Source organism: Clostridium zhoujianii (genome assembly GCF_051590805.1).
In the GTDB taxonomy this organism is placed as follows: domain Bacteria; phylum Bacillota; class Clostridia; order Clostridiales; family Clostridiaceae; genus Clostridium.
Genome location: NZ_JBPUTF010000001.1, coordinates 1,710,923 through 1,826,265 on the forward strand (window position 1 = coordinate 1,710,923; position 115,343 = coordinate 1,826,265).

97 protein-coding genes (2 of these 97 running past the window's edge) are annotated in these 115,343 nt (G+C 30.7%); 11 read left to right on the forward strand and 86 right to left on the reverse strand.

What is annotated here, in order from left to right:
- The 4 genes in view from ACSYT2_RS08050 to ACSYT2_RS08065 are tightly spaced (at most 60 nt apart) and all read right to left on the reverse strand, a layout consistent with a single transcriptional unit that may run on beyond the window.
- Positions 1-16,043: the 5' portion of a non-ribosomal peptide synthetase gene (locus tag ACSYT2_RS08050; protein ID WP_438384495.1), read on the reverse strand. 5,386 nt of this gene lie to the left of the window's left edge; 16,043 of the gene's 21,429 nt are visible here — the first part of the coding sequence; the start codon lies at positions 16,041-16,043; the stop codon falls past the left edge of the window.
- Between the two features lie 60 nt (positions 16,044-16,103).
- Positions 16,104-18,038, reverse strand: a complete 1,935-nt coding sequence (locus ACSYT2_RS08055) for a non-ribosomal peptide synthetase (RefSeq protein WP_430854712.1) — start codon at positions 18,036-18,038, stop codon at positions 16,104-16,106.
- Positions 18,031-19,383, reverse strand: a complete 1,353-nt coding sequence (locus tag ACSYT2_RS08060; RefSeq protein WP_438384498.1) for a glycosyltransferase — start codon at positions 19,381-19,383, stop codon at positions 18,031-18,033. The genes ACSYT2_RS08055 and ACSYT2_RS08060 overlap by 8 nt, the downstream gene beginning before the upstream one ends.
- 21 nt (positions 19,384-19,404) lie before the next feature.
- The gene (locus ACSYT2_RS08065) at positions 19,405-20,763 is read right to left on the reverse strand and encodes a glycosyltransferase (RefSeq protein ID WP_438384501.1); all 1,359 of its coding nucleotides are present in this window, start codon (positions 20,761-20,763) and stop codon (positions 19,405-19,407) included.
- A 381-nt stretch (positions 20,764-21,144) separates the two neighbouring features.
- Here ACSYT2_RS08065 and ACSYT2_RS08070 point away from each other — a divergent pair, with 381 nt between their 5' ends.
- Positions 21,145-22,425: a prolyl oligopeptidase family serine peptidase gene (locus ACSYT2_RS08070; RefSeq protein WP_438384504.1), complete on the forward strand. Its 1,281-nt coding sequence runs from the start codon at positions 21,145-21,147 to the stop codon at positions 22,423-22,425.
- Between the two features lie 95 nt (positions 22,426-22,520).
- Here ACSYT2_RS08070 and mnmH read toward each other — a convergent pair whose 3' ends face one another.
- Positions 22,521-23,633 carry a tRNA 2-selenouridine(34) synthase MnmH gene (gene mnmH, locus ACSYT2_RS08075; protein ID WP_438384505.1) on the reverse strand — a complete coding sequence of 371 codons (1,113 nt, stop codon included), beginning with the start codon at positions 23,631-23,633 and terminating at the stop codon, positions 22,521-22,523.
- A gap of 206 nt (positions 23,634-23,839) precedes the next feature.
- On the opposite strand from mnmH, the gene selD reads away from it, so the two are divergent.
- Positions 23,840-24,874, forward strand: coding sequence for a selenide, water dikinase SelD (selD, locus tag ACSYT2_RS08080; RefSeq protein WP_438384507.1), 1,035 nt, complete (start codon positions 23,840-23,842; stop codon positions 24,872-24,874).
- A 58-nt stretch (positions 24,875-24,932) separates the two neighbouring features.
- Here the strand turns inward: selD and yedF are convergent, their stop codons facing one another.
- A complete protein-coding gene (gene yedF / locus ACSYT2_RS08085; protein ID WP_430854718.1) occupies positions 24,933-25,529 on the reverse strand; it encodes a sulfurtransferase-like selenium metabolism protein YedF in 597 nt (198 codons plus the stop codon).
- A 183-nt stretch (positions 25,530-25,712) separates the two neighbouring features.
- On the opposite strand from yedF, the gene ACSYT2_RS08090 reads away from it, so the two are divergent.
- A complete protein-coding gene (locus ACSYT2_RS08090) occupies positions 25,713-25,973 on the forward strand; it encodes a YkgJ family cysteine cluster protein (RefSeq protein WP_430854719.1) in 261 nt (86 codons plus the stop codon).
- Positions 25,974-26,226: 253 nt separating this feature from the next.
- Here the strand turns inward: ACSYT2_RS08090 and ACSYT2_RS08095 are convergent, their stop codons facing one another.
- From ACSYT2_RS08095 to ACSYT2_RS08135, 9 genes are all read right to left on the reverse strand, one after another.
- Positions 26,227-26,775 carry a hypothetical protein gene (locus ACSYT2_RS08095; RefSeq protein ID WP_430854720.1) on the reverse strand — a complete coding sequence of 183 codons (549 nt, stop codon included), beginning with the start codon at positions 26,773-26,775 and terminating at the stop codon, positions 26,227-26,229.
- A gap of 719 nt (positions 26,776-27,494) precedes the next feature.
- Positions 27,495-28,688 carry a cation:proton antiporter gene (locus tag ACSYT2_RS08100; RefSeq protein WP_430854721.1) on the reverse strand — a complete coding sequence of 398 codons (1,194 nt, stop codon included), beginning with the start codon at positions 28,686-28,688 and terminating at the stop codon, positions 27,495-27,497.
- Positions 28,689-28,702: 14 nt separating this feature from the next.
- Entirely contained in the window at positions 28,703-29,305 is a 603-nt protein-coding gene (locus tag ACSYT2_RS08105) for a TetR/AcrR family transcriptional regulator (RefSeq protein WP_430854722.1), read from the reverse strand.
- Positions 29,306-29,513: 208 nt separating this feature from the next.
- Positions 29,514-30,125 (reverse strand): sugar O-acetyltransferase, encoded by a 612-nt coding sequence (locus tag ACSYT2_RS08110; RefSeq protein ID WP_430854723.1) that lies wholly within the window; start codon positions 30,123-30,125, stop codon positions 29,514-29,516.
- 273 nt (positions 30,126-30,398) lie between these two features.
- The gene (locus tag ACSYT2_RS08115; RefSeq protein WP_430854724.1) at positions 30,399-31,103 is read right to left on the reverse strand and encodes a hypothetical protein; all 705 of its coding nucleotides are present in this window, start codon (positions 31,101-31,103) and stop codon (positions 30,399-30,401) included.
- A gap of 70 nt (positions 31,104-31,173) precedes the next feature.
- Complete coding sequence (locus tag ACSYT2_RS08120; protein WP_430854725.1) at positions 31,174-31,284, reverse strand: MetS family NSS transporter small subunit; 111 nt, start codon at positions 31,282-31,284, stop codon at positions 31,174-31,176.
- A complete protein-coding gene (locus ACSYT2_RS08125; RefSeq protein ID WP_438384511.1) occupies positions 31,285-32,796 on the reverse strand; it encodes a sodium-dependent transporter in 1,512 nt (503 codons plus the stop codon).
- A gap of 672 nt (positions 32,797-33,468) precedes the next feature.
- A complete protein-coding gene (locus tag ACSYT2_RS08130; RefSeq protein ID WP_430854727.1) occupies positions 33,469-33,924 on the reverse strand; it encodes a hypothetical protein in 456 nt (151 codons plus the stop codon).
- 331 nt (positions 33,925-34,255) lie between these two features.
- On the reverse strand, positions 34,256-35,419 hold the full coding sequence (locus ACSYT2_RS08135) for a DUF6398 domain-containing protein (protein ID WP_438384513.1): 1,164 nt from the start codon (positions 35,417-35,419) through the stop codon (positions 34,256-34,258).
- Between the two features lie 152 nt (positions 35,420-35,571).
- Between ACSYT2_RS08135 and ACSYT2_RS08140 the strand changes: the two genes are divergently transcribed.
- A complete protein-coding gene (locus tag ACSYT2_RS08140; protein ID WP_438384515.1) occupies positions 35,572-36,555 on the forward strand; it encodes an amidase domain-containing protein in 984 nt (327 codons plus the stop codon).
- A 92-nt stretch (positions 36,556-36,647) separates the two neighbouring features.
- Here the strand turns inward: ACSYT2_RS08140 and ACSYT2_RS08145 are convergent, their stop codons facing one another.
- The 3 genes from ACSYT2_RS08145 to recQ all read right to left on the reverse strand — a co-directional run bounded on the left by ACSYT2_RS08145 (position 36,648) and on the right by recQ (position 40,181).
- Entirely contained in the window at positions 36,648-37,169 is a 522-nt protein-coding gene (locus ACSYT2_RS08145) for a hypothetical protein (RefSeq protein WP_430854730.1), read from the reverse strand.
- A gap of 101 nt (positions 37,170-37,270) precedes the next feature.
- Positions 37,271-37,654 carry a hypothetical protein gene (locus ACSYT2_RS08150; protein ID WP_430854731.1) on the reverse strand — a complete coding sequence of 128 codons (384 nt, stop codon included), beginning with the start codon at positions 37,652-37,654 and terminating at the stop codon, positions 37,271-37,273.
- Positions 37,655-37,742: 88 nt separating this feature from the next.
- Positions 37,743-40,181 carry a DNA helicase RecQ gene (gene recQ, locus ACSYT2_RS08155; RefSeq protein ID WP_430855748.1) on the reverse strand — a complete coding sequence of 813 codons (2,439 nt, stop codon included), beginning with the start codon at positions 40,179-40,181 and terminating at the stop codon, positions 37,743-37,745.
- A gap of 189 nt (positions 40,182-40,370) precedes the next feature.
- On the opposite strand from recQ, the gene ACSYT2_RS08160 reads away from it, so the two are divergent.
- Together ACSYT2_RS08160 and ACSYT2_RS08165 are read left to right on the forward strand one after the other, a co-directional pair.
- Positions 40,371-40,541: a hypothetical protein gene (locus ACSYT2_RS08160; RefSeq protein ID WP_430854732.1), complete on the forward strand. Its 171-nt coding sequence runs from the start codon at positions 40,371-40,373 to the stop codon at positions 40,539-40,541.
- Positions 40,542-40,552: 11 nt separating this feature from the next.
- Entirely contained in the window at positions 40,553-40,693 is a 141-nt protein-coding gene (locus tag ACSYT2_RS08165; protein ID WP_430854733.1) for a hypothetical protein, read from the forward strand.
- 32 nt (positions 40,694-40,725) lie between these two features.
- On the opposite strand, the gene ACSYT2_RS08170 is transcribed toward ACSYT2_RS08165, so the two are convergent.
- Together ACSYT2_RS08170 and purB are read right to left on the reverse strand one after the other, a co-directional pair.
- The gene (locus tag ACSYT2_RS08170) at positions 40,726-40,869 is read right to left on the reverse strand and encodes a hypothetical protein (RefSeq protein WP_430854734.1); all 144 of its coding nucleotides are present in this window, start codon (positions 40,867-40,869) and stop codon (positions 40,726-40,728) included.
- Positions 40,870-41,020: 151 nt separating this feature from the next.
- Entirely contained in the window at positions 41,021-42,451 is a 1,431-nt protein-coding gene (gene purB, locus ACSYT2_RS08175; RefSeq protein ID WP_438384517.1) for an adenylosuccinate lyase, read from the reverse strand.
- Between the two features lie 170 nt (positions 42,452-42,621).
- On the opposite strand from purB, the gene ACSYT2_RS08180 reads away from it, so the two are divergent.
- Positions 42,622-42,840: a DUF378 domain-containing protein gene (locus tag ACSYT2_RS08180; protein WP_430854736.1), complete on the forward strand. Its 219-nt coding sequence runs from the start codon at positions 42,622-42,624 to the stop codon at positions 42,838-42,840.
- Between the two features lie 69 nt (positions 42,841-42,909).
- Here the strand turns inward: ACSYT2_RS08180 and ACSYT2_RS08185 are convergent, their stop codons facing one another.
- From ACSYT2_RS08185 to ACSYT2_RS08365, 37 genes are all read right to left on the reverse strand, one after another.
- Entirely contained in the window at positions 42,910-43,170 is a 261-nt protein-coding gene (locus tag ACSYT2_RS08185; protein ID WP_430854737.1) for an HPr family phosphocarrier protein, read from the reverse strand.
- A gap of 152 nt (positions 43,171-43,322) precedes the next feature.
- Positions 43,323-43,583 (reverse strand): stage V sporulation protein S, encoded by a 261-nt coding sequence (locus ACSYT2_RS08190; RefSeq protein ID WP_430854738.1) that lies wholly within the window; start codon positions 43,581-43,583, stop codon positions 43,323-43,325.
- Positions 43,584-43,765: 182 nt separating this feature from the next.
- The gene (gene rny / locus ACSYT2_RS08195) at positions 43,766-45,310 is read right to left on the reverse strand and encodes a ribonuclease Y (RefSeq protein WP_430854739.1); all 1,545 of its coding nucleotides are present in this window, start codon (positions 45,308-45,310) and stop codon (positions 43,766-43,768) included.
- A 466-nt stretch (positions 45,311-45,776) separates the two neighbouring features.
- Positions 45,777-46,823, reverse strand: a complete 1,047-nt coding sequence (gene recA / locus ACSYT2_RS08200) for a recombinase RecA (RefSeq protein ID WP_430854740.1) — start codon at positions 46,821-46,823, stop codon at positions 45,777-45,779.
- Positions 46,824-47,031: 208 nt separating this feature from the next.
- Positions 47,032-47,622 carry a CDP-diacylglycerol--glycerol-3-phosphate 3-phosphatidyltransferase gene (pgsA, locus tag ACSYT2_RS08205; RefSeq protein WP_438384520.1) on the reverse strand — a complete coding sequence of 197 codons (591 nt, stop codon included), beginning with the start codon at positions 47,620-47,622 and terminating at the stop codon, positions 47,032-47,034.
- Positions 47,606-48,943, reverse strand: a complete 1,338-nt coding sequence (gene rimO, locus ACSYT2_RS08210; RefSeq protein WP_430854742.1) for a 30S ribosomal protein S12 methylthiotransferase RimO — start codon at positions 48,941-48,943, stop codon at positions 47,606-47,608. The genes pgsA and rimO overlap by 17 nt, the downstream gene beginning before the upstream one ends.
- An 82-nt stretch (positions 48,944-49,025) precedes the next feature.
- Entirely contained in the window at positions 49,026-51,464 is a 2,439-nt protein-coding gene (locus ACSYT2_RS08215) for an FtsK/SpoIIIE family DNA translocase (protein ID WP_438384522.1), read from the reverse strand.
- Between the two features lie 79 nt (positions 51,465-51,543).
- Positions 51,544-52,257, reverse strand: coding sequence for a ClpP family protease (locus ACSYT2_RS08220; RefSeq protein WP_430854744.1), 714 nt, complete (start codon positions 52,255-52,257; stop codon positions 51,544-51,546).
- A 75-nt stretch (positions 52,258-52,332) separates the two neighbouring features.
- Complete coding sequence (gene dapG, locus ACSYT2_RS08225) at positions 52,333-53,532, reverse strand: aspartate kinase (protein ID WP_430854745.1); 1,200 nt, start codon at positions 53,530-53,532, stop codon at positions 52,333-52,335.
- Positions 53,533-53,550: 18 nt separating this feature from the next.
- Positions 53,551-53,835: a YlmC/YmxH family sporulation protein gene (locus ACSYT2_RS08230; protein ID WP_430854746.1), complete on the reverse strand. Its 285-nt coding sequence runs from the start codon at positions 53,833-53,835 to the stop codon at positions 53,551-53,553.
- A gap of 62 nt (positions 53,836-53,897) precedes the next feature.
- Entirely contained in the window at positions 53,898-55,205 is a 1,308-nt protein-coding gene (locus tag ACSYT2_RS08235) for a M16 family metallopeptidase (protein WP_430854747.1), read from the reverse strand.
- Positions 55,206-55,489: 284 nt separating this feature from the next.
- Positions 55,490-57,598 (reverse strand): polyribonucleotide nucleotidyltransferase, encoded by a 2,109-nt coding sequence (locus ACSYT2_RS08240; RefSeq protein ID WP_438384524.1) that lies wholly within the window; start codon positions 57,596-57,598, stop codon positions 55,490-55,492.
- Positions 57,599-57,682: 84 nt separating this feature from the next.
- Positions 57,683-57,946, reverse strand: coding sequence for a 30S ribosomal protein S15 (gene rpsO / locus ACSYT2_RS08245; RefSeq protein ID WP_430854749.1), 264 nt, complete (start codon positions 57,944-57,946; stop codon positions 57,683-57,685).
- 121 nt (positions 57,947-58,067) lie between these two features.
- On the reverse strand, positions 58,068-58,991 hold the full coding sequence (locus ACSYT2_RS08250) for a bifunctional riboflavin kinase/FAD synthetase (RefSeq protein WP_438384525.1): 924 nt from the start codon (positions 58,989-58,991) through the stop codon (positions 58,068-58,070).
- Between the two features lie 19 nt (positions 58,992-59,010).
- Complete coding sequence (gene truB / locus ACSYT2_RS08255; RefSeq protein WP_430854751.1) at positions 59,011-59,889, reverse strand: tRNA pseudouridine(55) synthase TruB; 879 nt, start codon at positions 59,887-59,889, stop codon at positions 59,011-59,013.
- A gap of 2 nt (positions 59,890-59,891) precedes the next feature.
- Positions 59,892-60,863, reverse strand: coding sequence for a DHH family phosphoesterase (locus tag ACSYT2_RS08260; RefSeq protein WP_430854752.1), 972 nt, complete (start codon positions 60,861-60,863; stop codon positions 59,892-59,894).
- A 1-nt stretch (position 60,864) separates the two neighbouring features.
- The gene (gene rbfA / locus ACSYT2_RS08265) at positions 60,865-61,215 is read right to left on the reverse strand and encodes a 30S ribosome-binding factor RbfA (protein WP_430854753.1); all 351 of its coding nucleotides are present in this window, start codon (positions 61,213-61,215) and stop codon (positions 60,865-60,867) included.
- 14 nt (positions 61,216-61,229) lie between these two features.
- A complete protein-coding gene (gene infB, locus ACSYT2_RS08270) occupies positions 61,230-63,317 on the reverse strand; it encodes a translation initiation factor IF-2 (protein WP_430854754.1) in 2,088 nt (695 codons plus the stop codon).
- A 14-nt stretch (positions 63,318-63,331) separates the two neighbouring features.
- A complete protein-coding gene (locus ACSYT2_RS08275) occupies positions 63,332-63,652 on the reverse strand; it encodes a ribosomal L7Ae/L30e/S12e/Gadd45 family protein (protein ID WP_430854755.1) in 321 nt (106 codons plus the stop codon).
- Positions 63,645-63,911: an RNase P modulator RnpM gene (gene rnpM, locus ACSYT2_RS08280; RefSeq protein ID WP_430854756.1), complete on the reverse strand. Its 267-nt coding sequence runs from the start codon at positions 63,909-63,911 to the stop codon at positions 63,645-63,647. The genes ACSYT2_RS08275 and rnpM overlap by 8 nt, the downstream gene beginning before the upstream one ends.
- Positions 63,912-63,923: 12 nt before the next feature.
- Complete coding sequence (gene nusA / locus ACSYT2_RS08285; protein WP_430854757.1) at positions 63,924-65,024, reverse strand: transcription termination factor NusA; 1,101 nt, start codon at positions 65,022-65,024, stop codon at positions 63,924-63,926.
- 16 nt (positions 65,025-65,040) lie between these two features.
- Positions 65,041-65,499 carry a ribosome maturation factor RimP gene (rimP, locus tag ACSYT2_RS08290; RefSeq protein WP_430854758.1) on the reverse strand — a complete coding sequence of 153 codons (459 nt, stop codon included), beginning with the start codon at positions 65,497-65,499 and terminating at the stop codon, positions 65,041-65,043.
- Between the two features lie 242 nt (positions 65,500-65,741).
- Complete coding sequence (locus tag ACSYT2_RS08295) at positions 65,742-70,064, reverse strand: PolC-type DNA polymerase III (RefSeq protein WP_430854759.1); 4,323 nt, start codon at positions 70,062-70,064, stop codon at positions 65,742-65,744.
- 187 nt (positions 70,065-70,251) lie between these two features.
- Entirely contained in the window at positions 70,252-71,301 is a 1,050-nt protein-coding gene (gene ispG, locus ACSYT2_RS08300) for a flavodoxin-dependent (E)-4-hydroxy-3-methylbut-2-enyl-diphosphate synthase (RefSeq protein ID WP_438384526.1), read from the reverse strand.
- A gap of 12 nt (positions 71,302-71,313) precedes the next feature.
- The gene (locus ACSYT2_RS08305) at positions 71,314-72,327 is read right to left on the reverse strand and encodes a M50 family metallopeptidase (protein WP_430854761.1); all 1,014 of its coding nucleotides are present in this window, start codon (positions 72,325-72,327) and stop codon (positions 71,314-71,316) included.
- 11 nt (positions 72,328-72,338) lie between these two features.
- Positions 72,339-73,499, reverse strand: a complete 1,161-nt coding sequence (gene dxr / locus ACSYT2_RS08310; protein WP_430854762.1) for a 1-deoxy-D-xylulose-5-phosphate reductoisomerase — start codon at positions 73,497-73,499, stop codon at positions 72,339-72,341.
- A 22-nt stretch (positions 73,500-73,521) separates the two neighbouring features.
- Positions 73,522-74,484, reverse strand: a complete 963-nt coding sequence (locus ACSYT2_RS08315) for an AI-2E family transporter (protein WP_430854763.1) — start codon at positions 74,482-74,484, stop codon at positions 73,522-73,524.
- A gap of 153 nt (positions 74,485-74,637) precedes the next feature.
- Positions 74,638-75,432: a phosphatidate cytidylyltransferase gene (locus ACSYT2_RS08320; protein WP_430854764.1), complete on the reverse strand. Its 795-nt coding sequence runs from the start codon at positions 75,430-75,432 to the stop codon at positions 74,638-74,640.
- A 14-nt stretch (positions 75,433-75,446) separates the two neighbouring features.
- Positions 75,447-76,223 carry an undecaprenyl pyrophosphate synthase gene (gene uppS / locus ACSYT2_RS08325; protein ID WP_430854765.1) on the reverse strand — a complete coding sequence of 259 codons (777 nt, stop codon included), beginning with the start codon at positions 76,221-76,223 and terminating at the stop codon, positions 75,447-75,449.
- 71 nt (positions 76,224-76,294) lie between these two features.
- Complete coding sequence (frr, locus tag ACSYT2_RS08330) at positions 76,295-76,852, reverse strand: ribosome recycling factor (RefSeq protein ID WP_430854766.1); 558 nt, start codon at positions 76,850-76,852, stop codon at positions 76,295-76,297.
- Positions 76,853-76,862: 10 nt separating this feature from the next.
- Positions 76,863-77,576 carry a UMP kinase gene (gene pyrH / locus ACSYT2_RS08335; protein WP_430854767.1) on the reverse strand — a complete coding sequence of 238 codons (714 nt, stop codon included), beginning with the start codon at positions 77,574-77,576 and terminating at the stop codon, positions 76,863-76,865.
- Between the two features lie 75 nt (positions 77,577-77,651).
- Positions 77,652-78,563, reverse strand: a complete 912-nt coding sequence (gene tsf / locus ACSYT2_RS08340) for a translation elongation factor Ts (protein ID WP_430854768.1) — start codon at positions 78,561-78,563, stop codon at positions 77,652-77,654.
- 90 nt (positions 78,564-78,653) lie between these two features.
- The gene (rpsB, locus tag ACSYT2_RS08345) at positions 78,654-79,355 is read right to left on the reverse strand and encodes a 30S ribosomal protein S2 (RefSeq protein ID WP_430854769.1); all 702 of its coding nucleotides are present in this window, start codon (positions 79,353-79,355) and stop codon (positions 78,654-78,656) included.
- A gap of 276 nt (positions 79,356-79,631) precedes the next feature.
- On the reverse strand, positions 79,632-80,408 hold the full coding sequence (codY, locus tag ACSYT2_RS08350; protein ID WP_430854770.1) for a GTP-sensing pleiotropic transcriptional regulator CodY: 777 nt from the start codon (positions 80,406-80,408) through the stop codon (positions 79,632-79,634).
- Between the two features lie 212 nt (positions 80,409-80,620).
- The gene (gene topA, locus ACSYT2_RS08355) at positions 80,621-82,708 is read right to left on the reverse strand and encodes a type I DNA topoisomerase (protein ID WP_430854771.1); all 2,088 of its coding nucleotides are present in this window, start codon (positions 82,706-82,708) and stop codon (positions 80,621-80,623) included.
- Between the two features lie 44 nt (positions 82,709-82,752).
- Positions 82,753-83,805 (reverse strand): DNA-processing protein DprA, encoded by a 1,053-nt coding sequence (gene dprA / locus ACSYT2_RS08360; protein ID WP_430854772.1) that lies wholly within the window; start codon positions 83,803-83,805, stop codon positions 82,753-82,755.
- Positions 83,806-83,821: 16 nt separating this feature from the next.
- On the reverse strand, positions 83,822-85,345 hold the full coding sequence (locus ACSYT2_RS08365) for a YifB family Mg chelatase-like AAA ATPase (RefSeq protein WP_438384527.1): 1,524 nt from the start codon (positions 85,343-85,345) through the stop codon (positions 83,822-83,824).
- A gap of 113 nt (positions 85,346-85,458) precedes the next feature.
- Between ACSYT2_RS08365 and ACSYT2_RS08370 the strand changes: the two genes are divergently transcribed.
- Positions 85,459-85,824 (forward strand): YraN family protein, encoded by a 366-nt coding sequence (locus ACSYT2_RS08370; protein ID WP_430854774.1) that lies wholly within the window; start codon positions 85,459-85,461, stop codon positions 85,822-85,824.
- A gap of 84 nt (positions 85,825-85,908) precedes the next feature.
- Here ACSYT2_RS08370 and rnhB read toward each other — a convergent pair whose 3' ends face one another.
- From rnhB to pta, 19 genes are all read right to left on the reverse strand, one after another.
- Positions 85,909-86,721, reverse strand: coding sequence for a ribonuclease HII (gene rnhB, locus ACSYT2_RS08375; protein WP_430854775.1), 813 nt, complete (start codon positions 86,719-86,721; stop codon positions 85,909-85,911).
- A 12-nt stretch (positions 86,722-86,733) separates the two neighbouring features.
- On the reverse strand, positions 86,734-87,576 hold the full coding sequence (gene ylqF, locus ACSYT2_RS08380; protein ID WP_430854776.1) for a ribosome biogenesis GTPase YlqF: 843 nt from the start codon (positions 87,574-87,576) through the stop codon (positions 86,734-86,736).
- A gap of 65 nt (positions 87,577-87,641) precedes the next feature.
- Positions 87,642-87,989 carry a 50S ribosomal protein L19 gene (gene rplS, locus ACSYT2_RS08385; RefSeq protein ID WP_430854777.1) on the reverse strand — a complete coding sequence of 116 codons (348 nt, stop codon included), beginning with the start codon at positions 87,987-87,989 and terminating at the stop codon, positions 87,642-87,644.
- Positions 87,990-88,113: 124 nt separating this feature from the next.
- The gene (gene trmD, locus ACSYT2_RS08390; protein ID WP_438384528.1) at positions 88,114-88,827 is read right to left on the reverse strand and encodes a tRNA (guanosine(37)-N1)-methyltransferase TrmD; all 714 of its coding nucleotides are present in this window, start codon (positions 88,825-88,827) and stop codon (positions 88,114-88,116) included.
- Entirely contained in the window at positions 88,817-89,314 is a 498-nt protein-coding gene (rimM, locus tag ACSYT2_RS08395; RefSeq protein ID WP_430854779.1) for a ribosome maturation factor RimM, read from the reverse strand. The genes trmD and rimM overlap by 11 nt, the downstream gene beginning before the upstream one ends.
- 57 nt (positions 89,315-89,371) lie before the next feature.
- Positions 89,372-89,599, reverse strand: a complete 228-nt coding sequence (locus tag ACSYT2_RS08400; RefSeq protein ID WP_430854780.1) for a KH domain-containing protein — start codon at positions 89,597-89,599, stop codon at positions 89,372-89,374.
- 49 nt (positions 89,600-89,648) lie between these two features.
- A complete protein-coding gene (gene rpsP / locus ACSYT2_RS08405) occupies positions 89,649-89,894 on the reverse strand; it encodes a 30S ribosomal protein S16 (protein WP_430854781.1) in 246 nt (81 codons plus the stop codon).
- Positions 89,895-89,929: 35 nt separating this feature from the next.
- Positions 89,930-91,285 (reverse strand): signal recognition particle protein, encoded by a 1,356-nt coding sequence (gene ffh, locus ACSYT2_RS08410; protein WP_430854782.1) that lies wholly within the window; start codon positions 91,283-91,285, stop codon positions 89,930-89,932.
- Positions 91,286-91,304: 19 nt separating this feature from the next.
- Entirely contained in the window at positions 91,305-91,634 is a 330-nt protein-coding gene (locus ACSYT2_RS08415) for a putative DNA-binding protein (protein ID WP_430854783.1), read from the reverse strand.
- 82 nt (positions 91,635-91,716) lie between these two features.
- Positions 91,717-92,628 carry a signal recognition particle-docking protein FtsY gene (gene ftsY / locus ACSYT2_RS08420; RefSeq protein ID WP_430855749.1) on the reverse strand — a complete coding sequence of 304 codons (912 nt, stop codon included), beginning with the start codon at positions 92,626-92,628 and terminating at the stop codon, positions 91,717-91,719.
- Positions 92,629-92,650: 22 nt separating this feature from the next.
- Positions 92,651-96,205, reverse strand: coding sequence for a chromosome segregation protein SMC (gene smc, locus ACSYT2_RS08425; RefSeq protein ID WP_430854784.1), 3,555 nt, complete (start codon positions 96,203-96,205; stop codon positions 92,651-92,653).
- 334 nt (positions 96,206-96,539) lie between these two features.
- A complete protein-coding gene (locus ACSYT2_RS08430) occupies positions 96,540-97,538 on the reverse strand; it encodes an elongator complex protein 3 (protein ID WP_438384529.1) in 999 nt (332 codons plus the stop codon).
- The gene (gene rnc / locus ACSYT2_RS08435; RefSeq protein ID WP_430854786.1) at positions 97,531-98,229 is read right to left on the reverse strand and encodes a ribonuclease III; all 699 of its coding nucleotides are present in this window, start codon (positions 98,227-98,229) and stop codon (positions 97,531-97,533) included. The genes ACSYT2_RS08430 and rnc overlap by 8 nt, the downstream gene beginning before the upstream one ends.
- Positions 98,230-98,325: 96 nt before the next feature.
- The gene (gene acpP / locus ACSYT2_RS08440) at positions 98,326-98,556 is read right to left on the reverse strand and encodes an acyl carrier protein (protein ID WP_430854787.1); all 231 of its coding nucleotides are present in this window, start codon (positions 98,554-98,556) and stop codon (positions 98,326-98,328) included.
- 85 nt (positions 98,557-98,641) lie between these two features.
- Complete coding sequence (gene plsX, locus ACSYT2_RS08445) at positions 98,642-99,634, reverse strand: phosphate acyltransferase PlsX (RefSeq protein WP_430854788.1); 993 nt, start codon at positions 99,632-99,634, stop codon at positions 98,642-98,644.
- Positions 99,635-99,691: 57 nt separating this feature from the next.
- Positions 99,692-99,874, reverse strand: a complete 183-nt coding sequence (gene rpmF, locus ACSYT2_RS08450) for a 50S ribosomal protein L32 (protein ID WP_430855750.1) — start codon at positions 99,872-99,874, stop codon at positions 99,692-99,694.
- Positions 99,875-99,876: 2 nt separating this feature from the next.
- Positions 99,877-100,386, reverse strand: coding sequence for a YceD family protein (locus ACSYT2_RS08455; protein WP_430854789.1), 510 nt, complete (start codon positions 100,384-100,386; stop codon positions 99,877-99,879).
- A gap of 99 nt (positions 100,387-100,485) precedes the next feature.
- Positions 100,486-101,682, reverse strand: a complete 1,197-nt coding sequence (locus ACSYT2_RS08460) for an acetate kinase (RefSeq protein ID WP_430854790.1) — start codon at positions 101,680-101,682, stop codon at positions 100,486-100,488.
- A gap of 20 nt (positions 101,683-101,702) precedes the next feature.
- Positions 101,703-102,707, reverse strand: a complete 1,005-nt coding sequence (pta, locus tag ACSYT2_RS08465; RefSeq protein WP_430854791.1) for a phosphate acetyltransferase — start codon at positions 102,705-102,707, stop codon at positions 101,703-101,705.
- 213 nt (positions 102,708-102,920) lie between these two features.
- Between pta and ACSYT2_RS08470 the strand changes: the two genes are divergently transcribed.
- Entirely contained in the window at positions 102,921-104,123 is a 1,203-nt protein-coding gene (locus tag ACSYT2_RS08470) for a nucleotidyltransferase (RefSeq protein ID WP_438384530.1), read from the forward strand.
- A 54-nt stretch (positions 104,124-104,177) separates the two neighbouring features.
- On the forward strand, positions 104,178-105,347 hold the full coding sequence (ylbJ, locus tag ACSYT2_RS08475) for a sporulation integral membrane protein YlbJ (protein ID WP_438384531.1): 1,170 nt from the start codon (positions 104,178-104,180) through the stop codon (positions 105,345-105,347).
- Here the strand turns inward: ylbJ and ACSYT2_RS08480 are convergent.
- From ACSYT2_RS08480 to ACSYT2_RS08505, 6 genes are all read right to left on the reverse strand, one after another.
- Positions 105,327-105,860, reverse strand: a complete 534-nt coding sequence (locus ACSYT2_RS08480) for an ATPase (RefSeq protein ID WP_430855751.1) — start codon at positions 105,858-105,860, stop codon at positions 105,327-105,329. The two genes, ylbJ and ACSYT2_RS08480, sit on opposite strands and share 21 nt — an antisense overlap.
- 28 nt (positions 105,861-105,888) lie before the next feature.
- Positions 105,889-106,368, reverse strand: a complete 480-nt coding sequence (gene coaD / locus ACSYT2_RS08485; protein ID WP_430854794.1) for a pantetheine-phosphate adenylyltransferase — start codon at positions 106,366-106,368, stop codon at positions 105,889-105,891.
- Between the two features lie 11 nt (positions 106,369-106,379).
- Positions 106,380-106,928, reverse strand: a complete 549-nt coding sequence (gene rsmD / locus ACSYT2_RS08490) for a 16S rRNA (guanine(966)-N(2))-methyltransferase RsmD (RefSeq protein WP_430854795.1) — start codon at positions 106,926-106,928, stop codon at positions 106,380-106,382.
- Between the two features lie 65 nt (positions 106,929-106,993).
- Positions 106,994-109,027, reverse strand: a complete 2,034-nt coding sequence (recG, locus tag ACSYT2_RS08495) for an ATP-dependent DNA helicase RecG (RefSeq protein ID WP_438384532.1) — start codon at positions 109,025-109,027, stop codon at positions 106,994-106,996.
- A 70-nt stretch (positions 109,028-109,097) separates the two neighbouring features.
- The gene (locus ACSYT2_RS08500; RefSeq protein WP_430854797.1) at positions 109,098-110,738 is read right to left on the reverse strand and encodes a DAK2 domain-containing protein; all 1,641 of its coding nucleotides are present in this window, start codon (positions 110,736-110,738) and stop codon (positions 109,098-109,100) included.
- 11 nt (positions 110,739-110,749) lie between these two features.
- A complete protein-coding gene (locus tag ACSYT2_RS08505) occupies positions 110,750-111,100 on the reverse strand; it encodes an Asp23/Gls24 family envelope stress response protein (RefSeq protein WP_430854798.1) in 351 nt (116 codons plus the stop codon).
- Between the two features lie 197 nt (positions 111,101-111,297).
- Between ACSYT2_RS08505 and rpmB the strand changes: the two genes are divergently transcribed.
- Positions 111,298-111,489, forward strand: coding sequence for a 50S ribosomal protein L28 (rpmB, locus tag ACSYT2_RS08510; RefSeq protein ID WP_430854799.1), 192 nt, complete (start codon positions 111,298-111,300; stop codon positions 111,487-111,489).
- 261 nt (positions 111,490-111,750) lie between these two features.
- Here rpmB and ACSYT2_RS08515 read toward each other — a convergent pair whose 3' ends face one another.
- From ACSYT2_RS08515 to pknB, 4 genes are all read right to left on the reverse strand, one after another.
- Entirely contained in the window at positions 111,751-112,386 is a 636-nt protein-coding gene (locus ACSYT2_RS08515; protein ID WP_438384533.1) for a thiamine diphosphokinase, read from the reverse strand.
- The gene (rpe, locus tag ACSYT2_RS08520; RefSeq protein ID WP_438384534.1) at positions 112,386-113,036 is read right to left on the reverse strand and encodes a ribulose-phosphate 3-epimerase; all 651 of its coding nucleotides are present in this window, start codon (positions 113,034-113,036) and stop codon (positions 112,386-112,388) included. The genes ACSYT2_RS08515 and rpe overlap by 1 nt, the downstream gene beginning before the upstream one ends.
- Entirely contained in the window at positions 113,030-113,899 is an 870-nt protein-coding gene (gene rsgA / locus ACSYT2_RS08525) for a ribosome small subunit-dependent GTPase A (RefSeq protein ID WP_438384535.1), read from the reverse strand. The genes rpe and rsgA overlap by 7 nt, the downstream gene beginning before the upstream one ends.
- A gap of 134 nt (positions 113,900-114,033) precedes the next feature.
- Positions 114,034-115,343, reverse strand: partial view of a Stk1 family PASTA domain-containing Ser/Thr kinase gene (gene pknB / locus ACSYT2_RS08530; protein WP_438384536.1) — the 3' portion only. It continues 667 nt past the right edge of the window; 1,310 of the gene's 1,977 nt are visible here — the last part of the coding sequence; the start codon falls outside the window, past its right edge; it ends in the stop codon at positions 114,034-114,036.

Sequence of the window (115,343 nt, forward strand, 5' to 3'; positions counted from 1 at the left end):
TGATGCACTACTATTAATAAGTGGTCTCCTTCATTACTCTTAAATAAGCCTAACTTAAGCAATGGCCCTTCTTTTAGATTTATACTGCCCTGTATCTTATTACATATATTTTTAACTTCATCTTCATCAATATAGTCATGTTCTCTATAATCATAAATATCTAAGTCATAAAGTTTTTCATCAATACATCGATTTTTTTGTATTACTTCACCATTTTCAAGGTCGTATATCATTCTTAAAGCATCATGATGGCTAACTATAGCATTAAATGATTTTTCTATTAATTCCCTATCAAAGCCCTCTCTATTAAATAACATTGTAGCTTGATTCCAGTGATGTTTTTCTTCAAAATCCATCTCAAAGAACCATTTTTGTATTGGGGTTAATTCTACTTCACCAACAACTTCATCTTGGTTAATTTTAAAAACATTCTGCTTTATAGTTTTACTTAAATCTCTTATAGTAGAATTTGAGAATAAATTTTTCACTTCAAAATAATACCCTTTCGTTTTAGCTCTAGATATTACTTGGATTGCCTTTATAGAATCTCCACCTAAGTTAAAGAAATCATCATTAATACCAATAGTCTTTACTCCTAATACACTTTGCCATATTTCTACTAAAGTTTTTTCAACCTCACTTTCTGGAGGCATGTATTCTTCCACACTCTCGACTATTATATCTGGTAGTGCTTTTTTATCTACCTTACCATTTCTAGTTACAGGTATTTCTTCTATTTGCATAATATATGCTGGAACCATATAGTCTGGTAATTCTTTACGAATTTCCTTTTTTATCTCTTTTAAATCTATATTTATATCCGAAACTATATAGGCATAAATTGCTTTTTCTCCACTTCCGTCTTCTTTTGTTATAATAGCTACATTATTTACATATTCTATTTTGTGTAATACATTTGCTATTTCTTCAAGTTCAATTCTAAAACCTCTAATCTTAACTTGCTCGTCAATACGCCCCAAATATTCTATATTTCCATCAGAAAGCCATCTTGCTAGATCACCCGTTCTATATAACTTTCCTTCTCCATAAGGATTATCAATGAACTTTTCTGCTGTAAGCTCTGGTTTGTTAAGATAGCCCTTAGTTACTCCATCTCCTGCAATACATAACTCTCCTGGAACATTAATCCCACAAAGATTCAATCTTTGAAGTATATATACTTGTGTATTTGCAATAGGTTTACCAATAGAAATATTATTTTCTATTGTTTCTCGTGATATCTCATTAGCTGTTGAGCTTATAGTAGTTTCTGATGGTCCATATCCATTTACAACTACAGCATCTGTATATTCATGCACTTTGTCAACTAGATCTCTCTCTACTACTTCTCCACCAACTATAATATACCTAAGAGACCTTAACTCTTTAAGCTTTTCTGGTTGTGACAATAGTATTCTTACCCTACTTGGTGTTGTTTGTAATATCTCTACTTTATTTCTTTCAATAAATGAACTTAGATAATTAATATCTACCTGTTCATCACTATTAGCTATAAATGTAGTCATTCCGTTTACAAATACAAATATTATTTCTGTTGCAAAAATATCAAAGCACATATTAGTTACAGAACCCATATTATTTAGTTTACTCCTAAGAACTCCTGACATCGTACTCTTATCATTATTAGAACAATAATTAATTATATTGCTATGCTTAACCATTACTCCCTTTGGCTTTCCAGTAGTTCCTGAAGTGTATATCAAATATAATAAATCCTCTGATGTATTAACTTTCTCAATATTTTTTCCTTCCCCTTCAAAAGTTTTATTATCAGCAAGATTAATTTGTAATACTTCTTCAAACTTTACCTCTGCCTTATATGTTAATAAAACTTTTGCTTTGCAATCGGAAAGAATGTAGTTTATTCTTTCTTCTGGATATTTTGGATCAATTGGCACGTATGCTGCTCCAGCTTTTATGATTGCTAAAATACCAATTATCATTTCTAAACTTCTTTCTGCTACAATTGCTACAAAATCATTTGGTTTTATGCCTAATTCTCGTAGCTTTAGTCCTAATATATTTGATTTCTCATTTAATTCTTCATAAGTTAACTTCTCCTTTTCATATACTACCGCTACCTTATTTGATAAACCTGATACCTGTTCTTCAAATAAATCTACTACTGTTTTTTCTTTATCATACTCTACATAGGTATCATTAAACTTATTTAAAATTAAATCTTCTTCTTCTTTTGTTATAGCTTGAATTTCACCTATAAGCATTTCTGGAGTAGCTATTATTTTGCAAAGAACTTCTTTGAAATGAGCTAGTAGTCCCTTTATAGTCTCCTCTTTAAACAATGCTGTGCAATATTCTGCACATAAAAAGTAACTATCTTCACTATCTTCTATTACTACACTAAGATCAAATTTTGATATTCTATGTTCTCCACTAACTTGACTTATTTTAATTTCATCCATTGAAATATCAAATTCCTCATTATTTTGCACTCCAAAGGTTACATCAAATAAAGGATTTCTTGAAAAATCTCTTCTAACCTCTACTACATCAACTAACTCTTCAAAAGGATATTCTTGATTCTCATATGCCTTAAGGCAACTTTCCTTTACTTCCTCTAGAAAATTAATGAAACTCTTCTTTTCCTCTGGTCTTCCTCTCATTGCAAGAGTATTTATAAATACTCCCATCATAGATTCCATATCCTTATTTGTTCTACCTGATACAGGAGTTCCTACAACAATATCTTCTTGACGAGTATACTTATTTAGCACTATCATAAACGAAGCTAAAAGTAACATATATTCAGTTGTTCCAGTAGTTTTACACAATTCCTTTATTCCATCTTTTATTTCTTGATATAGATTAATGCTAGTAATTGCCCCTTCATAACTTTGCTCAACTGGTCTCTTATAATCATAAGGAAGATCTATTACTGGTACTTCGTCTTCAAATTGGCTCACCCAATACTCCTTCTGATTTTCTATACTTCTATCTTTCATCCATTCACTATAATCTTTATACTGTAAACTTAATTCTTCAAGTTCTCCACCATTATAGATAGTTGAAAATTCTTTAAGGAAAATTCCAATACTCATTCCATCACTAACTATATGGTGCATATCTATAAGTAAATAGTAATCCCCCATATTCTTTACAACCTTCATTCTCACAAGGTTGCCTTCATCCAAAGCAAATGGCTTTATAAATGTATTGAGTATTTCTGATAATTCATTTATATTCTCTTCATAAGAATAATCCGCCTCTAAATTATATAAAATCTTTTGTACAAACTCCCCATCATCAATTACAAAAGATGTTCTTAATATTTCATGACGTTCTATCATCTTTTCTAATGCATTTTTTATATTATTAGGTTTTACATTACCTTCTAACTTATAACAGGTAGGCATATTGTAAACTAGGCCTTCTTTATCCATTTGCCAAATTAAATACATTCTTTTTTGTGCAGATGACATTTGATAATATTTTTTTTCTTTAGCCTTTTCTATGGAATGATATTCTTTAATTTCAGATTTTTCTATATATCTTGCTATGGCTATTGCTGTTCTCTCATTGAAAATTGTTTTTATAGTTATTCTTACTCCAGTTTCAGCTTCAATCCTATTTGCTACTTTTGTTGCCCTTAAAGAATGACCGCCTATTTCAAAGAAGTCGGCATCTGCACTTATATTACTTCTACCAATTACATCTTCAAAAACTCTAACAACTCTTTTCTCTAACTCACTTTCCGGAGCAATATATTCATCTTTATTTTTTTCTTCTATCTCTGGTAGTGCTTTTTTATCTACCTTACCATTTCTAGTTACAGGTATTTCTTCTATTTGCATAATATATGCTGGAACCATATAGTCTGGTAATTCTTTACGAATTTCCTTTTTTATCTCTTTTAAATCTATATTTATATCCGAAACTATATAGGCATAAATTGCTTTTTCTCCACTTCCGTCTTCTTTTGTTATAATAGCTACATTATTTACATATTCTATTTTGTGTAATACATTTGCTATTTCTTCAAGTTCAATTCTAAAACCTCTAATCTTAACTTGCTCGTCAATACGCCCCAAATATTCTATATTTCCATCAGAAAGCCATCTTGCTAGATCACCCGTTCTATATAACTTTCCTTCTCCATAAGGATTATCAATGAACTTTTCTGCTGTAAGCTCTGGTTTGTTAAGATAGCCCTTAGTTACTCCATCTCCTGCAATACATAACTCTCCTGGAACATTAATCCCACAAAGATTCAATCTTTGAAGTATATATACTTGTGTATTTGCAATAGGTTTACCAATAGAAATATTATTTTCTATTGTTTCTCGTGATATCTCATTAGCTGTTGAGCTTATAGTTGTTTCTGATGGTCCATATCCATTTACAACTACGGCATCTGTATATTCATGCACTTTGTCAACTAGATCTCTCTCTACTACTTCTCCACCAACTATAATATACCTAAGAGACCTTAACTCTTTAAGCTTTTCTGGTTGTGACAATAGTATTCTTACCCTACTTGGTGTTGTTTGTAATATCTCTACTTTATTTCTTTCAATAAATGAACTTAGATAATTAATATCTACCTGTTCATCACTATTAGCTATAAATGTAGTCATTCCGTTTACAAATACAAATATTATTTCTGTTGCAAAAATATCAAAGCACATATTAGTTACAGAACCCATATTATTTAGTTTACTCCTAAGAACTCCTGACATCGTACTCTTATCATTATTAGAACAATAATTAATTATATTGCTATGCTTAACCATTACTCCCTTTGGCTTTCCAGTAGTTCCTGAAGTGTATATCAAATATAATAAATCCTCTGATGTATTAACTTTCTCAATATTTTTTCCTTCCCCTTCAAAAGTTTTATTATCAGCAAGATTAATTTGTAATACTTCTTCAAACTTTACCTCTGCCTTATATGTTAATAAAACTTTTGCTTTGCAATCGGAAAGAATGTAGTTTATTCTTTCTTCTGGATATTTTGGATCAATTGGCACGTATGCTGCTCCAGCTTTTATGATTGCTAAAATACCAATTACCATTTCTAAACTTCTTTCTGCTACAATTGCTACAAAATCATTTGGTTTTATGCCTAATTCTCGTAGCTTTAGTCCTAATATATTTGATTTCTCATTTAATTCTTCATAAGTTAACTTCTCCTTTTCATATACTACCGCTACCTTATTTGATAAACCTGATACCTGTTCTTCAAATAAATCTACTACTGTTTTTTCTTTATCATACTCTACATAGGTATCATTAAACTTATTTAAAATTAAATCTTCTTCTTCTTTTGTTATAGCTTGAATTTCACCTATAAGCATTTCTGGAGTAGCTATTATTTTGCAAAGAACTTCTTTAAAATGAGCTAGTAGTCCCTTTATAGTCTCCTCTTTAAACAATTCTGTGGAATATTCTGCATTTACAAAATACTCTCCTTGGTTACCTTCAATAATAACACTAAGATCAAACTTTGATATTATATGCTCTCCCCATACCTCTTCAATTTGTGAATCATTTAATTTTAATTCAAATTTCTCATTATTTTGCACTCCAAAAGTTACATCAAATAAAGGATTTCTTGAAAAATTTCTTCTAACCTCTACTACATCAACTAACTCTTCAAAAGGATATTCTTGATTCTCATATGCCTTAAGGCAACTTTCCTTTACTTCCTCTAGGAAATTAATGAAACTCTTTTTATCCTCTGGTCTTCCTCTCATTGCTAGAGTATTTATAAATACTCCCATCATAGATTCCATATCCTTATTTGTTCTACCTGATACAGGAGTTCCCACAACAATATCTTCTTGGCGAGTATACTTATTTAGCACTACCATAAATGAAGCTAAAAGTAACATATACTCAGTTGTTCCAGTAGTTCTACATAGTTCTTTTATTCCATTCTTAACTTCTTCCCCTATCACAATACTAGCCATTGAGCCTTTGAAACTTTTCTCAACCGGTCTCTTATAATCATATGGTAGATCAATTATCGGTACCTCATCCTCAAATTGGCTTATCCAGTATTCTTTCTGGTTTTCTAGATTTCTTATTCTCATCCATTCGCTATAGTCCTTATATTGTAAAGTAGGCGCATCAAGTTCTCCACCGTTATAAATAATTGAGAATTCCTTTATAAAAATTCCACTACTCATACCATCACTCACTATATGATGCATATCTATTAACAAATAATATTCTTCTTTACTTTTTACCACTTTCATTCTTATTAGATTACCCTTTTCTAAATCGAATGGCTTTGTAAAGGCCTTAATAACTTTAGATATTTCTTCCCTACATTCCTCATATGAATAGTCTATATCTACTTTATCTAAAACTTTTTGTACAAAGTGTCCTTCATTAGTTATAAAGCAAGTTCTTAATATTTCATGACGGCTTATGATTTTTTCTAAGGAATTCTTTATTTCATTTTCTTTTACTTCCCCATCTAGTTTATAGCATGCTGCCATATTATAAACTGTACTTTCCTTATCCATCTGCCAAATTAAATACATTCTCCTTTGTGCTGAAGATAATTCATAAAATTTCTTTTTTTCTGCTTTTGGTATAAACTCATACTCTGTTTTTTCAGTTTCTTCAATATATCTTGCAATAGCTTCAGGAGTTCTGTGGGAAAAAATCACCTTTATTGGTATCCTCATCCCTATTTCCGCTTCAATTCTGTTCACTATTTTTGTTGCTCTTAGAGAATGTCCTCCTACTTCAAAGAAATCAGCATAAACACTAACTTTATTTCTTCCAAGAACATCTTGAAAAGTTTTAACTATTATTTTCTCTATCTCGTTTCTTGGAGCAATATATTCTTCTATATTTTCCTCAACAATATCTGGTAGTGCTCCTTTATCTAACTTACCATTTCTAGTCATAGGTATAGAATCTATCTTCATCATATAAGAAGGTACCATATAATCAGGTAGCTCTTTACGAATCTCTTTTCTAACTTCCAAAAGGTCTAAATCAGATTTGGAGACTACATATGCATAAATTGCTTTTTCACCATTTGAATCTTCCCTTGTTATTACTGCTGCATCTTCTATATATGAAATTCTACGCAATTGATTAACTATTTCCCCAAGCTCTATTCTAAATCCTCTTATCTTTACTTGGTCATCAATTCTTCCTAAATATTCAATACTCCCATCAGAAAGCCATTTTGCTAAGTCACCTGTTTTATACATCTTTTGACCTAACTTATATGGATTATCTATAAACTTTTCATTTGTTAGTTCTTTATTATTTAGATATCCTCTAGCTAATCCATCTCCACTTACATATAATTCTCCTGAAATTCCTATTGGAACTACTTGACCTTGTTTATTTAATATATATACATTGTAGTTGTTTAATGGTTTTCCAATTGGAATATCTCTGAATATATCAATATTTTTTGAGTCTATATTTTGATAAGTAGTATCAACACAACATTCTGTTGGCCCGTATACATTTGTTATATTAATTTTGTTTGATTTTAATTTGCTATATATATTTTTTAAGGTATCCTTTAAAAGTTTATCTCCACCAATTATCATATGCTTTAATTTTATTTTACTGCTTTCTAATAACCTAGAATTACACATCATTGATAAATGTATTGGCGTACCATCTGTTATCTCTATTTGGTTTTCCAAATAAAATCTTACTAAATCATCTCCGTTCATTCTTGCATTATCATCAACAATATATAATGTATTTCCTAATGTTAAACAAGGAAAAATCTGTTGAACTGAGGCATCAAAAGCATAATTAGCTACTAACGCTACTTTTAAATTACCTTCATATTTATTGTAGATAAACTCTTTTAATGAAGATACTAAATTAACTACACTTTTATGCTCTACCATAACTCCTTTGGGTATTCCCGTAGTTCCTGAAGTATATATTATATAGGCTAAATCACTTGATTTATTTATATTATTTAAGTTACTTATTTCTTTATCATTTATTTCTTCTTTTGATATATCTAATACAATTCCATCAAAATTAATCCTACTAAATAAACTCGGTATACTTAATAAAATATTTGTATTACTATTCTTTAACATATACTCTATTCTATTATTTGGATGACTAGGATCTATTGGCAAATATGCAGCACCTGATTTTAATACTCCAATTATTCCTACTATCATTTCAATTGAACGATCTATCATTATCGCTACTACGTTATCACTTCCAACTCCATTGCTTCTTAAAGTCCTAGCTAATATATTTGCCTTTTCATTTAATTCCTCGTAAGTTAGTTGTTCTTCCTCATATACTACTGCTATATTCTTCGGTGTCCTTTTTACCTGTTCTTCAAAGATATCAACTAATGTTTTTTCTTCATTGTATTCTACATAGGTATCATTAAAATTCTTTAAAATTATATCCTCCTCTTCTTTTGTTATCATTTTAATTTCACCTATAAGAATTTTGGGATTAGAAATTACTTTACAAAGAACTTCTTTAAAATGAACTAATAATCTATTTATAGTTTCACTCTTAAATAAGGCTGTACAATATTCTGCGCATACAAAGTAGCCATCTTCTTTATTTCCAATATTCACACTAAGATCAAACTTAGATATTCTATATTCACCCCATATTGGATTTGCTGAGACATTACCCATTACAAGATTAAAGTCTTCATTGTTTTGCAATCCAAACATTACATCAAATAAAGGATTTCTAGAAAGATCCCTTCTAACTTCTATTGTTTCAACTAGGTCTTCGAAAGGATATTCTTGATTTTCATAAGCCCTAAGAGAACTTTCCTTTACCTCATCTATAAAATCAATAAAGCTTTTTTTAGACTCAGGTTCTCCTCTCATAGCAAGAGTATTTATAAATACTCCCATCATAGATTCTGTATCTTTATTGTTTCTACCAGATATAGGCGTTCCTACAACAATATCTTCTTGATGAGTATATTTATTTAAAACTACCATGAATGCTGATAAAAATATCATATATTCTGTAGCTCCAGTAATCCTACATAATTCTTTTATTCCATTTTTAATTTCTTGCTGTAGGTCCATGTTTTCTATTGAGCCTTCATAGTTTTTCTCTGTGGGTCTACTGTAGTCATAGGGAAGTTCTAGTGCTGGTGCTTTATCCGCAAATTTATTTATCCAGTATTCTTTCTGACTATCTAAATTTCTTCTACCCATCCACTCACTATAATCTTTATACTGTAAACTAAGAGATTTAAGTTCTCCCCCATTATAAAGAGTTGAAAATTCATCAATAAAAATTCCCATACTCATTCCATCACTAACTATATGATGCATATCTAGAAGTAAATAGTATTCTTCTACACTCTTTACTACTTTCATCCTTATTAGATTTCCTTCATCTAAAGCAAATGGTTTTGTAAAGTCTTGAAGAATTTCTGAAACTTCACTTATATTATTATCGTAAGAATATTCTGCATTAACTTTTTCTAAAATTTTCTGTACAAGCTCCCCATCTTTTATAATAAAAGATGTTCTTAATATTTCATGACGGTCTATCATTCTTTGGAATGCAGCCTTTATACTATCTTCTCTTACCTCCCCCTCTAGCCTATAGCATGCAGGCATATTGTAAGCTAGACTTTCTTTATCCATTTGCCAAATTAAATACATTCTCCTTTGAGCTGAAGACATTGGATAATATTTCTTTTCTTCTGCTTTCGGTATAAATTCACAATTTTTATTTTCATACTTTTCTATATATCTTGCTATAGACTCTGCTGTTCTCTCCGAGAAAATTACTTTTATAGGAATTCTTATTCCCGTTTCAACTTCAATTCTATTTACTACTTTGGTTGCTCTTAATGAATGTCCTCCTACTTCAAAGAAATCAGAGTCTACACTAATTTTACTTCTTCCAATTACATCCTGGAAAATCTCAATTACGATATTCTCTATCTCATTTCTCGGAGCAATATATTCTTCTTTTTCTTCTTCAATTATATCTGGTAGTGCCCTTTTATCTACTTTTCCATTTCTATTTAATGGTATCTCCACTATCTTCATCATATATGAAGGTACCATGTAATCAGGTAATTCTTTTCGTAGCTCTTTTCTAACTTCCTTAAAATCTACATTTTCATCTGAAACTACATATCCATGAATTAATTTCTCGCCATTTATATCTTGTCTTGTTATAATCGCTACATCTTTTATATAGCTAATTTTCATCAATACATTTGCAATTTCTCCAAGTTCAATTCTAAATCCTCTTATTTTAACTTGTTCATCGACTCTTCCTAAATATTCAATATTTCCGTCTGGAAGCCATCTTGCCAAATCCCCAGTTTTATACATTACTTCTTCCGGTTTATATGGATTGTCTATAAATTTTTCTTTTGTTAACTTATCATTATTCAAATACCCTCTTGCAACTCCTGCACCTGCTATATACATTTCTCCTTTTACATTAATTGGTGCTAAATTCATACTATTATCTAAAATATATATTTTATTGTTACTTATAGGTCTTCCGATAGTTGGGATACTCTTAAGATTATTTGTAGAAGTTATTGTAGAAGTTGTAACAACATGACTCTCTGAAGGACCATAGTGATTATGAATATTTATTTTATTACTTCTGATTAGCTCTTTTAGTTCATCAGTTAAAGTTAACTGTTCTCCTGCTACAACAATATGGTTAACATATTTAATAATACTTTCTATATATTTAGTTTCTGATTGTAACAACTTAAAATATGCTGTTGGGAAAAATACTGTTTTTATTTGTTTTTCATCTATAAAATCTAACATTTTAGGAACGTCCGTTCTCATTTCCTCTTTGATTAAATATAATTCTCCACCTGCTAATAAAGTAGATAATATTTCTTGACTTGCTACATCAAATCCTAAATTTGCAAATTGCAATACTCTGGTCTTCAATTCAATATTAGTATCTTTAATTTCAAAATTTATTAAATTAGCAATACTACTATTTTTAAACATAACGCCCTTAGGTTCCCCTGTTGTTCCAGATGTATATATTATATATACAAGATCATCAGTGTTGGACTTTTTGATTAAATTTCTACTGCTCTCTTGATATAAGCTCTCTTCCTCTACACAAATCACGTTGCCTTCAAATACTATATCTTCAAGTATATTCTTTTGTGTTAAAAGAACTTTGCATCTACTATTTTGTAATATAAATTCAACTCTTTCCTTTGGGTATGACAAGTCTATTGGTAAATAGGCTCCTCCTGCTTTTAATATAGAAATAATACTTACTATCATTTCTACAGAACGTTCTACCATAATTCCAACAACAACATCTGACCCTACGCCTTTTTTTCTTAATATCCTAGCTAATGAATTCGCTCTTTTATTAAGTTCTTTATATGTTATTTCTTCATCTTCAAATACTACAGCAATATTATTTGGTGTCTTTTTCACCTGTTCTTCAAAAAGATCTACTACTGTTTTTTCTTTCTCGTATTCCCTATGGGTATTATTAAAATTTGTTGAAATTAATTCTTTTTCTTCTTCTGTTATAATTTCAATTTCACCTATAAGTATTTTAGGATTTGATATTACTTTGTAAAGAGTTTGCTTAAAATGAATTAGAAGTTTAGTTATTGTCTCCTCTTTAAATAATGCTGTACAATATTCTGTACCTACAAAGTAACCATCTTTATTACTTTGTATCATTAAACTAAGATCAAACTTAGATATTCTAACTTCACCCCATATCTGTTCTACTTTAACATCATTCATTAGAAGATTTACTTCCTCGTTATTTTGTAAGCCAAACATTACATCAAATAAAGGATTTCTGGAAAAATCTCTTCTAACTTCTACTTCTTCTACTAATTCTTCAAATGGATATTCTTGATGTTCATATGCCTTAAGACAACTTTCTTTAATTTCATATAAAAAATTAATAAAACTTTTTTCTGTCGCTGGTCTTTCCCTAATAGCAAGGGTGTTTACAAACATCCCCATCATAGATTCCATATCTTTATTGGTTCTTCCTGATATTGGTGCTCCAACAACTATATCCTCTTGGCGAGTATACTTATTTAGAACTACAAAAAATGCTGCTAAAAGTACCATGTATTCTGTTGCACCAGTTATGGTACACAACTCTGCTATTCCATTCTTTACTTCTTGATGAAACTCAATACTAGTTGTGGCTCCTTCATAACTCTGTTCAGCAGGTCTTTTGTAATCATATGGAAGATCAATTACTGGAGCTTTGTCTTCAAATTGACTTATCCAATATGCTTTTTGATTTTCTAGATTTCTCCCCCTCATCCATTCACTATAATCTTTATACTGTAAACTAAGTTCTTCAAGTTCTATCCCATTATAAATGGCCGAAAACTCTTTAATAAAAATTCCAATACTCATTCCATCACTAACTATATGATGCATATCTATAAGTAGATAATATTCTTCCTCCCTTTTTACTACCTTCACCCTCAATAGCTTGCCTACATTTAAATCAAATGGTTTTGTGAACTCACTAATAATTTCAGTTATTCCATTTATACTTTCCTCGTATGAATAATCTATTTCTACTTTATTCAATATCTTTTGTACAAGATCCCCATCTTTCATTACAAAAGATGTTCTTAGTATTTCATGACGATTAATAAGCTCATTTAATGATTTTTCTATATCCTCTACTCTTACTCTACCTTTTAACTTATAGTATGAAGGCATATTATAAGCTATACTTTCTTTCTCCATTTGCCAAATCAAATAGATTCTCTTTTGAACTGAAGACATTGGATAGTATTCCTTTGTCTCTGCCTTTTCTATTCCAGCGCATTCTTTACTTTCATAACTTTCTAGATATTTTGCTATTGACTCTGCTGTTCTCTCTGCAAATATTATTTTTATTGGTATCCTTATGCCAGTTTCCACTTCAATCCTATTAGCTACTTTTGTCGCTCTTAAAGAATGTCCTCCTATCTCAAAGAAATCTGAATCTACACTTATATTCTTCCTTCCAACAACTTCTTCAAAAATTCTAGTAATAATACTCTCCATCTCATTCCTTGGAGAAATATACTCTTTTATATTTTCTTCCAATATATCTGGTAATGCCCTTTTATCTAGTTTTCCATTTCTATTTACAGGTATTTCTTCTATCTGCATCATATATGCAGGTATCATATATTCTGGTAGCACTTTACGAATCTCTTTTCTAACACTCTTAATATCTATATTTTTATCAGAAACTAAATAAGCATAAATTGCTTTTTCACCACTTGAATCTTCTTTTGTTATAACAGCTACATCTAGTATATTCTTAACCTTTCCTAATACACTTGCAATTTCTCCAAGCTCTACTCTATACCCTCTAATCTTAACCTGTTCATCTATTCTTCCTAAATACTCAATATTTCCATTAGGTAGCCACCTTGCTAAGTCACCTGTTCTATATAAAGTCCCCTCACCATATGGGTTGTTAATAAACTTCTCTTCTGTAAGCTCAGTTCTATTTAAATATCCTTTTGCTACTCCATCTCCTGCAATACATAGTTCCCCTGGAACCCCAATTCCTAAAAGATTTGAGTTTTCTAATATATAGACTTGTGTATTTGAAATTGGCTTACCAATAGATACATTATCCTCTATTATTTCAGACAATAATTCATTTGCTGTTGAAAGTATTGTTGTTTCTGATGGCCCATATGCATTTTCAACTATTGCATTTGTATACTCATGTAATTTATTTACTATATCACTCTCTACCTTTTCTCCACATAAAATAATATATTTTAGTGAATTCAGATTTTTAAGCCTTTCTGGCTTTGATAATAATATCTTTATTCTACTTGGAGTAGTTTGCAATATCTCGATACTATTTCTTTCAATAAAAGAGCTTAAATATTCAACATCTTCTTGCTCATCGCTATTAGCAATAAATGTTGTCATTCCATTTGCTAATACCAATATTGATTCTGTTCCAAAAATATCAAATGTCATATTAGTTACAGAACCCATATTCTTTAAGTTTCTTTTGAACACACCATTCAATGCACTATTTTCACTTTTTAAACAATAATTAACCATGTTACTATGCTTAATCATTACTCCTTTTGGTTTTCCAGTAGTTCCAGAAGTATATATTAAACATAACAAATCATCTGAACTATTAATCTTTTCTAAATTTTTAGGATTACCTTCAAATATTTTGTAGTTAGCTAAATCCATAGATGGTATTCCTTTAATTTCAGTATCAGACTTATAGGTCAATAAAATCTTTGGTCTACAATCAGAAATAATATAATTTATCCTATCTTCTGGGTACTTTGGATCAATTGGAACATACGCAGCACCTGCTTTCACTGTTGCTAAAATTCCAATTAACATTTCTAAGCTTCGCTCTGTTGAAATCCCTATAAAATCATCTGATTTTATTCCAAACTTACGCAGCTTATCTCCTAATATGTTTACTTTTTCATTCAATTCCTTATAAGTTAATTTTTCATTTTCATATACAACAGCTATATTATTTGGTGTTTTTTCTACCTGCTCTTCAAATATATCTACTACTGTTCTTTCTTTATCATAATAGACATAGGTATCATTAAATTTATTTAAAATAAGATTTTTTTCTTCTTGATTTATTATTGAAATATCATCTACTCTTTTATTATCATCCTTAAGAATATCTTCGATAATCAACTTAAATTGATTACAAATCCTCTGTATAGTGTCTTTATAGAATAAATTAGAATTATATTCGAAAACTCCAAATATCCTGTTTTCATTCTCTTCAATGTTCAATGTTATATCAACAGCTGATCTTCTACTTCCTAAAGCATATTCCTCAACTCTTAAGTCCTGCAGTTCTACTTTAGACTTTGGGGTATTTTGATATGTGTACATTAGTTGAAAAAATGGATTTCTACTACTATCTCTTAACGGATTAATTCTCTCCACTAATTGATTAAAAGGAAACTCTTCATTATCATATGCCTCCAAGGATGTATCTCTTACTTTTTTTAGTACCTCAGAAAACTTCATATCTCCATTAATTTCAGTGTTTAAAACTATTGTATTGACAAAAAAACCAATAATATTTTCTATTCCATCTACTTTCCTATTAGCAACTGCTGTTCCTACAGTTATATTATTTTGTTTTGTATACTTATAAACTAAGGATTTAAAAACAGATAATAAAATTGTATTAACTGTACAATTACATTTAGTTGAATATTTTTTCAAATTATTTACAGTATCCTTCTCTAATTCAAAAAATACAACATCACCATTGTTTGTTAGCATTGATGGACGTTTTTTATCCGTAGGAAATTCTACGCTTTGATCAATATCTTCTAATTTATTTTTCCAGTACTCAAACTGCTTTTCCATTTTACTTCTAGATAATTCTTTTCTTTGCCACTTTGCATAATCTGCATATTGCGCTCTTTTCTCTTGATTTACTGAATATTTACCATTGCATAATTTGTTATATTTTTCAGATAGACTTTTGTAAAAAACCCCCATAGACCACCCATCAAATATAATATGATGAATTACTACGATAAATATTCTTTCATTCGGTGCAATTTGAATTAATATAAACCTAGCCAAAGGTCCATTTTCCAAGTCAAAAGATTTGTAAGATTCCTCTTTCGCAACTCTTTTTACTTCCTCCTCAATAATTTCCGAATCAACATTTGATAAATCAATATTTTTTATTTTCTCAGTAAAATATGGATCAACTACTTGCATTAATTCATCATTAATATATTTAAATTTAGTTCTTAATGATTCTTGCTCCATGGCTATGGCATTAATTGCTTCTTGAAGTACATCTACTTTTAAATTTCCATAAATTCGAAATCCAAAATGTATATTGTAAGTAATACTTTCTGTATTTAATTTATTTATAAACCATAATCTTTTTTGCTCATAGGATGAAAGGAAATAATTTTTCCCTTCATTTCTTTTTAATATTTCTATTGAATTTAATGATATATTTTTATTTTTTTTCTTCTCTAATATTGAATTTAGTAGTGCTCTTCTTTGTAAATCTTGATGCTTTTTCTCTTCCATATCTTCTCATACCCCCGATTTTTAACTATATCAATTGAGTTAACAAGTACTTACTTAACTTTAATTATCAATTTCCCTTAACATGCTTTCCAGATCCTCTTCACTAATTGAATCAAATAACTTTTCTTCAATTAAATTTGATAGAGCTCTTACAGTTAACCCAATAGTAAGAAACTCTACTAAAGATAAATCAACTTCATATATGTCATTAATTTTATATACCATTTTAGTTGCAATTAGTGAATGTCCACCGACTTCAAGAAAGTTATCATCAATCCCTATCTCCTTAACATCTAACATTTCCTTCCATAAATTTAGTATTTCCTGCTCTAATGGATTAATTGATTCATTATATATACTTTCACTAATTTCTTTTATTTCAGGTAATGCTTTTTTATCTATCTTTCCGTTTGATGTCAGTGGAAAATTATCTATTACCATCATTTTTCCTGGAATCATGTATTTAGGTAAATATAATTTTAGATCTGCCATTATTTTTTTAATTATTGATTCATTATTAGAAATAATATAAGCATTGATTTCGTTTTCATCATTACTATTTTTTCTAACTTTTATAGCAACATCCCTTACACCCTCAATTTTCCTTATGGCATTATCAATTTCTCCTAATTCAATTCTAAATCCTCTAACCTTTACCTGATCATCAATTCTTCCTAAATACTCTATATTGCCATCAGGTAGCCATCTTGCAAGATCTCCTGTTTTATACATTCTTTCGCCTAATTTATATGGATTGTTCAAGAACTTTTCTTCCGTTAACTTATCGTTATTCAAATATCCTCTTGCAAGTCCATTTCCACTTATACATATTTCTCCTATAACACCTATAGGCACTATATCATTCTTTGTATCTACAATATAAATTTTAAAGTTATTTATTGGTCTTCCTATTAATACTGTTTTATCGTATTTTTTTGTATAGTCGAACTTGTGTGCTATACATCCAACAGTAGCTTCTGTAGGCCCATATTCATTTATTATATCTATATTGTTACAGAATATATCACTCACATCTCTAGCTAATTCTTCTTTTAATTCCTCTCCACCAACTATAAATTTTTTAATATCTTTATTTACATTGGATATTTCTTTTAATAGGCTTAAATGTGCTGGTGTCACTTTTATTACTGCATTTCCTTTTGATTGAAATACCTTTTTCATTAAAGTATCAATATTCTTTTCACCATATATAACTACTTTATTACCACTAATTAATGGAGTGAAAATTGAAGTTATAGTTAAATCAAAGGATATTGAAGTGTATAGTGGCATATATAGTTCTTCTTCGCTTAAATACATGTTCTTTGCATATAAAATATAATTTGTTAATGCGTTATTATCTATCATTACTCCCTTAGGATTTCCTGTAGTTCCAGATGTATATATTACATAAGCTAAATTATTTATATTAGATATTTTATTTAAATCAATGTTTCTACACTTATATAGCTCTTCATCATCTAAATCACATATAGTCATTTCTATATTTATTAGTTCTTTAAACTTATTCTGCATCAATATTATTTTTGCTTGACTATTATTCAATATATACTCAATTCTATTTTCAGGATAATCTGAATCTATTGGTAAAAAAGCACCACCTGCTTTTAATATTCCTATTATTCCAACTACCATATTTATTGAACGATCTGATATGATTCCTACAACATCATCAGGGCATACTCCTTTTTCTCTTAGGATAATAGCAAGGGAGTCTGCTTTCTCATTAAGTTCCTTATAGGTTATACATTCATTTTCAAAGACAAGAGCAATATTATCTGGAGTTCTTTGTACTTGATCTTCAAATAAATCTACTACTGTTCTCTCTTTATCATATTCCACATAAGAATTGTTAAACTCGTTTAAAATTAGATTCATCTCACCCTCAGCTATAATATTAGCTTTATCCATATTCGCTTTAACTTCTTCAATAACTTCTTTTTCCTTTATTTGTTTTCCAACATTATTATTCATTCAATAATCCTCTTTTCATTTTATTTTTTTCTAATAAATATCTTTTCATTTCCTTCGATAATGAATTAGAGTTAATGATATTTCCCTTTTTTTCATTGATATCATCTATATCTCTAGGGCATTTTTTAATACTATCGTAATTAATGTAATAATCTTTGTTTTTCTCTGCACTTTCTATTATTTCACCTATATTATGAAAAGCATCTTCTCTATTACTTTCCATAAACTTAGTACATCTCACCTTATAATCTTGACTTAAAAGATTATTAACAGATTCCCTAATTTTTTCTTCCTTCCACATTAAAGGAGGTAAGTAATCACCTACTCCTATTTTCTTTACTATGGAACCATTTAATGGTCTATCTAAGCAATCAGCAAGTATAAGTTGAGGAACACCAGCATTAATTGCATTACTTACAGTTCCAATACCCCCGTGATTAATAATAAGACTTGCATAAGCTAAAGTTTGGTATAACGGAATGTAATCAAATACATATACATTTGAAGGTATTATATCTGGTAATAGTTCCTTATATTTAGTTGCTACAATAATCTTCCTACCTAAATTTGCACAAGCTTTAATAGAAATTTTATAAAAATCATTCCTTATTTTCTTGCTTGAACCACCAGATATTATTATCGGAGCTGTATTTTCTAATAATATTTTTTTTAATGCATCTGGTATAGATAAAACCTTCTTACTTAATGTTTCTAAAGGAAATCCAATTAATCTAATCCCCTCTGGTTCATTAACCATTTCACTTCTATACCACTTAGGCCACAAACCTACTTTAATCTTAGGAGAGCTATGCCAAGATAACCAGCTTTCTATAGGATTTAATCCCATTCGCTCTCTTAATTCATTAGCCTCATCACGTAACATTTTTCCATTAATACTATTAAAGCTTTCAATACTTTCGTATTCAAAAGGATTCATATAGACCCAAATAATTGGAATATTCAACTTTTCTGATAAGAGTAAAGCTGCTACACTTGACCTATTTTTTGCAAGTAAAATCGTGTCATCTTTCTTACAATACGGTTTTAACAATTCATATTCTTTCATCCTTACATCTACACTTTCATACTTTTCTCTAAAATGTTGAATATCTTCTTTTCCAGCTACTATATCTGAATAGGTTACTAAATCATTAAAGAATTGTTCATACTCATCCGGCGTATCCCATGGGACAAAACTAATTCCTTCTTTTTTTATTCTCTCTTCATAACAACAATGAGTAAAAATTGTTATTTCATGACCTATTTTTTTTAGATATTTACCAATAGATATGAATGGGATTACATCTCCATCACTCCAATGTGTACTAATCACTATATTTGCCATTTCTTATCCCCCATTGCATCACTAAACTTTACGTTTTTCCATTAACATCTTAACTAACATCTTCTTCCTTTCTTCTGATATAGAGTCTAATTTTGCTTTATTTCTACTATTAGTTCCCACCTTATTCTTCTCTTTATTTAATGACTTCTTGTTAGCTTTATTGAAATAATTAACTTTAAAATCCTCCTTATTTTCTAATAAGTCTTTTACAATTAACTTTAATTCTCCTTCTGTATTCTCCTTATTAATTTTATCTTCTAAAGCTTTACAAGATAATGATAAGGATTTGTCAAAGATTATTTCTTGTAAAGCTTTACTAATTGAATCTACATTCCAATATATTTCAGGAAATACTTTTGCTACACCTACTTTTTTTAATCTATCTGCATTATCTGGACGATCTGCTAAATGAGCCATTATTAATTGAGGAGTTCCACTAAATAATGCCTCACTAGATGTACCTATTCCACCATGATGGATAACTACATTTACATATGGCAGTATTTTTTTTATAGCAGTCTCCTGTAGCCTTAATATGCTATCAGGCAATTCCTTTGGCACATACTCATCAAATTCTGTAACCAAAATTCCACTTACATTCGCATCTATGCAGGATTGTGTAGCAATTTTATAAAAATTTGGATTAATAGCATTGCTTGTCCCAGCAGTAATAAGAGCTATATATTTATTCTTCTTCAAAAATCCTTTAATATCTTCTGGTATTTCATCAAAATTTTTATCTACCTTTTCAGGAAAACCAATAGCAATAGCATTATCAATTCTTTCTATATCTTCTGCTGCATACCACTTTGGCCACAATGCTATTTTTAATTTTGGTGAACACATCCACTCTGTCCAATTATCTATGTCCCTTAATCCAATCTTACTTCTTACCATATTAATTTCATCCCTCATTATTTCACCAATAAGTTCCTCATGTAATTCCAAATGCTGAATATAGTTAGGTGCAAGAAAAACAGAGGCAACAGGTAATCCGTATTTTTCAGCAGCTAGTAATGCAGCTATACTGAAGCGATGCCTAAATATAATAATTGTATCTTCCCTTTTACAATAATCACTAATAATTTTAAACTCTTTATATGTTTTATTAGAGCCACAATAACTTCTATTAAATTCAATATACTCCTTTGATTCCTTTATAGCGTCTGATAAATTATTTAACTTATCATTCTTTTCTTTAAAATCTTCATAACTATCAATAGCAACAAAATTTAATCCATTTTTTTTTGCCTCTTCTTCGTATATACAATGAGTTATTATTGTCACGTCGTGATCTGCTTTATTTATTATCTTTCCTAACTTAATGAATGGCTTAACATCACCACCAGTCCCATGAGTAATAAGTAATATATTTCCCAATAAGCACACATCCTTTATAAAAAATATTGTATATTACTTTATTTTCTTGGTTTTATAACCATTTATATGTTATTATACCATATTTATCCGATTTTTTTATATTTTTATGTAATAATATTAAATTTTTCACTTACATTATAATTTAAATATTCTTAATTTTCTTATAATTTATTTTTAATGCATATATAAAAGGATTATGTACTCAGTCTATTTATGATTTCATAACTATAAAAAGATATATACAATATTTTTTATAATTTTATTATTGTATATTTTCTAATTTATAACAAAATAATAAAATTCATTTTTTTGAATTATTGTAATATTATTGAAGGGATATTATAATGGTATTTAAAATAAAATGTTAAAGGAGTAGAAGGCATGAGTTTCAAAAAAATAATTAGTTCAATCCTCTCTTGTATATTAATAATTCTTGTAGGCACATGCATATCAGTTAATGCCACTGATAAAAAAATAATTGATGCTAAATATGATCTGATAACAGAAGTATTTGATTATGGTCAGCAAGTAAATAAAGTTGTTATTGCTTTAAAGACAACTATCAAAGGATCTACAGTAAATAAGAATACTTTTTCAGTAATAGCTAAAAATGAAGTTAATGGACATAAACTAGATATGGCTACACGTCTAGTAACAAATGTATATACATCAGATTCACCTCTTGGAGATCCAAGTGACTATGGTGAATATATCGTTCTAGAGTTGGAATATGGAATTAACGTATCAGACGCATATACATTATTTTGGGATTTTAGAAGTTTTTCAAATTACCCTATTGACTTAAAGTATGATGTTGTACAAATGTTTCCAATAGAAGATATTGAAGGTACTATAGTTAATAATGATAATCTCAAGCTATCAATGAATAATGTTAGTAACCTATTAGTTGATGATTTTAAAAAAGCCACCTCAAAAACTGGATTAAGCTACAGGCACTTTGAACCAGCAAAAGATGATAAAAAAAATCCTTTAATTATTTGGTTGCATGGTGTAGGAGAAGGTGGTGTTAATAATTCATCACAAATATCAGCTAATCGAGGCGGTGTTGCTTTTATAACCGAAGATATTCAAGAAAAATTTGGAGGAGCCTATGTTATGGCACCGCAATCTCCCTCTTATTGGATGCCATCATTCACATTGGGTAATTTAACCATTAATGGTGATAAAGATTATACCCAAGATATAATTGACTTAGTAACTGAATATATTCGTAATAACCCAGATGTGGATCCCACAAGAGTTTATATTGGCGGCTGCTCAATGGGTGGATATCAAACCTTGAAGGCGATAATTGCAGCTCCTGATCTTTTTGCTGCTGCTTTTCCAACCTGTGCTGCATATTCTCCAACAAATGAAGAGTTAAAAAAAATCGGAAATTTACCAGTATGGTTTACTCATGCTAAGTCAGATACTACTGTTCCATATACAAACTCAAAGGATGCATACGAGTACTTAAAGCAATTTAGTGATAACGCTCATTATACAGAATACGAAACTGTAAACTTTAATGGCATTGAGCATTCTGGTCATTCATCTTGGGTATATGTTTTAAATAATGATCCTAAAAACGAAGACGGTGAACATATAATTGATTGGATATCAAGACAAGTAAATGTATATGGTCACCGTTGGCAGAATTAAAGTTTTCTAGAATATAAAGTGGCATCTACTTACTAAAGTAGATGCCACTTTATATTTTAATTAATTTTATTTAATCAAAATTCTAATATAATCAACTATAATTCTTCTCTCTCTATTTCTTCTATATATCCTAATACTTCCTTAGCATTCCCTTTAAATAATATGGTTCTATTTGATTTCTCCATAGAATGCTTATACATAGGATCATAGTAATTAGTTAAAAATGATTCTATCCAATTTCTATGTCTATCTATACTATTAGTTTTAAGTTGCTCTTCATAGGCCATCTTAAGTTCTTCTATTATTACTTTAAGCCTATCTCCACCAAGTTTTCCCCTAACCCTTTCCATACTCCCTGTCATATCCTTAAACCAAGAATCTAGAGCTACCTCTTTGTCTTTCCACAAATTTATATGCTCTATTTGACCCTTTACAACATATTCTTCTAATATATTTTCTACCCTTTCTTCTATAGTAGATTCTAGGAAAATAACTCCACCTTTTTGACAATGATTATAAAATCCTTTCGGTATAAAACTCTTACCAACGTTTTTGCTTTCATCTTCTAAAATCATATATTTATAATTTTTATTATTATGTTTTATTAAGCTATATGCTAAATTATTTTCAAAATTTATTTGTGTTGGTTGTGGAGTAATAAAATGTCCAAAGGTTGATCCTCTATGGTTGGCAATCCCCTCTAAGTCTATAGAATTTTTTAATGTTTTTAACAATATAGTCTTACCTGAACCTGTATAACCTGTTAAAATTAATGGTTTTGATTTAATACTCTCAGCCTCCAATGAATTTATAAGAAAATTACGAAAGGCCTTATACCCACCATCTAGCTTTACTACATCCTTACCAGTAGCTTCATAAATCCAACTTTGTGCTATAGTTGAACGAGACCCCCCTCTAAAGCAATAAATAATAGTACCAGGATTTTCATCAATGTATTTTGCCCATAAATTTACTCGTTCTTCTTTAAATTTTCCAGATACAATCTTATAGCCTAACTTTGTTGCTTCCTCGTTCCCCTTTTCTTTATAACAAATACCTACAATATGTCGTTCCTCATTAGTTAATATAGGTAAATTTATTGAATTTAACATTGCCCCCTTTTCATATTCAATTGGTGCTCTAACATCTATTAATTTTGTATCATTTAATACAATACTTCTAAAATCATTTGTTATACTTAACTTCATTCAAATTACCTTCTTTTCTATTATTCTAAACACTATAGATTATATATTTTTTCCTTATAAAAATAAATGTTTATTATGCTAACCAGAGAAAACTTTGTATATTTATACTATTTTAATTTACATTTTACCTTTATAATAATTAATGTATTCTAATTATTGCCTATAATTAAAATTTATATATTTAACTAAAACTGGAGGATGAAATAATGAATGATATAAAACTAACAACACTTACAAAGACTTCAGGCTGTGCCGCCAAAATAGGACCAAGTGTTTTAGATTCTGTACTTAAAAACTTACCTAAATTTGAAGATTCTAACCTATTAGTGGGTTTTGATAAAAAAGATGATGCTCTTGTTTACAAAGTATCTGATGATAAAGTAGTGATTCAAACTGTTGATTTCTTCCCACCTATGGTTGATGACCCATATACCTTTGGACAAATTGCAGCTACAAATGCTTTAAGTGATGTCTATGCTATGGGAGGTGACCCTGCTATTGCAATGAATTTACTATGCTTCCCCTCTTGCTTAGATCCATCAATAATGCATGAGATATTAGCTGGAGGATATAGTAAAGTTCAAGAAGCAGGTGCTATTATCGCTGGAGGACATACTATTGCCGATCCTACTCCTAAGTATGGTCTTTGTGTAACTGGTTTTGCTCATCCTAGTGATATCCTTACCAATAGTAATGCTAAATCAGGAGATGTACTAGTTTTAACTAAACCCCTTGGTATTGGTATTTTAAATACTGCTACAAAGGCTGAGTTATTAACATTAAATGAAATACATAAAGTTACTAAAGTAATGACTGAGTTAAATAAATATGCTAAGGAATCTATTAATGGCTTAAGTGTCAATGCTTGTACTGATATTACTGGATTTAGCTTAATTGGACACGGATATGAAATGGCTAGTGGAAGTAATAAAACTATCCAATTCTTTAGCCATGAAATTCCTGTACTTCCTAAGGCATTAGAATATGCAAAGATGGGTATTATTCCTGAAGGAATGTATAATAATCTGGATTATTTAAAAGATAATTTTAAAGCTTCAGCAAATGTTTCTCAAGAAATTCAAGATGTGCTACTTGATCCTCAAACCTCTGGTGGACTTCTATTATCAATGCCAGAGAAGGATGCTAAAGAATACCTATCTAGAATGGAATGTTATACTCCATGGGCGAGAATTATAGGTGAAGTAACTGATAAAGGTAATTCTTCCATTATAATTGGATAATTGTGAAAGGAGAGGTATCAACTTTATGTGGATACCTCTCATTTCAGTCTTCTAAAAATTAAATTGTTATAACTTTACTTGATGATTTCATCGCTTCTAGAATCTCATACATATTACTAACTTTTCCTACTGATAGTTTATTTTCTAATTCATAAAAATTAAGACATGCGCCACATACTAATAAATTAACACCTATATTTTCTAATTTCTTTAAATCTTCTATAGCTTGTTCATTCATTGTTGGTACCTTTACACCATCGTTCATAAATAAAATATGTTTTGGATAGTCATCTGATTCTGATATTGTATATAAAAACATCTTCATTAAAGATTGCCCTAATTCCTCATTACCAACTCCTATTGTGTTTTTATTTACAAACACGCACCAATCTCCAATAGGTTTTCTATTTTCAACCTTCGCTAATATTTCTTCACATTCCTCACAGCCATTTGAAAATTTTATATTAAAATCTCCATTTCCTTCTTCCACTGTAACTTGAAAACCTTGACTACTAGCAAATTTCTTTAGATTTTCTACTGCAATTTTATTATCAACTTGAACTGTAAAGAACTTGCCTCCATTATCTATTTCTTTCTTTGCCATTATTACAGGCATAGGACAATTTTTTCCTCTTGCATCTATATTCTTACTCATACTAATCACCTTTCAAAAAAGATTATTTTCACAATAATTATACTCTAAAAAAATACATTAATAAATAATGATATTGTATCTATTAATCATATTTAATTTACACTTTATATGGAAATTTTTAATATTGAAATACTTTAAGTTAATTTGTATAATTATTTCATACTAAAAAAGGATGGTACTTTTATGGAGTGTAGATTATATTGTGGTGCCTGCTGTATAGCACCTTCAATAAGCTCATCAATACCAGGTATGAAAGATGGAAAAAAAGCTGGTGAAAGATGTATTCAGCTTGATGAAAATAATCTTTGTAAAATTTTCAAAGATCCTAGGAGACCTAGTGTATGTGGCGGTCTTAAACCTTGCAAAGAAATGTGTGGGACTACTAGGGAGGATGCTTTAGAATATTTAACTAAACTAGAAAAAGAGACAAGCCCTGATTTTTAATAGTTGTTAGTATAAAAACCAGAATGAAATATCCTAATTTTCATATTATTAGGAACTAAAAATTATAAATGAAATAAACTTAGATTATTATTTTATTCATAAATAAAAAGCTGTATGAAGAAAGATGTTTTCACTATCTTAACCATACAGCTTAACTTTTTATATTTTTTGTATTTTAGGCATTTTATTTAATTTACAAAATTTTAAATATAATATTTTGCTTAATTTTGACCAGCTGATATTATTTTTATACTTAGTTACTTAAATATCTAAACTCTATACTAGTTAAAAGTAATGCACCAGCATAGTCATTATTAACTGCAATACGAGCAACGCTTAACAATGCAAAATCTTCTGCTTTAATAATATCATCCAAATCAAACTCTAAAACATAATGGTTATATTGAAAGTTGCCTGGTGAGTTTTGAATTGAAATATTTCCACTATTATTAACCATTACATCAGCTGCATTTACTACACCATTAGCTCTAGTAAATAATGATGAAAGTCTAATTGCAAACCTATCTCCAGTTGGTGTATTTGAATTATCAGTTAATAAATGAACAAATACTTTAGCTTTTTGATATCTATTACGAGCATCTCTTGGTACACTGAATGTTAATGAATACTCATCTGTGTCACCTTGTGGTAAAAGCCATCCTAATATTACAAGACTAGAATTAGCACTTCCAAGTGGTGCACTATCAGGTATACTCTCAGTACCGTCGTTCATGGTTCCTGCATTGAATATTAATGATTTAAATTCTTGTGCTTCTTGATCTAAACAACTATTGTTTGACATATTGAGTTACCTCCTTATTCTTTTAATTTTTTTATTTATAGTATATTATATTACACATTAATAATTATGTTACTAAATCATTAGATTTTTCAATTAGAGTTATAGCTTTCCATTAGCATCTTCAAATCCATTATGTAATTTTATTATTTCTTGAGTTATAGATAATCCTAACCCACTACCATTTTCTTTTCTAACTTTATCTACCTTGTGTAATTTTTCAAATAGCTATCTTATATATTCTTATTTATAGCTTTCTTAGGACTATTAGCAATTTGTAATATTTATTCTAAGGAGATATAGACCCCTCCTTTAATTGCTCTATCTATTTTCCTTTTTAATACAACTACTATTATTCTGCTCATTATAGCTAGGACTACAAATATATATATCCCACTGTACTTAATACCTTTCTGAATAGATATTTCAGTAAATATTAATATTTTTCAAACCTGTTTTTTCTCATAATCCCTATAAAACTCTTTGCTTATATTTATACACTAATCATTTTTCGCATCTAATTCTTTCACTCACTTTAAATTTTAGGAAGTAATAATCTAAAACAAATGTGCTAAATGTAAAGAAAAAATAAACTTTTAATTTTGTAATGACTTTGTGATTTATTAAATTATTATAGTTACACTTTAATATGGAAATATAAAAAACCTAGATAATACACTTCTGTATTGTCTAGGTTTTCAGCCTGGATTAAATTACTATACTTATATTTCGCCTGCCATCTTAAATGCTTGTTTAGCTAAAAATACGGCTATAATTTCATTTATAACAGCAGCTGCTGCAATAGTACCTTGTATCATAGCTGCATATTCTGGTTGAAGAGGCATTAAAGTTTCTACTGCTATTCCTGTAAATATTAGAGATACTCCAGAATGAGGTAAAAGTGATAGCCCTAAATATTTAGATACATTATTATCAGCCTTTGACAACTTACCACCTACATAAGAACCTGATATTTTTCCTATTCCACGAGCTATTATATATATAGCAGTAAAAATACCTGCACCAAATATTAAGTTATAATCTAGTGGTGCCCCTAAGTCTATTACCATAATAACTAATCCTATACCTATTATTGGATTAATACCTTCTAATATTTCATGTAATCTCTCTTTTTCAACTGTATTTGCAATAATAGCTGAGAATGATATACCTGATAATAATAAGTTTATTGATAAAATATTATTATTAACATATCTTCCAATAACAACAGTAAGAACTACAAGTATTCCAACCTTTAATATTGTTTCTACTTTAGAACACTTATTTTTTAAAACTTTACTTGCTATTATACCTGTAAAGGCTCCTATAGCAAGTGGTAATATTATCATCATTAAAATAGAAATAATATTTACTGACTCACCAGTCATCCCCCCTGAAACTGCTCCAATAACTATAAAAAATACTATTAATCCTAATACATCATCTAAAGCTGCAAGTGGTATTAAAGTCTTTGAAACTGGACCTTTCGCATTGTATTCCTTAACAATTGATAAAGATGGTGCAGGTGCTGTTGCTAATGCAATTGCTCCAAAAATTAAAGCTATAGAAAATGGTATGTCTGCAAATATGAAAAATGAAACTGCAACTAATATAAATGCTGTCATCCCTTCAAATAAACATATAGTAGCGATTTGCTTTCCTGACTTCTTAAGTTCTTCTAATATTAATTCCGTACCTATTAGCATTCCCACCAATATTTCTCCTATATTAGATAAAATATGGAACCACTCTGCATCAATAATACTACTATTCATCCAATTTAGAGCATGTGGCCCTATTACCATACCTGTTATTAACCATCCAAGTATAGATGGTAACTTAATTTTAGAAACTAACTTACCTATTACTAATGCCAAAATTGTAAATAAAGCTAGTAATGTAATTCCTTTAATCACTTAAACTCCTCCCTTTACTTGTCAATACCTTCAAAGACCATCTCTAACATTATCTTGTGGTCTTTTCTAAATTCTTCTATGACAATATGTTTATCCTTATATTCTATATCTTTCATATGTTTTTCTTCTAACTTTGAACCTATCATAACTATCAATTCAAATGCTTTCTCCCTATTGAATTTAGGATTAAAATCTATCTTTTTAATAATTTTATGTAAAAGTTCATTATTATAACCTTCAAACTCTTTAGCAAGTACTCCTGCACCTTCTATATTGTTATTTAATAATAGGTTTAAGATCAATTTAGAGTACTGTGGATTTTCTCCAAAAAATTTAAACTTATCATTAAAATATTTACTTATATAATCAATACCTCTTTTATTACTTTCATCTATATGTATAGTTATATTTTCTTTAAACTTATCAATAAAGTATCTAACAACTTCTAAATATAGAGCTTCTTTAGATGAGTAATAATGATACAGTAATCCTTTTGATATTTTAGCATTTTTACAAATAGTATTTGTAGATGCTGCCTGATATCCATGTTGTGCAAATTCCTCAAGTGCTATATTTATTATTTTTTCTTTTACTTTCATAGATTTTTCTCTTTCCATATTACCCACCTTCCCGACCAACTGGTCTGTTTTATAGTATAATATCATTTACCGACCAATTGGTCAACTCTTTTTCTATTACTATATTTCATAAAAGTATAGTAAATATAAAAAAGCCTTATGTTTTCACACAAAGCTTTTTCACTTACTTTTTATATACTTATAATTTTAATAAATAATAATAAACTTAAAAATCTAAAACAACAATCTATTTATAGTCTTCAACATCAAATTCCCTATCTTTATAATAATATTTTCTATCCTCTTCTGTTATTCCTCGTACCACTTTACATGGATTTCCCACAGCTATAACATTATCAGGTATATCTTTTGTTACAACACTTCCAGAGCCTATTACAACATTATTCCCTATCCTAACACCTGGATTTATTACAACACTTCCTCCTACCCATACATTATCCCCAATTGTCACTTCAATACCATATTCATAACCTGAATTCCTTGATTCTGGATGAATGGGATGACCTGCTGTATAAATTGATACATTAGGAGCAAACATTACATTTTCTCCAATTATTACTCTAGCCACATCTAATATTGTACAGTTGAAATTAGCGTAAAAGTTATTTCCAACTTGAATATTTTTACCATAATCGCAATGAAAAGGTTGTTCTATAGAAATAGTGTCTCCTGTTTTTCCAAGTATATTTTTAATCAATTCATCTTTTCTGTTCTTATCATCTGGGCGAATTAAATTATACTCATATATTTTTAGTTTATTTTCCATATGATCTTCACTTAGTCCATCTAACCAAGCTTTATAAGGTAACCCTGCCAACATTCTTTCTTTTTGGTTCATTATTAAATCCCCTCTTCTCTCCATTAGTTTTCTAATAACCACTAAAACAGATATATAATTCTTAGTATTTCTAATAATACTATTCCTTTTCTAATGATTACTTATTACGATAAATCTTCTTTATATCTGATTTATGTTATTATATCATAATCTATAGAAAATCTTTCTACTATACTCTTGAAAATTAAGTATTTTATACTATAAATAAAAGACTTAAGATATTAACCTAAGCCTTCTAAATTACTAATTATTTTTATTAGACTTTTATTTATATTACTTTTCACCTGTATATCTATAAGGAGGATTAGTCGAAATAAAGAATCCACTTCTAACTTCAGCTGACCAATTCTTAAGCATTTCATTCCATTCCACACTAGAAAAGAAATAATCTATTGGCTTACTGGAGTCCCAAACTAAAACACGGTATGGAACTATACCACCAGCTTCATAGACATCTTGACCAGAAACCGTAACTTCAGTTATAAATAATTGAGGTAATCCGTATTGAAAAGCCATTGCAGGCTCTATAAATGAAAATGTAGATCCAGTCCAATATTCTTGTCCAATATCATTCTCGTATACAGTAGCTCCATTTGTTTCTATAACCCTAACTTTTTTTCTTGCTAAATTTAAAGTTACAATTCCATAACTAGAATATATCATTCTTCTAATACTTATCATTGTTGATTCAGGATATTGTTCTGAATTTGGTAAAGTTCTTGGAAATAGTAACTCTTCTTTTAATTCCTTCATTAATCTTAATAAAAAGCTTATTTGAATATTATTCAAAGTTGTACTTGTAGGATGACTTAAGAACACAGGTATTTGATAAGCCCTATTTGTTTTTTCAACTAACTCAGGTGATGGAATTACTTCTTGTAATGAACTACATTGTGATGTTCCTTCTGACTCTTTGTCATCCTGCCTGCACCTAGTAGAATTTAAATCTTTATTTCTTCCATGTTCTATATTTGACATATTATTCACCTCAATTTAATTTATTCAAATTAAGGCTTTTAGTTACATGATTCAAAATTACTTTATATAACTATTGTGAATTATTTTTTTCTTTCTTAAAATTTATAACTAATGTTACTATTAATCCCCCCCAAAGAATAGTAGCACCTAATATTAAGAATGATATAGCATAACCTGTCATTTATAAAACCTCCCTACTATTTATATTTTGGGATTCATTTTTAATCTTCCAAGGTCTCTTACTTATTAATAGTCCACCTATAATTCCTAATGCAATAATTGACCAGCCATATAATAATAAAGATATTGGATCATATCCTCCATAAGGAGTCTTAAGTTCTGTTATAATACTTTGTACTAGTGTTATAAACAGTAATGTAGGTGTAACATACTTTATTATAAAGTCCCACCATTTTCCTATCTTAAAATAGGAAATAGCATTTGTATGTTCTCTTATTTCCTTAGGCTTAACTATCCAGCCAATAACAAAAGCCTCTAATAATCCAACTACAACTATCCCATAGTTATTTGTAAAATTATCCATAATATCTAGTAAATATAAACCTGCATTTGTTGCAAAGGATACACTTACTAAAAATCCAATTAAACACAAACTTGTTACAACCTTTTTTCTTTCCCATCCAAACTTATCTGTTATTGAAGCTGAAATTGCCTCAACTAATGATACTGCTGAAGTAATACCAGCAAATACTAGACATATAAAGAATAAAACCCCTAATATGTTTCCCCAAGCCCCCATGATTGTAAAAACTTTAGGAAAAGCTATAAAAGCAAGACCAATCCCACTAGTTACTACTTCTTCTACTGGTAGACCTTCACTTGTTGCCATTACTCCAAGGATTGCAAATACTCCAATTGCACATAAAAATTCAAATCCACAGTTTGCAAATGCAGTCATAAAAGCACTGTTATTTATGTCTGTTCTTTTAGGAAGATAGCTTGAATATGTCATCATGATACCAGTAGCAATACTCAAAGAGAAGAATACTTGTCCATATGCTAAAATCCAAATCTTAGGATCCCTTACTTTATCCCAATCTGGAGTAAATAATGTATTTAACCCTGATGCTGCCCCTTCTAATGTAACTCCTCTTACAACTATAATTATCATTATTAATAGTAAACAAGGTAATAATATTTTATTCATTTTTTCGATTCCAGCTTTTATACCTTTATAGCATATAAACCAGTTTATAGACCAAATTAATCCAATTCCAATTAATATAGGAATAACTATTCCCCCTAATTCTAAAGGTGAATCAGATAATTTCAAAAAATCATTATAAAAGAATGAATTAGAATCCTCTCCCCATCCTTTATTAAAACTAAGAGTTAAATATTTCATTGCCATACTTAAAATCATAGAATAATAACATAATATAATCGCTGAACTAATTATTGACCACCATCCAAACCACTCAAATTTCTTATTAGCTCTTGCTAATGAAAGAGGCGTAGATCCTCTAAATTTATGACCCATTCCATACTCTAATATTAAAAGAGGAATTCCTGCAGTAAATATTGCAAAGAAATAGGGTATTAAAAATGCCCCTCCTCCACTTGAATAAACTACATATGGAAATCTCCATATGTTACCTAACCCTACTGCTGATCCAACTGCTGCAAATATAAAACCTATCTTACTTCCCCATTGTTCTCTATTTTCTTCCATGCCTTATTCCTCCTAAGTCAAACTTTAGTAATAAAAAAATAAAAAGCCCCATAGTTATTTATGGAGCTTTTTAACCTAGGATATAAAAAAAGCCCCATATTAACCTATGAGGCATAATTTATCTATAAATTAGCCGTCATAGATACAATCACTTAAATCAGCAATTACATCTATGACAGTAATAAATATACATCTATCTAATCATATATGAAATTGCTATATTAACTCGGCTAACAATAAGAGTACTCTATTAGATTGTAATTTTTGTTGAACTTGTGATTTTATACTTTTCATAATATTTCCTCCTTTTATTTTTTATAATATTAACATCATAACTTGTACTTTGTCAACTTATTATTTCCAAAATCATTTACTAATCACCTTACTTTTTAATTGATTTATAAATTCTTTCACCTTTTTTTGTCTATATAACATTACATTATTACTAGTTTTTAAAAGTCATTTAAACCCTATTTTACTTTAATTTCAATAATTTCTGATTCATTATTTAACTCTTCACTCTAAAATCCTACCTATAAACCATAAACTTATTAATAGCCTCTTGTTTATAGGTATCCTTTTTAATATTGAACTTTTATGTTTGCCTGTTTTACCTATATATCCAAATTTCTTTCTTTCAATCAGCAATAACTTATCCCTATATATTTAAAATTAAATTCCAAATACAGGCTGATTTGTATCCCTATCATAAATTCCCCACGCACCCCTAATACTATAAAAAACCCCTATATTTCTTAGCATGTTCCCATTAATAATATCAAGATCTGGCTGAAGGGAATATTCTATTTCACCATTCATATATTTTTCATATAAATGGTCATATCTAATAAAAGATATTTCAGTATATATAAATCTTGCTATCAAACCTACATATAGTGATTCCAATGCAGTAACATCTGGCATGGTAACATCTCCAGGCTCTCCATTATATTTACTATAAACAAGATCTATACTTTGTCTTGTTGACGTATAAGATAGTATATCTGATATTATTGCAATTATATCTGCTCCTAGCTGTATATTAAGTAATCTTAATTCTTCCATATCATCACTACTTATATTGTAGTTTTTGAAATTATTACTTGACTCATTGCTATTATGTTTCAATCTCCCTTCTCCTTTACGCCCTTATATCACTATTATATATATGCTTAATATTTTAGTTTGTTTATAACTTAGACAACATTGATATTCTTTAAATCATAAAGTTACTTATATTAAATTTAATTTAATAATTATTTTATAACCTGTAATATTATGGTATACTTTAATGGGCAGAAACTCATTTTTATACTATTTAGGGAATAAAGCTTTCAAAACCGAGTTTTAATCTCTGAAAGGTGGCTGTATCAAAATAGCTTTGATAATAGTCAATAAAAAAAGGATTCTTAATAGAATCCTTTTTTTACGTTTAATAGTAGCTAGCCTTTTGATACTTTTATAAACTTTTCCTAATTTCCTTAATCCAACTTACAGCTCCCTCAGTATTATTCCATACTACTAGTCCATTTTTCATATAGTGCATAGCTTCTTCTTCACTACCAAATTTCCTTATATGAGGAAGTTCTGAAGGTATTCTCTTTTGTTTTATTATATAAGGTATTACATTCGGATTAGCTCTATTTGCCGATTTTAACAATCTAGCAGCCTCTTCCACATTTGATTCTTTAAACGCTAGTATTACCTTACTATAATGAATTGATGTTAAATAATCTTTTTCAAATCTTTCTAAAAGTTCATAAGCTTTATCTAGTTTGTTTTCAATTAGTAACCAATTTATCAAAACGCTTCTTATCATTAACTTATCTTGCTTATCATGTTTTAAAATTTCCATACAATGATCTATTGCTTCTTTTCGCTCTCCATTCTCCCATAATTGAGATGCTAGTTTATACTTAGCCCCAAGCAATGCTTCTATCTCAACCTCATCCCACATATATTCTGGTATACTATCAAAGCTTGACACTCCTAATATTTTTAAGCTTGCAGAAAGAGCCTTTTCTAAAATATTCTTCTTTTCCTCATTACTTTTCTTAATGTCCTTAGCTAATATTATATAGGCATCTGAGCAATAATCACATATTTCTAAAGCTTCTTCTGCAAGCTTTATTTTCTTTTTAAAATTCTTAGCTTCCCAAGCTTCTTTAATTAATTTCTGAGCTTTAATAAACTTTTCATCCTTTATTATTTCATGTGAAATCTCTTCATTATCAGGAGCTTTTATATTTTCTGCTAGTCCACATTTTAATATTAAAAGACTTTCTTCACTAATAGCTTCTAGTAAAGCCTTTATTTCCTTAGACTTTGCCAATCCAGTACTACTACTAACTCCTAATTCTTTATATAGATCTCCTGCCTTCATATATGGCTTACTATTCTTATTAAATAGTCCATTTTCTGTTCCCAATGCATGAATTACTCCGCAGGCCCAAGATGAAGATCTTCCCTTTAATAACAGTTCTCCATGAGCATTAAAAAGCTTATCACAAAGGTTAATTGATGTTTCTAGATATTCTTTATTTAATTTCTCAGTTGAGAATTTTTCTATTATATCTAATATTTCGTCTCTTTTTTCAATTAATTGTTCATGTGAATTTTGCATTCTTTAAAAGCTCCTTTATCGTATATTTCGTTTTATTTAGAATTACTAAATTATTATAACATCATGATACATAATTATCCATAAAACATATATAAATGTATTATTTAGAATATTTAAAATAAATCTTACTTTCAAAATAAGGAGGTCAAGTTATGATACGTCTTTTACTATCAAAATTTTTAAAAATTCTTCCTAACCCCTTATATAATTATAACTCAGAACTTTTATCTAAACTAATATCCAATGACTCCTTAATTAATGAACTTATAATAAAAAAAAGGTTTCAAACATTATGGCGAGAAAGTTTAGGGTATAATATTACAAAAGAAACTTATAAAATAATTAAATTGAAAACCAAAAAAGAAAAGGAATTTATTAAGGCTTCTGTAACTATTATTCATAAATTTTCCCTTACTAATTGTCCTAAAAGTTTTGTGTCAAAAGAGCTAATAAATTATATATTTATTATAAAAAAGGATAAAAGTAAAAAATTTATACATGAATTATATACTGAAGAAACATTACCTGCTTTATACAATGAATCTTCTCCTTTGGATAATAATTTTTCTTCATTAAATAATAAGTCTAGAATAGATTATTGGCGAGAAAAAATCGACTTAATTGATGAAATATCATTGTTATTCACCAAACCATCTAGAATATATAGAAGCAATTATATAGATACTAAATACTCCAGCCCATATAATCCACTAAAATCAATAGCATACGCTCAAAGGCATGCACTAAACTATAATAAAGATTTTAAATCCTTTGATAAAGAAGGTGGCGACTGTACTAATTTTATATCTCAATGTATTAATCATGGTGGGATATCAGTATCAAATACATGGAAACCCTATACCCATCCCTGGTTAAGGGTAAATGAATTGTATTATTATTTACTAAGAAGAGGCCTTGGGCAAGATATAACTAATATAAAGCCTTATCCTATTGGAAGCATTATTCAATTCTATTCAAATAAAAAAGGTTTTTTCTCTCATTCTGGTATCATAACAAAAGAATTAGCTAATGGAGACTATTTATACTGTTGCCATAGCTATGATAAGATAAATTTTCCATTAAGTGAGATTTTCCCTTTAATGTATGACAAAATAAGAGTTGTTGAAATATATTAATATATAAAATAATACTAATATGTGTTTTTTAATTTATTTCTAAAAGGATACTTAGATTACAAATTAATTTTCAACATATATTAGTATTATTTCTATACCTTAAAAGCCTTCTTTAACTTAAATTTTCTTTTTGCTTTCTTTAAATTAGCTTCTTTTAAAAATCTTTTATTTTTTATATTTATTATCTCTTTATATTCATCTGTAGATGTTATCTCCTCTGGATAATTGTTTTCTTGATTTTTACCAGTAGTTTTTACATCTATAACATTGTATATTCCAAACTTTCTTGTAATAGTTACAATTCCATGCCTATAATCTTCATCTATAGTTATAAGCTTTTTATCCTGCTTTTTATATTTACATATACACATGAAAATATATACTTCTTCAATCCTGTCAAAGGATTTACTTCCAATAATCCTAAAAGTACAAATATTACGTTCAACTTTACTTTTGAAAACTATTTTCTTTTCAATATATTTTTCTATGGTCTCTTTTTTAGAAAAACTTAAACCTAAAACTGTAGGCAAATCTGTCAGTATACATATAATAAATATAAAAAATAACACAGAAATCATAACTAAAACTTGTAAAATCCATATATTTTGTAACATAGCTCCCCCAAACCTTTATACTTCCTTTATTTTATCATATTATAATTTCATATATAAGTTATTGGCCCTTATAAAAAAAGATAAAGATGGTATCACCATCTTTATCCTAAATAATCTTCTAGAATTTTTCTCTCCCAATCAAGGATTTCTAAATTATCTAACTGCTTCTTACCCACCCATTTAAACTCTTTATAAGTTTTATCTAAGATAACTCTTTCCTTTAGTGTACCAACAAAAGTCATAACACTTTCATCATTTTCCTCATTAATTAGATGTTCCTTTAAAGGTTCCAGATCAAAAACCACAGATTTTAATATATCCTTAACACCTCTATGTACACACTTTTCTGCACTTTCTTTTCCTCTAATTTTCTGAGTTAACAATGACCAAATTTCATTTTGACCTCTTTTAACCTTTTTCTTTAATATCAAGATATTATTGAAATCATCTCTTATAATTAATGTACATCCCACTAATTTAGACATAATCTTTCCCCCCATCCTAATAAAATCATAATCTACGCTTTTACTCTATATAATTTTACCATATATCTTATAATAAGACTATTCTTTATTACGCAATATTATAATAATTCTTTAAAATAACTGCCCTTATTGACTCATAATTTATGTCCCTTGGGAGTTCCTTTTTTAACTCCCCTACTTTATCTATTCCAATCCTATGACATGCATCAACTATCAATTTTTCCTCTTCATCTTTAAAAAATTCTTTTAAGTTTAAACTGAAACTTATATCACCAGTCTCTTTAATATAATCTGTTACATATCCTAAGATAGTTGATACTGATACCTCTACTTTCTCAGATATTTCTAGTATGGAGTAACCTTCTTCTAGCATATTTATTGAAATTTCTGGATTACCTCTTACCTCATTATCTATAACTAATTTTTTACGTCCTTTATCTATCCAATTTCTTTGTATATTATTATTTGAGACATATTCATCTACAACCTGAATAATCTTTTTACCATAATACTCTACCTTCTTTGGACCGAGTCCACTGATATCCTTTAGTTCTTCTAAAGTTAAAGGATATCTTCCACTTATCTCCTTTAATGTATTTTGCGAAATAATTGAATATGGATATTTACCTTCTTTTTTAGCAAATTCTCCTCTTATTTCTTTCAACATAAGGTATAATTCCTCATCAGTATCTATATATAATACACTATCTTGAGGTTTTATCTCTGTTTCCACTTTTACCGACTTTTTAATAATTTTATTTTCAGCTATATAATCCTTTATAGCCTGTATAAATTGCTTTCCATACTTTTCATACTTTACTTCTCCTACTCCTGTTATTTCTAGAATTTCCTCCTCTGTTATTGGATAAGTATTACTCATTTCTCGTAATGTACTATCTCCAAATATAACATAAGGTGGTACCTTTTCTTCTATAGCTATAGCAAATCTTAGATCCTTTAAGATTCTAAATAGATCGTTAATAACATATTTATTTTCCCTAACTTTAGCTTCTTTTAGTATTACTTTTTCTTCACCTTTTATTACATTAAATGATCTTTGATTTAATTTTAATATAGGATAAGTTCCTTCAACCTGCTCTATAAATCCATGTGATACTAATGTATTCACAAAACTAACTAAATCATCCTTTTTATATTCTTTCATTATTCCATAAGTACTAAGCTTATCAAATCCTAATGCCAATATTTTCTGATTCTTAGAGCCTCTAAGGACATCTACAAGTACTGTTGTACCAAATCCTCTCTTCATCCTATAAATGCAAGAGAGAACCTTCTGGGTATCAATTGTTCTATCTATGTTTTCTCCTTCGGATTTGCAATTGCTACAGTTATTGCAGTCATCCCCACCATCTTCACCAAAATATCTTAGTATAAACCTTCTATAGCATCCACTATTATAAACTAGGCCCACCATATCTTGTAATTTTTTATATGCACTATTCTTTCTATCTTCATTTTGTAGTCCCATATCAATTAGATATTTTTGTAAATGTATATCTCCTGGTGTAAATAATAGAATACATTCACTCTTTTCGCCATCTCTTCCAGCTCTTCCTATCTCCTGATAGTAGCTCTCAATATTTTGAGGCATATTATTATGGATAACATATCTTACATTAGGTTTATCTATACCCATACCAAATGCATTTGTCGCTACTATTATATTCACTTTGTCATTAATAAAATCCTCTTGGCTTTCCCTTCTTTCACTGTCATTTAATCCTGCATGATACTTAGCAACAGAATATCCTAATCTTAATAAAGCTTCATATACTGAATCAACTTCTTTTCTTGTTGCACAATAAATTATTCCAGATAAGTTAGAATTTTTCCTTATATATTCCTTTAAATATCTATCCTTATTCCCTTCCTTTATAACTATAATTTCAAGGTTCTCTCTATCAAAACCACTAACAAAAATCTCAGGATTATTCAATTTTAATAATCTCACAATATCCTCTCTAACTTCTGCTGAAGCTGTAGCCGTAAATGCAGTTATTACAGGCTTAACTTTAAGTGCATTTATAAAATCAGGAATTTTCCTATAACTTGATCTAAAGTCATGTCCCCACTGAGATACACAGTGTGCTTCATCTACTGCAATTTGTGATATATCTATACCCTTTATCAACTCCACAAACTCATGAGAATCCAGTCTTTCTGGTGCTATATATATTATTTTATATTCATTATTTCTTATTCCATGTAATATTTCTTCTAATTCATACTTATCTAAAGTACTGTTTATATATGCTGCTTTTATCCCTACTGAATGTAGTGCATCTACTTGATCTTTCATAAGAGATATTAATGGAGAAATTACTATACTTATCCCTTCAAATATAAGTGCTGGTATCTGATAACAGATAGATTTACCTGCACCTGTTGGCATTATTGCAAGCACATCTCTTTTTTTTGATATCTCATTTATTATTTCTTCTTGACCTTTTCTAAAACTTTTATATCCATAAAACTTTTCTAGAACTTCTAATACTTTTTTCACAATTCCCACTCCTAACAAAAATCATACTTCTATATTAACATACTTAACAAGAACGTACATTCTTATTCATATTATTAAAGTTCTTCCTAGATTATCTATTATAACTCATATGTACTAACTATATATAAAATATTTTTAAATTTTCTGGTTAACCTATTATAGAAGGACAATAACATACAGGAGGATATTTTTATGGATAATAATAAACATAGGATGAAAGATAGACCTAAATCAAATGCTGAAAAGAGAAAAATGTATTCAGAGGCAGGAGCTGAAATTGGTATAGAAAATGGTGAAAAAGTTGGCGCCCATGCAAATGGAAAAAAGTTCACTAAAAGATCTAAGCTATCTCACAATAAATAAGAGGTGATAATATGACAAAACAAAATTCTTTAACTAATAATACTGAATCTGATCCAACATCTACTGCTTACGCTAAGAAAATAAATAATAAGGCTCATAATAATAGTCCATATGGCAAGAATGAACCTTCTACTCAAACAACCTATAAATAAAAAAGGGTGGATTCAGTCCACCCCTTCATATACTAACCTTCATATCTTCCTTGATTAAATACCTCATTCTCATTAATTTCTAAGTTTTTGCAAGCATCCTCAAATGAACAACCATTCTCATCCATATACTTTGCAACATAATTATCAAGAGATGGTATAAAATTATTTTGTTCCAAATTTTTCACTCCTCTACTTTATAGTATTTTTATTATTAACTAAAATAATATTTTTATTACTTCCATTTTATTCTATTTATAATATATATTTATACTCCTATAAAAAAAGACCCAAGTACTTTTAAATACTTGGATCTTCGTCTCTCTACTATTAAACGTTAATTTCACTGGTAATATCTATAGCATCTTTGTTCTTTTCAATAATTGGTGTAACATACTCAGCTATAAATTCTACAACTTGGCCTGGAGCCCTTCCAACAAACTTAGTTGGATCTATTATAGCCAAGATTTCATCCTTAGATAAATTAAAACTATCATCTTCAATAATTCTCTTTATAAGGTCATTATCTAAGCCTTCACCTTTAACTCTTTGTGCCGCAGCCATTGAATGTTCTCTTATCTTTTCATGAAGTTCTTGTCTGTCTCCACCCCTCTTAACTGATTCCATCATTATGTTCTCAGTTGCCATAAATGGAAGTTCGTTATTTACATGAGCAGCTATTACCTTTTCATAAACTACCATATTTTCTGCTATGTTAATATAAAGGTTTAAAACACCATCTAATGCTAAGAATCCCTCAGCCATTGATATTCTCTTATTAGCTGAATCATCTAATGTTCTTTCAAACCATTGAGTTGAAGCTGTTATGGCAGGATTCAATGCATCTACTATCACGTATCTTGCTAAGGCACCCATTCTCTCACTTCTCATTGGATTTCTCTTATATGCCATTGCAGATGATCCAATTTGGTGCTTTTCAAATGGTTCTTCTACTTCCTTCATGTTTTGAAGTAGTCTTAAATCATTTGAAAATTTATAAGCACTTTGTGCAATCTCTGATAATGTGTTAAGGACAATTGAATCAAGCTTTCTTGGGTAAGTCTGACCTGTAACACCATAACTCTTATCAAAGCCCATCTTTTCTGCAACCATCTTATCTAGTTTCTTAACCTTTTCTTCGTCTCCTTCAAAGAGAGTCATAAAGCTTGCTTGTGTTCCTGTAGTTCCCTTAACCCCTCTTAACTTTAGTGTAGATATTAAATGATCTAAGTTCTCTATGTCCATTACTAAATCTTGCATCCAAAGAGTAGCTCTCTTACCAACAGTAGTTAATTGAGCTGGTTGGAAGTGAGTAAATCCTAATGTAGGCATATCTTTATACTTTATAGCAAATTTACTTAATCTATCTAATACAGTAATTATTTTTTTCTTAGTTAGAAGTAAAGCATCTCTCATGATTATTACATCAGTATTGTCACCAACATAACAACTAGTAGCACCTAAATGTATTATGCCTTTAGCACTAGGACATTGTAATCCGTAAGCATAAACATGGCTCATAACATCATGTCGTACTTCTTTTTCTCTTTTAGCTGCTTCATCATAGTTTATGTCATTTACATAAGCTTTAAGCTCTGCTACTTGCTCATCTGTTATATTTAATCCTAAATCCTTCTCACACTCAGCTAAAGCTACCCAAAGCTTTCTCCAAGTTGAAAACTTCATATCATCTGAGAATATATAACTCATTTCTTTTGATGCGTATCTTGAATTTAATGGTGAACTGTATAAGTTTCTCATTTCCTACCTCCACACGAATGTATTTATTATTATTTTTATTATTATTCGTATTATATCATATTTTTATGTTTTTTTCACCTTTTTATAAAAATTGTTTCACATAGTAATATTTCCGTCCTCTTAACATATAAATTAAATAAGTAAAGATTTATATAATGGGAGTGAATAATATGTATAAGCTAAACATAATCGACAAAATATCCTTCATACTCTGCTTAATTGGATGTATTAACTGGGGACTTATTGGACTATTGAACTTAAATCTAATTACCTTATTGACAGCTGGTTCTATTATTCTACAAAGAGGAATATATATACTAGTTTTTTTGTCTTCACTTAACCTTATTTCTCTAATTGTTAGGTGTAAATACTTTTTTAATCAAAAATAATCCTTCTTACATAAGTTAAATTTCAGTAGAAAAATAAAAAAAGGTTCCTTTTGGAACCTTTTTTAAGTACTAGTCTTCTAAGTTTTCTACTAAGCTTGCAATTTCTTCAACTGCTAAAGCTTCGTCATCTCCACTTGCTATAACCTTTATTAATGAATCCTTAGTTACTGCTAATGATAAAACACCAATTAAGCTCTTAACGTTAGCTTTCTTTCCATTGAATTCTATGCTTACATCCGATTTGAATGATGAAGCCTTCTTTACTAATAAAGTTGCTGGTCTAGCATGTAAACCAGTTCCGTTTTTAACTAAAACCTCTTTTGAAACCATTACATTCACCTCTTTAAAAATTCTATAAGTTTTCACTTAACTTTTATTATTATATATGACTTTCTAGATAATATCAATACCTTTATTTAACCTTTACATTTACATAATTATAAAATCAGGCCATATACCAATGTATATAGCCTAGAATAATTCTATCTTGGTTGAACTATAAGCTTAATAGCTGTTCTTTCTTCACCATCAATTATGATATCTGTAAATGCAGGAATACATACAATATCCTTACCACTAGGGGCAACAAATCCTCTTGCGATTGCTATTGCTTTTACTGCTTGATTAATAGCACCCGCTCCAACTGCTTGAATCTCTACTATGTTTTTTTCTTTAATAATTGCAGCCAGCGCACCTGCTACTGAATTTGGGTTTGATTTTGTTGATACCTTTAATACTTCCATTTTTATTTCTCCTCCCAGATCTCTTACTAATCGTTTACAAACATTAGTGCCCAATTTTATTTTTTTCTACTCCTGATATATATTCTACATATTTATTTAAAATCCTTTTTTATATTAAGAATTTTTTAAATTTTAGTATAAAAAAAATACATTTTGATAAACAAAATGTATTTTTATTTCTATTATTTTGCAAAATCCACTGCTCTAGTTTCTCTTATAACATTAATTTTAATTTGCCCTGGATATTCTAATTGTTCTTCGATGCTCTTTACTATATTACGTGCTAGTTCAACTGCACCAACATCGTCAACATGATCTGGTTTAACCATAATTCTAATCTCTCTACCAGCTTGAATGGCATATGACTTTTCTACACCTTCATATGAATTTGCAATTTCTTCTAATTTTTCTAATCTTTTGATATAAGCTTCTAAGGTTTCTCTTCTTGCTCCTGGTCTAGCTGCTGATATAGCATCTGCCGCTTGAACCAAAATAGCTTCTAATGATTCCATCTCAACATCTCCATGATGAGCTGCTATTGCATTTACTACAACAGGTGATTCGTGGTATTTCTTAGCAAGATCTCCCCCAATTAATGCATGTGGTCCTTCTTGTTCTTGATCTACCGCTTTTCCAATATCATGTAGTAAACCAGCTCTTCTAGCTAGAGTAACATCTAAACCTAATTCTGAAGCCATTAAACCAGCTAAATATGAAACTTCTATGGAATGCTTTAAAACATTTTGTCCATAGCTAGTTCTATATTTCAATCTTCCAAGTAATCTTACTATCTCTGGATGTAATCCATGAACACCAGTTTCAAGGGTTGCTTGTTCTCCCTCTTCCTTAATGTCATTCTCCACATCTCTTTGAGACCTTTCAACCATCTCTTCAATTCTAGCTGGATGTATTCTGCCATCCACTATTAACTTTTCTAGTGCCATCCTAGCAACTTCTCTTCTTATCGGATCAAAGCTGGACAGGATAACTGCTTCTGGAGTATCATCTATAATTAAATCTACTCCTGTTAAAGTTTCAAGGGTTCTAATGTTTCTACCTTCTCTACCTATGATTCTACCCTTCATCTCATCATTTGGTAAGGCAACAACATGTACAGTTGATTCTGATACATGATCTGCAGCGCATCTTTGAATAGCAGTAGTTATTATTTCTCTTGCTTTCTTATCTGCTTCTTCTTTAGCCCTACTTTCGACGTCTTTAATCATTAAGGCTGCATCATGAGTTATTTCCTTCTTAATTTCATCTAATAGGATTTGTCTTGCTTCTTCACCTGATAGGCCAGAAACTCTTTCAAGTTCTTCTCTTCTTTTTGTATGAAGTTCTTGAACCTTAATCTCCATATTATCGATTTCAATCATTCTCTCACTGATTGCATCTTCCTTCTTTTGAAGTGTGTCACTCTTTTTGTCAAGTGACTCTTCCCTTTGAATTAATCTTCTTTCAAGCCTTTGAATTTCACTTCTTCTCTCACGAGAATCTCTTTCAACATCAGTTCTTAATCTATGAACCTCTTCCTTAGCTTCTAATATAGCTTCCTTCTTTGATGCTTCAGCCTCTTTTTTTGCATTTTCTAAAAGTGCTTCTGCTTCCTTTTCTAGAGATTCTATCTTATTTTTTGATGTTGCTTGAATTGTTTTATAAAGTACTATTCCTAAAACTAATAGAACAACAATATCTATTATTATTAATATAAACGTATCTTTCACGTTAACACCTCCCACATGTATACTCTTTTATTATAAGTAAACATGAAAGTGTATAGGTGTCATATTCTTCTCACTGTTTTATAGGAATATGATAAACCAGTATTTGTTATTATTTTAGCTGAAAATTAAAATTATGTCAAGTTAGGTTACTATCACTGTTATAATATAGTTTATGTTATATATACTCTTTCATTCTTTAATTTTCTCTATTTATCTTATTTTTATTCCTACATTAGTAAACCTTTTCTTTATAGTTTTTATTCATTTTTTCACCAAATATTTTATTTTACAATTAAATATTAGCAAATATTTTTTCTTAATAAAGTTATTTACGCCTTTTTATTACTTCATTTTTATTTTTTATAAATGTTATTCATCAATAATCTTTTATTTTTTTATAAAAATAGTTATAATATTTAAATAGAAAAAGGAATAGTCAAGTCAATAACCATTCCTTTATATCTATTTACTTTTCTTCTGTGGTAGTTTCTTTTGGTTCTGCAGCAACCATTTTAGGTAGTTCATATTTCTCTCTAATCTTATTTTCTATTTCTAAAGCTATTTCAGGATTATCCTTTAGATATACCTTAGCATTTTCTCTACCTTGCCCTAGCCTTATATCACCGTATGAGAACCATGCCCCACTCTTTTGAACTATTTCTTCCTTAACTCCAACATCTACGATATTTCCATTTCTAGAAATACCCTCGTTGTACATAATATCAAATTCAGCCACCTTAAATGGTGGAGCAACTTTATTCTTAGTAATCTTAACTCTTGTTCTGTTACCAAGAATAGCATCACCTGATTTAATAGAATCTATTCTTCTTACATCCAATCTTACAGATGCATAGAACTTTAACGCTCTTCCTCCAGTTGTTACTTCTGGGCTACCAAACATTACACCAACTTTTTCTCTTAACTGGTTAATAAATATAGCAACACAATTAGTTTTATTTATAGTACCTGCTAATTTTCTTAATGCTTGTGACATAAGTCTTGCTTGAAGACCAATATGAGAATCTCCCATTTCCCCTTCTATTTCTGCTCTTGGTACTAAAGCAGCAACTGAATCCACAACTAAAACATCTATAGCTCCTGAACGTACTAAGGCTTCTGCAATTTCTAATCCTTGCTCTCCTGTATCTGGTTGAGAAACTATCAGATTTTCTGTATCAACTCCAATTTTCCTTGCATAACTAGGATCTAATGCATGCTCTGCATCTATAAAAGCAACAGCTCCTCCTAATTTTTGTGCTTCTGCTGCAATATGTAATGCAACTGTTGTTTTACCTGAACTTTCTGGTCCATATACCTCTATAATTCTTCCCTTAGGAACTCCACCAATCCCTAAAGCTATATCAAGATCTAAACATCCTGTAGATATTGAATCAAGCTTTAAATGGCTATCTTCACCTAATTTCATTACAGACCCCTTACCAAATTGCTTTTCTATCTGACCCATTGCATTTTCAATTGCCTTTAATTTATCCATATTAATATTATTACTCATATTACCCGCACCTTCCTCTCTAACGAACTTATGTTCTATATGTATTATTATAGTATATGTATTTTATATAGTCAATAATATTTTTATTATAACCCATAATTTTCTATAAGCCTTCTACATTCTTGCCTCCAATTCGCAAATTTAGTCACTAAAGCCCTATTGTACCTTAATAATTTAATAAAAGCGAACCTTGAAAGGCTCGCTTTTATTATCTATCTGTTGATATTGTATGCTTATTTTTTATAAAATAATCATATCCCGAAATTAAAGTTATGATTACAGCAATATTTAATGAGCACCCTGGAATATTGCAGAATATCCAATATACAATATCAGAACTTTCAACTAATCCTGTTAAATAAGCTGAATTATAAATATTTACTTGTAGTAATAGTAAAACTATGGCTATTATTTGTATTACAGTCTTAATTTTACCCCACCAGCTTGCGGCTATAACCTTTCCCTCTGCTGCTGCAATAGTTCTTAGGCCCGATACTGCAAATTCACGAGCAATAATTATAATTGCTGCCCAACTTGGAACTACTTGAAGCTCAACTAAAGATATTAGTGCAGCTGTTACAAGTAGCTTGTCTGCAAGAGGATCCATGAACTTACCAAAATTCGTAATTTGATTTCTACTTCTAGCAATATAGCCATCAAGCTTATCTGTCAAGGATGCTAATATAAATATTACTGTTGCAATATAAGTCCCATAAGGGATATCCTTAACAGCTAAAAACACTAAGAATACAGGTACTAAAAGTATTCTCACAAGCGTTAATTTATTCGCAAGATTCATAATCGACAACTCCTACTAAATCATAATCTGTACAATCTGTAATTTTCACCTTTACTATTGTTCCAGTTTTTATCTCTTGGCTACTCTCAAAGAATACATTACCGTCTATTTCAGGAACCATTTCATAATTTCTCCCATAGTAATATTCTCCATTATACCCTTCCACAAGAATATCATAAATATTGTTAATTTTCAATTCATTTATTTCTTTAGATACTTCCATTTGGACAAGCATAGCTGCTTCTTCTCTCTTATCCTTAACTTCCTCTGGAATTTGATTATTCATAGTAGCTGCTGGTGTCCCTTCTTCTTGTGAATACTTAAATACACCAACCTTATCAATTTTATACTCTCTCAAGAATTCTTTTAATTCATTAAAGTCCTCTTCACTTTCTCCTGGAAATCCAACAATTAATGAAGTTCTTAAAGTTATCCCCTTTACCTTTGATCTTAGAAGGTCAATCTTTTTAAGAATATCTTCTTTATTTGTCTTTCTACCCATTAGCTTTAATATTCTACTACTAATATGTTGAATTGGTAAATCTAAATATTTCACTACCTTTTCATTTGTTGCTATTTCATCTACAAGTTCTTCTGTAATTTCTTCTGGGTAACAGTATAATACCCTAATCCATTCTATCCCCTCAATTTTAGCAAGTTCTTTTAATAATATATGTAATTTTTTTTCTCCATATATATCACTACCATACATAGTTGAGTCTTGTGCAACTAAAATAATCTCTTTTACACCTTTATCTCTTAATGAAGTAGCTTCCTTTATTATACTTTCCATTTCTCTACTCCTAAATCTACCTCTTATTTTAGGTATAATACAATAAGTACAGAAATTATCGCAACCTTCAGCAATTCTTATATATGCAGTATGACTAGCAGTAGTAAGAACCCTTTCCCCTTCATTTATGTTAGCATCGGAATAATTTACTTCTAAAGCCTTCTTTTCTTTTTGAATATATTCTCGTATTAACTTATCTATCTTAGTATAGTCATTTACACCAAGCATTATATCAATCTCTGGCATCAATTCTGTTAACTCTTTACCATATCTTTGTGTAAGACAACCAGTTGCTATTAAAAGCTTGCAATTATGATCTTGTTTATATTTTGCCATTTCTAATATCGTATCTATGGATTCTTGTTTAGCTTTTTCTATAAATCCACAAGTATTAACTATTATTATATCCGCTTCCTTAGCATTATTAGTTATTTCATATTCTTTACTCATTGTCCCAAGTATGATTTCTGAATCTACTCTATTTTTATCACATCCAAGACTTACCATTCCAACTTTATATTTTCCCAAGTATATTTCCTCCTGCGTATCACCATTTATTTTAATACATTTAACACAAATTATTTTATATCTCTTTAGGCTCTATTACAAGTTAATTTTCTATGTCTTCTTCTATTTTATCTATTAAATCTTCTTTTTTTACTAATACCTGTCTAGGCCTACTTCCATCCTTTGGCGATATTATTCCTCTTTCTTCTAATTGATCCATAATTCGTGAAGCTCTATTAAAGCCAACCCTCAATCTTCTTTGTAAGAATGATGTTGAAGCTTGTTCAAAATCAACAACTAAATTAATAGCTTCAGATAGTAACTCATCTACATCTTCTCCATCTTCTACAGGCCTTCCATCAACCTCACTATTTATATGTTCAATTATAGACTCCTCATAGTTTATCCCACTCTCATCATCTTTGATAAATTGTACAACATTCTCTACTTCCTCTTCAGAAATAAAGCATCCCTGTACTCTTAATGGTTTACTTTCTCCTACTGGATAATAAAGCATATCTCCCTTACCAAGTAGCTTTTCTGCACCAGCGCTGTCTAATATTGTTCTTGAATCTACCTGTGATGATACAGCAAAGGATATTCTAGATGGTATATTAGCTTTTATTACCCCAGTAATTACATCAACTGAAGGTCTTTGAGTTGCAATTACAAGATGCATACCTGCCGCTCTTGCCATTTGAGCTAATCTACCTATATAGTCTTCTACATCATTTGGACATACCATCATTAAGTCTGCAAGTTCATCCACAATAATTACTATATAAGGTAGCTTTTCTTGTATAATACCTTTATCTAATAACCCATTATAAGAATCAATATTTCTTACTCCCATCTCAGCAAATAAATTATATCTTTTTGTCATTTCATTCACTGCCCAATTCAAGGCCGCTGCTGCTTTTTTAGGATCAGTTACAACTGGTATTAATAAATGTGGAATTCCATTATAAACATTAAGTTCAACAACCTTAGGGTCTACCATAAGTAGTTTTACATCATCTGGCGAATATTTATATAAGATACTAATAATTAAAGAATTAATACATACACTCTTACCAGAACCAGTTGCTCCTGCTATAAGTGTATGAGGCATCTTACTTAAATCACCTACAACAACACTACCACCAATATCTTTTCCAAGAGCAAATGCTAACTTTTTATCAGAATTCTTAAATTCATTAGAGTCTAATACTTCTCTTAAAAATACTGGTGTTTGTTTTTTGTTTGGAACCTCTATCCCTACCGCAGCCTTACCAGGTATAGGAGCTTCTATTCTTACCCCTGAAGCTGCTAGGCCTAAGGCAATATCATCAGATAAGTTTACAATTTTGCTTACTTTAACTCCAGGACTTGGTTGTAACTCAAATCTTGTTACTGATGGTCCTTTAGTGACTTGTACTACTTTGGCATCAACTCCAAAACTTCCTAGTGTTTCTTCTAATTTATTAGCACTGTCTATCAATTCTTTCTTATCAGTACTATTAAGCTTAGTCTTTCCATTAAACTTAAGTAAATCCATTTTAGGGAATACATATTCCTTTATCTCTTTTTCTGTACTCATCACATTTATATGATTGTTTATTTCGTTGTTAATTACTTCTTTTGTACCATTATCTAAACTTTCTTTCTTTAAAGTGCCTTCATTAGACTTTGATTTTTCTTTATATAGTGCATCTTCTTGAATTGGCCTTTCCGTAGACTCTTCTATATTTAAAAATTCATCTATTTTACGCTCATTTTCTTTATCAGTTGCAACTTCAAAATCACTATCTTCATCTATAGTTGCATTCTTCATAAAGTCTAATATTTTTATTTTATTATTAACTCCATTTAAAAAATCATCCTTTGATTGAGACTCTCTGCTACTATCCTTCTGAATTACCTTAATAAAGTCCTCCTTCTTATTATCTTCAATAACTGGAGATATAGATCTTTCCTTTCTCAGTGCCTTTCCCTTCATCTTAGCCTTAGCACCTAGGTCAATAACAGATATTTCAAAAGTTAATATAGATGAAATTATAATTATAGCTACATAAAGAAGATATGAACCGATTCCACCTACCAACCTGTATAATGGGTAAGTTATAAGATAAGAAATAATTCCCCCATTTAATCCCTTTTCACCCTCTCCTACTGACTTAACTAAAAGGGATAAATTATCACCAAAAGCATTTGGATCTTTCATTGCTTGAATATATATCGTCCCAAAAATTAAAATGCCTACTATAAAAAATAAAGTGACTCCATAAAATCTTTTACTTAAACTTATACTTCCTCTACCTTTTAAATAGTTATACCCTAAATATAACAGGTAAATAGGTATTGCATAAGCACCTAGACCTAATAGTAAATGGGATATTCTTTGTGCAAAGCTAGATAAAAATCCTGCTAAATCTGTATATATTGCAACAAATGTTAATAATCCAACTGCTATAAATATAATTCCTTTAATCTCCGTATTACTACTTGTATTTCCTTTTTTAGAAGGTTTTTTGTTACTTTTTCTGCCTTTACTTCTACTCACTTAAAATCACCCCATCATAGATATTTCTACACGTCTTTTGTTTTTCCTTTTATTCAAAAGAAAAAATAGGGCCCTAGCCCTATTTTTTATCTCCTTCTTCTATTAAAGAGTTTAATTTATATAACGCTTGACTTATTCCCCCAACTTCATCAATTAATCCGCAATCCACCGCCTGCTCTCCAATAAGTATTGTTCCAACATCATTTAATAATGTATCTGTCTGCATCATGAAATTATGTAGATTCTCATGTGATATATTAGAGGTTCTAACTATAAAATCATCAATTCTCTCCTGCATTTTTTTAAAATAATTAAATGTTTGCGCAACCCCAATAATAAAACCATTCATTCTTATTGGATGAATAATCATTGTTGCTGAAGGTGTTATAAATGAATAATCTGAGGATGTAGCTAGAGGTACTCCAATAGAATGCCCCCCACCTATTACAATAGACACTGTAGGCTTTGATAATGAATTAATCATTTCTGATATTGCAAGACCTGCTTCAACATCACCACCTACTGTGTTAAGAACAATTAAAACTCCCTCAACCTTATCATTTTGCTCTATGGAAATTAACTGAGGTATTATATGTTCATACTTTGTTGCTTTTGTTTGTGGTGGTGATACCATATGACCTTCTATTTGCCCTATTATTGACAAAATTTGAATTCGTTCATTTGGTGCTGCCATTCCTGTATTTCCAAACTCCTTAATAGATTTCATTTTTTCTTTATTCTCTTTTAATTCTTCTTCATTTTCATTTTTATCTAATAAGCTATAATCTTCCATAAAAACATTCCTCCTGTACAGTTTTATTTTGCACAAGAGGAATATTTTTATACTTTAATCATTATAATTTAAAATTTATGACAGTTTAAAAGCTCTATGAAGCCCATTAATAGCATCTCCTAAAGCTTCTGTATGAATTAAACACCATATTGTCATATGAGAATCTGCTGTTTGAAGTACTTCAACATTACTTTCATTTAAAGCTTTAAGTATTTTTGCCATAACTCCTGGGATACCTCTCATGCCTGCACCAACGATTGCAATAGTGCTACAATTTTCCGTAAATGTATAGTTTATCTTTAGCCTTTTAAACATATCAGCAACCTTCTCCTTAGCTGATGCTGGAATAGTAAATATCTGTTCTTTTGGAAATATGTTAATTAAATCTAAACTTATACTGTTGGCTGCAATTATTTCTAGTATATCCTTATATTTATCATTACCTTTATTCTCAGAAAGCTTAATTGACACTTGTACCCTATCATTATGACTAGTTATACTTGTAACTAATCTCTTTTTACTTTTATCACCTATACTATTTATAATGGTACCTTCACAGTCATTCATAGTATTCTTAATAAGAACAGGTACATTACCCTCCTTAGCTACCTCTATAGCCTTAGGATGTATTACCTTAGCTCCTTGATCTGCAAGCTGGAATACTTCATCATAGCTTAATATATCTATTAGGGCAGCATCCTCTACTATTCTAGGATCAGCTGTCATTATTCCATTAACATCTGTATATATTTCTATTCTTTCTGCATCTAAAGCAACACCTAAAATTGCAGCAGAAGTATCGCTTCCACCTCTACCTAGCGTTGTAAAGTATCCATCCTCAGTTATCCCTTGAAAACCTGTTACAACTGGAACTCTCCCCTGTGAAATAATATCTAATATTCTTTTTTCTTGTACTTCTTTTAATGAGGCATTATTAAAGTTATTATTTGTTATAATACCTGCTTGCCCACCAGTCATAGGAACTGTATCAATTCCTTCCTTTGAGAGAGCATTACTCATAACAACTGAACTTATAAATTCACCGCAACACATTAATAAATCAGCTGCTAACTTATTTTCTTTTTTAAACTTTTCATCTACTAAAGAAAGAAGAGTATCAGTTGCATAAGGCTCACCTTTTCTCCCCATAGCTGATACAACAACTACAGGACTAAATCCTTGCTCTATTGACTTTTTTACTTTTTCTATGACCTTAGCTCTTTTTTCTTCAGTTGATACTGATGTCCCACCAAATTTTTGTACTACAATTTTCAAGTTTTCTCCCCCTCAACACTAAAGCCTAGCTTTCTTGATATCATTTTCCTCTGCATCTAATATTATAGTACGTGCACCAATTTTTTTCACGCACTCCCAGGGTATTTCCATAAACTCCCTAGAACCTCCAAAGAAGCCCAATTTACCGGTTCCTACGTTTATAACAAGAAATTTAATATTCCCCTCGTCATCAACTACTAAGTCATTATTTTGAAGATAATCATATTTTTCACCATCATTTATATTAATAAGCTCATATCTTTCAATTTCACTCAGTAGTTTAATTTTATTTTCATCATTCATAAATTATCCCTCCTTACTTCTCTACATAATTCCTATGCAAGTAAAAAGGAATATATTCAACTTTATACTTTGATTTTACTATCTACTGATTTATTATTATAAGCCTTGGTAGTATTAAATAGTATGTTATTTAACTCTTCACATTCTACTCCTTGCCCTACATATGCAGAGTTTAGTATTCCACCAGCAAAGCATTCTTTTAATACAAAATCAATATCATCTGATGATATCCTATCAATCTTCTTAATAACTTCTTCCTCTGTACTAACTTTATTTTTAAATAATACAGATTTAGCATTACTAAACATCTTTGAACTTGTGCTTTCAAGTCCCAGAATATAATTAGCCTTGATCTTTTCCTTATTTATCTCTAATAACTCGTTAGTTATTCCTTCTTTAGAGAATTTATTAAGTTCATCTACAATTACTGTAAGTGCTTTCTCTCCGTAAGTCTTACCAAGTCCAGTGTATATATTTAATACTCCCGTTCCTTGATATGGTTGAGGATAACAATATATGTTATAACATAAGCCTAGTTCTTCTCTTACCTTTTGGAATAATATAGAGGATGCTCCACCACCAAAAATATTACTTAGGAGAACTAGAGCATATCCCTTTTCGTGTCCAAAAGGTAGTCCCTTTAGTCCAAGACTTACATGTAGTTGTTCTATTTCCTTATTAGTATAATAAGTATCAGAGTGAACAAATGTCTCTTCATATGTAGGAACATAAATTTTTTCACTTTTCCATTCTCCAAAATACTTTTCTATTAAATCTGTTAATTCCTTTTCATCAAACTTACCACATACAGATATAACAGAATTGTAAGGAGTATATTTTTCACCTATAAATTTTTTAATCTTTTCTCTATTTAGTGATTTAACTTTATCTATAGTTCCTAAAATAGGATATGCTAAAGGATTCTCCTCAAAACAAGCCTTAGAATGTATATCTTCTAAAACATCTTCTGGACTATCCTCACTCATATTAATCTCCTCAACAACTACTCCCTTTTCACGTTCAATTTCCTCAGGATCAAACTTGGAATTTAATATCATATCAGATAGAACATCAAGAGAAAGATCTAGATGAGTATATAAATTTTTTATATAATAACATGTTGCTTCTTTACTCGTAAAAGCATTTAACTGACCGCCAACATTTTCAATTGTTTCAGCTATTTCTTTAGAGCTACGCTTTTCAGTTCCTTTAAAAAACATATGCTCAATGAAGTGAGAAATCCCATTAATATCAGAAGTTTCATTTCTTGATCCATTTTGAATCATTACTCCAACACTTACTGAGTTTACCCCTTCATTTCTTTCTGTAACTACTCGCAATCCATTTTTTAACGTATATAAATTGTACATATAAACCTCCCTATAAAAAGTTGTAGCGCTATCTCGCATACTTTTTGTACATCTGCATTAACCAAGGTTTCCCTTAATAAAAATTTTGCAGGTACTCAAATTATTTTATACTCTACAATAATAAGCTGCATTAAATATAGTTATACAAACTATATACATATTAATACAAATTATAACTTTATATAGAGTAAAAGTCACGAACCTTCTTTATACTATTATAAAGATATTCGTGGCTTCCTATTCCTAATTTCTATAGAGAAAAAAAAGGCAATAATATTGCCCTTTTATTGTTCTTGCTTATCTTCTTCATCAGGTAAAGCATCTTTTCTTGAAAGATTTATTCTACCTTGGTTATCAATTTCAGTAACTTTAACTAGAATTTCATCACCTACAGAAACAACATCCTCTACTTTGTTAACTCTTTCTTTAGCAAGCTTTGAAATATGAACTAATCCTTCTTTATTTGGTAATATTTCAACAAATGCACCAAATGCAGCAATCTTAGTTACTTTACCTAGATAAACTTCTCCTGCTTGAACTACTTTAGTTAAACCTTCAATAATCTTTAAGGCTTGATTAACACCATTATGGTCAGGTGAAGATACAAATACTGTACCATCTTCTTTAATATCAATCTTAACTCCTGTGTCAGCTATTATCTTATTAATAACCTTACCACCTGCTCCAATTACATCTCTAATCTTTTCAGGATCGATTTGCATAGTTGAAGTCTTAGGAGCAAAGTTTGAAACTTCTTCTCTTGGTGCTGAAATACATTCATTCATCTTTTCTAAAATGAATAATCTAGCTTTTCTAGCATCCTTTATAGCTGTTTCTACTACGTTAAAGCTAAACCCTTTAAGCTTAGTATCAACTTGTATCGATGTAATACCTTCAGTTGTTCCAGCTACTTTAAAGTCCATATCTCCAAAGAAATCTTCAATTCCTTGAATATCAGTTAAAACTGCTTCTTGTGTTAAATCCTCTGAAGTGATTAAACCCATTGCAATACCTGCAGCTGGTCTCTTTAATGGAACACCTGCATCTAATAATGCTAATGTTGATCCACAAACTGATGCTTGTGAAGTAGATCCATTTGAGCTTAATACTTCTGATACTAATCTAATTGTATATGGGAACTCAGCTTCTGAAGGAATTAATGGTTCTAAAGCTCTTTCTGCTAAAGCTCCATGTCCTATTTCTCTTCTTCCTGGTCCTCTTAGTGGCTTAACTTCACCGACACTATATCCCGGGAAATTGTAGTGATGCATATATCTCTTTGTTGTTTCAGCTTCATCAAGTCCATCAAGAATTTGAATATCTCCTACTGAACCTAATGTTGCAACTGTCATTACTTGAGTTAAACCTCTTGTAAATAATCCAGTCCCATGAGTTCTTGGTAATATTCCAACATCACAACTAATTTTTCTAACTTCGTCGAAGGCTCTTCCATCTGGTCTTCTCTTATCATTAAGTAGCATGTGTCTAACTACTTCTTTTTGCATATTGTAAAGAATTTCTTTTATATCTCCTTCTTTACCTTCATGCTTTTCACCAAACTCTTCTGCTACCTTTTTATTTACTTCATCAATTGCAGCATTTCTTTCATCCTTATCAGTTATATACATAGCTTCTTTAACCATATCAGTTGCGAAAGCTCTTAAATCTTTTTCAACATCAGCATCTACAGTGTAGTATTCTGGTGTTTTTTTAGTCTTACCCATCTTTTCCATTGCTTCTTCTTGGAAAGTGATTATGTCTTGACATTTTTCGAAACCGTATTCTATAGCTTTTATCATAGTCTCTTCTGGTATTTCATTACCACCAGCTTCTATCATCATAACCTTTTCCTTTGTAGCACAAAGAGTTAAATGAAGAATTGATTCCTCTCTCTCTTCTGCATTTGGATTAACAATGAAGTTTCCATCAATTAAGCCAACTTGAACAGCTGCTACTGGAATTGTGTATGGAATACTAGATAAGCATAATGCTGTAGATGCTGCATTTATTGCAAGTATCTCAGGAATATTGTCTTTCTCAACTGATACTACCGTACAAACTACTTGAACATCATTTCTATACCCCTTTGGGAAAAGTGGTCTTATGGTTCTATCAACTGCTCTACCGTTTAATATTGCTTTTTCTGTAGGTCTTCCTTCTCTCTTAATAAATCCACCTGGAATTTTTCCTACTGAATATAATCTTTCTTCGTATTCGACACTTAGAGGAAAGAAATCTATACCTTCTCTAGGCTTTTCTGAAGCATTAACATTTGTTAATATTACTGTATCCCCATAACTCATAAAAATAGCTGCATCTGATAACATACCTACCTTACCAAATTCAACCTTTAATTCTCTTCCAGCAACAGTTGTACTTAATATATTGCTCATTATAGGACCTCCCTTCAAACTCTTAAATTTTACATAATTTTCTTATATTTTTAAAATAATAGAGCGGGATGAACCGCTCTAAGATTATCTTCTTAAACCTAATTGTTTTACAATAGTTCTGTATCTTTCGATATCTTGCTCTTGTAAGTAATTTAAAAGACCTCTTCTTTGTCCAACCATCATTAATAGACCTCTTCTTGAGTGGTGGTCTTTCTTATGAGTTCTTAAGTGATCAGTTAATTGGTTTATTCTTTCTGTTAGTAAAGCTACTTGAACTTCTGGTGAACCAGTGTCTCCTTCGCTTCTTCCGTATTGTTTAATAATTTCTAACTTTTTTGCCTTATCCATGCGTAAGCACCTCCATAATTTATCCCCTTAGTTCCAAGTAAGAAGCTGGCATTCTTCAAACATAGGACTAGGTTCCTATCAAGTATTATAACAAAACATAATAAAATTGTAAATCATTTTGTTAGTTTACATATAATTTTTCTTTTTCAGCGAATTTTTTATCTTTCTCTATTTCATTTATCAATTCTTCTAAGGAGTTAAATTTCTCTTCATCTCTAATTTTAGTTATAAAATAAACAGTAATCTCTTCTCCATAAATTTCATGATTAAAATCAAGAATATAAGTTTCTAAAGTTATATTCTTACCATTAACAGTAGGATTTTTCCCAACTGATGTTATTCCCTTATATATTTTATTATTCCACTTTACATTTGTATAATACACACCCAACTCAGGAAGTAATAAATTTTCACTATATTTTACATTTGCAGTAGGAAAACCTATTTGTCTACCAATCTTCTTTCCATGAACTACTTCTCCTCTTAGCGAATATGGTCTTGTAAGCATTTCATTAGCTATCTTAATATTACCATTACTAAGTTCTTTTCTAATTCTAGTACTACTCACTACTTCCCCTTCATAATTACAAGGTTCAATAACATACAACTTATAGCTATATTTATCTGAAAGCTTCTTTAATAAATCTACGTCTCCAATATTCTTATAGCCAAATCTATAATTAAAGCCTACTACAATTCCTTTTACATTAAACTTATTACATAAGTATTTTACGAATTCCTCTGGGGATATCTTCATATATTCTTCATTGAATTCTTCAAAATAGACTTTATCCACTTCTTTTTCTTTTAGTATTTCATACTTAGTCTTATTATCTAATAGTAGCTTTATTGGATTTTCTGATTTTATAAGGGTCCTTGGATGATTTCTAAATGTATATACAATACTTGTTCCACCCTTTTCTTTAGAAAGTTCAACAATTTTATTCACTAAGGATAAATGACCTCTATGAAGTCCATCGAAACTTCCAAGTGCTACATAACTATATGTATTTTCATTTTGTAATGTTTCATAATCTTCAAACATCCTTTGATTAACTCCTATACTATATTAATAATAGCTTTTCTATCTTAAATCCCTTATTATCACTTTTACCAAGACCTATAAATAAATCTTGATTGTCATAAACTCTATAAAGTTTACCTAATTCAATAGCTTCATTTGTGAGTCTTCTATCTCCAACATTAACACCATTTATAAGCAACTTAGAATATCCTTCATTAATAGTCAGTCTAGGATATCCCTTTAAGGCATCCTCCATAGAAATCAAGTTTTCAGAGATATTCTCCTTAGAAAGTTCTTCAATATTTATACTGTCCTTTTCATCAAAGCAAGAAGTTTTTGTTCTTCTAAGCTCAACCATAGTTCCAAAAACCTTTAGATCTTCTCCAATATCATAGCAAAGACTTCTGATATAAGTTCCCTTAGAGCAGGTTACTTCCATTGAAACATAAGGTAAATTTATATCTATATCTACAATATCATGAATAGTTATAAGTCTTCCTTCTCTTTCAATTTCTATTCCCTTCCTTGCAAGTTCATATAGTCTAACCCCATTCTTTTTTAATGCAGAATACATAGGCGGAATTTGACTATACTCACCCTTGAACTTTAAAATAGATTTTAAAACTTCTTCTTCTGATAGTTGTGAAGTATCTTTTTCCTCTAGTACTTCCCCCTCTAGGTCATAGGTAGTAGTTTTAACTCCTAATTTAAACTTAACAAAGTAACTTTTCTCAGCTTTCATTATATAATCTATTATTTTTGTTCCCTTACCAATACATACAGGTAGTACTCCAGTTGCTTCTGGATCTAAAGTACCAGTATGTCCAACTTTCTTTTCACCTGATATCTTTCTTACTATTCTAACTACATCAAATGAAGACATTCCCTTATTCTTAAAAACGTTAATAACTCCATTCATAACTACATCTCTTTTTCTATTTCATTAATAATTTTATTTTTCGCCTCTTCTAATGAAACATCCTTAATCTTGAACCCAGCAGCTTTCACATGGCCTCCGCCACCTAGAGCTTCTGCAACTCTTCTCACATCGTAATCTGCCTTAGATCTTAAGCTACCTTTAACACCATCGTCAACTTCTTTAATTACTACTGCTACCTCTACACCTTCTATACCTAAAGCTATAGAAATTATATCTGAAGTATCAACATTCCCCATATTTAAAGATTCTAATAACTTCTTAGATAGCTTAATAAATGATACCTTCTGCCTAACTAAAAGCTCTATATTACTTAGTGCTGCACCCATAAGTTTTACTTTTGCATATGGTTTGTTGTCAAATAAATTATTATGTATTTTATTATTATTTACACCAATTGCAATAAGATCTCCGGCAATTTTATGAGTTCTCTCAGTAACGTTTGAATGTCTAAATGATCCTGTATCTGTTACAAGAGATGTATAAAGACATCTTCCTATTCTTTCAAGTGCATCATCTTTTCCATTAAAAACAAATCCTAATTCATTTAATAATAAATAAACTAACTCTGCTGTTGCTGCTGATGTTGTATCCACATAATTTATTGTGCCATAATTTTCATTAGTTATATGATGATCTATATTAATTAGAGTCCCTTCATAATCTTCTAAATCTGCACATATTCTATCTACATTTCCACAGTCTAAAACTATAACCAAATCTGTTCCATTTAAAGGTGAAGAAGTTCTTCCATCTATTTCATCTCCTAAAGGTAGGAAAGAGAGGTTATCAGGGATAACTTCTCTTGATATTATATAAACATCCTTTCCTAACTCTTTAAGACCATTTAAAAGTCCTAATGTACTCCCAATGGCATCACCATCTGGTGATGTGTGAAAGGTTAATCCTATTCTGTTAGATTCTAATATAACCTTGGATATATCTTTAAATGTCATATTACTTTACCTTTGCCTTTTCGATTAAACTATCGATATGCATACCATAGTCAATAGAATCATCTAGTTCAAAGATTATTTGTGGACTATGTCTTAGATTTATTCTTTGTGCAATTTCTCTTCTAACAAATCCCGCTGCACTTTTTAATGCTTCTAGATTATTTTTCTTTTCTTCTTCATCTTTAGAGAAAATACTTACATATACTTTTGCATATCTTAAGTCCTTTGTAACCTTAACTGCTGTAACTGAAATCATTGCAGTAAGTCTTACATCTTTGATTTCATCTCTTATAAGGCTACTTATTTCTCTTTTAACTTCTTCATTAATTCTGCCACCTCTATAGTTAGCCATCTATACCACCTCTTTTAAAGCTCTTTTCTTTTGATAGCTTCCATCTTGAAGGCTTCTATTATATCGCCTTCCTTAAGATCATTAAACTTTTCAACAGTTAAACCACATTCGTAACCTGCTGCTACTTCTTTAACATCATCCTTAAATCTCTTTAATGAACCTAAAACAGTTTCGAATATCACTATTCCATCTCTAATAACTCTTACTTCTGAGTTTCTTACAAGCTTACCATCTAATATATAAGAACCTGCAATAGTTCCTACATTAGAAATCTTATAAGTTTCTCTAACTTCTGCCTTACCTAATATAACTTCCTTATATTCTGGTTCAAGCATACCAATCATTGCAGACTTTACATCTTCAATAGCATCGTATATTATTCTGTAAGTCTTAATATCTACACCATCTTTATCCGCTGCTACTGTAGCATTTGCATCAGGTCTAACATTAAATCCGATTACTATAGCACTTGAAGCTGTTGCAAGAGTTATGTCAGTTTCAGTTATGGCACCAACACCACCATGTATAACCCTAACCTTAACATCATCAGTAGATAGCTTCTCCAATGATTGCTTAATTGCTTCTACTGAACCTTGTACGTCAGCTTTAACAATAATTGCAAGCTCTTTAACAGTACCTTCTTTAATTTGGCTATATAAATCTTCAAGTGAAACTCTGTGAAGAGCATTTAATGTTTCAGTCTTTAAGCTTTGCTTTCTTGTTTCAGCCATTGCTCTTGCAGTCTTCTCATCTTTAACTTGGTTAAATCTATCTCCTGCTGCTGGAACTTCTGAAAGTCCAAGAATTTCAACTGGAATTGAAGGACCTGCTGATTTAATTTTCTTTCCTTCATCATCAAACATTGCTCTAACTCTACCATAAGTTGAACCAACTAATATTGAATCTCCTACATGTAAAGTACCACTTTGAACAAGTAATGAAGCTACTGGACCTCTACCCTTGTCAAGTTTTGCTTCTATAACAGTACCCTTAGCTTTTCTATTAGGATTAGCCTTAAGTTCTAATATTTCTGATGTTAATATAACCATTTCTAATAATTGATCTATGTTTTCACCTTGCTTAGCTGATACTGGTACACATATAGTATCTCCACCCCAGTCTTCTGATACTAATCCAAATTCTGTTAATTCTTGCTTAACTCTATCTATATTTGCACCAGGTCTATCAATTTTATTTATAGCAACTATCATTGGTACTTCAGCTGCTTTACAGTGATTTATAGCTTCCTTAGTTTGAGGCATTATTCCATCATCAGCTGCAACAACTAATATAACTATATCCGTTACTTGCGCTCCTCTAGCTCTCATTGCTGTAAAAGCTTCATGTCCTGGAGTATCTAAGAAAGTAATTTCTTCATCATTTAATGTTACTGTATAAGCACCGATATGTTGTGTAATTCCACCAGCTTCTCCGCTAGTAACCTTTGCTTTTCTAATAGCATCTAATAATGATGTCTTACCGTGATCTACGTGACCCATAACTGTAACTATTGGAGGTCTCTTTACTAAGTTATCCTCTTCATCTTCTTCTACTTCTAAAGTTTCAAGTTCTGAAGTTTCAACCTTCTTTTCACAAAGTATTTCATACTTCTCACATACCTTAGCAGCTGTATCATAATCAATTTCTTGATTCATGTTTGCCATAACACCTGAGAAAATAAGTGTTGTTATAACTTCTGCATATGGTTTTTTAAGCATATCTGCTAGATCTTTAACTAAGATAGTTTCACCTATTTCAAGAAGTGCATTTTCTGCAAATTCTTGATCTGCTCTAGCTTTCTCTTCAGCTATTTGCTTCTTAGTCTTTCTCTTCTTACCATTTCCCTTGTTAACTTCTTCAGCTATTTGGTCTTCGTATTCATCAACGATACTCTTCTTTTCTTCACCTTCTGCTGATACCTCTGCATTTGGACTCTTACTAGAATCTCCTAATAATTCCTTAATTAAGGCTGCATCTTCATCCTCTATTACGCTCATGTGATTTTTAACTTCTACGCTAAACTCACTCATTAATAACTCTATTAATTCCTTTGACCCGATGTTTAATTCTTTTGCTAATTCGTATACTCTAATTTTTGACATACAGTCACCCCCGATTATTCTACTTCATATATCTTTTCCTCCTGATAAAGAGTTTGAAGCTTTTTAGCGATGTTTCCATCAACAATAGCTAGAATCTTGATCTCTGGTCTTCCAACTGCTGCTCCTAACTCCTCTTTTGAGAAATCTTCAATATATGGTATATTCTTTTCTTTACAATGATTTATAAACTTTCTTCTTGAAGAATCAGATGCATCTGGTGAAATAATAAATAAGAATAACTTCCTTCTATTCCTTTCTTCATTGCATTTACTGTATCCTTCTAATACATTTCCTGATCTTTTTGCTAGACCTAAAAAATTAAAAAATTTATTCATTTCCAATCTCTTCCCTTAGTCTATTATAAATCTCTTCGCTTATTGCGATATCAAGATTTCTACTAAGTCTCTTAGCTTTAAATGCTTTTTCTAAACATTCCTCACTTTTACAAATGTATGCTCCTCTTCCTGACTTTTTGCCAGTCAGATCTACAGAAACTTCTCCTTCAGGACTTTTTACAACTCTTATAAGTTCTTTTTTAGGTTTCATTTCCATGCATCCAGTACACATTCTTAGTGGTATCTTTTTAACTTTCATAAAAACACCTCATTACTCAGTAACTACTTCAACTTCTTCTGATGCACTATTCAGTTCTTCAACTTGGGCCTCTGCTTGAGATTTACTCTTTATATCTATTTTCCAGTTAGTAAGCTTTGCTGCCAATCTAACATTTTGCCCTTCTTTACCAATTGCTAAAGATAATTGATTATCTTCAACTACAACTTTTGCAGATTTTGAGTTTTCATCTACAACTACGCTTAATACTTTAGCTGGGCTTAAAGAATTGGCTATAAATTCTTCTGGAGACTTACTCCATTTAATTATATCAATTTTTTCATTCTTTAATTCATTTACAATGTTTTGAACTCTAACGCCCTTAGGACCAACACATGCTCCCATAGGATCTACAGATTCGTCATTTGAGTAAACAGCTATCTTACTTCTTGATCCTGCTTCTCTTGAAATGCTCTTTATTTCAACTACACCGTTATATATTTCAGGTACCTCTAGTTCAAATAATCTTTTAACTAGACCAGGATGTGTTCTTGATACATGTATTTGTGCACCCTTAGAGCCATTCTTAACCTCTACAACATATAACTTTAACATTTCGTTAAATCTATACTCTTCATTTGGCATTTGCTCATTAGGTCCTATAATTCCCTCAAGCTTACCAATGTTTACAAATACCATTCCCTTATCTTTTCTTATGATAGTACCTGTAAGTATGTCATATTCTTTTTCTTTATAGTCATTATAAACAATATTTCTTTCAGCCTCTTTGATTCTTTGAGTCACTACTTGTTTTGCAAGTTGTGCAGCAACTCTACCGAAGTTTCTTGGAGTAACTTCTAATTCACAAATATCATCTACTTCAAATATAGGATTAATTGCTTTTGCTTCTTCTAAGGATATTTCAGTTACATCATCATATACCTCATCACATACAACCTTTTGGGCATATACATTGATTTCCCCTGTTTCCCTATTCATTCCTACTCTAACATTTTGAGCTGATGTATTAGGATTAGCATAGTTTTTCTTATATGCTGCAACCATTGCATCTTCAATTGTAGTGAAAATTAAATCTTCACTTATCCCCTTTTCCTTAACTAGTTCTTTTAGAGCACCTATAAACTCTTCGTTCATTATTATATCCTCCTTGTTATATCTCCCCATCAAGATTGGCTGATTTTATATTTAACTTAGGTACAGTAACTTCTTCATCAGCTTCTATACTAATGGAATCTTCTGTAACTTTTTTTAGTATACCTTTTATACTTTTACTTCCATTAATTGCTTTATTTAATTTAACTTCAACATCTCTTCCAATATATCTACTAAAGTGCTCATCTTTATATAGACCTCTATTTAGCCCTGGTGATGATACTTCTAGATAGTAAGAGTCTGGTATTGGGTCCTCTTCATCTAACATAGTGCTAACTCTTCTTGATAGTGCTTCGCAATCTGTAAGAGAAATGCCTTCCGGCTTATCTATATATATTCTAAGGTAATTCTCCCCATCCTCTTTCACAAACTCCACGTGATATAATTCATAATTTAATTCGTCAGCAATAGGTTTAACTAAACCAGCCACTTTTTCATTTAAGGCATTATTTTGCATCCTAAAACCTCCTTTTCAATATTCAATTTTTTCAAGATTATTATTCCCAATTGATTAGCTTAATATTTTTTACTAATCAAAAACGCAACTATTTAGTAGTTGCGTTACAAATAGAAGGAGCGGGATTTTCTTTCCCACTCCTAAATTCTAGCTATTTGAAATAAATCTTCTATTACAAGAATATCACACTTTTTCTAATAATACAAGGTATTAGATATATTTTTACATAACACAAGGCTTTCTTAGAATAATGAAAGTTGATTAGTTTCTGACATCCCATCTAAGCAACCATGCTGACTCATAACCTCAATAATAGTTTTTGAAACCTTTGATCTAAGTCTTAAGTCCTCTTTAGAAATAAATTCTCCATTCTTTCTTGCTTCAACAATTGACTTAGCTGCATTATCCCCAACTCCTTGAAGTGCATTTATTGGTGGTCTTAATGCATTTCCCTCAATTTTAAATTTTACTGCCTCAGAGTCATATAAATCTACCTTAAGGAAATTAAATCCTCTCTTATACATTTCAAAAGCTAACTCTAAAACAGTAATAAGACCTTTATCCTTTACAGATGCAGAATTGCCTAATTCATAAAGTCCCTCCAATCTTTGATGTATAGCTCCTTCACCTTTACATATAAGATCTGCATCAAAATCATCTGCTCTTACTGAAAAGTATGTAGCGTAATATGCTAATGGATAATGAACTTTGTAATAAGCAATTCTAACTGCCATCATTACATATGCAACAGCATGACCCTTAGGGAACATATACTTTATTTTTTTACAAGAATCTATATACCAATCAGGAACATTTTTTTCTCTCATAGCTGCTTCATATTCATCAGTAAGACCCTTACCCTTTCTTACTTTTTCCATTATAGTAAATGCAAGTTTAGGTTCAACACCCTGATGCATCAAATAAACCATAATATCATCTCTTGTTGATATACAGTTTTTTAATGTTGTATATCCCTCTTTAATATAGTACTGTGCATTATTTAACCAAACATCAGTACCATGTGATAATCCTGATATTCTAACAAGATCAGCAAAGGTCTTTGGTTGTGTATCTACTAGCATACCTCTAACGAATTTAGTACCAAACTCTGGTAATCCATAACTACCAACTTCACAACCCAATTCTTCCTTTGTAACTCCTAAAGCTTCAGGACTTGTAAACAACGACATAACAGCTGGATCATTAAGAGGTATTGTTTTAGGATCTAATCCAGTTAAATCTTGAAGCATTCTTAATACAGTAGGATCATCATGCCCAAGTATATCAAGTTTTAGAAGTCTACCAGAAATTGAATGATAATCAAAATGTGTAGTTATAACATCAGATGAGTTATCATCTGCTGGACGCTGTATTGGGCAAAAATTATGTATATCATTATCCCTTGGCACAACCATAATCCCACCTGGATGTTGACCTGTAGTTCTCTTAATACCGGTACATCCTATCGTAAGTCTTTCTATTTCAGCAGCTGATGCAATGATACCTCTTTCATCCAAGTATTTCTTTACATATCCATAAGCTGTCTTTTCAGCAACAGTACCTATTGTACCAGCCTTGAATACATACCCTTCTCCAAAAAGAACCTCAGTATATTTATGGATATCACCTTGGTTATCTCCAGAGAAATTAAGATCTATATCCGGCTCCTTATCACCCTCGAAACCAAGGAAGGTTTCAAATGGAATATCATGACCATCTTTTATGTATAAAGTTCCACATTCAGTACAGTTCTTATCAGGAAGATCTGCCCCTGAACTTATGGACCCATCAGTAAAGAACTCTGAATGCTTACATTTTGGGCATACATAGTGTGGTGGAAGCCCATTTACCTCTGTAATATCAGTCATTGTTGCAACAAATGAAGACCCAACGGATCCTCTTGATCCAACCAAATATCCATCAGCAAGAGATTTTGCAACAAGCTTTTGTGCTATTAAATAAAGTACGGCATATCCATTATTAATAATAGAGTTAAGTTCTTTATCAAGTCTTTTTTGTACTACCTCAGGTAGCGGATTTCCATAAATTGAGTGCACCTTATTCATTGTCATATTCTTAATATCCTCTTCTGCACCATCTATCTTAGGAGGATATGTTTCATCTGGTATTGGTTTTATTATTTCACAACTATCAGCAATATTATTAGGATTTGTTATAACAACTTCCCTAGCTAAATCAGACCCTAAATATGAAAACTCCTTAAGCATTTCATCTGTAGTCTTGAAATATAAAGGTGGTTGATTATCTGCATCCCCAAATCCTTTTCCTGCCATAAGAATTCTTCTGAAGGCCTCGTCTTCTGGCTCTAAGAAATGAACATCACCTGTTGCTACAGTTGCCTTGCCACATTCCTTACCTAAATTATAAATTCTCCTATTTATTTCTCTTATTTCATCCTGATCTTTAACATTCCCCTTTTCTATAAGGAACTGATTATTTCCTACTGGTTGAATCTCTAAATAATCATAGAAGCCTATAATTTCTTTTAACTCATCATCAGTTTTACCATCCAAAATTGCTCTATATACTTGCCCTGCTTCACAAGCAGAACCTATTATTAGGCCCTCTCTCATTTCAGCTAGCCTACTCTTAGGTATTCTTGGTACCTTGAAAAAATTATTTAAGTGTGCTTCAGATACTAACCTATATAAATTTTTTAATCCAGCTTGGGTTTTAGCTAAAATTATTACATGGAACGCTTTTTGCTTTGTTATATCAAAATTAGTTAAAAACTCTTCGTTTAGTTTATGAAGATTATCTATATCTAACTCTTCTTTTAATTTTTTAAAGCATATAAGCAATATTTCCGCTGTACACTTTGCATCATCTACTGCTCTATGGTGGTTTTCTAAAGATATACCTAAATGCTTAGCAACAGTATTTAGCTTAACTCTTTTAAGCTCTGGATAAAGGAATCTTGCCAATGGAACTGTATCCAATATAGGGAAATCAAACTCTAATCCCATATCCCTGCAATTCTTTTTAATAAAGGATGTATCAAAGTTTGCATTATGTGCTACTAACACACTGCCCTCACAAAAATCTAGGAATTTAGGCAATATTGTTTCTATTGTTTCTGCTCCTCTTACCATTGCATCTGTAATGCTTGTTAACTCTGTTATTTTATATGGAATTCTTATTTTTGGGTCAACAAAACAACTAAAATTATCTATAATCTCTCCATTTTTAATCTTAACAGCACCAATTTCAATAATTTTATCGTTCTTCGATGAAAATCCAGTTGTTTCTAAATCAAATACAACAAAGGTATCATCTAAACTATTCCCTCTTTCATTTAATACAACCGCTTCTCCGTTATCTACAAGATAACCCTCTACTCCATATATAACTTTTATCCCACTTTTTTTAGCTGTTGATTGTGCTTCTGGGAATGCTTGAACAACTCCATGATCTGTTATAGCTATAGCCTTATGCCCCCACTTAGCAGCCCTTTCAATAAGCCTTCCTGCAGATGTCATTCCGTCCATAGTACTCATTGTAGTATGAAGATGAAGCTCTACTCTTTTTTCATCAGAACCATCCATTCTTTCTATCTTCTTCATCCTTACTATATCTCTACCCATTAATACTACTTCTCTAGCATAGGTATCATATACAGCTTCACCTCTTACCTTACAGTATAATCCCTTCTTAATATTCTCTAATACTTCTTCTTTTTCATTAGCCTTTAAGAAACATTTTACTGTTATTGAGCTTGTATAGTCTGTAATAAAGAAGGTTAAAATAGTTTTACCTGTTCTAGTTTCAATTATTTCTGTTTTAAATACTTCTCCAACTACAGCTACATATCCTGAAGTTTCATCTATCTCCCTAATTTCTGTTGCTTCAATACTAATATTTCGACCATATATAGTATTTTCGCCCTTAGGTTCTCTTTTATAACTTTGCTTAGTATATTTTTGTTGTTCTTTTTGAGGTTTGTTTTCTTTAGCTCCCTCTGAATTTTGTGTAATTACTCTACCCTCTAATGCACTTTTGATAATTCTTTGGTTTTCTTCAAGCTTTTGTTTTTCATAATCCTTTTCCTCAAGGCTTGGATCAAAGTGTAATTCTATTCTTATTCTTGTGCCAAATACATCACTAATTTGAGCTGATATTAAATTCTCAATATCCTTCCTCTTTAAATGATTAATTAATGCTTCTCCACCGTATCTAATCACTATTTTATTATCTTTGATGCATTTATAATCAGAAAATAAGACTTCTCTTGATAAAGGAATTTTTCTAACTATATCCCCTACTACTTCAAGCCAATATTTATTAATTATGTCTTCTGCCGATATACCTACTACATCCTTGTAACATAGAATATTAATATCTATATTTAAACCCAAGTTCTTCATTATAAGTTTTTTAACAAAGCTCTCCTCATCTTCATTCAAGGTTTCCTTTGCTCTTATAACAACCTTAAGGAGATTACTTTTTCTGAAAAACTGAAATCTTGCAAGTCTAACTTCTTTATCTTCAAGAGCCTCATTTTTATTTAGCTGTGTATTAAGCTTTTTTATAAAATCCTCACTCAAAAGTATCCCTCCTTTTTATTTTTAAACATCTATTATTATAAAACTTATCTAATTTATAAACTATAATTCATCATAAGATATAATAGCATATTTATAAAATATATTAAAACCTTAAATTCTTATGTATCATCATAAATAAATCCTTACCTATTCAAAAAAGAAGTGGAAATTCCACTTCTTTTAATTATTATAATGATTCTATTTCTTTCATTAGCTCTTCTATAAGATCTTCTTCCTTAACCTTTTTTATAATTTGACCCTTTTTGAAGATGATACCTTCTCCTTTACCTCCGGCAATTCCGATATCAGCTTCCCTTGCTTCACCAGGTCCATTAACAACACATCCCATAACAGCAACCTTTATATCCTTGTTAATGCCTTCAAGCCTCTTCTCAACCTCTTGAGCTATCTCAATAAGTTTTATTTGTGTTCTACCACAAGTTGGACAAGATACAAACTCTAATCCACCTTCTCTAAGGCCTAATGCCTTCAACATTTCTTTTGCTACCTTTATTTCTTCTATTGGATCACTTGTTAATGAAACTCTTATAGTATCACCAATACCTTCAGCTAATAATGTTCCTATTCCTATACTAGATTTAATAGTTCCTTTAAAGGGTGTTCCTGATTCAGTAACACCCAAATGTAGCGGATAATTACATTTTTCACTCATTAATCTATAAGCATCTATCATCATTCTTACATCCGATGATTTTATTGATATAACTATATCATGAAAATCTAATTCTTCAAGTATCTTTACATGTACTAAAGCACTTTCTACTAATCCCTTTGCTGTTGGCTTTCCATCTCTTTTTAATATTTCTTTTTCTAAAGAGCCAGCATTAACTCCTATTCTTATTGGAATGTTCTTAGCTTTAGCAGCTTCTGCAACCATTCTAACCCTATCTTTATTTCCAATATTCCCTGGATTAATTCTTATTGCTGATATTCCATTATCAATAACCTTTAGGGCTAATCTATAGTCAAAATGTATATCTGCAACTACAGGAATTGGCGATTCAGCTGTAATACCTTTTATAGCTTCTGCTGCTTCCATATCAGGCACAGCACATCTTATTATTTCACAACCTGCATTATATAATTCTCTTATTTGTTGTAATGTTTTTTCTACATCTCTTGTATCTGTATTAGTCATTGATTGAATACTTACTGGAGTATCTCCTCCAACATATACACTTCCAACCTTAACTTTTCTTGTTATTTTTCTATCCATGTTCATTCACTCCTAAAAACTCATAGGGAAAATAATATCCTTTATCGTTACAAGAACCATAAGTCCTATAAGCAACATAAACCCTACGGTGTTTAATACTCCTACTACTTTATCTGGTACCTTTCTTCTTGTTATTAACTCAATTAGTAATATAACAGTCCATCCACCATCTAAGGCTGGGAAAGGTAATAAGTTAAATATTGCGATACTTACAGATAGGAAGGCAACTAAGTAAAGTAGATTCCATGCTCCCATTTTTGCCGCACCTGCAGACATTTTAATGATTGTAACTGGTCCACCTACATCTGTCTTAAGATTTGCTTCTCCTGTAAATATCATTTTAAATGATTTAAAAGTTTGTGATATTAATGTACCTGTTTGTTTAAAACTTTGTGTAAATCCTTGCATTATTGTTGGATTTTCAACTGGGGTAAAATATCCACCTATTGCATATCTATTTTCATCTTCTATAAATTGAGGTTTAATTTTAGCCTCATTAACTTCTCCATCTCTCTTATATGTCAAAGTCATTTCATTCCCCTTTGCAAGAGTGGTTCCAACACTTATATCATCAAATGTAAATACCTTGCTTCCATCAATTTTTACTATCTTATCTCCTGGAAGTAATCCAACTTCTGCAATTGCACCATCAGGTACAATTGCACTTAACTCTGTGCTTTTAAATCCAAAGTTACAGAAAAATGCGGTGAATATTACAATAGCCAAAAGAAAATTCATTAGTGCTCCAGCAACTATAATAGATATTCTTCTTAATGGAGATTTTGATGAGAAACTCCCTTCTGCTGCAACCTCTTCTTCTTCTCCTAACATATTAACAAAACCACCTATCGGCAAAAGTGCTAAAGTATATTTTGTTTCCTTTCCTTGATGTGAAAAAATCTTAGGTCCCATACCTATTGAAAACTCTACCACCTTAACCCCATTTAGCTTTGCTAATGTAAAATGACCTAACTCGTGTACTATTATAAGTAAACCAAATCCTAGTATCGCCCATACATAATTCAATGTCTCTCCTCCTAACTCCACTTATCTACAAGATATTCTCTTACTCTCTTATCTAAATCAATTATATTATCTAAAGTTAATTCTTTGCTCATTTCATCTTCAAACTTAATCATTGTGTCTTCAATTATGTCCCCAATTTCTAAGAACTTAATTTTTTTATCTAAAAATAATTGTACCAATACTTCATTAGATCCATTTAAGACAGTTGGCATTAATCCACCCCTCTTACCTGCCTCATAAGCAAGCTTTAAGCACTTAAATGTATCCATATCTGGTTTTTCAAAAGTAAGCTGTGATATTTCATAGAAATCTATAGACTTAGCTACTTCTTTTTTTCTTAAAGGATAATTTATAGCATATTGAATTGGTAATCTCATATCAGGAGAACCCAATTGAGCTATTATGCTTGCATCTTTATACTCAACCATTGAATGAATAATACTTTGTGGATGTACAACAACCTGTATATTCTCATACTCACAGTTAAATAACCAATGAGCTTCGATTACCTCCAACCCCTTATTCATTAAAGTAGCTGAATCTATTGTTATCTTTCTCCCCATACTCCAATTTGGATGTTTTAAAGCTTGATCAACTGTTATTTCTTTAAGCTCTTCTATTTTTCTCCCCCTAAAAGGTCCACCAGATGCAGTTAAAATAATTTTCTTTAGTGAATTAATATCATTGCCTCTTAGTGATTGAAAAATTGCACTATGTTCTGAATCTACAGGTAATATACTAACACCATTTTCTTTAGCAGCATTCATCACAAGTTCCCCAGCTACAACTAAAGTTTCTTTGTTAGCTAATCCTATATCCTTCTTAGCCTCAATAGCAGCCATAGTTGGTTTAAGTCCTATCATACCAACAACAGATGTCACTACCATGTCAACTTCTTCTATTGTTGCAATTTTTGTCAATCCTTCCATCCCACTATAAACTTCTATATCTAAATTCAGACTTTTACAGAAAGCATCTATTTCCTTTGCACTTTCTTCATCCATCATCCCTACATATTTAGGATTAAATTCTTCTATTATTTCCTTCATCTTATCTGTAGAAGAATTTGCAGTTGCTCCAACTAATTTTAGCTCTTCCTTAGCCTTTCTTATAACATCTAGGGTCTGTATTCCTATTGATCCTGTTGCTCCTAATATCGAAAGTCTCTTCATAACTTTTCCTCCTAACAGTAAATTATCCCCTACTATATATAACCTCTTTAGCCAAAATACCATACATGGGACCTACTATAATACCAAATACCCCAAAAAGTTTTACCCCTATATAAATTGATAATAATACTAACAGCGGGTGTAACTCTAACTTATCACTTAAAAATTTAGCTTCAAGCACTTCTCTAACTACCTGAACTAATATATATAAGCATATTAACCCAAAGGCTATTAAGTAATCTTTCACTATAATATTGTATATTATTATTGGTATAAATACAATTATTGTTCCTACATAAGGTAATATATCTAATATTCCACATATTACTCCAAAGAGAATAGGCTTTTGTACTTTTAAAATTGTAAACCCTATTATTATTTCAATTATTGATATTAAAACTAATACACCTTCTATCCATAACATCTGCTTAAAGTTTTTCTTTTGATAAGATGCCTTTTCTATTATATCTCTTGGAATCAATCTTTTTACAAGATCAATTATCTTATCAAGGTCTGTAAGTAAAAAGAAGGCACATATATTCCCAATAAAATACGCCATTATTCCTTCCCCAGTTGTTAATGCTCCTGTTTTTATAAATTCTTTATTTAATATAGATAGTACACTCTTACCTAAACTTGTGTCTCCAGCCCCCTTAAATAACTCTCTTATACTATAAATTAGATCTTCTATTATATGTAAATTCCCTTCATATAACTTTAACATTAATTCATAAATAGAACTTCCTAAATAAACTATAAATATTACTATACCTATATTAACCAGTAGTATACTTAAAGCTCCCGCAATTTTGTTATAAACCTTTAATTTTAACATAAGTTTGTATACAGGATTGGCTATTAAAAATATTACAATCATTGAAATAAAAGGCTTGAAATAATATTTTATTATTAATGTTACTGCAGATATTATTAAAAATAACGCTATTAGGTCAATTAATTTCTTGTACCTCACTCTAAATTCCATATTATACTCCCACAAATTCCTTCATTTTAATATATGCTATCAGTAATATTTTTAATAGTATAATCACTAGAAAAGTTATCAGTATATTTATTCTGTTTATAAGTCTTTTATGGCATAAAAAAATACGTTGATAAAAAATCAACGCATTATAATTTATATTCCTAAAATAAAAGTTAAATAGTAAAAGACTACTGTCCCTGAAAATAATATAGAATCAAATCTATCAAGTATTCCACCATGTCCCGGTATAAGGTTACTATAATCTTTTATTCCAACATATCTCTTTACTGATGATGCTACAAGGTCACCAAACTGGCTAAATGCACCGCATAATCCTCCTATAATAATAAAATGATAAATTGGTACTGTAGCTATATATTGTTTTGTAAATAGTCCCAATAGCCCACAAAACACCATTGAGCCTATCATGCCTCCAATAGATCCTTCTACTGTCTTTTTCGGACTTACCTTTGGACAAAGCTTTGTTTTTCCAAATAACCTACCTGCATAATATGCTGCAGTATCTGTCATCCATGATCCTATAAATATTAACCATACATAAAATGCTCCACCATCTTTTATATTTACAAGATATATGAAACTAAAGAAAATCCCTACATATAAGAATCCTAATAGGGTAATAGCTACATCAATAAAGGTATACTTTAAGTTTATTACAGGCATCATTAGTAGTATAAAAGTTCCCAAAATCACTAAAAACATTAGTGTTTCAAAATTATTATTAAATAAATAATATAACAACAATAAAGCATATCCCACAGGAGATATCGGATTAAAATCTTTTTCTCTTAAAGCTTTATAGAACTCGTACATTCCTAATGCTGATAAAACAATCGTGAATACCTTTAGGGGGAGCCCTCCCCAGAAAATGAATAAAATAAATGGTGCAATCATAAGTGCCCCTAAATACCTACTGTTTGATTTCATTTCTTCACCTCAATCTATTTAACTCCACCAAAGCGTCTATCTCTATTCTGGAAATCATAAATTGCCTTTCTTAAATCTTTTTCTGCAAAGTCAGGCCAATTTATATTTGAATACCAAAATTCAGAATAAGCGCACTGCCATAAAAGGAAATTACTTAATCGCTGTTCACCTGATGGTCTAATTATTATATCAGGATCTGGCATACCAGATGTATATAGGTACTTCTCAATAAGATTCTCATCTATACTTTCTATATCTATCTTTCCAGACTTTATATCCTCTGCAATAGATCGAGTTGACTTAAGTATCTCATCTCTACCACCATAATTTAAAGCAACATTCATTACTATTCCTTTATTATCTTTAGTTCTTTCCTTTGCCCTTGCAATTTCTTCTCTACATTCTTTAGGTAGTTTAGTAATATCACCTAGAACATTAATCACTACTCCCTTTGAATCTAATTCATCAATTTCTTGCTTCAGATATTGAACTAAAAGCTTCATTAAGGCTCCAACTTCTTCCTTTGGTCTTTTCCAATTCTCAGTTGAAAAAGCATAAAGAGTCATATATTTTACCCCTAATCTGTCACCTTCAGTAATTATCTTTCTGATAGTTTCAACACCTGCTTTATGTCCCATGCTTCTTGGAAGATTTTTAGCCTTTGCCCATCTACCATTGCCGTCCATTATAATTGCAATATGTTTAGGAATTCTACTCATGTCTAACTCTAAATTCTCATCACTCTTATGTAATGATTCTACATTCTTATTAGATTTAAAAATCTTAAACAAAGTTGCCCCTCCCATACATGAATTTAATAAAAAAACCTGCTGTAAGAGCAGGTTTTTTTACTTTGTAAGCTCTATATTGACATTATCTCTTTTTCTTTTGCCGTAATGATGCCATCAATTTCTTTGATATATGTATCAGTTTTCTTTTGAACATCATCTTCGCCTTTTTTAACTTCATCTTCTGAGATATCAGAGTCTTTCTTTAAAGCCTTTATCTTTTCATTTGCATCTCTTCTAATTGATCTTACTGCAACTTTTGCATCTTCTCCTGTTTTCTTAACATTTTTTACAAGATTCTTTCTTGTTTCTTCAGTTAATTCAGGTATTATTAATCTAATTACAGATCCATCATTAGAAGGATTAAGTCCTAAATCCGACTTTAATATTGCTTTTTCTATATCCTTTAATACAGACTTTTCCCAAGGAGTTATCATAAGAACTCTTGGTTCTGGTGCTGTAACATTTCCAACTTGGCTTAAAGGACATAAGCTTCCATAGTACTCTACTTGAATTCTATCAAGCATAGTTGGATTGGCTCTTCCAGCTTTCATAGTTGATAAATCTGATTTTAAAACAGAAATAGTTTTTTGCATCTTCACTTCAGAATTATTAATTATATCCTTAATCATAATAAGCCTCCTACCTCTTTGTAACTAAAGTTCCTATTTTCTCTCCAGATACTGCTCTCTTTATATTATCTGGATCATCAAGACCGAAAACTAATATTGGAATATTGTTGTCCATACATAAAGATGTGGCTGTTGAATCCATAACTTGTAATCCTTGCTCTAAAACATCTATATATGACAGTGTATCATACTTCTTAGCATCTGAATACTTATGAGGATCCTTATTGTATACTCCATCTACTTTCTTAGCTAATAGTATAACATCTGCTTCGATTTCTGCTGCTCTTAATGCAGCTGTAGTATCTGTTGAGAAATATGGATTACCAGTTCCTGCAGCAAATATAACAACTCTACCCTTCTCAAGGTGTCTCATAGCTCTTCTTCTAATATAAGGTTCAGCAACTTCTTTCATTTCTATGGCAGTTTGAACTCTTGTCATAACACCAACTTGTTCTAACGAGTCCTGTAATGCTAATGCATTTATACAAGTAGCTAACATTCCCATGTAGTCAGCAGTGGTTCTATCCATACCTTCGCCACTTCTACCTCTCCAGATGTTTCCGCCACCAACAACAGCACCAACTTCAATTCCCATATCCACTAATTCTTTGATTTCTAGTGCAATTCTTGTAGCTACATTAAAATCTAATCCAAAACCATTTTCACCTGCTAAGGCTTCTCCAGATAGTTTTAACATTACTCTCTTATACTTACTATTAGCCATACCTTTACCTCCAATATTATATACGTTTCATACTTCTTTAAAAAAAGAGAACACTTAGTGTTCTCTTTGGTTTTATTATTTACCCATTTGCTTTGCAACTTCTGTAGCGAAATCTTCTACAACTTTTTCGATTCCTTCGCCTCTTTCAAATCTTACAAAGCTTGTAACTGTGATTGGAGAACCAACTTCTTTTGCTTTTTCTTCAACAAACTTAGTTATGCTCTTATCTCCATCTTTAACCCAAGCTTGATCTAAAAGACATACTTCTTTGTAGTACTTTTGAATTCTTCCCATAACCATTTTATCAACGATCTTTTCAGGCTTTCCTTCATTTAAAGCTTGAACTCTGTAAATTTCTTTTTCTTTTTCGATAGCTTCTTGATCAACACCATCTTGATTTAAGAATAAAGGATTTGCAGCAGCAACTTGCATACAAAGTTCCTTAGCAACTTCTGCAACTACTGGTGATTCAGTATCACAAGCAACTTCTACAACAACACCGATTCTTCCGCCACCATGGATATAAGTTTGGATAGCTCCCTTTTCAATTGAGAACTTCTTGAATCTTCTAACTGTCATGTTTTCACCTAATGTAGCGATTAATGCAGTTAGAGCTTCTGAAACTGTTTGATCTCCTTCAAACTTTTCATTTAAGAATTCTTCCACTGTCGTAGCTGAAGTTTCAACAACCATCTTAGCTAGCTTATCAGCAAAAGCAATGAATTGTTCGTTAGCAGCAACGAAATCAGTTTCACAGTTAACTTCTACTATACCAGCAGTTTTATTATCTTCTGTTATATATGTTTTAACAAGACCTTCAGCAGCAACTCTTCCTGCTTTCTTAGCAGCAGCAGCAAGCCCTTTTTCTCTTAAAAGTTCTACTGCCTTTTCTATATCTCCATTAGTTTCTGTTAAAGCCTTTTTGCAGTCCATCATTCCTGCTCCAGTTATTTCTCTTAATTCCTTAACTGATTTTGCAGTTATCATATTAAATTCCTCCTCATTTTTAAAAGTAACCCTTATCATTTAGGGTAAAAGGTAAATGAAGAATTCTTCACCTACCTTTTATTTTAATTATTATTCAGCTAATTGTTCGCCTTGTCTTCCTTCCATGATTCCATCAGCCATCTTAGCAGTTATTAACTTAACCGCTCTTATAGCATCATCGTTACCAGGAATTACATAGTCAACTTCTTCTGGATCACAGTTAGTATCAACTATTGCAACAACAGGAATTCCTAAAATCTTAGCTTCTGAAATAGCGTTCTTTTCTTTTCTTGGATCAACTACGAACATTGCACCAATGTTTTCGCAATCTAAGTTTCTAATTCCGCCAAGATTCTTTTCTAACTTTTCCATTTCTCCCTTAAGCTTCATAACTTCTTTCTTTGGAAGAACTTCAAAAGTTCCGTCTTCTTCCATCTTTTCGATTTCTTGTAATCTTTTGATTCTAGTCTTTATTGTTTCGAAGTTAGTTAACATTCCACCTAACCATCTGTTATTAACAAAGTGCATGTTAGATCTTATAGCTTCTTCTTGGATAGCTTCTTGTGCTTGCTTCTTAGTTCCTACAAATAAGATATCCTTTCCTTCTGCAGCTACTTCTTTAATAAAGTTATAAGCTTCTTCAGCTTTCTTTACAGTCTTTTGTAAATCTATTATATAGATTCCGTTTCTTTCTGTAAAAATGTAAGGAGCCATCTTAGGGTTCCATCTTCTTGTTTGGTGACCAAAGTGTACACCTGCTTCTAATAATTGTTTCATTGATATTACTGACATTTTCTTACCTCCTGGTTTTCCCTCCACTGCCTTCATTCTCGCATAGACACCATTACGGCACCAACTATACGCATTAGACAATGTGTGTATTTTATTACCTTTGTTAGTATACCATAAGGTTTTTATTGTATCAACAATATTTTATATATTTTTCTTAGTTTATATTCATTAAGCCTAATTTCTTCTCAAAACTATTGCTACTTTATATTTTAATATTTAGTTACAAATTCATATAAATGAAAACCACAGATAAATCTGTGGTTTTCATCTATAATATTATTTTATTTTTTTAAGTTCATCAAGTAACTTTTCATTAAGTATTCTAATATGTGTCCCTTTCATACCTAATGACCTTGACTCAATAACTCCAGCACTTTCAAATTTTCTTAATGCATTTACTATAACGCTTCTAGTTATTCCTACTTTGTCTGCAATCTTTGAAGCAACTAGTAATCCTTCTGTTCCATCTAATTCATCAAAAATATGTTCAACTGCTTCAAGCTCTGAATATGAAAGTGTTCCAATAGCTAATTGTACAACTGCCTTTTTTCTTGCTTCCTCTTCAATTTCATCTTGCTTTGTTCTTAGCATTTCCATTCCAACTATTGTTGCACTATATTCAACTATTACTAAATCATCATCAGTAAAAGCATCTCCAAATCTCGCTAGTAGTAAAGTCCCTAGTCTTTCACGATTTCCAACAATAGGTACAATAGTTGAAAGCTTGTCCGCCACTGTACAGTTTCCTTCCCCTTCAAAAACACATAGTCCTTTATTAGGCAAGTTAGCTAATGTACCACTAACTTCTAGTAACTTATTATTATACTCCATTGGAAATCTTTTATCTTCAATGATTTTTTTCTTCATAATTTCACATTCAAATTCTTTTGAAAATGTATGTCCTAGTATTTTCCCTTTTCTACTAGCAATATACACATTACATTCTAATACTTCACTTAATAATTTACATATATCTTCAAATGCCACAGGCTCTGTACCAGATTTTTGTAATATCTTATTTAACATTCTTGTCTTGTTAAGTAGTGATGACATTAATAATCCTCCTCGTAATATAACTCAAATAGATCTTCTTTATTTTAAAATTCATAATATTTAAAATTTTCTAACCATTACAATCTTATTAAGTTTATCATACAGAGCCTATGATTTCAATATTATTTTTTCTTATTTCGACATATTGTATTATATAGTAGAATATTTCATGATAGATATATCTTTTTCTTGTATATTCTAATATATCTTCACTATTTCTTATCTTCCTTAGGTAATACTTTCTTGTAGCCACATTCTTTATTAGAACATTGTACATAGTTACCTTCTTTTTTTGAATATTTCAATACCATATAAGATTTACATTCTGGACATATATCCTTAACAGGTTCATTCCAACTTACAAACTTACATTCAGGATATCCAGAACAACCGAAGAATTTTTTACCTCTTTTGCTCTTCTTTACCACTATCTTTTTTCCACACTCTGGGCATGGTACATCCAATTCCTCAACTATAGGTTTAGCATTTTTACATTCTGGATATCCAGGACATGCTAGGAAGTTACCATATCGTCCTCTTTTTATAACCATCATTTTACCACACTTATCACAAGGAACATCACTCACTTTATCTTCTATAACAACCTTAGATACCTCTTTTTCAGCCTTTTCTATTGCTATTTTTAAAGGTTCAAAAAATTCACCTACAACACTACGCCATTCTGTACTTCCTTCTTCAATATGATCAAGATTTTTTTCCATATCTGCAGTAAAATCAACATCAACTATCTCTTTAAAATACTCACTTACTATATTATTAACTATAAAACCTAATTCAGTTGGGATTAAGTTTTTCTTCTCCCTATTAACATAGTCACGATTTAATAAAGTTGAAATAGTTGGAACATAAGTACTTGGTCTTCCTATTCCCTTCTCTTCCATTAGCTTAACAAATGAAGCTTCAGTAAATCTTGCTGGTGGCTGCGTGAAATGCTGCTTACCTTCTATAGAATCACTCTTTAGAATTTCCCCTTCTTCCAACACTGGAATTATTACTGAATCTTCCTCTTCTTCCATAGTATATTCATATATCTTCATAAAACCATCAAAATCTACTACAGAACCACTTGCTTTAAATTTATAAGCACCATTCAATATATCTATTGAATTTGTATTTAAAACACATGAAGCCATTTGGCTTGCCATAAATCTCTTCCATATTAATGAGTAAAGTTTAAATTGTTCTGGTGTTAAACTTCCCTTTGCAATCTCTGGAGTAATTTCTACATAAGTTGGTCTTATTGCTTCATGGGCATCTTGTATATTCTTCTTACCTTTATATGTTCTTGGTTTTTCAGGTATATATTCCTTACCATAGCTATTTTCAATAAATTCTAATGCCTTACCCTGTGCTTCATCAGAAATTCTCACAGAATCTGTTCTCATATATGTTATTAATCCTACAGTTCCATATCCCTTTACTTCTACACCTTCATATAGTGCTTGCGCTATGGACATAGTTCTCTTTGTCATAAAATTAAGCTTTCTACTTGCATCTTGCTGAAGGGTACTTGTTGTAAATGGTGGAAGTGGATTCTTATTCTTCTTACCTTTTTTTATATTTTTCACTTCAAATGTACCTTTTTTGATGTCATCTATAATTTCATTAGCCTTATCTTCAGAATCAATTTCAACCTTTTTGCCATCTTTTGTTGCTAATTTTATGGCAAATTTCTTCTTATCCTTTTTCATTACACAGTCGACAGTCCAGTATTCTTTTGGTACAAAAGCCTTTATTTCCTCTTCTCTATCACATATAAGTCTTAATGCTACAGATTGAACTCTACCAGCACTTAATCCCCATTTAACATTTCTCCAAAGAATAGGACTAATCTCATAACCAACTAATCTATCTAATATTCTTCTAGCTTGTTGTGCATCCACAAGATTTAAATTTATTTTTCTAGCTTCCTTTATAGATCCTTTAACAGCTGTCTTAGTTATCTCATTGAACACAATTCTACACTGCGAATCTTCTGAAATTTTAAGTATATTTGCTAAATGCCATGATATTGCTTCACCCTCACGGTCAGGGTCAGTTGCAAGATATACTTTATCAGCTTTTTTTGCTGCTTTTCTAAGTTTATCTATAAGTTCTCCCTTACCTCTAATAGTAATATATTTAGGATTAAAGTTATCCTCAATATCAACACCTAATTTACTTTTTGGCAAATCCCTAACATGCCCCATAGATGCTTCCACTATATAATTCTTTCCTAAATATTTTGCAATTGTCTTAGCCTTTGCAGGTGACTCTACTATAACTAATTTTTGACCCATATAAAAACTCCATACTTTTTATGGAGCCTTCACCCCCTTAAAACTCACGTAATCTTTGCATAATAATTGCCTGGAAGGCTAATTATTTCATTTCCAATTTGCATTTCAAATAATACCTTAAACAGAGCTTCTCTGTCAACATAGGATCTGTTTATAATATCATTTATATGTATTGGTTCATTTTCTATTATAGATAATATCTTTTGTTTTACTGGTGATATTATCCTATTATCTTGTTTACATTCTAACTTTAATATTGTATAAAGATCATCTAAATCACAGAAGATATATGCACCATCTTTAATCAATTTATTGCATCCATTACTTCCTTTAGAGAAAACAGGACCTGGAACAGCCATAACATCTCTACCTTGTTCAGCTGCATAACTTGCAGTAATTAAAGATCCACTCTTTTCTGATGCCTCTACAACAATTATTAATTCACTTAAACCGCTAATAATTCTATTCCTCCTGGGAAAATTATAAGCTAACGGTGGTGTACCTGGTATAAATTCTGATAATATCAGCCCCTTTTCTTCTACCTCTTTGAAAATAGAAAAATTCTGAGCTGGATAAACAATATCAATACCACAACCTAATACTACTATAGTATTTCCACTACATTTTATAGAAGTTTCATGGGCTACTGCATCTACACCCTTAGCACCTCCACTTATGATTGTGATATTATAGCTAATTAATTCTTTTGTCAATAGTTTAGTTACTTCTTTTCCATAGGTAGTACATACTCGAGACCCAACTATTGATACTATTCTTTCTTTCAAAAGGTCAATATTACCTTTATAGAATAAGCCATATGGTGGCTCATTTATCTCTTTTAAGCTTATAGGATACCCTTCATCATTTATTGTTATAAATCCTACATTATTTATTTTCATCCAACCAATAAGATTTTCTGCTGCTAAAAGTTTAGTTTTCTTATTATAACTAGCAAATCTTTTATACAATAATGTATTTTCTCTAATAAATTCATCGAATCTATTAAAGACTTCCTCTTCTGATCCGAATTTTTCTAATAACTTTAATTTTTCATTATTATTTACATTTAACATTAATAACCATATCTTATATTTCATAAACTGTCTACCCCCATCATACAAATTCACCATTACAATCCCTTCTATACCCTATAGCTTCAATTATGTTACTTTCAACAATATCTTCTTTCTCATCAATATCTGCAATTGTTCTTGCTATTTTTATTATTTTCCCATATACCCTCAAAGATGGTTTATTACTATTAAAATATGCATGGAGTATTTCTTCAACTCTCTGTGATATTCTACATAATTCAAATACATCTCTTCCCCTTATTTGAGAGTTATATTGATATGATGTGCCTATTAATCTTTCATGTTGCTTTTCTCTAGCCTTTAGCACCCTATATTTCATTCTTTTAGAGCTGTAATGTTCTGACTCTTTTCTTAATTCACTATATTCAACCCTTGGTACATAATTAAAAAGGTCCATTCTATCTTTTAATGCTTTTGATAATCTATTTAAATACCTTCTCTTTTCCCCTTCAGAACAATTACAACTATCATTCATTCCATCAAGTGAACTTTTCCCACAGGGACATGTGTTATAGGCACCTACCAATATAAAATCTGAAGGCATCTCAAAACTACCTTGTAACCTATTTATATGAACTACTCTATCTTCTAAGGGCTCCCTCAGTACTTCTAACACATCCCTTTTAAATTCTAGTATCTCATCTAAAAATAGTACTCCATTATGTGCTAACGTTACCTCCCCAGCCTTAACAATTTTTCCACCACCTACTAATGCAGTTCTCGTTATAGTATGATGTGGTGTTCTAAAAGGTCTTACTAACTTCTTATCACTTTCTAAGAGACCAGAAATACTATAAATTTTTGCAATTTCTTGTTCTTCTTTTTTAGATAGTTTAGGTAGTATGGAGGGTAACGCCCTTGCTAGCATTGTTTTACCAACTCCAGTACTTCCATATATAAGTAGATTATGCTTTCCTGCTGCAGCAATCTCCATAGCCCTTTTAGAACTTTCTTGCCCGATAATTTCTGAAAAATCAAAGTAGTTCTCTTTATATTCTAATTTTATATCTTCAATTTCAAAAGGCATTGTGTCGTTAAAATTTATAAATGATATTACCTCTTTCAATGTACAAAATGGATATAGTATCGCATCATCATTATATGTGCACTCATTGATATTCTCATAAGGGAATATAAACCTTTCAACTTTCTTTTCTATTCCTTCAATTATAATAGGTAATGTTCCTCTAACTCCTTTTATTTCTCCAGATAGAGATAACTCTCCAAATATTATGAATTCTTCTAGATCTTTTTCTGCAATTTGTTTAGTTTCCATAAGTATTGCTAAGGCTATAGGTAAATCTAATAATGATCCTATTTTTCTAACATCAGCAGGAGCCAAATTTATTGTAATTCTCCCTAATGGAAAATCATAACCACTGTTTATTATTGCAGATCTTACCCTCTCCTTAGCTTCTTTTACAGAAGCATCTGGTAATCCTACTATTACAAATGAAGGCATTCCTCTTGTTATATCAACCTCCACGTCAATTAATATTCCCTGTAACTCTGAATATGTTGCACTTAATATTTTTATTGCCATTTAATCACCCCTCTAGATTATTACCAGCGGTTCTCAAATTAAATCATAGTAATTAAGATTATTTTTTAATTTTTAGGCAATGATTTAGACATATTACATTTGTAAGGAGTATTATGAATAATATTAATAAACCTATTGGCTACTACGGAGAAGATCTTGCATCTATTTACTTAAAGAAAAATAATCATATTATCTTAGATAAAAACTTTAGAAATAAAAATGGAGAAATTGATATAATATCAAAAACTATGGATCTTTTAGTTTTCACAGAGGTAAAAACTCGTTTTTCTAAATCCTATGGTTCACCTCTAGAGGCTGTAACTTCAGAAAAACAAAAGAAAATAAAAACTATCGCTTCCTATTATATTCATAGGAAAGGTCTTTATAATATTAATATCCGCTTTGATGTTATCTTGATATCATTAAACTACTATAATGCTGATTATACAATCTCACATATACCCGATGCCTTTAGGTAACAACTCCTATTTATAAGTATATATAAATTAAAAGTGAACTATTTAAAAGATTATAAACAAATCTTTTAAATAGTTCACTTTAAATTATAGTATTCTTGTTAAGAAGCTCATTCTATGTATCTTACAAGGACCATATTTTTTTATGGCTTCAACATGTTTTGTTGTTCCATACCCTGCATTTTCTTCAAAATAATAATTTGGATACTTCTTTGAATATTCCTTCATTAAATTGTCTCTATATACCTTTGCTACAATAGAAGCAGCTGCTATACACGCACTCCTAGTATCTCCTTTTATTACAGATTTATTCTCAAATTTAATATTCTTCACTAAGTATCCATCTGATAATACCAAATCAGGTTCTATTTCTAGAGATGTGCATGCTTCTAAAAACACTGCATTATTTGAATATCCAATCCCCTTATTGTCGATTTCTTCATTTGAAGAGGATGCAATATAATAAGCCAATGCTCTTTCTTTAATAATTAATGCTAATTCTTCTCTTTTCTTCTCAGATAATTTTTTTGAATCATTTAAACCAAGTATTAATTCATCATCAATAGTCTCTGGATCTAATATAACAGCACAAGCTACAATAGGTCCTGCAAGTGGACCCCTCCCAACCTCATCTACTCCTGCTACATACCTATACTCACCAAAAGATCTATCAAACTCATACATATCTTTTACACGTTTAATCTCTTTTAGAAGCTTCTCTTTATTCTTTCGAATTCTAGCTCCTAGGTTAATAACATTTTTCCTTTTATCCTCTAAAAGAGCTCTAATTAAGGTCTCTAAATCTTCATTATTAAGTTCTTTTTCTATATCTATACTATCTACAAATCCCTTAATGTTATTATAACTTAAAAGACTTATGTCTTTTTTTACCAACTCCATATCACACCTCTATTATGGACGTTCTAATGAAATATTTCCAATCTTTCCGCCCCTAAATTCATCTAATAAAAGAACAGCAATTCTATTGTAATCTATCTCATTACCACGCATTAGACATCCCCTTTTTCTTGCTATAGCATCTAATGTATCAAGTGGATTTTCATAGACTTCTTCTATCTTATATCTTTCAATAAGATTATCTGGATAATATATTTGTAATCTTTCTACTAATTTATAAGCTAACTCTTCAGTATCCATAACTTCATCTTTAATAGCTCCAGTAAATGCAAGGTTTAAAGCTGTTTCTTCATCTTCAAATCTTGGCCATAATACTCCTGGAGTATCTAGCATCTCCATATCTAAAGGTGTCTTTATCCACTGCTTATTTTTAGTTACACCAGCTCTATCTCCAACCTTAGCTATAGCATTCTTAGCCATTTTGTTTATAAATGTAGACTTACCACAATTAGGTACTCCAACAACCATTACTCTTGTTGTTATCTTTACTAATCCTTTAGATTTAAGTCTATCATGCTTTTCCTTTAACAGTTCTAATAATGCAGGTTTTATAGCATTAAGTCCACCACCATGTAGGCAATTAACCTCTAATACTCTTACATTATCAGATGATAGATGCTTAATCCACTCCTTAGTAACCCTCTTTTCTGTCAAGTCACTTTTATTTAATAATATTATTCTTGGCTTATCTCCAACTAACTTATCTATATCTGGATTAGCTGAGCTTCTAGGAATTCTAGCATCCCTAATTTCAATAACAGCATCAACTAATTTTAAATTTTCTTTTATTTCTCTCTGAGTTTTTTTCATATGCCCTGGAAACCAGTTTATAGCCATATATTAACCTCCTAAATTTGGATAGAAAAAAAGAGGACTCTTAAAGTCCCCCTTTCTTAAATAAACTATCTTAATAATTCTTTAACCTTAGCAGCCTTACCTACTCTATCTCTTAAGTAGAATAACTTAGCTCTTCTTACTTTACCTCTTCTAGTAACTTCAATCTTTTCGATGATTGGAGCGTTAATTGGGAAAGTTCTTTCAACTCCTGTACCATAAGCAACTCTTCTTACAGTGAAAGTTTCTCTTAATCCACCATTTTGCTTCTTAATTACAGTTCCTTCGAAAGCTTGAACTCTTTCTCTATTACCTTCTTTAATTCTAACGTGAACTTTGATAGTATCACCAACGTTAAAGCTTGGTAAATCAGTTCTGATTTGTTCTTGTTCTATTTGTCTTAGAATTTCGTTCATTGTGCATTCCTCCTTGATAGATAAAATTTGACGTTCTTACCAAAGCCTTGTTTAGCAGAGGAGCGCCCGTACTAGCACAAAATTTATTCTAGCATATATCTTTATATCATGCAAGAAATTATTTTTATTTACTCTCTTTTAATAACTTTCTGTCTTCTTTTGATAGTTCTACTTTTTTAAATAGATCCCTCCTTCTTTCCCTTGTTACTTCTAGAGATTTCTTCCTTCTCCACTTTCTAATGTTTTCATGATGACCTGATAGCAGAACATCTGGAACCTTATCACCTTCGAATATTTCAGGTCTTGTATACTGCGGATATTCTAAAAGTCCATCAGAATATGATTCATCCATAAAACTTTCTTCTTTTCCGAGTACTCCAGGTATTAACCTAAGAATGGAATCTATTACAGGAATAGCAGCCATCTCTCCACCTGTAAGGACAAAATCTCCTAATGATATTTCCATATCAATATGCTTATATACCCTTTCATCTATACCTTCATAATGTCCACATAAAAATACTAACTCTTCTTCCATAGAAAGCTCTTTTGCCATCTCCTGGTTAAATGTCTTTCCTCTAGGACCTAAGAATATTACCTTACCTTTATTCTTTACTTTACAAGCTTTTATTGTATCCACAATAGGCTGTGGTGCCATTACCATCCCAGCACCACCACCATAAGGATAATCATCTACTTTTTTATGCTTACTTAAGGTATAATCTCTAATATTGAAAATATCCATTTCAACCAATTCTTTTTCTCTTGCTCTACCTATAATTGAATGTTCAAAAATAGAGAACATATCAGGAAAAAGGGTCAAAATACTAATCTTCATCTTGCCAATCTCCTACAGGACTAATTAATATCTTCTTATTATCTATATCAACATCTAATACTATATCTCTTAATACAGGTATTAATAATTGCTTTGGTTCTTTAATCCAGTACACATCATTATTCTTAGTTTGAATAACATCAAATACTTTTCCTAAATCATTATCATTTGTGTCATAAACAGTACAGTTTATTAAATCACTTACATAATAAGTATCTTCAGGTAGTTCAGGTTCTTCGTCTCTTGGTACACTTAAGTATTTTTGCTTGTAAGTTTCAGCATCATTCATAGTATCTATTCCTTCTAATTTAAGTATTACCCTATCTTTTTGGAATTTCACACCTTGAATATTCTTCCACTCATTTCCAACTAATACTTTCTTATATCTTTTGAAATTGTTAACATCATCAGTATAAGACATAACCTTAACTTCACCCTTAATACCATGTGTATTAACTATTTGACCTACTTTAAAATAATCGCTCATATTATTCACCTCTGAGTAAATGTATAAAAAGAGCTAGGAATACACCTAACTCTCTTTTTATATTATCTCTACTACTACTCTTTTTTCTTCTTTAATTGCTGCAGCCTTTACTACGGTCCTAATAGCTTTCGCTATTCTTCCCTGTTTGCCAATAACCTTACCCATGTCATCTTGAGCAACCTTTAGTTCAAGAATAATTGATTGCTCTCCAGCAACTTCATTAACCTTTACTTCTTCAGGATGATCTACAAGGGATTTAGCTATGATTTCAACTAATTCTTTCATATAGTGTCTGTAATTAAATATGTATAATTACAGTGTTCACCTCCAAAAATTACTTGTTAAGGCCTGCTTGGTCGAATAATCTCTTAACTACATCTGTAGGTTGAGCACCATTCTTTAACCATTCAGTAGCTTTTTCTTCGTTTACTTTAACTTCAGCTGGCTCAGCAACTGGGTTATAGTATCCAATTTCTTCGATGAATCTTCCATCTCTAGGACTTCTTGAATCAGCAACTACTATTCTGTAGAAAGGAGCCTTCTTAGCACCCATTCTTCTTAGTCTTATCTTAACTGCCATGTATATTTCACCTCCTTTTAATTTTAGCTATATATTTAACTCATGAAAGGCATTTTTCCAAAAAGACCTTTTTTAGACTTCTTAGTTAATGATTTCATTTGTTTCATGTTTTTCTTCATCATTTCATAGCCTTTTATAAGTTTATTAACTTCTTGAATTGTTGTACCTGCCCCTAATGCTATTCTCTTCTTTCTAGAAGATGAACCAATAACTAAGGAAGGATTTCTTCTTTCTTTAAGTGTCATTGAATGAATGATAGCTGTAGTTTTACCCATCATCTTTTCACTCTTTTCAAGATCAATATCACCTAATTGTTGAGCTCCTGCACCTGGAATCATCTCTAAAATTTTATTTAGAGGCCCTAGCTTTTTCATTTGATCCATTGCTGTTAAATAATCTTCAAAATTAAGATCTGCAGACATCATCTTTTTAGCTAAGTCACCAGCTTCTTCTTCATTAATAGCTTCCTGTGCCTTTTCTATTAAAGATAAAACATCTCCCATCCCTAAAATTCTTGAAGCCATTCTATCTGGATGGAACACTTCAAAGTCGCTCATCTTCTCCCCTACACCAACATACTTAATTGGCTTTTCAGTAATGCTTCTAATAGATAGTGCAGCACCACCTCTTGTATCTCCATCAAGTTTAGTTAAGATAACTCCTGATACATCAAGTTCCTTATTGAAACTCTCTGCAACATTTACAGCATCTTGCCCTGTCATAGAATCTACAACCAATAGTATTTCGTTAGGTTCTACAGCTGTTTTTACATCTTTAAGTTCTTGCATAAGCTCTTCATCAATATGTAGTCTACCAGCTGTATCTATAATAATAACATTATTACCATTTTCTCTTCCTTGTTTTATAGCTGCTTTAGCTATGTCTACCGGAGATATCTTATCTCCCATAGAAAATACAGGAATATCTATTTGTTTTCCAACAACTTGTAATTGTTTAATAGCTGCCGGTCTATAAATATCACAAGCTACTAACAGTGGCTTCTTATTATTCTTTCTAAGCTCTAATGCAAGTTTCCCACACATAGTTGTCTTACCTGCACCCTGTAATCCTACAAGCATTATTACTGTAGGTCCGTAACTTGAATAATTCAATTTACTTTCGCTTCCACCCATAAGATTAGTAAGTTCTTCGTTAACTATCTTTATAACTTGTTGTCCTGGCGTTAAGCTATCTAAAACATCCCCACCAACACACTTTGAGCTAACATTAGATACAAAGGTTTTAACAACCTTATAGTTAACATCTGCTTCTAATAAAGCAAGCTTTACTTCTCTCATGGCTTCCTTTATATCTTTTTCATTAAGCTTTCCTTTTCCCTTTAATTTCTTAAAGGTATTTTGAAGCTTTTCTGCTAATCCTTCAAAAGCCATGTTAAACCTCCTAAATTTATTATAAATCCTCTAATACTAATTTTAAGTTTTCATATTCTTCTGTATCGAAGGAATATTTATCTCTTAGGTTATTCGCAAGATTTATAATTTTTTTTTCACGATTTATACTCTTTTGAAGTAAGTGAAGCTTACTTTCATAGGTTAGAAGTAGTTTGTAACATCTTTTTATTAAATCATGGATAGCTTGACGACTTGTGTTATTCAGTTCAGCTATTTCAGCCAAGGATAAATCCTCGTTATAATAAAGCTCCATAATGTTACTTTGCTTTTCAGTTAGTAATGGACCATAACAATCCATTAGTAATGAAATTTCAACCCTATCTTCCATATAATCACCTTACCCACAAAAGAGATATTAACAGAATTTTTTATAGGTGTCAAGTATTTTTACTTAACACCTATATTTTTTTCTAAAAAAGTGCTTCTGCAAAACTTTCTGCATCAAATTCTTGTAAATCTTCTATTCCTTCTCCAACACCTATATATCTAACTGGGATATTTAAGCTTTGCTTTATTGATATAACTACACCACCCTTTGCAGTACCATCAAGCTTAGTTAATATTATACCGTCTATAGGACAAGCTTCCATAAATTGTTTTGCCTGGATAACTGCATTTTGTCCTGTTGTTCCATCTAAAACTAATAAGGTTTCTTTCTTTGCTTCTCCATACTCCCTATCAATGATTCTATTAATTTTAGCTAATTCATTCATAAGATTTTTTTTATTATGAAGTCTACCTGCAGTATCACAAATTAACAAATCAGCTTTTCTTGCCTTTGCTGCTTGTATGGCATCAAAAACTACAGATGCAGGATCTGATCCTTCTCCATGTTTTATTATATCAACATTTGCTCTTTGACTCCACACTTCTAATTGATCAATTGCAGCTGCTCTAAAGGTATCTGCTGCTGCCATTAGTACCTTCTTCCCTTCTGCTTTATTCTTCGCTGCAAGCTTTCCAATTGAAGTTGTTTTACCAACACCATTTACACCTATAACTAATAATACTTTTTCACAATCTATATCTTCACTATCATTAGTTCCCTCTAATAACATTTCTTTTATAACTTCTTTAAGTGTTGGTATAACCATTTCTGTATCATTAATTTTTTCTTTTCTAATCTTCTCTCTAAGTCGATCTATTATCTCTACTGTTGTATCCATTCCTATATCAGACGTAATAAGTATTTCTTCTAATTCCTCATATAGATCTTCATCAATGGTTACTGCTAATTTAAGAGCTTCATTAATTTTATCTGTTAACCCATCCCTAGTTTTTGCTAAACCTTCTTTTAATTTATTAAAGACATTTCCAAATATAGCCATGATCTTCCTCCTGAATCTACTTACTTAAATCTACTGATACTACTTTCGATATTCCTTTCTCTTCCATAGTAACTCCATACATTACATCACTTGCCTCCATAGTTCCCTTCCTATGAGTAATAACAATGAATTGTATGTCCTGAGAGAATTCTTTTAAGAACTCTGCATATCTAACAACATTTGCGTCATCAAGTGCTGCTTCAATTTCATCTAATATACAGAATGGTGTTGGCTTCATCTTTAAGATTGCAAACATTAGTGCAATTGCAGATAATACCTTTTCCCCACCAGACATAAGATTTATATTTTGAAGTTTCTTACCTGGTGGCTCTACGTTTATATCAATATTAGCCGTAAGTTCATCACCTTCAGATAATATTAGTTCAGCACTACCTCCCTTAAATAGTTCTCTAAAGGTTTCATTAAAGTTTTTATTAAGAATCTTAAAGTTTTCTTTAAATAATTCTTTCATCTTATCAGTCATTTCACCTATAACAGATAATAGTTCCGCCTTCGCCTTCTCTAAATCCTCTTCTTGAGCAGACATAAATTCATACTTCTCTTTTACCTCTTCATATTCTTCTATTGCAGCAAGATTAACTATACCTAATGCGGTTATACTTCTCTTAAGCATTCCTATTTCTTCTTTAAAAACATGTATACTATCTACATCTACTGCTAATTCCATTGCCTCTGCAAGGGTCAAATCCATTTCTTCATTAAGCTTTGTATATAGGTTATCTCTTTCTATTTCACCTTTAGCTCTTTGAATTTCTCTTTTGTTTAATTCTCCCTCTTCCTTATTTATTATGTCTAAGGTTTCAGTAATTAAACTTTCCTTTACCCTAAATTCTTCTTTTAATTTCCCCTTAGATACCTCTTCCTCTTTAAAGGATTCTTCTAACTCTTCTATTCGCTTCTTCTTTAGAGTAATCTTCTCACCTTTTAAGAGTATTTCATTATTTAAATAATCTATATTTTCCTTATTAACCTTATTTTCATCAGCTAATTCATTTGTCTTTAAAATATTCTCTTCTATTTCTCTTTCTTTTCTTGAAAGATCACTAATTTTTCCTGCTAATCCTTCATCTAGTGATGCCTTATTAACTTTTAATTCAGTAAGCTTCTCTCTAATTTCATTTACATTTGTCCTTGCAATTCTTAGTGCTTCTTCTAATTCAGATGCTCTTTCTTTATTCCAAGTATTCTTTCCTTCAATTTTACTTAATTCTGCTGTTCTATCTTTTAAGCTATTATTAAGTTTCTTAACTTCATCTTCATTTCTTATTATTTCACCTTTGGCTACTTCTAAACTATGTCTTAATTTTTCAGCTTCATTTCTTAAAGCCTTTATTTCACTTTCATTCTTAGCAACTTCAATATTCTTAAAATGAATTTCGTCTTTATTATTTAAGATTCCTTCATCCAGATCCCTAACTTTTAATTTTAAACTTTCTACTTCATTTAGCGCTTTTGCAAGCTCTTCTTTTTTATTTTTAAGATTAACTGCAATCTCTTCTATCTCTCTTTTTCTACCTAATATATTTGTATGCTTCCCTTGGATACTACCACCTGTTAGTGCTCCTCCTGGCGCAATTATTTCACCAGTCAATGTAACTATTCTATAGCTATTATTACCTTTCCTTGATATAGCTAAAGCTGAATCCATATCTCTACATACTATAGTTCTTCCAAGAGCATTATTAACAGCCTTCTCATACTTACTAGGATATGTTATTACATCTGCTGCTATCCCTATATATCCATCCATTAGAGTAACTGATTTATCAAGTACTAGCTTATTACCTCTAATATTATTTAAAGGTAAGAATGTAGCTCTACCAATATTATTACTCTTCAAATAATTTATTAAATCCTTAGCTATCTTTTCATTTTCAGTAATAACGTTGGATATACCAGCACCTAATGCTATTTCAATAGCAACCTCATATTCTTTTTTCACTTGAAATATCTCGCCTAAGACCTTGGTTCCCTCAGCATATGGGGTAACTCCCTTTTCTATTCTCTCCATTAAGGTCTTAACTGATCTATTATATCCTTCATAATGTTTTTCAAGATTCGAAAGCATATTTTTATTTGCTTCAAGTCCATTAATCCTTTTATTTATATCTCTTATTTCGCCTTCTTTTCTTGTTACCTTACCAGCTAAATGTGATATTTCTTTTTTCTTCTCAACAATTGCTATCTCTAAGGTTTTAACATCTTCCTTACTTCTCTCTACTTTATTTCTAAGACCTTCTAACGTAGCAATATTAATTTTTATATTCCCATCTATAGATAGCAATGATGCTTTTAAACTTTCTTCTTTCTCTGTTTTAATTTTTATATCATTTGTTATTAATGTTATGCTATTCTTAATTTCTGAATGACCTCTTAATATCTCAAATTCATCTTCTTTTAGCAATTTGAGTTCTTCATCCATCTCGTTAATTTTCTTTATAGCTTCTCCATTATTATCTTCAAGAGAAGATATCTCCTCTTCTTTATTTCTTTGCTCATCCCTTTTTAACAAAAGTTCTTCTTCAAGCTTACTCTTATCATTTTCTAAAAGTGATATCTTCTTTTTTAATTCACCTAAGGTTGATTCATTTCTCTCAATATTTATACTTAGATTTTTTATTCTTTCTTTAAATAATTCTGTATCATTATTAATCTTTGATATTTCCTCTTTTTGAACATAATACTCAGCTCTTTCTTCTGCTGTCTTCTTTTCTATAGCCTCTATAGCTTCTTCTAATTCCCTTAGCTTATCTTTTTCTTCTAATAAAGTCTTCTTTTTATCCTTTAAAGAATTTTCTCTTTTTTCAAGATCTTTATTAAATTCACTTAAGTTTTTTTCCATATCATTTATGTAATGAACTAGAATAGATACTTCTTTTTCCCTTAACTTATCTGAAATATCCTTATATTTCAAGGCCTTTTCTCGCTCAACTCGTAATGGTTCTATTCTTTCTTCATAAGTAGATATTATGTCTCTTATTCTAACAAGATTTCCATCTGTATTAGATAACTTCTTTTCAGCTTCCTCTTTTCTTGATTTATATTTTACTATACCAGCTGCTTCTTCTAATAAAGATCTTCTCTCTTCTGGTTTACCACTTAGTATGGCTTCTATTTTGCCTTGTCCAATTAATGAATACCCTTCTTTACCTATACCAGTGTCCATAAATAATTGTGTTATATCCTTAAGTCTACATTTAGTTCCGTTAATTAAATACTCTGTCTCACCTGATCTAAATATCCTTCTGGATATTGTTACCTCATTATAATCTGTAGATAATGTACCATCCCCATTATCAAGAGTTAATGAAACTTGTGCTAATCCTACTGGTTTTCTAAATTGAGTACCAGCAAATATAACATCCTCCATCTTTCCTCCCCTTAGGGTTTTGACACTTTGTTCACCTAAAACCCATCTAACAGAGTCAGATATATTACTTTTACCACTACCATTTGGCCCAACAACAGCAGTAACACCCTTTTTGAATTTTAATTCCGTCTTATCCGCAAAGGACTTAAATCCTCTTATTTCTAGAGATCTTAAAAACAATCTCCCCACTCCTCACTATTAAAATAACGCTGGAATAAGCATAACTATAAATATTATAGCTAAGAACCCCGCTAATATATATCTTAGTTTATCTCTTGATTTCTTTTTCATATAAATCACTCCTAATCTTCTCTTTATAAGTTTATAGTAAACAGGAGGAAAATTCAATATACCACAGATAACTTCTAGTTTATCTAAAAACTTATTGCTCCTGTTTTACAGTAATATATTAAATCCGTTGCTTTATTGGCAACGGATTGTATATTTATTAATTAAATTGCATAATTGTATATCACAGCTATCTTATACTTTCATATCATAACTTCTATCTAAACTATAATATAATTAAATCTCCTCTTTGAACTGTGTCATTACATTCAACTTTTAAATTATAGCCTTCCTTTAACATTTTATTGAAATAGGTCTTCTTATTTGCGTAAAGCTTACTAATATCTTTACTATTAATTTTTATAGTTCCTTCTTTTTTACCCTTTAATCCGGCTTTAATCCTATCAGCTAATAAACTTCCCTCTACTAATTCTCTAAATGCAGGATGAAATGGTCCATCAATAACATCTTTCCCTTCTGCTATTGTTTCAGTTGGTTGTAGACCTATTCTTATTACCTGAACTCCTGCGCCTGTATACATCTTATACATAACCTTAGATATTTCAACTGCTTCACTTAATGTATATGGCTTATAAATTCCATTCTTATACATAATCTCCATAGGTGTATCTTTTATAACTAAAGCTGGGTAAATCCTGCATATATCTGGCTTCATATTTATTGATTTTCTGACTGTTTCTATATCTCGATCAAAATTATCACAAGGTAATCCCGGCATAATTTGATGACCTAATGTTATTCCATATTCTTTTATAAGCTTTGAAGCTCTTTCTACATCCTCTGCAGTATGTCCTCTCCCTGATGCATGAAGTACTTTATCTTCTAAGGACTGAACTCCCAGTTCAATGATATCAACCTTATATTCCTTTAGATAAGTAAGAATATAATCATCAATATAATCTGGTCTTGTTGACATTCTTATTTTATCAATTAATCCCTTTTCCTTATAATCCTTAGCAATAGTAAGTAACTCCCGTTGTCTTTCCTCTTTTATTGCTGTAAATGTACCTCCAAAGAAGGATATTTCAATTGTCGCATTATCACGATCTATTGTTTTTAAATATTCTTCCACTGTTTCTATAACCTTATCAGTAGTTACTCTTTCCGTAGCTCCTGATATTCTATCTTGATTGCAGAATACACAATCATGGGGACATCCTTCATGAGGTATAAAAAGTGGTATAATAAAATATTTTTTACTCATTAATTACCTCCAAATTTTTTAATGCTTCCCTTGCTGAATTTTGTTCTGCTTCCTTCTTGCTAAAACCTTCACCACGACCCATTACCTTCTCTCCTAATAGTACCGTTACAAAGAATCTTCTTCTATGAGGTGGTCCCTCATACTTTACTAATTCATAGGTTATATTAACCTCTCCATCTTTTTGAAGATATTCTTGAAGCTTAGTTTTGAAATCAAGTATTATTTTATTATTTATTGCTCTATTTATAATATCTTTAAACTGCTCTAGAATAAAATTCCGTGCAGCCTCGATACCTTTATCTAAATAAATTGCTGCAATAACAGCTTCTACAGCATCAGCCTGAATAGACACTCTTTCTCTACCACCAGTAAGCTCTTCTCCTCTGCTCATCCTTATATATGTAGATAGATTTAATTTCCTAGCTATCTCATACAATGAATTTTCACAAACAATTAAACTTCTTATTTTTGTAAGCTCACCTTCTGCCTTGTTTTTATTATTCTTAAATAGATATTCTGTTATGGTAAGCTGTAATACAGAATCTCCTAAAAATTCTAACCTTTCATTATACTCCGCCTCTTTAAACTGCTTTGCATAAGAACTATGTGTTAGAGCTGTCCTAATAAATTCTTCATTTTCAAACTTAATTCCTAAGGACTCCTCTAACTTTATTAAATTTGTATTTTTCATTGTCCCTCTCCTCTAAGTTTATTCTTCAACTTTTAGATCACTAATAAATTCAAGAATAAACTAAAATACAAAATCCCGCTTTTATGCGGGATTAAACTATTCCTCGTGATTTGCTTTTACGTAATTTACTACGTCTCCAACTGTTTTAAAGTTTTCAACAACTTCATCTGGTATTTCCATATCTAGTTCATCTTCTAGTGCCATTATAAGTTCTACAATGTCTAATGAATCCGCATTTAAGTCATCTATAAATGATGAATCTAAAGTAATTTCTTCAATATTAATACTTAATTTGTCAGCTATAATTTCTTGAATTTTTTCAAACATTATATTCACCTCCTAAGTCTTCAATTAGATAATATTATATATAAATATATTCGTCAATATACCATAAAAATTTTCTATTAATAATTTATTCTGCTAATTGGTTTTTAATTTTTTCTAATATTTCTCTATCATTGAATATCTTAGTTTGTCTAATTGCATTTTTAAAGGCTTTCCCATCAGAACTTCCGTGAGCCTTTATGCATATACCATTTACTCCTAAGAATGGTGCTCCTCCAACTTCTTTGTAGTCAAACTTAACCATAAGTTTCTTAAATACAGGCTTTAAAAGTAAAGCTCCAACCTTTGAGATAGGTGATGAGGAGTAAATCTCATCTTTAATCATTCCTAGTAAGCTAGATGCAGATCCTTCATACATCTTTAACACTGTATTTCCTACAAATCCATCAGTTACTAATACATTAACCTCACCTTTAGGTATTTCTCTCGGCTCTACGTTACCTACAAAGTTGAAATCTTCTTTCTTAAGCAATTGATATGTTTCTTTAGTAAGTTCATTACCTTTTTCTTCTTCTGCTCCAATATTAACAAGACCTACGGAAGTATTTTTAGTATCATACATACTTTCATAATAAATCTTTCCCATCTTTGCAAATTGAACTAGGTATTGTGGTTTACAATCAACGTTTGCACCAACATCAACGACCATGAAATTACCTTTTCTTCCAGGCATTATAGGTGCTAAAGCAGGTCTATCTACCCCTTTTACTCTTCCTATAATAAGAGTACATCCCGCAAGGAATGCTCCTGTGCTCCCCCCGGATATAATAGCTTCACACTCACCTTCTTTAACAAGATTTAGTGCTTTAACAATGCTTGATTCCTTTTTCTTTCTTAGGGCCATAACTGGGTGTTCATTAGGAGATATTACTTCATTAGCATTAACTACTGTTAACCTTTCTTTTGGATAGTTATGCTTAGATAATTCAGCTTTAATCGCCTCTTCTGGACCTGTAATATACATATGTAGGTCATTATATTCATTTAAGGCTTGAACAACGCCATCCACTACAGCTTGTGGTGCATGATCGCCCCCCATTCCATCTATAGCTATCTTCATAATCTTCCCTCCTTTTTTCCCCTATATACAAAGAAAAGAAAGTCAAATGACTTTCTTTTATTCAGCAGCAACTACTACTTCTTTACCCTTATAGTAACCACAACTCTTACATACTCTATGAGCAAGTTTCATTTCGTGGCATTGAGGACACTCAACTATACCAGGTATGCTTGCCTTAAAAGTTTGAGCTCTTCTTGAATCTCTTTTAGCTTTATATGTCTTTCTTGCTGGATTTCCCATCATTACACCTCCTTATTATTTAAAAGCGCCTTTAGCCCTGCTAATCTAAGATCTATATCTTCATTATCGCAGTTGCATGCTTCCTTATTTTGGTTCGCACCGCAGCTTTGGCATAGACCTTTGCAGTTTTCACTACAAAGTCTCTTAATAGGTAAGGTTGAAATTATTGCATTTTCAACTATTTCAGTGATGTCTAAAACATCATCCTTTACAAATAGTGCCTCATCATTTTCATTAATCTCAGCATTATTTGTAAACCTTTCTTCTATATCAATATCTATTGGATAGATAAAGGTCTCTAAGCATCTAGAACATCTAAGTTCTAATTCAGTTTTAACACTAGCTTGCATTACAACTATTTCATCATCTGTTGTAACTTCACCTAAAACTTCCACTTCTTTAGTAGGTTTTATTTTATCTCCTTCGAAATAAAATGGCTCAATTACAAAGTTATACGAAATATTTTTTTTTCTTTCTCTTCTTGAAATAAGATCTGAAATTTGTATCTTCATAAAAAACGACTCTTTTTGAGCCTTTTCCACTCCTTAACTAAAATATTTACTGAATAAACACAATTTATTATATAAACTGGCTGATTAAAAGTCAAGGGCTTAATTTAACAATTCTAATGTTTCTTTTGCAATCATAAGCTCTTCATTAGTAGGAATAACATAAATTTTTACTTTTGAGCTATCTTTTGAAACTAAAGCAAGATCACCAAAAACTTTATTCTTCTCTTTATCAATTTCTATTCCCATAAATTCTAGTCCCTCTACACAACCTTCTCTAGTTTCTATAGAGTTTTCTCCAACACCCGCGGTGAATACTATAGCATCTACACCACCCATTGCAGCAGTATATGCTCCAATTTGTGTTCTAACCTTATAATTAAAGATATCTATAGCTAATGTAGCTCTTTCATTTCCCTTATTATATGCTGCATCTTTTATATCTCTAAAATCAGAACTTACTCCAGAAATTCCATATATACCAGATTCTTTATTTAATATGTTATTAACTTCTTCACTAGAATAACCTAATTCATTTATTAAATACATAACAATTGCTGGATCTATGCTTCCTGATCTAGTTCCCATTGCTATTCCTTCTAAAGGTGTAAATCCCATAGTTGTGTCTATAGATTTACCGTTTTTAACAGCTGTTATACTTGCACCATTACCTAAATGACATGTAATTATTTTCAAATCTTCTATATTTTTATCCATTGCCTTAGCAACTTCCATAGCTACATATTTATGGCTAGTTCCGTGGAACCCATATTTTCTTATACCATGTTTTTCATATAATTCATATGGTAAAGGATATATGTATGCTTCCTTTGGCATTGTACCGTGGAATGCAGTATCAAATACAACAGTCATTGGTGTATTAGGCATTAAGGCTTTACAAGCTTCAATTCCTATTATATTTGGTCTATTATGTAGCGGTGCTAATTTAACACACTCTTCTAAATAATCCATCACTTCTTGATTTACAATTACAGATTTAGAATATTTTTCACCACCGTGAACAACTCTATGTCCTACCGCTGTAATTTCATCCATACTCTTGATTACACCGTTTGTAGAATCAATTAATGCTTCTAAAACATATTTAATAGCATCTTCATGATCTTTCATTGGTTTTTCAACTATATATTTAGCTCTACCTTCCACCTTTTGTGTAAGTATTGAACCATCGATTCCTATTCTTTCTACTAAACCTTGCGCAATAGCATCCTCGTTTCTCATATCAATTAGTTGATACTTTAAAGATGAACTTCCACAATTAATAACTAAAATTTTCATTTTTATGCCCCCTAATATAATTACTTATTTGTACTTTGTGCTTGAACAGCAGTAATAGCAACTACTTTTACTATATCTTCTGAACTACACCCTCTTGATAAGTCATTTATAGGTTTAGCAAAACCTTGACATATTGGTCCTACTGCTTCAGCATTAGCAAATCTTTGAACTAATTTATAACCTATATTTCCTGATTGTAAGTCTGGGAATACTAATACATTTGCCTTACCAGCAACTTTGCTATTCGGAGCTTTTTGATCAGCAACCTTTTCAACTATAGCAGCATCTAATTGCATTTCTCCATCTATTAATAAATCTGGTCTTAAAGCCTTAGCCTTTTCGGTAGCAACTCTAACTTTGCTAACTAGCTCATGATCTGCACTTCCCATAGTTGAGAATGATAACATAGCTACCCTTGGCTCAACCTTACATAAATTCTTTGCAGTATCTGCTGTTGCTATTGCAATAGCTGCTAACTGATCTTCAGTTGGATTTGGATTTACAGCACAGTCTGAGAATAATAACATTCCTTCTTCTCCATACTTAGATCCTGGCACCATCATAATAAAGAAACTTGATACTACAGAAACTCCTGGAGCCGTCTTTATTATTTGTAATCCTGGTCTTAATAAATCTCCTGTAGTGTGAATAGCACCTGATACCATTCCATCAGCATCATCCATCTTCACCATCATTGTTCCAAAATATAAGGGATCTCTAACGATTTTTTCTGCTTTACTTATTGTCATCCCTTTACTTTTTCTTAACTCATAAAAACTTTCGATATATGCCCCAAGCTTATCAGATTTAGCGGGATTTATAATCTCTACTCCGCTTAAATCTACATCTAGTTCTTTAGCTTTATTTAAAATTTCTTCATCGTCACCTATTAATACGGGATAAGCAAACCCTTGCTTATGTATTTCTTCAGCGGCAACGATTGTTCTTTCTTCATTACCTTCTGGAAGTACGATTCTTTTTCTATCTGCCTTTGCTACTTCCAAAATTTTGTTCATAAGTTCCATGTTCATTTCTCCTTTCAAAGACCCGATTGTCTCTTCTATTATACTATACTCCTATATAGGTCTTTATTTCAACATAAAAACGCTTATTTTCCAAAGTCTTTAGATTTCCAATTATCTTAATTATCAGATAAATTGCTTGCTAATAATGTTTTAGTCTAACTTCTTAACTTTGTGATATAATTACAATTAGATTTTCCACGAAGGAGGATTTTTATGAATATAACAGGAATAATCACAGAATACAACCCTTTTCATCTTGGTCATAAACTTCATCTTGAAAGTGCACGTAAAGATACTAATTCTGATGCTATTATATGTATAATGAGCGGAAACTTTATGCAAAGAGGTATGCCTTCAATTATAGATAAATGGAATAGAGCTAAAATAGCAATTGCTAACGGAGTAGATCTTGTAATAGAATTACCCCTTAAATGTTCTATATCATCAGCTGAAGGCTTCGCAAGTGGTGCTGTAAGTATATTAGAATCTACAGGTGTAGTTAATAATCTATACTTTGGCAGTGAGCATGGGAGTATTACTGAATTAGATATATTAGCCTCCACCATAATTGATGAACCTAATGAATTTAAATTTATTATGAAAAATGAGTTGGATAAAGGATTACCTTTTCATACAGCTAGAAAAGCTGCTTTAGAAACTTTTCTTCCTAATGTAGCCTGTAGTGATATCTTATCTAACTCAAACAATATCTTAGCCATTGAGTATATAAAGGCTTTAAAGAAGATAAATAGCAATATCTTACCTTATACTTTAAAAAGAGCAGGGGCTAATTATAATGATGTTGAAGTGAAAAGTAAATTCCCTTCCGCCACTTCAATAAGAGCTACTTTAAAGAATGATGGTGATTTATCCTCACTAAAATCAACAATGCCAGAAGAATCATATAAAGGAATAAGCAATCTACTTTCTAACAACTATCCTATGATATATCCTGAGGATATTTTTCCTTTTTTAAAATACAAAATTTTAACTGAAGGTAATAAACTTTCACTTCTTCCTGAAGTTAGAGAAGGATTGGATAATAAAATAATAAAAGAGATTGTGAATTCCAATAGCTTAGATGAACTAATTTTAAAAGTTAAAAGTAAAAGATATACATACACTCGTATTAGTAGAATATTAACAGCTTTTTTCATTGGGCTTGAGAATTATCCTAATTATGAAGAACTATCTAATTATAATTATATAAGGCCCCTTGCTTTCAATGAAAAAGGAAGCAAATTACTAAAAGAAATTAAGAAAAAAAATAATGTGAGTATTATAACTAAGATTCCAAAGAAAATAGATAATCCTTTATTATCATTAGATTTACTTGGAACCAAAGCTTATTCTGTATTAAATAATGCAATATCACCCTATGAAGATTATTTAAAAAGTCCATTTTTTTTAAAGTAAGGATAATATAAATTAGCCATAAGAAATATAAATACTATAGATAGGAGTGATTTCGTGATTAGTATTTTTTTCTTATGGCTATTAATTATTCTTTTAATTCAAATTTTATTTAAACTTATAAATATAACAAAAAATCAAATTATCTGTTTTTTTATAAGTTTATTAATTATTCTATTTGCTGTAAATTTAAAAGTATCCATGGCAGCAGCAATTGAAGGGGCCAATCTTTGGTTTAAGGCAATGTTACCCACATTATTTCCTTTTCTTGTAATATGTAATTTACTTATATCCTATGATGGTATTTCTATTTATTCAAAACTCTTAGGCCCATTGCTATGCCGTCCACTAGGACTTTCAAAGAATTGCTCTTTTCCCTTAGCTGCAAGTTTTTTATGTGGCTATCCACTAGGAGCTAAGTACTGTTCTGACATCTATGATCTTGGATATATAGATAGAAAGGAATATATAAGATTACTTAATATAGCTTCAAATTGCGGTCCTTTGTTTATTATAGGTTCTGTAAGTGCTGCTATGCTTGGTAACATTAAATTTGGATACTTACTTCTAATCCCTAATTATTTATCCCTTATAATAATTGGATTTATTACAAAAGGAAAAAAACCACTGTCAAAGCCAACTAGTTTTATTCCACCTACTCCCAATAAAAACTTTGGGCAAGCTTTTAAAGATGCCATTGAAAATGCTTTAACTACAACTATATCTGTTGGGGGATTCATAATTATTTTCTCTGTAGTTATTGGCATAATAAAAAATAATGCTCCTATAAGCATTATTTTTAACAACATAGAATCCTATGTAAATCTACCAAAAGATTCCCTATATGCATTTTTTTTAGGAAGTATTGAAATAACTAACGGCTGCAACATACTTGCTACCTCATCCTTAACTATACCATTGAAGTTAAGTATTATAAGTTTCCTATGCTCATTTTCCGGACTATCAATAATAGCACAAGTAAGCTCATTTACAAGCAAACACCATGTACCTATAATAAAATATATCCTTTTAAAGTTTTTCCAAGGTATCATAAGTTTTCTTATAACTCTTGGTATATCAAATTTTTTTCTCGGAAGTATAACAACTTCAACATCAAATACACTAGCATCATTAGATGCTTATATGTACTTTATTCCAATTGTTATTTTACTTATTCTTGCATTTATCGAATTTGTAATGAAAAACTTATTTTTTCATGTCTCTTAATTCTTTAATGTTATCTTTAATGGTAGAGCTTATCCCAGTAAGGTCCTTATCTATTTCACCTGCTACAGACTCAAAACTAACTTGAAGCGCCTTAATAAGCTCTACTTTTTTAGCTTCAAGTTCCCTATCTAATTCTGTTAATATCTCATCTGAATAATCTCTTGACCCAAGTCTTATAGCTTTTGCATCTCTTTTTGCTGCTGCTACTATTTCTTGTCCCCTAATTTTTGCTTCTTTCACAACATCATGATTTTCAACATTCTGTCTCATCATTTCCATTGTTTCTTTTTTTACTGAATCGTACTCTTTTTTTGCCTCACTAAGAATTCTCTCTCTTTCATTCATAACCCATTGTGCTTTTTTAAATTGATCTGGTAGATAATTAATTATTTGATCAATTACATCTAATATTTCTTTTCTATCAACCATAGTTTTCCCACTAATAGGTACCTTAGGCGAATTCTCAATTAAATCCTGAAGATATTCTAATAATTCTACAATGTTTACGTCCATATTTTTGTCCACACTGCCACCCCTTCTCTTATTTCTTTGCCCTATCTATAACATCTGATATAACTGCATCAGGTACTAACCCTTCTATGCAACCACCAAATTTAGCAACCTGTTTTACTGCTGAAGAACTTAAATATGAATACTGTGCTGAAGTCATCATAAATAAAGTTTCAACATCTGGATCTAACTTATTATTCATAAGAGCCATTTGAAATTCATACTCAAAATCTGAAAAAGCCCTTAATCCCTTTAATATAACATTAGCATCGTAATGCTTCATAAAATCAATTAGTAATCCATTAAAGCTTACAACTTCAACATTAGGTAAATCCTTTGTTACCCTTTCTATAAGTTCAACTCTTTCTTCAATATCAAAAAGCCCCTTCTTATCAACATTAACCAAAACCCCAACAATCAGTTTGTCAAAAACCTTTGAACCCCTAGATATAATATCTAAATGTCCATTAGTAATTGGATCAAAGCTTCCCGGGTAAACCGCGATTCTCATCCCACTCCTCCTTAATACTGGTAGAAGCAAACTGTTGTATTTCCATATTTCTTGCTTCTTGTAAGTCTTATATCTTCATATCCTTCATAAACTTCTTCTATACTATCAATCTTTGTTACAATAATTCCATCCTCAGAAAGCATATTATGCTCTTTTATTACCTTCATTGCATCTGGAATCATTTCTTTACAATAAGGTGGATCTATAAAAATTATGTCAAATTTCTTTTCTTTTCTTGCAAGCATTTTTAATGCTTCATATGAATCCATATTTAATGGATTACAGAAATCTTCAAATTTTAAATTTTGAACATTCTCTTTTAAAAGTGGGAAAGTCACTGAACTTTTATCAATTAAATAAACTTCCTTTGCTCCTCTACTTGCTGCTTCTAACCCTAAGCTACCTGTTCCTGCAAAAACATCAACAACTACAGCATCAGGAATATATCCTTGAATCATGCTAAACATTGCCTCTTTAACTCTATCTAAAGTTGGTCTCGTTTCCATTGTTGCAGGAGGAATTAACTTGCGTCCTTTTGCTTTTCCTGCTATAATTCTCACTTTTTCATCCTCCTAAGTGTCATTTTATTAACATTTTATCATAACCGATAAATATATACAATTTTTTAATTAAAGCATATATACCTACTACTTTTCTCTAATCCAGCAGCTACTTCAAAGACTAATTTTTTATTTTTATTATCCTCTGATGAAAGTATTTTCTTTGCCTCTTCCCTAGCACATCTTAAAATATTAATATCTTCATATATATCAGCAAGAACTAACCCTTCATCTCCACTTTGTTTCATTCCAAACATCTCACCAGATCCCCTAAGCTTTAAATCTTGCTCAGATATAAAGAATCCATCTGTTGACTCAGTCATAATTGACATTCTTTTCTTTGTTGTATTGCTCTTGGCATTAGCTATAAGAATACAATAAGATTCATACTGCCCCCTACCGACTCTACCTCTTAATTGATGCAATTGTGCTAAGCCGAATCTCTCTGCATTTTCTACAATCATTACAGATGCATTTGGGACGTTCACACCAACTTCAATAACAGTGGTAGATATTAGCACTTTCACCTCATTATTCTTAAACCTACCTATTATTTCGTCTTTTTCAGCAGGCTTCATTTTTCCATGTAGAACCTCAACTGAAATGTGAGCAAATATTCCTTCTTTGAGCTTCTTATATACGCTTTCTACAGAATTTAATTGTTCTTTTTCATCCTCATTAATCAATGGACAAACTATGTAAACTTGTCTCCCCTTATTGATTTCATCTAAAGCCAGTTCGTAGGCACTATTTCTTGCATTATCAGTAAAGAATTTTGTATCTATTTTCTTTCTCCCTGGAGGTAACTCATCTATAACTGATACATCTAAGTCTGAGTATAAATATAGTGCCAAAGTTCTTGGTATTGGTGTAGCTGTCATAACAATTACATCTGCTCTTTTTCCCTTATTTATCAATTTACTTCTTTGTTCTACCCCAAATCTATGTTGTTCGTCTGTAACAACTAATCCGAGATTATTAAAATCTACATCTTCTTGAATAAGGGCATGAGTTCCTATTACAACAAGTGGCCCTGGTTCCCCTATTCTTTCCTTTATTCTCTTTTTCTCTTTAGCTGAGGTACTCCCTGTTAATAACTCAATTTCAACACCGAAAGGTCCAAGTAATTTCTTGGCTTCTTCATAATGTTGATTAGCTAAAATTTCAGTTGGAACCATAAATGCCGATTTATAACCATTAGTATATATATTATAAATTGCTATTAATGCTACTATCGTCTTACCGCTACCTACATCCCCTTGAACAAGTCTATTCATAGGTGCTGAACTTTTCTGATCTCTAAGTATTTCCCTAACCACCCTTGTCTGAGCACCTGTTAACTCATAAGGTAAGGCAGCTTTTAACTCCCCTAGTTTTTCGTTCCAAGGAAAACTCATTCCATTACTACTACTCTTTATCTTCTTCTTTAAAAGTAATAATTTCATAGAATATGTAAACAATTCCTGGAATTTAAGCCTTGTAATTGCTCCTTCTAATAAATTTTTATCTTTAGGAAAATGTATTTCTCGTATTGCTTTATCTAAAGATATTAATGAATATTTTTCAAGTAACTCACTTGGTAAGTTTTCAGTAATAGTAATAGAATCTAAAATGCTACTTACCAGCTTTGTAATAAGCTTATCAGTTAAATCGCCCTTCAATGGGTATTTAGGTATTATTTCACTTTTTAAAGCATCTTGACCCCCTATTAATGGATTTACTATCTCTAAAGTTTTACCTATCCGTTTAAATTTACCTATTAGGTTATAAGTAAGGCCTATTCTATAACTATTTTTTATATATGGCTGGTTAAACCACTTCCCCTGTACTAAATGACCATTATAATCAAAATCAACAGTGGATATAGTTTTTCCTGTTTTTGTCCTTACATCTCTCTTTATTCCCATTACTTTACAGGTCAAAATTTGTTTTTCTTCACCATCTATTTCTTCAAAAGGAATATTCCCATTTACAAATTCATAATCCCTTGGAAAATAAAGTAGTAAGTCTAAAATATTGAATATTGAAACTTTATTTAGTCTTTCTAACACCTTAGGACCTACACCCTTTAGTGTTGATACTGAGCTATAAATATCCATTTCTTTTCTCCAAACTCCTAAAATTACAAAAAGCACCAAAGGTGCTTTTTGTTAATATATATAAATCAATTTATTCTACTGACATTAAGAAATAATATAAAGGTTGATTGCCTTTGTAGCATTGAATGTCAAAGTCATCATACTTCTCTTCAAGTTTAGTTATAAAGCTATTAACTTCATCTTCTTGAACATCTTCGCCATAAAATACAGTAATAAGTTCACTATCCTCATCAACCATATCTTCAAGTACCTTTTCAGCAACTTCAAATTTATCTGGTCCAACTTCTTTAATCTTTCCTTCTACTAGACCAAGCATATTTCCTTCTTTTATTTCTATTCCATCCATTTCTGTATCTCTAACTGCATAAGTTACAGAACCAGTCTTAACAGTTTCTATTAATTCGTTTAATTCACTCTCATTTTCATCAACTTCTGCTTCTGCATTAAACATTGTAACACAAGTAATTCCTTGAGGAATTGACTTCGTCGGTATAACTCTTACATCTTTTTCTGTAATCTCTGCCGCTTGATTAGCTGCCATAATAATATTTTTGTTATTTGGTAAAATAAATATATGTTCAGCATTTATCTTATTGATACGCTCAAGCATATCTTGTGTTGAAGGATTCATAGTTTGACCACCTTCAATAACGTAATCAACTCCAAGATCCTTAAATATGTTTGTAATTCCATCACCCATAGCTACAGTTATGAATGCATATTTTTTAGCTTCTTCAACTACTTCTTCCTCAACTTCAAGAGCATTTTCTTTCTCTTGTTGATTAATAAGAAGTTCTCTATGTTCTTCTCTCATATTATCAATTTTTATTTTTGATAATTCTCCAATTTGAACTGCCTTTGCAAGAACCTTTCCTGGATCATTTGTATGTATATGTACTTTTATTACATCGTCATATCCTACAACAATCATGGAATCTCCCATTGGCTCAATTTCATCTTGGAATGATTTAGCTTTATTAGCATCTCCTAATATAATAAATTCAGTACAGTAACCAAATTTAATATCAACATCAGCAGTTGATTGTGCCCCTACAGCTCCACCTTCAGAAATTTTTATATCCTTAACTTCCGCCGTAATTTCTTCCTTTAAAGCTTCTGTCATCCCACTAAGTATGATATATAATCCCATACCACCTGAATCAACAACTTTTGCCTTCTTTAATGCTGGAAGTAAATCTGGTGTTTTATCAAGCATAACTTTTGCTGCCTTAGTTACCTCATCCATGAATTCTGCAACATCTTGCTTTTGTAATTCCATGCCTGCTTCAGCTGTTGCTCTAATAACAGAAAGAATTGTCCCTTCTGTTGGTCTCATTACTGCTTTATATGCTGCATTTGATCCTTCTTTAAGTGCAACTGCCATTTGTGCTGGATCAGCATTTTCTAGACCTTCTAAGCCCTTTGAAATACCCCTTAATATTTGTGAAAGAATAACTCCTGAGTTACCTCTTGCACCCATTAATGCACCCTTTGCAAGTCTTTTTGATACTTCACCAATAGATGTTGAATCAATGTTTTCTATTTCCTTAACGGCTGCTTTAAATGTCATAGACATGTTTGTTCCTGTATCACCATCAGGCACAGGAAATACATTTAGAGCATTTACGAAATCACTTTCTTCTGATAACCTATTGCTAGCATTTACGACCATGTTATAAAAATCACGGCCATTTATTGATTTGTATTCCATTAGATTCCCTCCTAGACTCTTACCGCTTGAACATTCACTGTTATAGCAGAAACCTTTAATCCTGTAAAGTTTTCAACACTATAACGTACTTTTTGGATTATATTATTTGCTATTACAGAAATCTTTGTTCCATATTCAACCATAACAAATAATTCTATGTTTAATTTATCTTCTTCATTTAGAGTAATTTTTACTCCCTTGCTTAAATTTTCTACTCTCATAAGTTCCCAAAAACCTTCAGTAGCGTTTTTAGATACCATTCCAACTACACCATAGCATTCCATAGTTGATAATCCAACTATTTTCGCTAATACCTCATCAGAGTAATGTATATAACCATTTTCTTTTGAAAATCCAACCATTACAATTCCTCCTCATACTTTCCTTATGTCTATTTTATATTAGAAAGATATAATATTCAAGAATTATCTCCTATAATATATATCTTATCATAATTTATTTTATATTTTACTTGCATATATTATACTACTTATGATAAAATCGTATTTGTCCTATTGAAGAGAAATTTTATATTTACTATATAAGGAGGTGTTTTCAAGTGGCAAGAAGATGCGATATATGTAATAAAGGCGTAGTTTCTGGAGTACAGTACAGCCATTCACATCGTCAATCAAAGAGAACTTGGGCTCCTAACATAAAGAGAGTAAAGGCTTTAGTTAACGGAACACCAAAAACAGTTCATGTATGTACAAGATGCCTTAGATCTGGTAAGGTTCAAAGAGCGATATAAGGTCGAATAGAAAAATGCAATTGCCTATGCAATTTGCATTTTTTTATTTAACGTAAAAAGAGTGGCATTATGCCACTCTTTTTTTCTATGTAGGCTATTTTCTTCTTCTAAAAAACCTAATAAAATTTGATATGAACCTTGGTAACTTAATTGCTATTATCTTCATCTCTTCCTCCCATACATAACTTGCTAAAAAAAAAATCACCAATAATCTTCTTTATTACATTCTATGTAACAAATAGATTATTAGTGATAACTTTTTTAATCTCTTGGGAAATTTACTAAAATAATTCCTGAATCAAAGGATATTGTAATATCCTCATTTAAAAATTCATTACATATAGCTCTTGGTTCTAACATAGTCATATCATAATTTTCTAATTTGTATTTAGCTCCTTTAATATTTATGTTCTTAACCACATCTGTTAGGGAATGAAAACTTATAATGTCTCCATACTCCCCCTTAAATGTTGTTTCCTTATCAACTAAATACATAAAATTATTATCATCTATTATTTTAAGCTTTACACCTTCTCTAAGCGCCTTAAATAATAACCCCATATTACCTAACATATGATCAACTCTCGTCCCCGTTGCTCCAAATAGTAATATCTCATCTGCCCCATTCTCTTTGGCTTTAATATATCCTAAGTCAGTATCAGTAAAATCCTTCTCTGGTTCAAATTCTAATATCTTTGATCCTCTTTTCTTAAATTCTTCTATAACATCTTTCTTAGCTGAATCAAAATCTCCTAAAATTAAATCTGGTGTTATATTATATTCATACAAAATATTACAACCTTTATCAACACCTACAATAAAATCATCCTCTTTTAAATATTTAATTAGCAACTCTTTTGAAGGTGGGTTACCTCCAGTGACAACAATAGATCTCATTAGGCATTATCTCTTAAAGCAGTAATATTTTCTTCTATCTTATTTTCCTTAAAAACTGCTGAACCTGCAACAACTACAGTTGTGCCTGCATCAACTAAAGTCTTTATATTTGTTATATCCACCCCACCATCAACTTGAATCATTAATTCTTTATTAGATTTATTTTTTAATTCATTTACTTCTCTTACCTTATCTAATGAATATGTAATAAACTTTTGTCCTCCAAATCCAGGGTTTACAGACATTATTAATACCATATCTAATTGAGGTATTAAATCCTTTATTAAGGATGTTGGTGTTCCAGGATTTAAAGCAAGTCCAACCTTTACACCCTTTGATTTTATATATTGAATTGCTCTATCAATATGTTTCTCAGCTTCATAATGAATTGTGATTATATCAGCACCTGCATCAACAAAATCATCAACAAATCTACTTGGTGTTTCAACCATTAAGTGAACATCAAATACCTTATCTGTTTTATTTCTCAAAGCTTTTATTACAGGAGCTCCAATTGTTATATTAGGAACAAATTGTCCATCCATAACATCAATATGAATCCAATCTGCCCCTGCCTTTGCTACTCTTTCTACATCTTCACCTAACTTTGAAAAGTCAGCTGATAAAATTGACGGTGATATCATTACCATTTATATTTCCTCCCATCTAGTATTTCTTCTAAAGTTCTTACATAGAATTTATATCTATGTTCGTTTATTTTCCCATCTTCAACTGCTTCCTTTATTGCACATCCAGGTTCTTTATGGTGTAAACACCCTCTAAACTTGCACATATCATTAAGTTCTTCAAACTCTGGGAAACAGTATCTAAGATTTTCTTTATCCATAAATGATACATCTAATGTTGAAAATCCCGGTGTATCAACTATATAACCATTAGAAACATCAATAAGTTCACTATGTCTTGTTGTATGCTTACCTCTACCAATCTTTTCACTTACATTACCTGTTTCCATATGATTTCTTTCAGTTAGGGTATTAATAAGTGTAGATTTTCCTGCTCCAGATGGACCACAAAGGACTGTTACATTTCCCTCCATCCTTTCTCTAAGCATATCTACTCCTTCACCTTTTTTAGCATTAATATATAGAACTTCATATCCTATGTCATTAATTTTATTTTTTATTACTTCTCTTTCTTCTTCATTTACTAGATCAACTTTATTTAAACATACGATAACTTCTATATTATTACTTTCACATAATACTAAAAATCTATTTAACAAATCAAAGTTTAAATCAGGATTCTTTATAGCAAAAACAACAAAGGCTAAAGTTACATTCGAAACAGTCGGGCGAATTAATTCAGATCTTCTATCATGAATTTCTTCAATAACACCCTTACCATTAGTAACCTCTATTGTAACATCATCTCCAACCATAGGCTTCATGTCTTTATGACGAAATTTCCCCCTAGCCTTACATTCGATTATTCCTTCTGTAGTTTTTATATAATAAAATCCACCTATACCTTTAATTATTTTTCCTTCCATAATACCTCCAATATTTTAATTCCTATTATATATAATAACCAAATTTACTGTATAATTGCAAACCAAAAATCACCTTTTAAATAAGAAAAAAGAAATAGAGAGTAGTATAGTACTACTCTCTATTAAAAATATATTTATTCTTTCTTTTCTCCAAATGTTAAAGTAACTGATCCACCTTCCTCAACTACAGTCCCTTTTGGTGACCAATCAAGTAAAACTTCTCCTTCTTTAACCTTATCTATCCCCTTAATATTAAGCCATGGTGCAACATTCTTAATTTTATTTTTAGCACCCTCTAAACTCATTCCAACTTGTAATTGTAAATCATCTATATTTATTTTCTTCTTTTCCGGCTCTACAGGTTTTTGCTTTTCAACTCCTACTATTATATCAATAGCCGTTCCTTCTGGATACCTACCTCCTGGCTGATATCCTTGTTCAATAACCTTACCTACCTGATCACCTTCAACTTCTCTCGTAGTAATCTTACCAACTTTAAATTTAAGTCTTTCTATTTCTTTTATTGCATTTTCCTTAGTATATCCTCTTAAGTTTGGTATTTCGGCATACTTTTCTTTTGGTCCTTTGCTTATAACTACACTAACCTTTGTACTAGCATCAATGTCAGCACCTGCTGCAGGATTTGTACTTATTATCTTTCCTTCTGGCACAGTATCACTATAGTCCCTACTTTCAGTAGCTGCAGCCATCTTATTTTTAGTTAAAAATGAGTTTAATGCATCAAGGTCATCTCCAGCGAATTCTTCCATTTTAAGTTTCTTTTGACCTTTACTTAAAATTACTCTTACCTTTGAACCCTTTTTAACCATTTGGTTTGATGGACTATAACTTATTACTGTACCCTCTGGTTCATCACTATTCTCTGTACCTGCTTCTTCATATACTAATCCTTCTTTTTCAAGAGCAGATTTAGCTTCTTCCTTTGTCATTCCTGTAATATTTGGAACACTTACGTCCCCTTTATCAGATGATGATCCACCACTGAATATGAAGAATGCACCTAAACCTAATGCTAGAAATACTGCTATTCCAACTACTATACTTGTAATAAGCTTCTTATTCATTTTTTTCTTTCCCTTTTTTTCATCATCTTCATCATCATACTCATCATCGTAGTATTCATCATCTTCTTCATCTTCATAATAATCATCTTCAAGACTCTTATTAATTGATTCCTTTTGTCCAGATGGTTTTTCTGGTACTTTAACTGGTGCCATTACTATTGTGTGATCAGTACCATCATTATCTTCTGCACTATCAATTACTGAATCAGGATCATCTTTGATTTTTTGAAGATCTACTATAATTTCCCTAGCAGTCTGATATCTCTTATTAGCATCCTTATCCATAGCTTTCAATATTAATTTATTTAAACTTTCTGGAATCTTAGAATTTAACTGTTTTGGTGGTACTACTTCTTCTT

Bases quoted from the DNA above. Each gene is read 5' to 3' on its own strand.
- ACSYT2_RS08055 (WP_430854712.1), bottom strand. From the start codon at position 18,038: ATGAATAATAATGTTGGAAAACAAATAAAGGAAAAAGAAGTTATTGAA.
- ACSYT2_RS08060 (WP_438384498.1), bottom strand. From the start codon at position 19,383: ATGGCAAATATAGTGATTAGTACACATTGGAGTGATGGAGATGTAATC.
- ACSYT2_RS08070 (WP_438384504.1), top strand. From the start codon at position 21,145: ATGAGTTTCAAAAAAATAATTAGTTCAATCCTCTCTTGTATATTAATA.
- mnmH (WP_438384505.1), bottom strand. From the start codon at position 23,633: ATGAAGTTAAGTATAACAAATGATTTTAGAAGTATTGTATTAAATGAT.
- selD (WP_438384507.1), top strand. From the start codon at position 23,840: ATGAATGATATAAAACTAACAACACTTACAAAGACTTCAGGCTGTGCC.
- yedF (WP_430854718.1), bottom strand. From the start codon at position 25,529: ATGAGTAAGAATATAGATGCAAGAGGAAAAAATTGTCCTATGCCTGTA.
- ACSYT2_RS08090 (WP_430854719.1), top strand. From the start codon at position 25,713: ATGGAGTGTAGATTATATTGTGGTGCCTGCTGTATAGCACCTTCAATA.
- ACSYT2_RS08095 (WP_430854720.1), bottom strand. From the start codon at position 26,775: ATGTCAAACAATAGTTGTTTAGATCAAGAAGCACAAGAATTTAAATCA.
- ACSYT2_RS08105 (WP_430854722.1), bottom strand. From the start codon at position 29,305: ATGGAAAGAGAAAAATCTATGAAAGTAAAAGAAAAAATAATAAATATA.
- ACSYT2_RS08110 (WP_430854723.1), bottom strand. From the start codon at position 30,125: ATGAACCAAAAAGAAAGAATGTTGGCAGGGTTACCTTATAAAGCTTGG.
- ACSYT2_RS08115 (WP_430854724.1), bottom strand. From the start codon at position 31,103: ATGTCAAATATAGAACATGGAAGAAATAAAGATTTAAATTCTACTAGG.
- ACSYT2_RS08120 (WP_430854725.1), bottom strand. From the start codon at position 31,284: ATGACAGGTTATGCTATATCATTCTTAATATTAGGTGCTACTATTCTT.
- ACSYT2_RS08125 (WP_438384511.1), bottom strand. From the start codon at position 32,796: ATGGAAGAAAATAGAGAACAATGGGGAAGTAAGATAGGTTTTATATTT.
- ACSYT2_RS08135 (WP_438384513.1), bottom strand. From the start codon at position 35,419: ATGCAAAATTCACATGAACAATTAATTGAAAAAAGAGACGAAATATTA.
- ACSYT2_RS08140 (WP_438384515.1), top strand. From the start codon at position 35,572: ATGATACGTCTTTTACTATCAAAATTTTTAAAAATTCTTCCTAACCCC.
- ACSYT2_RS08145 (WP_430854730.1), bottom strand. From the start codon at position 37,169: ATGTTACAAAATATATGGATTTTACAAGTTTTAGTTATGATTTCTGTG.
- ACSYT2_RS08150 (WP_430854731.1), bottom strand. From the start codon at position 37,654: ATGTCTAAATTAGTGGGATGTACATTAATTATAAGAGATGATTTCAAT.
- ACSYT2_RS08160 (WP_430854732.1), top strand. From the start codon at position 40,371: ATGGATAATAATAAACATAGGATGAAAGATAGACCTAAATCAAATGCT.
- ACSYT2_RS08165 (WP_430854733.1), top strand. From the start codon at position 40,553: ATGACAAAACAAAATTCTTTAACTAATAATACTGAATCTGATCCAACA.
- purB (WP_438384517.1), bottom strand. From the start codon at position 42,451: ATGAGAAACTTATACAGTTCACCATTAAATTCAAGATACGCATCAAAA.
- ACSYT2_RS08180 (WP_430854736.1), top strand. From the start codon at position 42,622: ATGTATAAGCTAAACATAATCGACAAAATATCCTTCATACTCTGCTTA.
- ACSYT2_RS08185 (WP_430854737.1), bottom strand. From the start codon at position 43,170: ATGGTTTCAAAAGAGGTTTTAGTTAAAAACGGAACTGGTTTACATGCT.
- ACSYT2_RS08190 (WP_430854738.1), bottom strand. From the start codon at position 43,583: ATGGAAGTATTAAAGGTATCAACAAAATCAAACCCAAATTCAGTAGCA.
- recA (WP_430854740.1), bottom strand. From the start codon at position 46,823: ATGAGTAATAATATTAATATGGATAAATTAAAGGCAATTGAAAATGCA.
- pgsA (WP_438384520.1), bottom strand. From the start codon at position 47,622: ATGAATCTTGCGAATAAATTAACGCTTGTGAGAATACTTTTAGTACCT.
- ACSYT2_RS08220 (WP_430854744.1), bottom strand. From the start codon at position 52,257: ATGGAAGATTATAGCTTATTAGATAAAAATGAAAATGAAGAAGAATTA.
- ACSYT2_RS08230 (WP_430854746.1), bottom strand. From the start codon at position 53,835: ATGAATGATGAAAATAAAATTAAACTACTGAGTGAAATTGAAAGATAT.
- ACSYT2_RS08235 (WP_430854747.1), bottom strand. From the start codon at position 55,205: ATGTACAATTTATATACGTTAAAAAATGGATTGCGAGTAGTTACAGAA.
- ACSYT2_RS08240 (WP_438384524.1), bottom strand. From the start codon at position 57,598: ATGAGCAATATATTAAGTACAACTGTTGCTGGAAGAGAATTAAAGGTT.
- rpsO (WP_430854749.1), bottom strand. From the start codon at position 57,946: ATGGATAAGGCAAAAAAGTTAGAAATTATTAAACAATACGGAAGAAGC.
- ACSYT2_RS08250 (WP_438384525.1), bottom strand. From the start codon at position 58,991: ATGTTTGAAGATTATGAAACATTACAAAATGAAAATACATATAGTTAT.
- truB (WP_430854751.1), bottom strand. From the start codon at position 59,889: ATGAATGGAGTTATTAACGTTTTTAAGAATAAGGGAATGTCTTCATTT.
- ACSYT2_RS08260 (WP_430854752.1), bottom strand. From the start codon at position 60,863: ATGACATTTAAAGATATATCCAAGGTTATATTAGAATCTAACAGAATA.
- rbfA (WP_430854753.1), bottom strand. From the start codon at position 61,215: ATGGCTAACTATAGAGGTGGCAGAATTAATGAAGAAGTTAAAAGAGAA.
- infB (WP_430854754.1), bottom strand. From the start codon at position 63,317: ATGTCAAAAATTAGAGTATACGAATTAGCAAAAGAATTAAACATCGGG.
- ACSYT2_RS08275 (WP_430854755.1), bottom strand. From the start codon at position 63,652: ATGAATAAATTTTTTAATTTTTTAGGTCTAGCAAAAAGATCAGGAAAT.
- rnpM (WP_430854756.1), bottom strand. From the start codon at position 63,911: ATGAAAGTTAAAAAGATACCACTAAGAATGTGTACTGGATGCATGGAA.
- nusA (WP_430854757.1), bottom strand. From the start codon at position 65,024: ATGAACGAAGAGTTTATAGGTGCTCTAAAAGAACTAGTTAAGGAAAAG.
- rimP (WP_430854758.1), bottom strand. From the start codon at position 65,499: ATGCAAAATAATGCCTTAAATGAAAAAGTGGCTGGTTTAGTTAAACCT.
- ispG (WP_438384526.1), bottom strand. From the start codon at position 71,301: ATGGATAGAAAAATAACAAGAAAAGTTAAGGTTGGAAGTGTATATGTT.
- dxr (WP_430854762.1), bottom strand. From the start codon at position 73,499: ATGAAGAGACTTTCGATATTAGGAGCAACAGGATCAATAGGAATACAG.
- ACSYT2_RS08315 (WP_430854763.1), bottom strand. From the start codon at position 74,484: ATGGAATTTAGAGTGAGGTACAAGAAATTAATTGACCTAATAGCGTTA.
- ACSYT2_RS08320 (WP_430854764.1), bottom strand. From the start codon at position 75,432: ATGAAATCAAACAGTAGGTATTTAGGGGCACTTATGATTGCACCATTT.
- frr (WP_430854766.1), bottom strand. From the start codon at position 76,852: ATGATTAAGGATATAATTAATAATTCTGAAGTGAAGATGCAAAAAACT.
- pyrH (WP_430854767.1), bottom strand. From the start codon at position 77,576: ATGGCTAATAGTAAGTATAAGAGAGTAATGTTAAAACTATCTGGAGAA.
- tsf (WP_430854768.1), bottom strand. From the start codon at position 78,563: ATGATAACTGCAAAATCAGTTAAGGAATTAAGAGAAATAACTGGAGCA.
- rpsB (WP_430854769.1), bottom strand. From the start codon at position 79,355: ATGTCAGTAATATCAATGAAACAATTATTAGAAGCAGGTGTACACTTT.
- codY (WP_430854770.1), bottom strand. From the start codon at position 80,408: ATGTCATCACTACTTAACAAGACAAGAATGTTAAATAAGATATTACAA.
- topA (WP_430854771.1), bottom strand. From the start codon at position 82,708: ATGGGTCAAAAATTAGTTATAGTAGAGTCACCTGCAAAGGCTAAGACA.
- dprA (WP_430854772.1), bottom strand. From the start codon at position 83,805: ATGAAATATAAGATATGGTTATTAATGTTAAATGTAAATAATAATGAA.
- ACSYT2_RS08365 (WP_438384527.1), bottom strand. From the start codon at position 85,345: ATGGCAATAAAAATATTAAGTGCAACATATTCAGAGTTACAGGGAATA.
- ACSYT2_RS08370 (WP_430854774.1), top strand. From the start codon at position 85,459: ATGAATAATATTAATAAACCTATTGGCTACTACGGAGAAGATCTTGCA.
- rnhB (WP_430854775.1), bottom strand. From the start codon at position 86,721: ATGGAGTTGGTAAAAAAAGACATAAGTCTTTTAAGTTATAATAACATT.
- ylqF (WP_430854776.1), bottom strand. From the start codon at position 87,576: ATGGCTATAAACTGGTTTCCAGGGCATATGAAAAAAACTCAGAGAGAA.
- rplS (WP_430854777.1), bottom strand. From the start codon at position 87,989: ATGAACGAAATTCTAAGACAAATAGAACAAGAACAAATCAGAACTGAT.
- trmD (WP_438384528.1), bottom strand. From the start codon at position 88,827: ATGAAGATTAGTATTTTGACCCTTTTTCCTGATATGTTCTCTATTTTT.
- rimM (WP_430854779.1), bottom strand. From the start codon at position 89,314: ATGAGCGATTATTTTAAAGTAGGTCAAATAGTTAATACACATGGTATT.
- ACSYT2_RS08400 (WP_430854780.1), bottom strand. From the start codon at position 89,599: ATGAAAGAATTAGTTGAAATCATAGCTAAATCCCTTGTAGATCATCCT.
- rpsP (WP_430854781.1), bottom strand. From the start codon at position 89,894: ATGGCAGTTAAGATAAGACTAAGAAGAATGGGTGCTAAGAAGGCTCCT.
- ffh (WP_430854782.1), bottom strand. From the start codon at position 91,285: ATGGCTTTTGAAGGATTAGCAGAAAAGCTTCAAAATACCTTTAAGAAA.
- ACSYT2_RS08415 (WP_430854783.1), bottom strand. From the start codon at position 91,634: ATGGAAGATAGGGTTGAAATTTCATTACTAATGGATTGTTATGGTCCA.
- ACSYT2_RS08430 (WP_438384529.1), bottom strand. From the start codon at position 97,538: ATGAGTAAAAAATATTTTATTATACCACTTTTTATACCTCATGAAGGA.
- rnc (WP_430854786.1), bottom strand. From the start codon at position 98,229: ATGAAAAATACAAATTTAATAAAGTTAGAGGAGTCCTTAGGAATTAAG.
- acpP (WP_430854787.1), bottom strand. From the start codon at position 98,556: ATGTTTGAAAAAATTCAAGAAATTATAGCTGACAAATTAAGTATTAAT.
- plsX (WP_430854788.1), bottom strand. From the start codon at position 99,634: ATGAAGATAGCTATAGATGGAATGGGGGGCGATCATGCACCACAAGCT.
- rpmF (WP_430855750.1), bottom strand. From the start codon at position 99,874: ATGGGAAATCCAGCAAGAAAGACATATAAAGCTAAAAGAGATTCAAGA.
- ACSYT2_RS08455 (WP_430854789.1), bottom strand. From the start codon at position 100,386: ATGAAGATACAAATTTCAGATCTTATTTCAAGAAGAGAAAGAAAAAAA.
- ACSYT2_RS08460 (WP_430854790.1), bottom strand. From the start codon at position 101,682: ATGAAAATTTTAGTTATTAATTGTGGAAGTTCATCTTTAAAGTATCAA.
- pta (WP_430854791.1), bottom strand. From the start codon at position 102,707: ATGGAACTTATGAACAAAATTTTGGAAGTAGCAAAGGCAGATAGAAAA.
- ACSYT2_RS08470 (WP_438384530.1), top strand. From the start codon at position 102,921: ATGAATATAACAGGAATAATCACAGAATACAACCCTTTTCATCTTGGT.
- ACSYT2_RS08480 (WP_430855751.1), bottom strand. From the start codon at position 105,860: ATGGACGTAAACATTGTAGAATTATTAGAATATCTTCAGGATTTAATT.
- coaD (WP_430854794.1), bottom strand. From the start codon at position 106,368: ATGAGAATCGCGGTTTACCCGGGAAGCTTTGATCCAATTACTAATGGA.
- recG (WP_438384532.1), bottom strand. From the start codon at position 109,027: ATGGATATTTATAGCTCAGTATCAACACTAAAGGGTGTAGGTCCTAAG.
- ACSYT2_RS08500 (WP_430854797.1), bottom strand. From the start codon at position 110,738: ATGGAATACAAATCAATAAATGGCCGTGATTTTTATAACATGGTCGTA.
- ACSYT2_RS08505 (WP_430854798.1), bottom strand. From the start codon at position 111,100: ATGGTTGGATTTTCAAAAGAAAATGGTTATATACATTACTCTGATGAG.
- ACSYT2_RS08515 (WP_438384533.1), bottom strand. From the start codon at position 112,386: ATGAGATCTATTGTTGTCACTGGAGGTAACCCACCTTCAAAAGAGTTG.
- rpe (WP_438384534.1), bottom strand. From the start codon at position 113,036: ATGGTAATGATATCACCGTCAATTTTATCAGCTGACTTTTCAAAGTTA.
- rsgA (WP_438384535.1), bottom strand. From the start codon at position 113,899: ATGGAAGGAAAAATAATTAAAGGTATAGGTGGATTTTATTATATAAAA.